The following is a 111,969-nucleotide window of genomic DNA, read 5'->3' as shown; positions in this document are numbered from 1 at the left end:
CGTGCGCTATATTCGCGGCCGTGTCGACGCCGCCAAATATTGGGGCCTCGGCAGCGGCTTCGTCTTCTCGCTCACCGGTGAGGGCGGGGCGATCAAGAGCCTCGACGGCAGCGAAGTCCGGATCACCGATCGCTTCTATCTGGGCGAGCCGCAGTTCCGCGGCTTCGACATCCGCGGCGTCGGCCCGCGCGTGCAGCGCTATCAGTATACCGGCGATCCGGCGCTGGGCACCCAGGCGCTCGTCACCAGCCGCGACCAGATCATCGACGACGCGCTAGGCGGCAAGGGCTATTACCTGACCAAGGCCGAACTCGAACTGCCGCTCGGCTCGGGCGCGGCGGAGCTTGGCCTGCGTCCGTCGATCTACGTCCAGATGGGTTCGCTGTTCTCGATCCGCCGACCGGACACGAACAATTACTTCCCGGCCTATATCGATCCGAAGACGGGATTGCCGGGCATCAACAAGGACGGCTCGCCGTCGCTGTTGCCGCGGCCGCTCAACGACAGCGCCGGCAATGCGCTGTACACGGTGACCACCGGCACCTTCCAGGGCAGCCTCACGCCGTGCACGATCGGCTACGCGGCCGCCGCTGGTCAGCCCTGCGTCGGCACCTCGGTCAACACCCGCGCGCTCAACTCGACGCCGGTGTTCTACGAGCAGTATCGCGGCAGCACCGCGGCACCCCGCATTTCGGTGGGCTTCGGCGTCAACTGGAATTCGCCTTTCGGCCCGTTGCGTATCGATGTCGCCAAGGCGCTGGTCAGCCAGCCGGGCGACGACAAGAAGCTTGTTACTTTCAACGTAGGGACTCAGTTCTAATGATGAAGCATCGTGTACTCGTGGCGGCGCTCGCTGCCTCGGCGGCGTTCGTCGCGGCCATCCCGGCCTCGGCGCAGGTTGCCGGTATTGCCACCATCAACACGATGGAGGTGATCACCAAGGCCAAGGCGTTCACTGCCGCCGAGAACCAGCTCGACACCACCTTCAAGCCGGTGCGCGACCAGATCCAGGCGCGCCAGACCAAGTTCCAGACCGACGCGCGCGCGCTGATCGCGACGATCGACACGAACAAGGACGGTCAGGTTTCGGAAGCCGAAGAGCAGGCCGCGGCCGCGCGCAAGGATCCGAACTACACCCAGCTCATGACCCTGCAGAACCAGGCGAACGAGGAAATCCAGAAGCTGCAGCTGCCCTCGGTGCTGGCGGAACTGTTCGCGTTCGAGAAGATCCTCGCGCTGTATGACGCCGCCCAGATCTCGGTCGTCAACGCGCGCAAGGTCAACGTGATCCTGTCGCCGGAAGCAATCGTCTACGCGCCCGACGCGATCGACATCAGCGACGCCGTCGTCGCCGAGCTCGACAAGACGCCGACCGTCGCGATCACCCCGCCGGCGAACTGGCAGCCGCAGCAGCGCACCCTGCAGTTCCAGCAGCAGGTCAACGAGCTGAAGCGTCGCGCCTATCAGCTGGCCGCCGCGCGCGCCCAGCAGCAACAGCAGCAGGGTGCCGCCGCGGCGCCGGGTGCGGCCGCTCCGGCAGCCCGTCCGGCCGCGGGCGCAACCAAGCCGGCGAAGCCCGAACCGCGGTGAGCGGGGGCGAGCAGGGGGGCAGCAACATCGGTCCGCTCGATATCGGGCGGGTGATGGCGGCGCTGCCCCACCGCTTTCCGATGCTGCTGGTCGACCGCGTCGAGGAGCTGATCCTCGACCAGTCGATCGTGGCGGTGAAGGCGGTGACGATCAACGAGTCGTTCTTCCAGGGCCATTTCCCCGGCCGTCCGATCATGCCGGGCGTGCTCACCGTGGAGGCGCTCGCCCAGGCGGCGGGCGTGCTGGCGGTCGAGTCGCTCGGGCTCGCCGGCTCGGGCAAGCTCGTCTACTTCATGGCGATCGACAACGTGAAGTTCCGCAAGCCGGTGGAGCCGGGCGTGCTGCTCAAGCTCCATGTCGCGTTCGTGCAGAAGCGTTCGCGCGTCTGCAAGTTCGCCGGCAAGGCGCTGATCGACGGCGAACTGGCGGCGGAATGCGAATTCACCGCGATGATCGCCGATCCGCCCAGCGCGTAAGCCGGGCAGAGGCCGGACCATGGACGCACTGACCTGGTTCGGCCTGTTCGCGGTGACGGCGATGCTGGTCACCTATGCGCTGGAAGCGCGCTCGACCTGGTGGGTGCTCGGCTTTGCCGGCGCTTGCCTGCTCGGCTCGGCCTATGGCTTCCTCCAGGGGGCCTGGCCGTTCGGGCTGGTCGAGGCGATCTGGTCGCTCGTAGCGCTCCGCCGCTGGTGGGGCATGCGGCAATAAGGTTGCGTTGGCGCACGGGCTCTGCTAGGCGCGCGCGTCCGCTGCCGGTCGGAAACCGGCGGCTTTTCTCAAGGAATTCGATGTGAAGCAGAACACCCACCCCGATTATCACATGATCAAGGTGCAGATGACCGACGGCACCGTGTACGAGACGCGCTCCACCTGGGGCAAGGAAGGCGATCTCATGCAGCTCGAGATCGATCCGCTCGCGCACCCGGCCTGGACCGGCGGTCGCGGTCAGCTGCTCGACCAGGGTGGCCAGGTCGCGCGCTTCAACAAGCGCTTCGGCGGCCTCACGCTCGGCAAGAAGTAAGCCGTTCGGGCCGGACGGCACCGTCCGGCCCCAAAGCTTCGCGAAAGGGCTCCCGCGCACGATGGTGCGCCGGGGGCCTTTTTCGTGTGGCGAGGACGACGCGCGGTGCAGTGCCTCGCCATCGCCCACCCGATCCCAAGGTTGCGCTGCAGGGCCGTGGCCTGCTGGATGCAGAGCCGTGGCCTGCTGAATATAGATCCGCGCTCGATAGGTTCCGTTAATCAATTTTATTCATCGGAGGTTGAACCGCACGATTTCAAAGTGCGGCAACAACAAGCGGGGAAGAAAAATGCCTAAGATGTTCGCGGTTTTGGCGCTGGTGGGGAGCCTCGGTGTTCCGACAGCGACATCAGGCAAGTTCGAGGCCAGTATGGACGAGGCCCATATCGCCACGACGCTCTCCCAACAAATCGACCTTCTCGAGATTTGCGGAATGCAGGCCGCGCTGGGCGACTTGCCCGCTCGGCTCCGAGCATTCGAGAGCTCCCACCAAAGCGCGGGTCACTCGCTTAGCAGCGACATGCAGCTTGCCGTCCTGGCGAATCGCAGCGCGCTGGTATCGCAGGCCGGAGGAAAAGATCGGTTCTGCGCCGGTCTGAAGCAGTTTGGCGTCGCCCGAGCGGCAGACGGAATCAAGCAAGGCTGGATCAATCTTTCGCGCGTGCACGCATCTTCCAAAACTGCGGGTCACAACTAAGGCGAGGGCGCTCCGATGCGATCCGTTCTATCCTTCGTTTTTACCGTCGCGGCCTTACCTGTGACATTCCTCGGCTACGGGTTTCTGCTGCTTAGCGGCGTTCTCATCGTTGCGGGATTCGTAATTGTTTTCTTCTACTTTGCCATGGGAGTGCTGATTTGGCTTGCGGGGCTGGCGTCGGCCGGCATAGGCGCTGCGCTCTGCTTCGGTGTAGAACATATCGCCGGACGCATCGGTTACGGTCGCCACCTGTATAGGAGGCGGCGATAAGGCGCATCGGATTGCAGCCGTGGCGGAGAGAGTGGGATTCGAACCCACGGTGAGCTTGCACCCACGGCGGTTTTCAAGACCGCTGCCTTAAACCACTCGGCCATCTCTCCGGAAGCACCGCGCCTAATCGACGTTGCCCGCGGGATCAATCGCTGTTGTGCGGATCGGTTGATCGTCGCCCCGCGGCGTTTTCGTCGCGTTGCGCCGGGCAGGGGCTTTCTGCCGCCGTGCTGCTGTGCAACAGCGCGTCCATGCCGCGTACTCGCTTATTCCGGATCGGGGGCCTCGCCGGCGCCCTTGCCGCCGCCATCGCCGCCGTGCCCGTACAGGCGCAGGATGAGGCGGGCTTTCAGCGCTATCTTCCGACACTTGCGCAACAGGCGGCCGCCGCCGGGGTGAGCCAGCGCACGATCGACGCGGTGATCCCCGCGCTCACCTACAATGCCCGGGTCGTCGAACTCGATCGCCAGCAGCCGGAGAGCAGCCCCAATGCGCCGGTCCCCGCCTTCGCCCCCTATCGGGCCCGCCATGTCGATGCCGATCGGATCCAGCGCGGTCGTGCCGCCTATCTGCGCGCGCGCGGCAGGCTCTCGGCGATCGAGCGCGAGACCGGTGTGCCCGAATCGATCATGGTGGCGATCTGGGGGCATGAGACCAATTACGGGCGGGTGATGGGCGGCTTCGATCTGCCCCGCGCCCTGGCCAGCCTCGCCTATGAAGGCCGCCGCCGCGCCCTGTTCACCGACGAGTTCATCGCCACGCTCAAGATGATCGATCGGGGGGTGCCGCGCGAGAAGCTCGTCGGCAGCTGGGCGGGCGCGTTCGGCGGGCCGCAATTCCTGCCGAGCGTCTATCTGCGGCTCGCGCGCGACGGCGATGGCGACGGCGTCGCCGATATCTGGAACAGCGATGCCGATACGCTGGCGTCGATCGGCAATTATTTCGTCAATGCCGGATGGCGGGCAGGGGTCCCCTGGGGCTTTGCCGTGTCGGTTCCCGCATCGCTCGATCGCCGCTCGATCGCCAGCCGGACGACCAGCCCGCGCTGCGCCCGTGTCCATGGCCGCCAGAGCCAGTGGAAGACGATGGCCGAGTGGCGTGCGCTGGGCGTGGTGCCGCAGGCGCGCGCCTGGCCTGGCGACGAGGTGCTGGCGACACTGCTCGAGCCCGACGGGCCCGGTGTCACCGCCTATCTGCTCACCGGCAATTATCGCGTGATCCTCGACTATAATTGCTCGAATTTTTACGCTTTGTCGGTAGGCCTGCTGGCCGATGCCGTGGAACGCTAGACCGATCACGCTTGCCGTTGCGCTGTTTGCCGCAGCGAGCGCGCACGCCCAGGACGCCGATCCGACCGCAGCGGCAAACGGCCCGCACGCCACGTCGCAACTGCAGCCGGGCGAGGGGCGGTACGATGCGGTAGGCTATGCCGCCGTGCTGCCACTCGGTGCCGCGGCCCTGGCGGTGAGCCCGGACCTGCCGGTGGAAAGCTATGCCGAGGTGACCGCGCTCGACAGCGGCCGCACGATCCTCGTCCGCATCGCCGAAACCGCGGAGGCGCCGGGCGCCATCGCCGCGATCTCCGAAGGCGCCGCCAGCCAGCTCGGCCTTCCCGCCGACCGGCTGGTGCCCGTGCGGATTCGCGCGGTGCGCCCTTCGACCGAGGACCAGGCCGCGCTACGCAGCGCCGGCGCCGCGCAGCCGCGGATCGATTCGCCGCCCGCGCTGCTGCGCGCGCTGCGGCTCCAGCTGCCGCCACGCCCCGAGGCGAACGCGCCTCTGCCACCGCCGCCCCCTCCGCCCGTGCAGCCCGATCCGATCGTCGACGTCATCCCGCACGAGCAAGCGGCCGACGTCGCGCCTCCGAAACGTCGGCCGGCGGCGAAATCTGCGGCGCCGATACCGGCCCAGGGCCGCTATCTGGTGCAGGTTGCCGCACTTTCTTCGGCCGAACGCGCGACTGCGCTTGCCCAAAAGCTAAAGGGCTTCGTAAAGGCAGGGGGCGGGCTCTACCGCGTCCAGCTCGGCCCCTTCGCGACGGAGGCGGCAGCGGAGCGGGCACGGGAAGGGGCCGTTCGGGCCGGGTTCGGAGATGCGCGCCGCACCTCGGTCCGATAGGGGTAATTACTCGCGTTCTGGACCGATCATCATGAAGAAGCTCGCCGCCGTTTCGTTCCTGGCGCTGGCCATCGCCGCGCCGCTGCACGCCGCCGGCCCGGATTTCCCGACGCCTGCGCCGATCGCGTACATGGAGGACATGTCCTCGGGCGCGATCCTGTTCGCCAAGGATGCCGATCGCCGCATGCCGCCGGCCTCGATGGCGAAGATGATGACGGTCTATGTCGCGTTCGACCTGATCAAGAAGGGCGAGCTCAAGCTCGACCAGAAGATCGAGGTGCGCCCCGAGACTTGGAAGAAGTGGCACTCGCAGGGCTCGACCATGTTCCTCGGCGTCGGCGAGCAGCCGACCGTGGCGGACCTGCTCAAGGGTATCGTCACGCTGTCGGGCAACGACGCGTGCGTCGTGCTGGCGGAAGGCATTGCCGGCACCGAAGAGGGCTTCGTCAACCTGATGAACGATCGGGCCAAGAAGATCGGCCTGACCAACAGCCATTTCGGCACGTCGAACGGCTGGCCGGACGAGGGCCGCACCTATGTGACCGCGCGCGACCTGGCACATCTCGCGGCGGCGACGATCCGCGACTTCCCGGATCTCTACAAGTCCTTCTACTCGCTGCCGAGCTTCACCTGGGGCAAGACCCTGGGTGCTGGCGCCGCGATCGAGCAGGGCAATCGCGATCCGCTGCTCGGCAAGGTACCGGGCGCCGACGGCCTCAAGACCGGCCACACCGAAGAGGCCGGCTATGGCTTCACCGGCTCGGCCGAGCAGAACGGCCGCCGTCTGGTCATGGTGCTGGCCGGACTCGACACCTATAATGGGCGTGCGGATGAATCCGTGCGCTTCATGCGCTGGGGCTTCGCTGCCTGGAGCACCAAGCCGGTGGTGAAGAAGGACCGCACCGTCGGCACCGTCGACGTGCAGGGCGGCACCGCCAACAAGGTGGCCGTCGTCGCCCCGCGCGACCTCAACATCACGCTGCCCTCAGGCCTGAGCCCCAAGCTGGCCGGCAAGATCGTCTACCAGGGCCCGGTCAAGGCCGGCTTCCACAAGGGCGACCATATCGCCGACCTGATCATCGAAGGCGAAGGCATGCCGCAGCAGGTGCTGCCGCTGGTCGCCGCCGAGGATGTCGGCCAGGCAGGCTTTTTCGGCCGCGCCTGGGCCGGCCTGATGTCGCTGCTCCATCTGGCCTGATCGCCTTGGCCGACGCCCTGATCGGCAACCGCCAAGCCCGCGACGCGCTCGCCGCCGCCATGGCGAGCGGCGCGTTGCACCATGCCTGGCTGATCGCCGGGCCCGAGGGTGTGGGCAAGGGGGGCTTCGCCCGCATCGCCGCCGCGCGGATGCTGGCCGAAGCCGCCGAGCCCGATCGGCTGCTGCCGGGCTGGGACGTGCCGGAGACGACCCGCACCGCCAGCCTGATCGCCGCGGGCAGCCATCCGGACCTCAAGATCCTCGCCCGGCTGCCCAAGGATGCCGACAAGCCCGACGAGGCGCTCGCCCGTTCGATCACCATCGCGCAGGTGCGCAGCCTGCAGCCGCTGTTCGCGACCAAGCCATCGCTGAGCCCGCGCCGGGTGGTGATCATCGATGCGATCGACGATCTCGAGCGGGGCGGCGCCAACGCGCTGCTCAAGAACCTCGAGGAGCCGCCGGCGGGGACCATCTTCCTGCTGGTGAGCCACGCCCCGGGTCGGTTGCTGCCGACGATCCGATCGCGCTGCCGGCTGCTGCGGTTCGAGCCGCTGAGCGATGCCGAGACGACGACGGTGCTCCGCCGCCAGATCCCCGAAGCCAGTGAGATCGAGATCGCCGCGCTGGTCGAAGCCGCCGAGGGCTCGCCGGGGCGCGCGCTGCGCTTCGCCGGGCTCGACCTGTCGGCGCTGGAGGCGGACATGGCGCAGCTGGCCGATCATGGCGATCCGGACAATGCGTTGCGCACGCGCCTCGGCCGCCAGCTCGGCGCCAAGGCCGCGCAGCCGCGCTACGAGGCGTTCCTGGAGCGCACGCCCAGCTTCATCGCCGCGCGGGCGAAGCGGCTGGAAGGCGAGGCGCTGCGGACGGCGCTCGACGCCTATGCCGCCGCGCGCGAACTGGCCGGGGCGGCGCTGGGCCTGTCGCTCGACGCCACCGCCACCGTGTTCGAAATGAGCGGCATTCTCGCGCGGCTCGCCCGCCGCTAAGCGTACAGGTTGCCCGTTGCTGCGCCGCATCCTAAAGCGGCGGGCATGGCTGACCCCTTCTACATCACCACCGCGATCCACTATCCCAACGGCAAGCCGCATATCGGCCATGCCTATGAGATGATCGCTGCCGACGCGATCGCGCGCTTCCAGCGCCAACAGGGTCGCGACGTGTTCTTCCAGACCGGCACCGACGAGCATGGCCTCAAGATGGTGCAGACCGCCCGTGCCCGCGACATGACCGCGCGCGAGCTTGCCGATGAAATGTCGAACCATTTCCGTGTGATGGCGAAGAAACTCGATATTTCGTGCGATCGTTTCATCCGTACCTCCGAGGCCGATCACTACCGCGCCAGCCAGGCGATCTGGGAAAAGATGGCGGCCAAGGGCGACCTGTATCTCGACCGCTACGAGGGCTGGTATTCGGTCCGCGACGAGGCGTTCTACGAGGAGAAGGAGTTGCAGGAAGGGGAAGGGGGGCAGAAGCTCTCGCCCCAAGGCACGCCGGTCGAGTGGACCAAGGAGGAGACGTGGTTCTTCCGCCTCTCGAAGTACCAGCAGCCGCTGCTCGACTTCTACGCCGCCAACCCGGATTTCATCCGCCCGGAATCACGCCGCAACGAGGTGCTGCGCTTTGTTGAGGGCGGGCTGGTCGATCTCTCGGTCAGCCGCACCAGCTTCGACTGGGGCGTGCCGGTGCCCGGTTCGCCGGGGCACGTCATGTATGTCTGGGTCGACGCGCTGACCAACTATCTGACCGGCGCGGGCTTCCCCGACGATGCCGAGCGGCTCGCGCGCTACTGGCCGGCCGACCTGCACCTGATCGGCAAGGACATCGTCCGCTTCCACACCGTCTATTGGCCAGCGTTCCTGATGTCAGCAGACATCGCGCTGCCGAAACAGGTATTCGGCCACGGCTTCCTGCTCAACCGCGGGGAGAAGATGTCCAAGTCGGTCGGCAATGTCGTCGATCCGATGGAGCTTGCCGAGACTTATGGCGTCGACGCGCTGCGCTATTTCCTGCTGCGCGACGTCAGCTTCGGTCAGGACGGCACGTTCAGCGACGAGGCGATCGTCACCCGCGCCAATGCCGATCTTTCGAACAGCTTCGGCAATCTGGCCCAGCGCACGCTGAGCTTCATCGCGAAGAATTGCGAGGGCGCGGTGCAGGCCGGCCGTTCGGAAGACGCCGATGCGGTGCTGCTGACCGAGGTCGACACCGCCTGCGCCGCCTTCACCCGCGCGTTCCAGGATCTGGCGCTCAGCCAGGGCGTCGAGGCCTGGATGACCGGCGTGTTCGCCTGCAACCAGTATATCGACGCGCAGGCACCCTGGACGCTGCGCAAGACCGATCCCGAGCGGATGCACGCGGTGCTCGGCACGCTGCTCAAGGCGATCCGTCGTCTGGGCGTGACGATCGAGCCGGTGGTGCCGACCTCGGCGGCCAAGCTGCTCGCGCAGTTCGGCCCGGACGGCGATGCGGACTTCAAGATCGCACCTCCAACCCCCATCTTTCCGCGACTTGAACTGCAAAGCTCCGAGGACGCATGAAGCTCGCCGACAGCCATTGCCACCTGATCTACAAGGGTCTCGGCGAGCAGCAGCCCGAAGTGCTGGCGCGCGCCCGCGACGCTGGCGTGGTGGCAATGCTCAACATCTCGACCCGCGAGAACGAGTGGGACCAGGTGATCGCCGTCGCCGAGCGCGAGGCGGATGTGTGGGCCAGCGTCGGGATTCACCCGCACGAAGCGGACACGCACCCGCATGTCGACACCGCCAAGCTGGTCGAGCGCGCCCGGCACCCGCGCGTGGTCGGCATCGGCGAGAGCGGGCTCGACTATTATTATGATCACAGCGACCGCGATCGCCAACGGGCGAGCTTCCGCGCGCATCTGGCGGCGTCCCGCGAAACCCAGCTGCCGATCATCGTCCATACCCGCGACGCCGAGGAAGACACCGCTGAGATCCTGCGCGAGGAAATGGGGAAGGGGGCCTTCCCCGGCGTGATCCACTGTTTCACCGCGAGCCGCGCCTTTGGCGAGATCGCGCTGGAACTCGGCTTCTACATATCGATTTCCGGTATCGTGACGTTCAAGAACGCCAAGGACCTGCAGGAAACCGCCGCCGCGCTGCCGCTGGAGCGGTTGCTGATCGAAACCGATGCGCCGTTCCTCGCGCCGGTGCCGCACCGGGGCAAGACCGGCGAGCCGGCCTTTGTAGCGGACACGTGCCGGTTCCTCGCGCAGCTCCGCGGCGAGGATCCCGCGATGCTCGCCGAGGCCACCCGCGCCAACTTCCACACGCTTTTCGCCAAGACGCTGGCGTGACCGGGCAGGGGACCTGCCCTTCGTGCTGAGCATCCGCATCCTCGGCTCGGGAACCTCCTCGGGCGTTCCTCGCATCGGTCCGGATTGGGGGGCGTGCGATCCGAGCGAGCCTCGCAACCGCCGCACGCGCTCCTCGGTGCTGGTGCGCAGCGCCACGACGACGATCCTCGTCGATACCAGCCCGGACATGCGCGAACAGTTGATTGCGGCCGAGGTGGCCGATGTCGACGCCGTACTTTGGACGCACGACCATGCCGATCACTGCCATGGGATCGACGACCTGCGGCAGGTGATGCACGCCCGCAGCGGCACGCCGGTGCGCGGGCTGGCGCGGCCGTTCACGCTTGAACAGCTTGGCAAACGCTTTCCCTATGTCTTTGAAGGCCGAGGAAAATACTATCCACCGGTGGTTGCGATTGAGCCGATGCCGGACAGCTTCTCGATCGGGGACATCGCCGTTCGGGTCGTCGATCAGCCGCATGGTGGTATCACCTCGGCCGGCCTGCGCTTCGAACATGATGGCAAGGCCATCGGCTATGCGACTGATTTTCATGAGATGACACCCGACATGCGGGCGCTCTACACCGGCTTGGACCTGTGGGTGGTCGACGCGCTTCGCCGCGCACCGCACCCGACGCATCCGCATCTCGACGCCGTCCTCGGTTGGATCGACGACCTCGCGCCGATGCGCGCGCGGTTGGTGCACATGGACCATTCGATGGACTATGCGACGCTCCTCGCCGAACTGCCTGCCGGAGTCGAGCCCGGCTATGACGGGCTGGAGTTGTCCGCATGAGCGGCATGCAGGGCGCCAACCTGATCTGGCTGGTCGCGACGCTGGTGCTGGTGATCAGCGCATTTTCGCTCCGTCGCGTGCGCATCGGCCTGGTGCTGCGGGCGGCGCTGGGATGGGCCGCCATCGTGCTGCTCGTGACCGTCGTCGTCGGGCACCGCTACCAGTTGATGGACGCCTGGTCCTGGGTAACCGAGACGTTCGGCCTCGAAGACCAGCGCGTCCAGGGCGACACGGTGCGGGTTCCGATGGGCCCGGACGGACATTTCTGGGTCCGGGCGCGGATCAACGGAGTCGAGCGGAACATGCTGGTGGACAGCGGCGCATCGATCACGGCGATCTCCGAAGCGACCGCCAAGGAGGCCGGGCTGACGATGTCGGAAGGCCTGCCGGCGATCCTCAAGACATCGAACGGCACCATCGCGGCACGGCGCGGCCGCATCGCAACCGTGTCGATCGGATCGCTCGAGACCAGGGATCTGGGCGCGGTGGTCTCGCCGAACTTCGGCAATATGAACCTGCTGGGCATGAACTTCCTGTCCCGGCTGCACGGCTGGCGGGTGGAAGGGCATGTGCTGGTGCTGGAACCGAAGAAGCATGCCGCGTCCAACTGATCTCTCATTTTACATAATATAGATTATCGATTTCTCGTTGGCCGAGACCGGGGGCTCTTGCGATCGCCGCAGCCCGGTCGGTCGTGAACCTCAGCCCTCCACCAACAGCCCCGCTGGCGGCACCCGGACGATGAAATGGCCTTTGACGCCCTGCGGCCACTGCGCGAACGGCACCTTGCCGTGGTCGCTTTCCGCATAGGCCACCGCATAGTCGAGGATGGCCCGCGCGGCGTCGGCATCCGGCGTGAAGCGGCCGAGAACATAGCCGACCTTGTCGGGCGCGCGCAGATGCACCGTGCAATGCGCACTGCACGCGAACAGGCACGGCATCGGCTGGATCGCGATCCCGGCATAGCGCGGGTCGGCGTCGCGCGTCTCCGTCAGCGCTTCGGCGAGCGCCGCGCCGCCACGGCGTCCTTCAGCGTCTTCGCGCGCGTCGGCGCTGAAGCGGCAGGTGTTGCACACGACGATCGCGGGACCGTCTTCAACCGGGATAAGCATCGGAATCTCCTGATAATTCAGCGTTCGAACAGACGGTCGGCGAGTGGCTCGCGCGTCTGCCAGCCCCGGCGTTCGAGTTCTGGGGTGTCGGACGGCGTTTCGGGGTAGCCGAGGCATAGCAAGGCGATCAGCGTCCAGTCCGGCGGCACGTCGAGCAGCGCGGTCACGGCAGCGGGATCGAGGATCGATACCCAGCCCAAGCCAATCCCCCGTGCCCGCGCCGCCAGCCATAGCGTGTGGATCGCGGTGACGCAGGAATAGCGCAGCATCTCCGGCATGGTGGCGATGCCGAGGCCGTGGCCGGCGGTCGCGTGGTCGTCGCAGAACACCGCGAGCAGTTCGGGCGCCTCGCGCAGCCCGTGGAGCTTGAGCGCGCGATACGCCTCGCGCCTCCCCTCCTGCGCATAGCCGGAAGCGGCGCGGGCGTTCTCGGCATCGACATGGCCGGCAAGCGCCTCGCGCAGCGCGGGAGTCCGCAGCCGCACGAAGCGCCAGGGCTGCGCGTTGCCGACCGAGGGCGCGAGCACGGCCGCCTCCAGCAGCGCCGCCATGTCCGCCGGTGCGATCGCCTGCGCGGCGAAATGGCGCACGTCGCGGCGCCAGCGCAGCAGCGTGTCGAACTGGCGGAGGAATGCGTCGTCAAAGGCGGGCGGCGTGCTCAGAACTCGATCCCCGCCTGCGCCTTCACGCCCGAGCGGAACGGGTGCTTGACCTGCGTCATCTCGGTGACCAGGTCGGCGGCCTCGATCAGCGGCTCGGGCGCATTGCGGCCGGTGACGATCACGTGCTGCATCGGCGGCCGCGCGGCGAATACTGCCAGCACCTCGTCGAGCGGCAGATAGTCGTAGCGCAGCGCGATGTTGAGCTCGTCGGCCAGCACCATATCGTAAGACGGATCAGCGATCATCCGCCGGACCTCGTCCCAGGCGGTGCGGGTGACGGCGATGTCACGGGCGCGGTCCTGCGTGTCCCAGGTGAAGCCCTCCCCCATCGGCTTGAACTCGACCTGGTCCGGGAACGCGTCGAACACCGCCTTCTCGCCGGTGCGCATCGCGCCCTTGATGAACTGGACGACGCCGATCTTCATGCCGTGGCCGATCGCGCGGACGACCATGCCCATCGCGGCGCTGCTCTTGCCCTTGCCCTTGCCGGTATGGACAATCAGCAGCCCCTTCTCCTCGGTCTTGGTCGCCATCATCGTCGCGCGGGCGGCCTGGATCTTGCGCATCTTCTCGGCATGCGCTTCGTCGTCGCGGGTCATCGGGGGTCCTTTCGCAGCAGGTAAACGTCCATGATCCAGCCATGGCGGGCACGCAGCGCCGCGCGGGTGGCGAGGATCTTCGGCCCCGCCTCGGCAAGCGGCCCATGCGCGAGCGCCTGCTCCGGCATGCCGAGATAGGCACCCCACCAGATGGTGACGCCTTGGGGGTCGAGCGCCTCGAACGCGCCGCCGGCATCGAGCATCACCACCAGCGAATCGGCGCCATTCGGCCATCCGTGCGCGCGCAGCAGCCGTCCGGTGGTGATCGTCACCGGACCCGCCAGCGGGTTGAGCGGAATGGCATGCGCGGCGGTGAGTGCCTGGATGCTGGTGATCCCTGGCACCACCCGCACGCCCGCGCCGGCGAAGCGCGCCGCGATCCGCAGGCTGCTGTCGTACAGCGAAGGATCGCCCCAGACGAGCAGCGCCACCTTGCCCCCACCCGGCAAGTGCCGGACGATGGCAGTACGCCAGGCCGTGGCGATCGCGTCGTGCCAGTCGTGGACCGCCTGGAGATAGTCGCCCTCCCCCGCCCGCACCGGCATGGCGAAGCTGGCGATCGGCACGTCGCGCGTAAGCACGGCGGCACAGATCGTCTGGCGCAGATCGGCGAGGTCGCGCGCATTCTCCTTGCGCGGTACCAGGATCAGATCGGCGGCATTGAGCGCGTCGACCGCCTCGCCGGTCAGATGCCGCGGATTGCCGGTACCGATGCCGATCAGGTGCAGCGCGATCATGCGGCCGCCGCGATCAGATGGAAGAAACTGCCGGTCACCTGCCCGCGGACCGAACCGGTCTCGGCCACCGGCTTGCCCTCGGCATCGGTGACCACGGCCAGCGGGGCATCGGTCTGCGAGACGATGGTCGAATAGTGGAACTCGTGGCCGGTCAGCCGTGCGCCCGCCGCAATCCCCGCCACGGGGGCGAGCAGCCGGGCCTGGCGATAGCCCAGGTGCATGCGACGCTCGGCGTGGCTGGTAACAAGCCCGAGCAGTCCGGCCATGCGGTGCGTCTCCCCGCTTTTGTCGACCAGCGCCTCGCCCAGCACCATGTATCCGCCGCACTCGCCATGGACGGGCCGGGTTGCGGCATGCGCGCGGAGGCCGGCGAGGAAGCGCGTCGCGGCGGCAATCCTGCCGGCATGGAGTTCGGGATAGCCGCCCGGCAGCCAGACCAGATCGGCGTTCTCGGCAGGTGGCATGTCGGCGAGCGGCGAAAAGGGCAGGATCTCGGCCCCCGCCTGGCGCCACCCGTCGATCAGATGCGGGTAAACAAACGAGAAGGCCGAATCCTGCGCAATGGCGATGCGCTGCGCCGGTGGCTTGGGCAGGCTGGCGGCTGCCGTCGGGGCAAGGGGCGGATGGCAGCTAGCTGCTCCACGCACGGCGGCGAGGTCGACATGTGCCCGCACGAACGCCGCATAGTCGGTGAGCCGCTGGTCGAGATCGGCATGCTCCGCCGCCTGTACCAGCCCGAGATGGCGTTCCGGTAGCATGAGGTCGGCGCGGCGCGGCAATGCACCCAGCACCGCGATGCCGGCCGCTGCCATGCCGGTGCGGACCAGCCGCTCGTGGCGCGGGCTGGCGACGCGGTTGAGGATCACGCCTGCGAACGGCAGTCGGGGATCGAGCCGTGCGAAGCCCGCTGCGGTCGCCGCCGCCGACTGGGCCTGGCCCGACACATCGAGCACCAGCACCACCGGCCAGCCCATCCGCCGCGCGAGATCGGCGGTTGCCCCGGTGCCGGCGGCACCAGGGTGCGCCACGCCGTCGAACAGGCCCATCGAACCTTCGGCGATCACCAGATCGGCCCCCGCCCCGCGCGCCGTGATCGCCGCGAGCATCGCCGCGTCCATCGCCCAGCTGTCGAGGTTGAACGAGGGCCGTCCGGCTGCCGCGCGGTGGAAGGCGGGATCGATATAGTCGGGCCCGTTCTTGAACGGCTGCACCGCCAGCCCGTCCTCGGCGAGCGCGCGCAGCAGCCCGAGCGTCACCAGCGTCTTGCCGCTGCCCGAGGCGGGCGCCGCGACGATCAGGCCGGGCGGGCTCATTCGCTGGTCCCCGCAAAGCGCGAGCCGGAGTCCTGCGGCCGGAATCGCCGGTCATAGCCGGCAGCATAGAGGCTGCTTTCGGCAAAGCCTTGGGCGGCGAGCACCGGCCCTACCAGGATCAGCGCGGTCCGTTCCATGCTGCCGGCGACCGCTGCCTCGACCGTCGCGAGGCTTGCCCGCACGATGCGCTCATCGGGCCAGCTCGCCCGCCACACCACCGCCACCGGGCAGTCCGCGCCATAGGCCGGCAGGAGATCGACGACCACGGTGGCGAGATTGTGGATCGACAGGTGGATCGCCAGCGTCGCGCCGCTCAGTGCGAAGTTGGCCAGCCGCTCGCGTTCGGGCATGCGGCTCGCGCGACCCGGCGTGCGAGTGAGCACGAGCGATTGCCCAAGCTCGGGAAGCGTCAGCTCCGCCTCCAGCGCCGCGGCGGCGGCGGAGAAGGCGGGTACGCCCGGCGTGACGGTGAATGGAATGTCCAGCGCGCGCAAACGGCGCAGCTGCTCGCCCATCGCCGACCAGATCGAAAGATCGCCCGAATGGAGCCGCGCGACATCCTGGCCGGCGGCGTGCGCGGTGACGATCTCGGCGAGGATCGCGTCAAGATCCATCGGCGCGGTGTTCACGATCCGCGCACCCGGCGGGCAATGGGCGAGGATCGCCTCCGGGATCAGCGATCCGGCGTAGAGGCAGACCGGGCTGGCCGCGATCAGGTCGCGCGCGCGCAGGGTCAGCAGGTCGGGCGCGCCGGGGCCGGCGCCGATGAAGTGGACGGTCATGCAGAAGTTCCTTGGGCGATGGCGCAGGTCGCCATCCGATCGGGGGAGATGCACCGCGCGACAAGCAGCCGGGCACCCGCGCCCGCGGCCGCGAGCGCAGCCGCCTCGGCAACGCTGCCGGTACCGCGTGCGGCGAGGCTGGCGGCCGAACGGGTCGGCGTCGCAATGTCATCCAGCGCGTTCACGCCAAGCATCGGCAGGCCGAGTGCCGCCAGCAGCGGCAGCTTGTCGGCAAGCGTCGCAACATGGGTGACGGGCGGTGCGCCGGCCTGCGCCAGCGCGAGTGCAGAGCGCAATGACGCCGGCGTTGCGCCGGTGCGATAGCCAAAGCCCGCGACGATCATCGCGTGACGCTCCACTGCACGACCGGATAGCGCGACCGCCAGCCATGGCGCTGCCCCAGCGGCACGGCGTCGGCGAGCTCGATCCGCAGCAGCGCGCCGCCGCGCGCCGCCTGCCAACTGGCCAGCAGCGCTTCGGACTCGAGCGTCACGGCGTTCGCCACCAGACGCGTGCCGCCCGGGATGCAAGTCCACAGTGTATCGAGCAGCGCCTGTGAGAGCCCCCCGCCGACAAAGACCGCGTCGGGCGCGTCCACCGGCAGGCACGCCGGCGCGCGGCCGGTTTCCACCCGCAGCCGGTCTACCCCGAGCGCCAGTGCATTGGCCCGCGCGCGATCGGCGCGCACCGGATCGGCCTCGATCGCCACGGCGCGGTTGGCGGGATGGGCGAGCAGCCATTCGATCCCGATCGATCCCGATCCGGCGCCGATGTCCCAGAGCAGCTCACCCGGTCGGGGCGCCAGCGTGGACAGGGTGAGCGCCCGGATGGCCCGCTTGGTGAGTTGCCCGTCCGAGGCGAACCATGCGTCGTCGCGCCCGCTGACCAGGGGGAGTACCGCCCCCTCGCCCGCCACGTCGATGCCCACCGCCACCGGATGCGCGACGTCGTCCAGCGCGAAGTCGCTCGCCAGGGTCCGGCGAACCCGCTCGCGCGGGCCGTTCAGCGCCTCCAAGATGTGCAGGGTCGAGGGGCCGAACCCGAGTGCCGCGCAATAGCCCGCCAGCATCCCCGCCGCCGCGCCGTCGCGCACCAGCACCAGCAGCCGCTGCCCCGGCGCGAGATGCGGGCGCAGCCGCTCGATCGGCGCGGCGTGCAGCCCCAGGCAGATCGTCTCCTGCAAGGCCCAGCCCAGTCGCGCCGCCGCCAGCGCGAAGCTCGACGGCGCCGGATGCGCCACCCATTCGTCGCGCGCGAGGTGCCGCGTCACGCTGGAGCCCGCCCCGAACCAGAACGGGTCGCCCGAGGCGAGCAGCACCACGCGCTGGCCGCGCTGCGCGAGCAGCAGCGGGATGCCGTCGGCGAACGGGACTGGCCATTCGATCCATTCGCACCTAAGCCCCGGCACGAGCGCGCGGTGGCGGGCAGCCCCCATCACCAGTTCAGCGCCGTCCAGCGTCGCGCGCGCGGCCTGGGAGAGCCCCTCCACCCCATCCTCGCCGATACCGAGGATCGTCAGCCAGGGAAGGTCAGCCATGCCGAACGTCCTGCTGCTGGGCGGCACCACCGAAGCGAGCGCGCTGGCACGACTGCTGGCGGCGCGTGGGATAGCGGCGACGCTCAGCTATGCCGGCCGAACCGAACATCCCCGGCCGCAGCCGATCCCGGTGCGCGTCGGCGGCTTTGGCGGCGTGGCCGGTCTTGCCGCCCATCTGCGCGACCAGGGCATCACCCATCTGGTCGATGCCATCCATCCCTTCGCGGCGACGATGAGCGCCAACGCCGTCGCGGCGGCGGAAGCGGCGGGCGTGCCGCTGCTCGCTCTCACCCGCCCGGCCTGGCGTCCAGGCGAAGGCGATCGCTGGCGGCATGTGCCGGACGTTGCGGGCGCCGTGGCAGCACTGGAGGGCCCCGCGCGGCGCGTCCTGCTCGCCCTGGGCCGCCAGCATGTCCACGCCTTCGCCGCGCAGCCGCAGCATCATTACGTGCTGCGCTTCGTCGACGCGCCGCCCGCACCGCCGCCGCTCCCCGACCATCATCTGCTCGTCGATCGCGGACCGTTCACCCCCGAGGGCGACCGTGCGCTGATCGAGACGCACCGCGTCGATCTCGTCATCTGCAAGAATGCCGGGGGCAGCGGCGCCGAAGCCAAGCTGATCGCCGCCCGTGCACTGGGGTTGCCGGTGCTGATGATCGACCGCCCGGCCCTGCCGCCGCGGCGCGAAGTCTCGTCCCCCGAAGCGGTGCTCGACTGGCTCGCTCATACGCCGTCGCCCGCGAAGCGCGGGGTGTAGAGGATCGGTTGCCCCGGCCGCGCGATCACCCGCGTCTGGCTGGAGCCGAGGATGACGAGCGTGCGCATGTCGGCCATCTCCGGCCGCGCCTCGCCCAGCGTGACGATCCGCAATGCCTCGTCCGGCGTGGACACCGCGCGGGCGAACAGGATCGGGCGATCCGCGCCACAAGCGTCGCGCAGGATTTCCAGCACGCGGGCAAAGCCTTCGGGGCGCGCCTTCGAGCGCGGGTTGTAGAACGCCATGGCGAAATCGGCATCGACGGCCAGGCGCAGCCGTTTTTCGATCAGCGCCCAGGGCTTGAGGTTATCGGAGAGGTTGATCGCGCAGAAATCATGGCCGAGCGGTGCACCCGCCCGCGCACTCGCTGCAAGCATGGCGGTGATGCCGGGCAGCACCCGCACGTCCAGCGCGCGCCAGTCTGGCGGGCCCGCCTCCAGCGCCTCGAACACCGCCGACGCCATCGCAAAGACGCCGGGATCGCCAGAGGACACGACGACGACGCGCCGGCCCTCCTCCGCGAGCCGCAGGGCGAGCGAGGCGCGGTCCAGCTCCACCCGGTTGTCCGAGGGATGCAGCCGAAGCCCGTCCCGCGGCGCGACCCGGGCGACATAGGGGATGTAGCCGACCACATCGGTCGCCTCGGCCAGGGCGGCGGTCACCTCGGGCGTCACCAGCGCATCGTCGCCCGGCCCCAGCCCGGCAATGGCGAGCCAGCCGCTCATGGGCGGCGCCCCCGGCCATGGATCAGCAGGATGGCGAAATAGGGGGTAACGCTGGTCGCCTCGGCCAGCGGCGTCACGCGCTGTTCCGGCATGGCGGCATGCTCGACCAGCCAGGCTTCCGCCTCGCGACCGGCGGCCGTCACCGCGCGGCGGAGCTTGGCGAGGTTGCGGCCGATCTTCATCACCACCAGCGCGTCGGTATCGCGGATGCGGCGGGCGAGTTCGTCCTCGGGCAGCGTCGCCATCGCGATCGTCAACACGTCGTCGCCCCAGGTGATCGGCTGGCCGGTCGCGTTCCACGCGCCCGCCATGCCGGTGATTCCCGGCACCACCGCCACCGGCGCCTTGCCCGACAGCCGGGTGTGGAGGTGCATGAACGAGCCGTAGAAGAAGGGATCGCCCTCGCACAGCACGACCACGTCCTCGCCAGCCTCGGCCAATGTCAGCAGCCGATCGGTGCACTCGGCATAGAAGGCGGAGAGGCAGGCGTTGTAGCGCGGGTCGCTGACCGGGATTTCGGTGGTCACCGGATATTCCATCGGCAGCTCGATGGCGTCTGCCCGTAACATCCCCTCGGCGATCCGTCGCGCCTGGCCCGGCCGCCCCGCCTTGCGGAAATAGGCGACATGCCGCGCGCCGCGTACCAGCCGGTCCGCGCGGACGCTGAGCAGATCGGGGGCACCGGGGCCGAGGCCGACGCCGTGGATGGTTCCCATGCTCATTCGGCGCGGTTCGCCAGCGCGTTGATCGCGGCGACGGTGATCGCGCTGCCGCCCAGCCGACCCTCGACGATGCAGCACGGCACCGGCGGTGCCGCCCACAATGCTGCCTTCGATTCCGCCGCGCCGACAAAGCCGACCGGACAGCCGATGATCGCCGCCGGTTGCGGGCAGTGCGGATCCTCGAGCATGTTGAGCAGGTGGAACAGTGCGGTGGGCGCGTTGCCGATCGCGACCACCGCGCCGGCAAGATGCGGCCGCCAGAGCTCGAGCGCGGCGGCCGAGCGGGTATTGCCCATCGCCGCGGCGAGATCCGCCACCTGCGGATCGTGGAGCGTGCACAGCACCGCGTTGCGCGCGGGCAGCCGTGCGCGGGTAATCCCCTCGGATATCATCCGTGCGTCGCAGAGGATCGGCGCGCCGTCCGCCAGCGCGGCGCGGGCAGTGGCGGCGAAGCCGGCGGAGAACCTGATCTGCGGTGCGAGCGCGACCATCCCCGCTGCATGGATCATCCGCACCGCCACCGGCTCCTCCTCCGTCGAAAAGCGGGCGAGATCGGCCTCGGCGCGGATGATCGCGAAGGACTGGCGGTAGATGGCAGCGCCATCGGTTTCGTAGCTATGCGGCATCAATCGGTTCCAAACAGGGAAAGCAGCGCGTCGGCGTCGAGCCCGGCGTGCAGCGCGGGCGCATCGGCGCGGGCATTGAAGGCAAGGTCATGCCGGCCGGCGCGGCCGGTTACCGTCACGTCGCTCGGCTGGGCGCGGGCACAGCCCTTGGCGCAGCCCGACACGTGCAACCGGCCCGACACCAGCGGCGCGAGGCGCCGGGCCAGCCTGCGGGTCTCGATGCTCGCCTGCGGGCAGGCCGGCGCACCGAAACAGGCGTCAACGTCGAGCAACCTATCGGCAGCGTCGGAGGTCAGCGCGGGGTGGGTCACCGCCGCGCCCTCGGCGAGCAGCAGCCGCCATGGGGTCACGCGGACCGCCGCAACGCCCTGCCCGGCAAGATCGCCAAGCACGTCCGCACGCAACTGCCCGAACGGCGCACCCAGTACGGATCCGAGCGGATGCGTACCCGGCTGGACCCGCGGGCGCGGTGCCGCCGGCGCGATTTGGCATGCGGCCCAGTCCGGCAGCGGAGCGGCGTGCCGCGCCATCCGCCCGGCCGCCACGCCGCCCGTCTCGACGAACCAGCGGGTGATGCGCAGCAGCGCCGCCGCCTCGTCCCCGGTCGCGATTGGCGTTCCCGTCGCCTGCTCCTCCAGACGCAGGATCAAGGTACCGGCGATACTGCGCTCGATCCGGAAGTCGCCGGGCGCGCCCGACAGGATCGGTGCGTCGCCCGCATCGATCACCAGCCCCACCTTGCCGGGCAGCGCTGGCAGTTCGTCGATCCGCGCCAGCAGGTCGCACGCGATCCGATGGGTGTCGTCCCCCGGCGCCCAGTCCGGCGCGACCAGCAGCGTGCGCCGCAGCTCCCGCACCGGGTCCGCATCAACGAGCTCGAGGGCGATCAGCCGCTCCAGCAGTGCCGGCCATGCCGCCTCGCTGACCCCGCGCAGTTGCAGATTGCCCCGGCTGGTCAGGTCGATCAGGCCGTTGCCATGCGCGACGGCGGCCTCGGCAAGGCCCTGCATCTGTGCTTGGTCGATCCGCCCCAGCCGCGGCTTGACCCGCACCAGCAGGCCATCGCCCGCCACCATCGGCCGCCACGCATCGGGGCACCAGCCGCGCACCGCAAAGCCGCTCATGCGCCCGTCCCCAGGCTGGCGAGGATCGAGTTGCGCCGCGTCTGCCACAGGCCGGCGGCATGCAACGCCGCGAACCGCGCCTCCATCGCCGCCAACGCGGCCGGGTTTGCATCCGCAAGAAAGGCGCGGACCGTCGGATCCCCCAGCGTGGCGTCATGGTAGAGATCGAACAGCTGCGGCGGCACCGCGCCGGCGAGATGGGCGAAGCTGCCGAGATGGTCGAGCGTCGCCGCGATTTCGGCCGCGCCACGGAAGCCGTGGCGGCGCATCCCCGCGATCCATGCCGGATTGGCCGCTCGCGCGCGCACCACGCGGGCAAGCTCCTCGGTCAGCGGGCGGGCGACCGGCCGTGCGGCATCGCGGGCGTCGAGATGGTAGAGTGTCGCCTCGCCGCCCGTCAGCGCCTTGGCGGCGGCGAAGCCGGCTTCGTGCGCCGCATAGTCGGCGGCGAGCAGCAGGTCGGTTTCGGGCAGGTCCTGGAGATGGACGAAGGCGTCGGCCGCGGCCACCCGCGTGCGGATGCCCATCAGGTCCGAGACCGCGTCACCGCCGTCAAGCGCGTGTGCCGATGCTGCCAGCCATGCCTCCCCCGCCTGTCGCCGGGCATCTTCCGTATAGGTCTCGGCAGCAGCACCGATGCCCAGGCCGTAGCTGCCCGGCTGCGGCCCATAGACGCGGGGCGCCGGGTCCTGACCGGCAAAGGGGTTCCATTCCGGCCCCTCGTCGCGCGCCGCCAGCGCCCGCACGGCTTGGCCGAAGAGCTGCGGCAACACCGGGAAGGCGTCGCGGAACAGGCCCGAGACGCGCAGGGTCACGTCGATGCGCGGTCGATCGAGCATCGCGATCGGCAGGATTTCGATGCCCGTCACCCGCTCCGATCCGCTGTCCCATAGCGGCGCGGCGCCAAGCAGGTGCAGCGCCATCGCGAACTCCTCGCCGGCGGTCCGCATCGTCGCCGATCCCCACAGGTCGACCACCAGCCCCTTGGGATAGTCGCCATGGTCCTGGAGGTGGCGGCGGACCAGTTCGTCGGCAAGCACGATGCCCTGTGCGTGGGCGGCGCGCGAGGGCACCGCGCGCGGATCGATCGCGTAGAGGTTGCGGCCGGTAGGCAGCACGTCGTGCCGGCCGCGAAAGGGCGATCCCGACGGTCCGGCCGGGACCCGTGCGCCGGCCAGCCCCGCCTGGAGCCCGGCGCGCTCGGCCGCCCCGCACGTACCCTGCCCGAACACGTGCAGCCCGTCGCCGAACTGCGACTCCTTCACGTCGCACACGAAGCGGTCGATCCGGGTGACGGCCTCGGCGGCGCTGGTGGCCCCGTCAAGGCCCAGCTCCGCCTCGAGCCCGGCGGCACGCGCTTCTTCGCAGATCGCGGCCTGCAGCCGATCGCGACGCGCCGGGTCGAGCCCGACCGCATTGGAAAACTCGTCGAGCAGCGCCTCGATCCGGGCGAGCCCCGCGCCGGTGTCGGCGGTCTTCAGCGGCGGCGGCAGGTGCCCGACGGTCACCGCGCCGGTACGCCGCTTGGCCTGGGCGGCCTCGCCAGGGTCGTTGACGATGAACGGGTAGAGGATCGGCAATCCGCGGGTCAGCGCCTCCGGCCAGCAGCTGTCCGAAAGCGCGACCGCCTTGCCGGGGAGCCATTCGAGCGTCCCGTGCGCGCCGATATGGACCAGCGCATCGATGCCCTGCGCGCGCAGCCACAGGTAGAAGGCCACATAGGCATGGCGGGGCACGCGCGTGACGTCGTGATAGCTGGCATCGCGCTCGGCGGGGTCGCCCCGCTCCGGCTGGAGCGCGACCAGCAGTCGGCCAGCGACAATGGCAGGGAAGTCGAAGCACCCGTCGCGGAGCGCGGGGTCGTCTTCGGGTGGTCCCCAATGCCGTTCCAGTTCGGCGGCAAGCGCCGCGGGCATCTCGGCCAGCGCCGCGCGATAGGCGGCAAGCGGCCAATGCAGCGTCTCCGCCTGCAGGCGCGCAGCGAGCGCCTCGATCGGCTCGCCCAGATCGGCGGCGATTGCCTCGGCGGACGCAAGCGCATCGAGGCCGACGGCGTGCGCCAATTGGTAGCTTTTGCCGGGATAGGTGGAGAGCAGCAGCGCCAGACGCCGCGCCGCGCCCGGCTTGCCGCAGAGCGCAATCCAGCCGGCGACCCGCGTCACAATCGCCCCGATCCGTTCGGGATCGGCGTGGTGGCGGATGCGCGCGAAGCCGAGATCATCGTCGCGCGGATCGGCCTGCTTGAAGCTGGCGACCCCGGCAAAGATGCGTCCGTCCACCTCCGGCAATACCACGTGCATCGCCAGATCGGCGGGGGAGAGGCCGCGATCGGCCCCCGCCCATGCCTCGCGGGAAGCGGTGGCCAGCGCGATCTGGAACACCGGCACGCCGGCGCCATCAAGCGGCGACTTCCCCGCCGCGTCGCGGGCGGAGAACGCGGTAGCGTTGACGATCGCGGCGGGCGCGAACCCGCGTACCCAGGCCTCCACCTGCACACGGGCATCCGGCGCCTTGAGCGATGGCACGAAGATCGACAGCGTGTCGAAGCCGCGCTGCTCGAAGGCATGGTGGAGCGCGACAAAGGGATCGACGTCGCAGGCGGCGAGATAGGAGCGGTAGAAGACAATCAGCACCAACGGTCGGCCGGTGCGGGTCCAGCCTTGCCGATCCGCGTCCCCACGTACACCGTCATCCCCGCGCAGGCGGGGATCCATTTGCCAGGACGCTGTGGGCGGGAGCCGAAGGCTTCCCATCAATGGATCCCCGCCTTCGCGGGGATGACCGATGGGGGAGCAGAAGGCGCCGTGCAACGGATGCCAGAGGCCGAACGCCGGCAGCGGCGTGTACGTCGCGGGGGCGGTCGATCCAATGCCCGCCGCCCCCGCCAGTACCCCCAGCGCCGCGCGCGCCGCTGCCGCCCCGCCGGCATCGCACAATCCAGCCAGCTCGCGCAGCACCGCCACCGATACGGTGGACGCAGCATCCAGGCGCTCGTCCGCACGCCCGTCCGCCGGTAGTACCGCCAGCGCGATCCCCCGCTCCCGCGCCAACGCCTCGACCTGCTGAAGCCCGTAGCTCCAATAAGCCATGCCACCGATCAGCCGGATCAAGATGCCCCTCGCGTCCGCCAGCGTCCGCTCGACATAGGTGTCGACCGACAAGGGGTGCATCAGCGCCGCGAGGTTCGCCAGCCGGAGCGACGGCAGCCGGTCCCGACCCGCCTGCCACGCCGCGGCGAACGCGCCGAGGTCGCTGTCGGAAAAGGACAGCACCACCAGGTCCGCGGGCGACTGCCCGAGGTCCTGGGGCACGGCGTTTTCCTCCAGCCCGTGCGTTTCGCGGAACAGGATGTGCATCGCGGCGGCCTGTCTCAGCCGGCCAGCACCGCGCGGAAGGCGTCGGGGTTCACATCGTCATGCTCGGCGATCGCGACCAGCGCGGTGCCGCGCGGCTCGCCGGGGCGCCAGGGCCGGTCGTACTGGTGCCGCACCCGCGCGCCGACCGCCTGCACCAGCAGCCGCATCGGCTTGCCCGTCACCGCCGCATAGCCCTTCACGCGCAGCACCTTGTGCTCGCGGGCCAGCCGCTCGATGCGGGCGACCAGTTCGGCGGGATCGGCGATCTCGCCGAACGTCACGACCGTGCTGTCGAAATCCTCATGCTCATGGTCGTCGGCGCCATCATGATGCGAGGGGCGCCCGGCGAGATCGTCCTCGGCGGCAGCCCCCAGCCCCAGGATCACGCGCGGGTCGATCGCGCCTTCGCGGATCTCGACCACCGGCACGGGCCGCGGCGCCTCGGCAGCGATCACCGCGCGCGCGGCGGCGACGCCGTCCGGGCCGGCCAGATCCACCTTGGTCAGCAGCACCATGTCGGCGCAGGCGAGCTGGTCCTCGAATACCTCCGCAAGCGGCGTCTCGTGATCGATACCCGGATCGGCGGCGCGCTGCGCTTCCAGCGCCGCCAGATCGGGGGCGAACCGGCCTTTGGCGACCGCCTCGGCATCGGCCAGTGCGAGTACGCCGTCCACCGTGATCCGGCTGCGGATCGCCGGCCAGTCGAACGCCTTGAGCAGCGGCTTGGGCAGGGCGAGACCGGAGGTCTCGATCAGGATGTGGTCGGGGCGCGGCGCCAGCGCCAGCAGCCGCTCGATCGTGGGGATGAAATCGTCGGCGACGGTGCAGCAGATGCAGCCATTGGCCAGCTCGACGATATTCTCCGCCGGGCAATCGGGGATCGCGCAGGATTTGAGGATCTCGCCATCGACGCCGAGCGTGCCGAATTCGTTGACGACCACCGCCAGGCGGCGGCCTCCTGCGTTCTGGATCAGGTGGCGAATCAGCGTGGTCTTGCCGGCGCCGAGAAAGCCGGTGACGATGGTGACGGGGACCTTGGCAAGGTCGGTCATGAACTCTTCCCCCCGCGCCGGAGCGACCAGGCGGGGGCTTGCCGGACAAGCGTCCAGCCGGCGCGCGACGACGGGCGGGCGCGAAGGACGCCCGACACCACGCGAACGTGCAGCCCCAGCCGCACAGCTTCGTCGCTCGAACGGAAGCAGATACCGTGCCGCGGCCATCCCCTGGACCAAGGCAAGAGCGACCGTTGCGCCGGCAGGTCTCCTGGCTTGCGGGTCACGGCACGCTGCACGCCTTCCCAGGCCTTGCCGGCCCAGTGGCTGCCCCTCGCATGGAGGCCAGTGCATCGCGCTATCCGCTCACAGTTGCAGGGACAGCCGCGGATTTGGGGATCGCTCCCCGCACCGCATTCCCGATTAAGCCCGTTCTACCGGGCACCGGCGCGATCTTCGAAGGCAAGCCTTCGCCCGTTGCTCTAGCCGCGCACCTCGATCTCGTCCAGCCTCTGCCAGCGATAGATGGCGAAGCTCACCAGCCAGCAGCCGACGAACAGGCCGATGATCGCGAAGCCAAGGCCGTTGAAGTGCGCGCCTAGCTCGGCGGCGAGCCCGAAGGCACCGCCGGTCCAGCCCATCTTGTCGCCGATCAGTGCCAGCGTCTCGATCCCGCCGATCACGATCGCGACGAGCGCCGAGACCAGCGTGATGGTGACGTTGTAGTAGAGCTTGCGGATCGGCTTGACGAATGCCCATTGATAGGCGCCGAGCATCACCACCCCGTCGAGCGTGTCGACCAGCACCATGCCGACCGCGAACAGCGCCGGCAGCACCAGCAGCGTGCCGAGCGACATGCCCTGCGCCGCCTGCCCCGCCGACATGCCGAGGATCGCTACCTCGGTCGCGGTGTCGAACCCCAATCCGAACAGGAAGCCGAGCGGCGCCATGTGCCAGCTCTTGCCGACCAGCCGGAACATCGGCCCGAACAGCTTCGACAACGGCCCCCTCGACGCGAGCAGCAGGTTCAGGTCGTCCTCTACATAGGCGCCGCCCGCGCGAACGTGCCGGAACGTCTTCCACACGCTGTGCAGGATGACGAGGTTCATGCCCGCGATCGCGAACAGGAACAGCGCCGAGACGCCCGTGGCGATCACGCCGCCCGTCTCCTTGAGCGCGCCCATCCCGGCCAGCGCATGGGTGGTGAGCGCGATGCCGGTCGACGCGATGGCGATGATCCCCGAATGGCCGATCGCGAACCACAGGCCGGTGGCGATCGGCCGCTGGCCGTCGTTCATCAGCTTGCGGGTGACGTTGTCGATCGCGGCTATGTGATCGGCGTCGACGGCGTGGCGCAGCCCCAGCCCCCAGGCGAGCAGCGCAGTGCCCAGCATCAGCGGCTGGGCATGGAACAGCGTGAACGCCCATCCCCAGGCGGCGACATTGGCCACGATGAGCCCGCCGAACAGCAGGGCCACGCGCGACCGCAAGGATAGAAAGGACAAGCACCATACTCCGGCGGCGTCGTGCGACTTGGCCGGGGCCCACCGCGAACGGCCGGCCCCGCACCCCGGCCGGACGCTTCCCAAGCGACCGGGCCACGCGACCACGAGCGGCCCCCGCCGCTCCATGCGTCGCTCAGACGGAGTACACCGTGCCGCGGCCATCCCCTGGGCCAGGGCAAGAGCGACCGGACGCCGGCAGGTCTCCTGGCTCGCGGGTCATGGCGAACGGCACGCCTTCCCAGGCCCGAAGGCCCAGTGGCTGCCTCTCGATCGGAGGCGAGTGCCGCACGCTATCCGCTCACAGTTGCAGGGACAGCCGCGGATTTGGGGAGCAGGCTCCCCGCACCGCATTCCCGATTAAGCCTCTTTCGAAGCACCGGCGCGATCATTGGAAGCGCCCGCAAGCGGACGCCTGCCGAACTGTCTAGGAGACGACGCGCCCCGGATCAACCGCGGCGCGCGAGCCCCGTCGCGTCGCCCGCCGACCAGCGCTTGCGCAGGAACTGCACCGCCGAGATGCTCGTCAGCACGGCCACCAGCAGGGCGGTCGCCTGGCAGCAGATCGCAAAGAAGCGCAGCCAGTCGAGTTGCGGCGCGCCGAAGCTGTGGACAAGCAGCAGCGCCACGCTGCCGACATAACCCGAGGAATCGGCAACGTAGATCAGGAAGCCGGCATTCGCCGCGGTGCCGATGGTCGCGACCATGCGATCGAACAGCATCGCGTTGAACGGCGTATAGGCGAGGTAGAGCCCGGCGCCGGTGAGCGTGATCCAGGGCAGTCCTCCGATCAGCCGAGCCTCGAACGCGAGGGTCGACGCCGCCAGCAGGAGCGCGCCCGCCACGATCATGCCGTGCATCGCGAGCAGCGCGCGGAGATTGTCGCGCACCAGCATCAGCAGCGCCAGCGACCCCAGCGTCAGTAGCGCGACCGGCAGTTCGCTCGCCGCGAACACGCTGGCCTCGCCGCCATAGCCGAGCCCCGCCCAGATCTCGGCGGCGAAATTGTCGCGGATGTCGCGCAGTGCCGTGAGCGCGACATAGCCGAGCACGAGCAGCAGCAGCGTGCCGCCATGTGACCGCAGGAAGGCGGTGCGCTCGGCAGCGCCCATCGGCACCCGCACGGTCCGCTCCGCCTCGTCGCGTGCATCGGGCGGCGGCAGGCGTTCGAGCTGCCAGAGCGACAGGAACAGGACGGGCGTGAAGACCAGGCCCGTCGCCGCCGGCATCCACAGCTCCGGGACGCCGGCTCCCATCAGCAACGTCGCTACCGACTTGACCACGCCCGAGGCGAGGATGAAGCTGGCGCAGAGCATCGAGCCGAGCAGCTCGGACACGCGACGCCCTTCGACATAGCTGAACACCAGCCCCCAGATCAGCCCGAGCGGCAGGCCATTGAGGAACAGGCAGGCGACGTTCCACGGCGCTGGAATGAGCGCGAACAGGATCAGCGCCACCCAGGATGCGCCGATCAGCATCAGGATCTGCCGCGCCCGGCCATGTCGGCCGCTCTCCGCGATCACCCGAACCCCGATCAGCTTCGACAGCGCATAGCCGATGACCTGGGCGATCAGCAGCGCGCTCTTGTAGTCGATCGCGAAGTGCCAGCCCGCCACGTCCGCATAGGTCGCCGCCGCGAACGGCTTGCGGAAGGCGTACATCGCGAAATAGGCGCTGAACGCAGCAAGGCCGCCCAGCATCAGCATCGCGTTGGAGTTGGTTGGCCGCGCGGTCGCGTCGCCTGCACCCTGCATCCCGAATCCCCTTGGAATTGGTCCGCTATTGGCGTCGCACCGCGACGGCTTCATGACACCGACGTCACCACGGGCGCACGGCGAGCGCGGCGCGTTCGGCTGCGCATTGCTGCGCATCCGGGCGCGGCGCCGTGGCACGAAGCCGCGCGACTTCGGCACGGGCGGCCTCGAGATCCTTCCGGAACGACGCAGAGGTCTGCAGCACCGCGAACACGGACGCGCCGGCGAGATACCCCGCCTCGACCGCGCTCCTGCTGTGCGAACCGCAGATCGCCCGGCTTTCGCCGTACGCGCGGCCGCGCGCCAGGATCGCGCTCGCATGATCGGGCATCACCTCGGCCAGGATCTGCGCCTCCAGCCAGCCATTGGCGGTGTGGCCCGACGGATAATCGCCGTTGCCGGCGAGGTGCGCCGTCTTCGCTTCGCAGATCGGGCCGTCTTCGCGCAGATAGGGACGCGGCGTCTGATAGGCCGACTTGACCGTGCTGACGACCGGACCGGTTCCGGCATGCGCGATCAGCCGTGCCAGCGCCGGTGCGTGCGCGGCATCGAGCACCATGCCCATCGCGCAGGCGTTCCGCGCCAGCGGATTGTTGGTGACGTCGTCGGTCGCGATCTTCCAGCGCGGGCTGCCGACCAGCGCCCGGGTGTCGCGAAAGATCTTCATGTCGAGCGCCGCCGCGGCACTGTCCGGCGCCGGCGGCGGCGGCAGGATCGCCATGCCGTCCGGATATTGATCGGGTGTGAGATAGGGAGCGTTGTCGCTCGCTTGGGGTGCCGCCAGCATGAGGGCCGCGGCGGTGAGGAGCGCGCGAATCATGCGTGCCCCCGTCCATCGGCAGGCAGGCCCGCAAGGAAACCCGGGGTGTGTCCCGGCGCGAAAGGGGTGGAGTCGAGGTACGTCATTCGGCCCGCCTAGGCCGGGAAAGTTGCAGTAATACGTAGTTTCCCAGAGGCGCGGATTATGCTGGAGGCAAGACCGTGGACGCCAAGTTGCGCAGCAACCCCTGCTAAGGTGACGACACGCGTGGACATCTCGCTTCAGAACAACATCTTGGAGCTGGTCGCCACGGGCGCCGACCTGGCGTCGGTCGCCGATCGCCTCTGCCGCGAGGTGGAACTGCGCCTCCCCGACGTGCGCTGCCTGGTGCTGCGCGTCGACGTGGCGGGCCGGCTGCATCCCGTCGCCGGCCCCAGCTTTCCCGAACATTATCTCCACGCGCTGGACGGAATGATGATCGGTCCGCGAGTCGGCTCTTGCGGCGCCGCAGCCTATCACGGCGAACCCCATGCCAGCACCGATATCGAGACCGATCCCAACTGGGCACGGTATCTGGATCTCACCCGGCCGCTCGAGCTCCGCGCCTGCTGGTCCAATCCGATCAAGAACGGCCGCGGGGAAGTGACCGGAGTCGTCGCCTTCTACTACCGCGTGCCGCGCGGCCCGACGCCGCTCGAGCGACGGATCATCCGCGTGTGCCTCCATCTGTGCAGCATCGCGATCGAACAGGACATCTGGCGCGCCAAGCAGGTGCGCCGGGCGCAGCTGGACGGGCTCACCGGCTTGCCGAACCGCGCCGCCTTCGCCACCTCGCTCAGCGATCTCGATTGCAGCGAACCGGGTGGCTGGGGCCTGATCCTGGTCGACCTCGACAATCTCAAGATCGTCAACGACACCTTCGGCCACGTCGCCGGCGACGCGCTGATCACGCATGCGGCGCGGCGCCTAGCCGAGACGGCGGCGCCCGATCGTGCGTATCGGTTGGGGGGAGACGAGTTCGCGGTGCTGCTGCAGAGCCCCGAGGCGCTTGCCGACCCGGCGGAAAAGGCGCGGCGCCTGCTCGACGCAATCGCCCAGCCGGTTTCCGAGGAAGATCGCAACCTCCTCCCCCGTGCCACCGCCGGCGGCGCGCTGATCGGCGAAGGCGAGACCGCCGAACAGGTCCGCCTAAACGCCGATCTCGCGCTTTACCATGCCAAGGAAACGGCGCGCGGCACGTTCGTGCGCTACTGGCCGGGCATCGCCACCCGCATGGCCAAGCGGCTCGAGGCGATCCACTCGGTCGAGCGCGCGCTCGCCGAGGACCGCTTGCTACCGTTCTACCAGCCGATACTCGACCTGCGTTCTGGCGAACTGGTCGGCTTCGAGGCATTGTGCCGGATGCGCGCCGGCGACCGTATCATCTCTGCCGCAGAGTTTTTCGAGGCGACCACCGACGGCAAGGTTGCCGGTGCGATCACCGACCGCATGCTAGAGCGCGTCGCCGCCGACCTGCGCCGCTGGTGCGACTTCGGCATCGCGCCCCGCCATGTCGGCATGAACTTCTCCTCCAGCGACTTTCATGGCGGCCGCCTGCGCGAGCTGATCCCGGAGACGCTGGCGCGCCACGGCGTTCCCCTGCACCACCTGACCCTCGAGATTACCGAGACGGTCTATCTTGGCCAGGGCGACACGGTCGTCGCGGATACGCTGCGCTGGTTCCGCAGCCAGGGGCTGATGGTGGCGCTCGACGATTTCGGGACGGGCTATGCCTCCCTCACCCATCTGCTCACCATGCCGGTCGACTATATCAAGATCGACAAGAGCTTCACCGATCAGCTGCTGCAGAACAGCGCCAGCCGGGCGATCGTCGAGGGCGTGCTCCACATCGCACAGGAGCTTGACATGGGCGTCATCGCCGAAGGCGTCGAGACCGAGTCGCAGGCGGAGCTGCTGCGCAGCATCGGCTGTGCCTATGGCCAGGGGCACCTCTTCTCCCCCGCCATCGACGCCGCACGGGCGACCGAGATGCTGCATGCAGCCCGGGCCACCTCCCCGCGCCTGTCGAGCAACGGCATGCCGACCGGGCACGACCCCGCCGCCATTCTGCACTGAGCAAGGTCCGTCAGAGGTGCTTCTTGTCGAGCTTTCGGGCGAGCGTACGACGGTGCAGCCCCAGCCGCCGCGCCGCTTCGGATAGGTTGTAGTTGGTATCCGCCAACGTCTGGTGGATATGCTCCCATTCGAGCGTGCGGATCGAGGTCGGCCGCGCCTTCAACTCGGTATCGACATCGCCGTCGACGCGCTCGAACGCCGCCTCGATATCGTCGGTATTGGCGGGCTTCATCAGATAGTTGGTGGCGCCCAGCTTCACTGCCTCCACCGCGGTGCCGATGCTGGCGAACCCGGTGAGCACGACGATCCGCATCGTCGGGTCGATGTCGTGCAGCTGCTTGACGCAGACCAGGCCGGAGCTGCCGCCCAGCCGCAGGTCGACCACCGCCCGTTCGGGGACGAAGGCGCGGGCGCGTGGCTCGACCTCTTCGGGGCCGTTCAGCACCTCGACCTGGTACCCGCGCCGCTCGAAGGAGCGGGCAAGCGTCCGCGCGAACACCACATCGTCCTCGATGATCAGCAGCTTGTGCCCGGTCATTCGCCCTCATCCTCAAGCGCCAAGGCCGACACCGGTACCCGCAGCACCACCTCTGCGCCACCGGTTTCGCGGTTGCTGGCGGCAAGCGTGCCGCCCAGCGTACGCAACACGTTATGCGCAAGGAAAAGCCCGAGCCCGGCGCCCTGGCGCCCCTTGCTGCTGTTATAGGGATTGCCGATGCGTGGCAGGATGTCCGCCGGAAAGCCGCGACCGTCGTCGCGAAAGCTCAGCCGCAGCGCGCCGTCCGCCTCGTTCACCACCAGGTGGATCCGCGCCGCCCCCGCCTCCACGGCATTGTCGAGCACATTCACGATCGACTGGCCGAGCGCCCGGTCCGCGACGATCGGCAGATCCCCCGGCAGGCGATAATCGAGGATCACCTGATCGTTGCGCGGCCATTGCTCGATCACGCCGGTGAGAAAGCGGCGCAGGCTGGTCCGCGCCGGTGCCTCGCCGCTCACCTCGCCCGCGGCGAACAGGATGCCGGCGACGATCGCCTTGCAGCGCGCCACCTCGGCCTGCATGTCGGCCACTTCGGCGAGCAGCTGGGGATCGCGGGCGATCCTTGCGTCCGCCCGCCAGTCGCCCAGCGCGACCGAAAGCGAAGCGAGCGGCGTACCCAGCTCATGCGCCGCGCCGCTGGCGAGCAGACCCATCCGGACGATATGGTCCTCTTCCGCCGCGCGCTGCCGCAGCTCGGCGAGGCGGGCGTCGCGATCGCGCAGGTTTCTCGCGATGCGCGTGACGAACTGGACGATCAGCGTCGCGGTAAGCGTGTAGTTGAACCACAGCGCGAACAGGAACGCGCCTGACAACGAGGTTGCCAGCATCGGCGGCAGCGGCAGCGGCCGGTGCACCACGGACAGAAAGGCGAAGGCGGCGCTGGTGAGGAAGACGAGCGCCCAGCTGGAGGCCGTGTCGAGCAGCACCGCGCCGAGCACCACCTGCAGCAGGTAGAGCGACACGAAGGGGTTGGTCGCGCCGCCGCTCAGGTAGAGCAGGACGGTGAGGCACATCACGTCGACCAGCAGCCCGGCCATCACCTGCCCGTTGGTCGCGGGACGCAGCGCGCGGGCCGGGTACATCGCCAGGTTGAGCGCGACCAGCACGCCCACCGTGGCGAGCATCGGCACCAGCGGCAGGCGTACGCCGAACGCCAGATGGACGCCGAGGATCGTGGTCAGCTGCCCAAGCACCGCGAGCCAGCGGAGCTGGACCAGCAGCAGCAGGTTGCGGCGGGCGGCGTCCTCCGGCGTCGCCGTGGTCATGCGTCTCCGCGTCCACGCCACGCCCGCCAGGCGAACCAGGCGGTCAGCAGGGCGAGGCCGAACCAGGTCAGCGCATAGACGAGATGGTTGTTGCTGAAGCGGACGACGGTCATCCCGCCGCGCGGCCAGCCGTCGCCATCGCGATCGGCATCGATGAAATAGGGCGCGAGCTGCCGCAGCCCCTGCCCCATCGCCGCCACGTCGCGTGAGTACCAGCGGTTGGCGGCGGGATCGTTGGCGCGCAAGAAACCGCCCTTGGGCTCGCTGAGGCGCAGCAGGCCGGTGATGCTCACCGGCTTCGCGCCTTCAGTCTTGCAGTCGGGCAGTGCCTGACCTTCGGGCAGGAAACCGCGATTGACGAAAACGGTGAAGCCGCGCGCGGTGACGAGCGGTGTCATCACCCATTTGCCGGGCCCGATCTCGGTAACGGCCTGGGCCAGCTTCGTACCGCAGGGAAGGTAGCTGCCGGTCACGCGGACGCGGCGATAGGCGGCTTCGCTATTTACGGCCGCCCATTCGGCGGGCCCGGGGGAGGGCACCGGCGCCTTGGCCAGTCCCCGCTCTACCCGGTCGATCAAAGCCAGCTTCCAGGCGCGGCGCTCGACCTGCCAGATGCCGAGGCCGAGAAGGATGGCGATCAGCGGCAGCAGCGCGATCGCCATCCCGTTGCGGGAAGCCGGCCGGCTCACATGCCGGCGCCGGAAGCCATCCCGGGCATCATGTTGAGGTTCATGTTGTACATCACCCACAGCGAGCCCGCGAGCGCGATGACGATGATGATGATCGTGAACACCAGCGCCATCAGGGTCCAGCCCTGCTCCGACTTGCTGTTCATGTGGAGGAAGTAGATCATGTGGACGACGATCTGCACCATCGCCAGCGCCGCGCAGATCGCCACCGCCACGCGGGTGTCGGCGATCCAGCCGCCCATCACGATCCCGAACGGGATCGCGGTGAGGACGACCGAGAGCAGGAAGCCGGTGATGTAGCCACCGCGGGTCGAATGCGGCGCGTCATGGCCATGATCGTGGCCGTGACCATGGTCATGGCCGGCGTGGCTGTGGGGGTGCGCGCTCATCGCATGGCTCCAAACAGATAGACGAAGGTGAACACGCCGATCCAGATCACGTCGAGGAAGTGCCAGAACAGCGACAGGCACTGCAGGCGACGGACGTTTGCCGGGATCAGGCCCTTGCGGCCGATCTGCACCATCAGCGTGAACAGCCAGATCAGGCCGAAGGTGACGTGCAGGCCGTGGGTGCCCACCAGGGTGAAGAAGGACGAGAGGAACGCCGAGCGCCACGGACCCGCACCCTCATGGATCAGGTTCGAGAACTCGTAGAGCTCGATGCCGAGGAAGGCGGCGCCGAACAGTGCGGTCAGCAGCAGCCAGGCCTGGACGGCGCCCTTGCGCTGTTCCTGCATGGCGATCATCGCGAAGCCATAGGTGATCGAGGAGAACAGCAGCATCGCCGTGTTCACCGCCACCAGCGGCAGCTCGAACAGCTCGTGGGAGGTGGGGCCTCCCGCATAGCTGGTGCCATAGACGCCCCATGCCGCGAACAGCATCGCGAAGATGAGGCAGTCGCTCATCAGGTACATCCAGAAGCCGAGCAGCGTGCTGCCGCCGGGTTCGTGATGCTCCTCCTCGAGCTGGTAGAAAACGGGCGTCTTGCCCTTGGGTACGGTCGTGGCGCTCATCGCGTCAGGCTCCCAGGCGCGCGAGCACCGCGGTGCGCGCATTCTCGGTTTCGGTCACTTCTTCTGCCGTGATGTAGAAGTCGCGATCATAGTTGAAGGTGTGGGCGATCGCGGTGACGATCAGGCCCAGGAACGATGCGGCCGCGAGCCACCAGATGTACCAGATCATCGCGAAGCCGAACACCAGCGAGAAGCCCGCCAGAATGATGCCGGCGCCGGTGTTCTTCGGCATGTGGATCGGCAGGTAGCCCGAGACCGGACGCACCGCACCGCGCGACTTCATGTCGTACCAGGCATCCAGGTCGTGGATGACCGGCGAGAACGCGAAGTTATAGGCCGGCGGCGGCGACGAGGTCGCCCATTCCAGCGTGCGGGCGTTCCAGGGATCGCCGCTGTCGTCGCGCAGCGCCTCGCGGTTGCGGATGCTCACGAAGATCTGGAGCAGGAAGGCTGCGATGCCGACGGCGATGATCGCGGCGCCGATCGCGGCGATCACGAACCAGATCTGCAGGCTCGGATCGTCGAAGTGGCGCAGGCGACGGGTCACGCCCATCAGGCCGAGGACGTAGAGCGGCGTGAACGCCACCCAGAAGCCCACCACCCAGCACCAGAAGGAGACCAGACCCCACTTCTTGTCGAGCTTGAAGCCGAACGCCTTGGGCCACCAGTAGTTGATGCCGGCGAACAGGCCGAACAGTACGCCGCCGATGATCACGTTGTGGAAGTGCGCGACCAGGAACAGCGAGTTGTGCAGCACGAAGTCGGCCGGGGGCACCGCCAGCATCACGCCGGTCATGCCGCCGATCACGAAGGTCAGCATGAACGCGACCGTCCACATCATCGGCAGTTCGAAGCGGATGCGGCCCTTGTACATGGTGAACAGCCAGTTGAAGATCTTGGCACCCGTCGGGATCGAGATGATCATCGTGGTGATGCCGAAGAAGCTGTTCACGCTCGCGCCCGAGCCCATCGTGAAGAAGTGATGGAGCCAGACGAGGTACGACAGGATGGTGATGACCAGCACGGCGTAGACCATCGAGGTATAGCCGAACAGGCGCTTGCCCGAGAAGGTCGAGGTGACTTCGGAGAAGATGCCGAAGGCCGGCAGGATCAGGATGTAAACTTCCGGGTGGCCCCAGATCCAGATCATGTTCACGTACATCATCGGATTGCCGCCGGCGGTGTTCGTGAAGAAGTGGGTGCCGACATAGCGGTCGAGGCTGAGCAGCGCGAGCACCGCGGTCAGCACCGGGAAGGCGGCGACGATCAGGATGTTGGTGGCAAGCGCGGTCCAGGTGAAGATCGGCATCTTCATCAGGCCCATGCCCGGCGCGCGCATCTTGACGATGGTGGCGACCAGGTTGACGCCCGAAAGCAGCGTGCCGACACCCGCGATCTGCAGCGCCCAGACATAATAGTCCACGCCCACGTCCGGCGAATAGTCGAGGCCCGAGAGCGGCGCCATCGCCAGCCAGCCGGTCCGCGCGAACTCGCCGATGAACAGGCTGGCCATCACCAGCGCCGCACCCGCCGCCGTCATCCAGAAGCTGAAATTGTTCAGGAACGGGAAGCTGACGTCGCGCGCACCGATCTGCAGCGGCACCACGAAGTTCATCAGGCCGGTGACGAAGGGCATCGCCACGAAGAAGATCATGATCACGCCGTGGGCGGTGAACACCTGATCATAGTGATGGGCGTTGAGATAACCCTCGTTGGCGCCGAACGCCATCGCCTGCTGGCCGCGCATCATGATCGCATCGGCGAAGCCGCGCAGCAGCATCACCAGGCCCAGCACCATGTACATGATGCCGATGCGCTTGTGATCGACGGTGGTGAACCACTCCTTCCAGAGATAGCCCCACAGGCGGAAATAGGTCAGCGCGCCAAGCAGCGCGATGCCGCCGAGCGCGACGCCGCAAAAGGTACCGACGACGATCGGCTCGTGGATCGGCAGGCTCTCGATCGAGAGCCGGCCGAAGATCATCTTCAAAGTGTCAGACATGGCAGTGCTCAAGCCTCGCCCGCCGCCGCGCGACCGGGATAGGCCGGCGCGTCCATGCGGGTCATGTTACGGTTCGAATCCGCGCCGGGTTCGGAGTGGCCGGCGGGAGCGCCGTGCGGATGGGTCAGGTGCGGACTGGTCTTCATTTCATCCGGCGACTTCATCAGCGCGCCATCGGCGCCTTCGCCCGGACGATCGTTTACCGCAGGCGCGACTTCCTGGGCACCCGCACCATGGTGCATCATGCCGTGGCCGCAGGCGGTGCCGGGCTTCACGCACATCTGGACGATGCGATCGAACAGGCCGCCCTCGACGGTGCCGAAGTGCATCGCCGGCACCTTCTCGCTCGGCTTTTCGAGCGTGAGATACTGGGCGGTGTCGAGCGACTGCGCCGACGCCTTGGTCTTGGCGACCCACTGGTCGAAGCCCGCCGCATCCACCGACTGGGTCGGGAAATGCATGTAGGAGAAGCCGGCGCCGCTATAGTTGGCGCTCTGGCCCTCGAAGGTGCCGACGCGGTTCATCACCGCGTGGAGCTTCGTTTCCATGCCCGGCATCGTATAGATCATGCCCGCCAGCGCCGGCACGTAGAAGGTGTTCATCACGCTCGATGAGGTCAGGCGGAAGCGCACCTGGCGGTCGGCCGGCAGCACCAATTCGTTGACCGTGGCGATGCCCTGCTCTGGGTAGATGAACAGCCACTTCCAGTCGAGCGAGACGACCTGGATCTCCAGCGGCTTCTGATCCGCCGGGATCGGCTTGCCCGGCGCGATGCGGTCCAGCGGCCGATAGGGGTCCAGCTGGTGCGTCGTGAGCCAGGTCAGCGCGCCGAGTGCGATGATGATCAGCAGCGGTGCCGACCAGATCACCAGTTCGATCCGGGTCGAGTGATCCCAGTCGGGCTTGTACTCCGACTCGGTGTTGCTCGCGCGGTATTTGAACGCGAAAACCACCGTCAGGATCATCACCGGCACGATGATGAGCAGCATCAAAAAGACGGACCAGAGGATCAGATCGGCTTGCTGCCGTGCAACATCGCCGGACGGATTCATCACCACCAGGTCGCATCCGCCGAGGATCAGCGGGGCTGCGAGGGTGGCGATCAAGGCCGCCGGCCGGAGGGCACGACGGAACGGGAGCATGGATCGAAACATAGCGGCCGCGAGTTAGGAGGGGTTGTGCGGGCGCGAAATAGGACAATTTGTCCCATGGCTGCAACCCGAGAGTTTCCCTAGGTGCTTTCCCCAAAGCTTTGCGGTAGATATGACCCATGGCAAATGCTGAGCTTGGTTCGACGCAGATCGAACATGACGCCCGCCTGATCAACACCTCGCCCGGTGACGATCACACCCGCCCCGGCGATATCGCCATTGGGGTGATCATCGGGCGAACGTCCGAGTTTTTCGACTTTTTCGTCTACGCGATCGCCTCGGTGCTGGTGTTCCCCGCGCTGGTGTTCCCGTACATGGATCGCGTGTCCGGCACGCTCTGGTCGTTCGCCCTCTTCCCCCTCGCCTTCATCGCCCGTCCTATCGGCACGCAGATCTTCATGCGCATTGACCGCCGTCATGGACGCGGCACGAAGCTGACCCTCGCGCTGTTCCTGCTCGGCACCGCGACGGTGACGATGGCGTTCCTGCCCGGCTATGAGCAGGTCGGCACCTGGTCGGCGATCCTGCTCGCCGCGCTTCGCGTGCTGCAGGGGCTGGCGCTGGGTGGCGCCTGGGACGGCCTCGCGTCGCTGCTGGCGCTCAACGCCCCGGCGTCGCGCCGCGGCTGGTATGCGATGGTGCCGCAGCTCGGCGCCCCGCTCGGGCTGATCGTGGCGAGCGGGCTGTTCGCCTATTTCCTGGGCGCGCTCGACTCCGCCGATTTCATGAGCTGGGGCTGGCGCTATCCGTTCTTCGTCGCCTTCGCGCTCAACGTGGTGGCCCTGTTCGCCCGCCTGCGCATGGTGGTGGCCCCCGAATATGTGAAGCTGTTCGAGAGCCGCGAACTCACCCCCTCGCGAGTCACCGCGACGATCAAGGCACAGTGGCGCAACATCATCATCGGCGCCTTCGCCCCGCTGGCGAGCTTTGCGCTGTTCCACATGGTCACCGTCTTCCCGCTGTCCTGGATCGCGCTGTTCACCACCGAGGACCTGACCCGCTTCCTGTGGATCGAAGTCGGCGCGGCTGCCTGCGGCGTCGTCGCGATCGTGATCTCGGGGATCCTCGCCGACCGGATCGGCCGCCGCTCGCTGCTGGGCTACACCGCTGCCGCGATCGCCGCCTATTCGGGCTTCGCGCCGCAGCTGCTCGAACGCGGCAATACCGGCGAGACGGTGTTCATGGTGCTCGGCTTCATCCTGCTCGGCCTCGCCTTCGGCCAGTCCTCGGGGGCGGTCGCCAGCAATTTCCCGAAGCGGGCGCGCTATACCGGCGCGGCACTCACCTCGGATCTCGCCTGGCTGTTCGGTGCCGGCTTCGCGCCGCTCGCGGCGCTGCTGCTCGCCAGCAACTGGGGCGTGATCGCGTCGGGCCTGTACCTGCTCTCGGGCGCTGCCGGCACGCTGATCGCGCTCTACTTCAACAAGGAACTGGGGCGCCGCCTCGACTGACCCCGGCGCGGCTTGCCTAAGCCGCGCGCGACCTCCAAAGGCCTCCTGTCCGCACCCGCGTTCAGGAGGCCTTTTGCATGACGTCCCCCACCGGCATTGACCGCCTGGTCGCCATCATGGAGCGCCTGCGCGATCCGAAACGCGGCTGCGAATGGGACGTGGCGCAGACCTTCGAGACCATCGCGCCCTATACGATCGAGGAAGCCTATGAGGTGGCCGACGCGATCGAACGCGGCGACATCGCCGAGTTGAAGGACGAGTTGGGCGACCTGCTGCTTCAGGTGGTGTTCCACAGCCGGATCGCCGAAGAGGCAGGGCAGTTCGGGCTTGCGGATGTGGTCACCTCGATCAGCGACAAGATGGAGCGACGCCACCCACATATCTTCGGCGATGTGGCCGAGGGCGGGCACCATCTGTGGGAAGTCATCAAGGCCGAGGAGCGTGGCGCCAAAGGGGCGTCGAGCGCGCTCGACGGCGTGGCGATCGGCCTGCCCGCGCTGCTGCGTGCCGAGAAGCTCCAGAAGCGGGCGGCACGCACCGGCTTCGACTGGCCCGATGCGACGGGCGCGCGCGCGAAGATCCTGGAGGAACTGGAAGAGGTCGAGACGGCGGAGAACGACGCCCACCGCGCCGAAGAGGTGGGCGACCTGCTCTTCGCCGTGGTGAACTATGCCCGCAAGCTGGGCGTGGAGCCCGAGGCGGCGCTGCGCGCGGCCAATGGCAAGTTCGAGCGGCGGTTCAAGGCGATGGAGGAACGCGCGGGCGAGGCGTTCGTGGGGCTGGACCTGGAGGGCAAGGAAGCGCTCTGGCAGGTGGTCAAGCGGGGGTGATGGGGCTGAGCCCTTCCCCATCGTCCACACGTCATCCCGGCGAGAGCCGGGATCCATTCGCCTCTCGCTTTCAGCAAGAGCCGCAACGTAGCGCCAATGGATTCCGGCTTTCGCCGGAATGACGGACTGAGAGTAGACGCGGCGTCGATAGCGCTTCCGCCCCTACCCCCGCGTGACGAACCGCTCGTAATCGCGCGGCGCCATGCGGACTTCATAGACCGCCTGCTCGTCCTCGATATGCTGGTCGATCACATCGCCATGCTGGTGTAGCCACGCGGCGGCCGCGCCATCGGCGGGATCGAGCCGCAGCGTGTAACGACGATGGCCTTCGGTGAGCCGCCCGGCGACGGCCTCGACCAGCGCATCGACGCCCTCCCCGGTCAGCGCCGAGATCACCCGCACCTCGTCGGTACGGCGCGCGGCCATCGCCAGCGCTTCGTCGCGCTGCTCGTCGTCGAGCAGGTCGAGCTTGTTCCACGCCTCGAAGCGCGGAGTCTGCTCGGACACGCCGATTTCCTGAAGCACCTTTTCCACGTCGGCGCGCTGCGCCTCGGTATCCGGATGCGCGATGTCGCGGACATGGATCAACAGGTCGGCCGAGACCACCTCTTCCAGCGTCGCCTTGAACGCGGCGACCAGCTGGGTAGGCAGTTCGGAGACGAAGCCCACCGTGTCGGAGAGGATCGCCTTGTCGATCCCCGGCAGTGCGATCTGGCGCAGCGTCGGGTCAAGCGTGGCGAAGAGCAGGTTCTCCGCCATCACGCCCGCGCCGGTCAGCCGGTTGAACAGCGTCGACTTGCCGGCATTGGTATAGCCGACCAGCGCCACCACCGGCCAAGGCGCGCGCTGGCGCCGGTCGCGGTGAAGCGTGCGGGTACGGCTGACCTGGTCGAGCTCGCGCCGCAGCCGCGCCATGCGGTCGCGGATCAAGCGCCGGTCCGCCTCGATCTGGGTTTCGCCCGGGCCGCCGAGGAAGCCGAAACCGCCGCGCTGGCGCTCAAGGTGGGTCCAACTGCGGACGAGCCGGCCTGCCTGATAGTCGAGATGCGCCAGTTCGACCTGCAACCGGCCTTCTGCCGTGCGGGCGCGCTCGCCGAAGATTTCGAGGATAAGGCCGGTACGGTCGATCACCTTGCAGCCGAGCGCCGTCTCGAGGTTGCGCTGCTGCACCGGCGTCAGCGCCGCGTCGAACACCGCGAGCTGCAGTTCGCCGTCGCGGACCGTCTCCGCCAGGGCTTCCACCTGGCCCGAGCCGATCAGCGTGCCCGGCTTGGGCTGGCGCAGCCGCACGGCAACCCGTTCGACCACGTCGACGCCGATCGCCGCGGCTAGACCGGCGGTTTCCTCCAGCCTTGCTTCAGCGTCGCGCGAGCTGCCGCCCATGTCCGGATAGACGACGAGCGCCTTTGCGCCCCGCGCGAATTCGTCGGGGTCGCGCTCGAAACCAGTGCTCATGCGAGGATCAATCGTCGTCGCCGCTATTGGTTTCCTCGGCGAGGTTCAGCGGGTGCATCGGCTGGATGGTGGAAACCGCATGCTTGTAGACCAGCTGGGCCATGCCCTCGCGCTGGAGCAGCATGCAGAACAGGTCGAAGGCAGCGATCTGGCCCTGGAGCATCACGCCGTTCACCAGGAACATGGTGACGTTTTCCTGCTGCTTGCGGACCGCGTTGAGGAAGATTTCCTGCAGCACCGGGTTCTTGTGCTGGAACTCGCCCGCCGCCGCGAGCAGCGCGGCGAGGTCCATCGGGCCCGAGGGCATGATGGTGGAAATGGCATGCTTGTAGATCAGCTGCGACTGCCCGTCGCGGCGGAGCAGCACCGAAAAATTGTCGAACCAGGTGACGATGCCCTGGAGCTTGACGCCCTTGACGAGGAACATCGTGACCGGCGTCTTCGACCGGCGCAGCGAGTTGAGGAACAGGTCCTGAAGCGAAGTCTGCTTCTCTGCCATATGGTGGCTCCATTTATTCTTGGCGGGATTTGTCCCGCGGTGCGCCGTTCCCGGCGTCAGGGTCGGCGCCACCCCGGCGCCGGGATCCAATCTAGGGGTTTCGGTCGCTTCCGTCCATAGCGGCTCAATCGTCGCGCGCGTCGGTGATGCCGAGCAGCTTGAGCTTGCGGTGCAAGGCCGAGCGCTCCATCCCGATGAAGCTCGCCGTGCGCGAGATATTGCCCGAGAAGCGACGGATCTGGACGCGCAGATATTCGCGCTCGAAGCTCTCGCGCGCTTCCTTGAGCGGCGCGCCCATGATCGCGCTGGACGCCATGCCGCTGCCGTTCTCGCTCTGTCGGCCGAGCACCTCGGGGGGCAGCAGGTCGACGTCGATGCGGCCGATCCGGTCGCCCGGCGCCAGGATCACCGTCCGCTCGACGACATTGCGCAGCTGACGGACATTGCCCGGCCAGTCATAGCTTTGCAGCGCCACCATCGCGTCGGCGGCGATCTCCGGGGTCGGCACGCGGCGCTCCGAGGCATAATGCGCCACATAATGCTCGACCAGCGCGGGGATGTCCTCGCGGCGGTCGGTGAGCGCCGGGATCGGTACCGGCACCACGTTGAGCCGGTAGTAGAGGTCCTCGCGGAAGCGCCCGCCGGCAATCTCCGCCATCAGGTCGCGCGCGGTGGCCGAAACCACGCGCACATCGACCTTGACGATGCGGGTCCCGCCGACGCGGCTGAAGCTCTGGTCGGTCAGCACGCGCAGGATGCGCGCCTGGGTCGCGATCGGCATGTCGGCGATCTCGTCGAGGAACAGCGTGCCGCCATGCGCCTGTTCGAGCAGGCCGGGGCGGACGAGATCGCCGCTCTCCTCGACCCCGAACAGTTCCTCGTCGACGCGATCGGGCGTCATCCGGGCGGCGCTGACGATCACGAAGGGCGCCTCGGCGCGCTGGCTCCAGCCATGGAGCAGCCGCGCCGCGACTTCCTTGCCGACGCCGGCGCCGCCGGTGATCAGCACCCGGCTGCCGGTCGAGGCAACGCGCTTGAGGGTCGCGCGCACCGTGTTGATCGCGGTAGAGGTGCCCTGAAGATCGGTCCCCCGCCCGGCCACCGCGCGCAGCGACGCGACTTCGCGCCGCAGCCGCTCGGTCTCGGTGGCGCGCGCGACCATCAGCAGCAGCCGCTCGGCCTCGAAGGGCTTCTCGATAAAGTCGGACGCGCCGCGCCGGATCGCCGCAACGGCGGTGTCGAGATTGCCATGGCCCGAGATCACCAGCACCGGGATCGACGGATCGCGGCGCTTGATCTCGTCGAGCAGTTCGAGCCCGTCGAGCCGCGAGCCCTGCAGCCACACGTCGAGCAACACCAGGCTCGGGCGGCGATCGGCGATGGCGCTCAGCGCGGAATCGCTGTCGGCAGCGTTGCGCGTCGCATATCCCTCGTCTTCCAGCACGCCGGCTACCAGTTCGCGGATGTCGCGTTCGTCGTCGACGACGAGAATGTCCAGGCTCATGTTCTGCTTCCGGTTCGGGTGAGCATCGCCGGTCGCGCGTCCTGCGCGTCGTCCGGCGTTTCGGTAAGGGCGACGCTGGCAAGCATCGCGGTGTCGAAGCACAGGGTCACGCGCGTGCCGCCGCCGGGGCGGTCGGCAAAGGCGATCGTGCCGCAATGTTCCTCGACGATCTTCTTGACGATGGCGAGCCCCAGGCCGGTGCCGCGGCTGCGCGTCGTCATATAGGGTTCGACGATCCGGTCGCGCTCGACCGGCAGGCCGACGCCGTTGTCGGCCAGTGTCAGGATCAGCTTGTCGTCCGCTTCGGGCTGGATGGTCAGATGCACCTCGCCCTGGGGCAGATCCGCACCCTGCCCGGCGGCCTCGTCGCGCGTCTCGATCGCCTCGACCGCGTTCTTGACGATGTTGGTCAACGCCTGGCCGATCTGGCGGCGATCGCACACCAGCGACGGGGCGGGGTCGGGCGCGTCGAGCGTGAAGCGCAGCGCCGGGTGCGCGACTTCGTGCAGGAACATCGCCTGGCGGGCGATATCGAGCAGCGACTCGCGGCGGAACATCGGCTTGGGCATGCGCGCGAACGAGGAGAATTCGTCGACCATCCGCCGCAGATCGCCCACCTGCCGCACGATCGTGTCGGTCAGCCGCGCGAACACGCCGTCGCTCTGGTCGACCTGCTTGCCATAGCGGCGCTGGAGCCGCTCGGCGGCGAGCTGGATGGGGGTGAGCGGGTTCTTGATCTCATGCGCGATGCGGCGGGCAACATCCGCCCAGGCGGCGCGACGCTGGTCGTTGAGCTGCTGGGTGATGTCGTCGAAGGTGAGCACCTGCCCACCCTCGTCCGAGGTGACCTTCACCGCCAGCGTCCGCGCCTCGCCACCGGTCGCGATCTGGACGATGCCCTCGCGATCGCCACTGGCGAGCATCGTCTCCAGTTCGGGAGCGAGCGCTTCGAGCGGCAGGCCCACCGGGTCGGCGGCCTGGTGGCGGAGCAGCGCGTTGGCCGAGGCGTTGATCAGGCGGACGCGGTGATCGGCACCGATCGCCACCACACCGGCCGACACGCCCGACAGCACCGCCTCGATCAACGCGCGGCGGCTGTCGAGCTGGGCGTTGGCAGTGACCAGCGCGGTGGTCTGGTCCTGCAGCCGCGCGGTCATGCTGTTGAAGGCGATGCCGAGCGTGGCGATCTCGTCGATCGTCTCCGGCGTCGGCACCCGCGCGCTGAGGTCGCCCTCCGCGACCTGCCCCGCCGCCTGCACGAGCTGATCGACCGGGCGCACCAGCCGGTCGGCCACGGCAAGCGCGATCCATGTCGCGATGCCTACGATGAGCAGCGCGACACCGAATAGGATCGCGTTGAACTGCAGCTGGAGCGCGCGCGACCGTGCGATCAGCGCCGAATATTCCCGCCCGATGCGATCCGCGGCGACATTCTGCCGATTGAGAAATTCCACGTTGTTTGGCGTGGCCACATACAGGAAGAGGTTCCGCGAGCGATCGATCGGCATGATCACCCAGATCACCTCGGAATCGAAATTAATCGCGCTCTCGCCATCCTTCATCAGCTTCAGGACGTTTCGCGAAACGCGCCGTGCGAACACCGGCGACGAGGGTGCTTCCCAAGCATAGAGTGCCTCGACGCGGTCGTCGTCCAGCACCCGGAAGATCACGCCCTGGTTGAACGTGCGGTAATAGAGCTGGTTGAGAAACCATTTCTGGAAATCGGGCGAGCGCTCGGGCAGCGACGGCGCGACCGACAGCATGTCCTCCACCATCGTACTCGTTTCGAGCTTCCAGCGGTTGATGACCAGCTTCTTGCCTTCGTTCGAAATCGCCGCGGCCGTGTCGATCGCCGCCCGCGCCCGCTCGGAGCCCCAGAGCTTGATGCCTGACTGAAACATGATCGATGCCGCGATCACCGTCAGCACGATCGGCACGCTGGCCATCAGCGTGAACACCGCGACCAGCCGCACGTGCAGCCGCCCTCCGCCCGCCAGTGCTGAGCGCGCGGTCCGGTTGATCGCGATCCGCCTGCCGATCAGCACGATCAGCGCGACATAGGGCAGCAGGTTGACGAGCAGCAGCGTCGCGGCGACGCCGGGGCTGAACAATTGCTGCTTCGAGTTCTGCTGGACGAACCAATAGGTGACGATCGGTGTCGCCAGCGCAACCGCCAGCACCGCGAACTCGACCAGCCGGAACGCCCTGCCGGAGCGCGACCAGGCTTGCGGGCTATCGAGACTCGTTGGAGCTACGCCGACCATTGCTCCCCTGATACACAGGGATTGTGGCCAAAAGAACACATATTATTGCTGGATTGTCACTAACCTGCCCCGGCCCGGCGCAGGGGCCGCGCTCAGCTGATCGGATCGTCCCCCCGGGCGGAAATGCCCAGCGTGTCCAGTCGCTTGCGCAGCGTGTTGCGATTGATGCCGAGCGCTCGTGCGGCGCGCAGCTGGTTCTGCTGGTGGCGCGCAAGCATCATCTCGATCAGCGGCCGCTCCACCTCGCCGATGATGCGATCGTAGAGCGTGCCGTCGTCGAGCGCGCGTGGTTCCTCCAGCGCGATCCGTTCGAGCCGGGCCCGGATCGCCGCCTCGATCCCGGCGTCGCGCACGATCGGCAGCACGCCGCCGTCCCCCAGTACGCGACGCAGCGCGGCCGCATCGATCCACTCGTCGCGCGACAGCGCGGCGATTCGGCGCATCAGGTTTTCAAGCTCGCGGACATTGCCCGGCCAGTCGAGCGTCTCGAGCAGCGCCACCGCATCCTTGTCGAGCTGCTTGCGCGGCAGGCCGTCTTCGACAGCCCGGTCGAGAAAATGGCGGGCGAGCAGCGAGATGTCCTGCCGGCGTTCACGCAGCGCGGGCAGGCTGATCGGCACCACGTTCAGCCGGTAGAACAGGTCCTCGCGGAACTGCCCCGCCTGCACCAGCTGAGCGAGATCCTTGTTGGTCGCCGCGACGATCCGGACATCTGCCCGGATCGTCCGCGCACCGCCGACGGTGGTGAACTCGCCCGATTGCAGCACGCGGAGCAGCCGGGTCTGCGCGTCCATCGGCATGTCGCCGATCTCGTCGAGGAACAGCGTGCCGCCGGCCGCCTGCTCGAACTTGCCCGCGACCCGCGCCTGCGCGCCGGTGAACGCGCCGCGCTCATGGCCGAACAGCTCGGCCTCGATCAGCTCGCGCGGGATCGCTGCCATGTTGAGCGCGACGAACGGCGCCCGCCGCCGCGGCCCCAGATCGTGAATCGCCTTGGCAACCAGTTCCTTGCCGGTGCCGGATTCGCCGCTGATCAGCACGGTCAGGTCGTTCGACACGACCCGGGCGATCACCCGGTACACTTCCTGCATCGCCGGCGAGCGGCCGATCAACGACGGGCCCCCGTCCTGAGCGTCATCCGGCTGGTCGGCAGGGCGGCGGCGACCTCGTGCCATCGCGCTCTGCACGGCGTGGGTCAGGGCATCGAGGTCGAACGGCTTGGGCAGATAGTCGAATGCGCCGACCTCGGTCGCCCGGACGGCGGTCGCCAGCGTGTTCTGCGCGGAAAAGACGATCACCGGCAGCGCCGGGTGCTCGGCCATCAGGCCGGAGACGACGTCCAGCCCGTTGCCGTCCGGCAGCACCACGTCGGTCACCAGCACATCGGGCACGCCCGTCGTCAGCGCGCGGCGCAGCTCGGCGACGCTGGCGGCGGTGGCAACCCGGTGCCCCTCTCGCTTGAGCGCGGCGGCAACCACCGTGCGAATCGCGGCGTCGTCGTCGACGACCAGAACCGAGCCCGGCGTCATGCCGTGGCTCGCGGCAACAGGATGCGGAACACCGTAACCTCCGGTTCGCGTTCGCGGGCATATTGGACGATCCCGCCCATGTCCCGCACCAGTTTCTCGACGAGCGGCAAGCCCAGCCCCTTGCCCTCCGGCTTGCCCGAGACGAACGGCTCGAACAGATGCTCGGCGATGTCGGCGGGGGCGCCGGGACCATTGTCCATCACGCAGATCTCGATCGGCAACGGCCGGCGCGGCTGGCCGGGACCGGCATTGACCGACATGCCGTGGCGGAAGGCGGTCGACAGGATGATCCGCGGCTGGGCGAGGCCCTTCAGTGCCTCGGCCGCATTCTTGAGCAGGTTGATCAGCACCTGCAGGAAGGCGTCGCGATCCACCAGCACCGGCGGCAGCGAGGGATCGAACCATTCCTCGATCACGATCCCGCGCGCAAAGCCCGCCAGCGCGACGCGGCGGCCGTGGTCGAGCAGCGGGTAGATGTTGGTCGGGGCGAGGTCGAGCGGCCGGGTGTCGGTGAAATCCTGCATCCGGTCGATCAGCGCGGCGATGCGGTCGACTTCGGTGGTGATCAGGCGGGTGAGCTCGGCATTGGTATCGGGATCGCTGCCGGTCTGGAGCAGCTGTGCCGCCCCGCGAATGCCCGACAGCGGGTTCTTGATCTCGTGCCCCAGCATCGCCGCCGCCCCGATTGCCGCACGCGCGCCGGCGCTGCGATCGAGACCATGCCCCATCTTGCGCGCCTGGGGGGCGTGGTGGAGTGTCACGATCCGCCAGCCGGGATGATCGGGCACCTGGCTTTCTAGGAAATCCACGCGCAACCGCGAGCCGCGCACCGCCTCGATCTCCGCATCGAACGCCGCGAAGCCGCGCCCGTCGCGCCGATCGGCATAGTCCTCGGGCGGCAGCAGCACCGCGTCATAGGGCTGGCCGACCATGCTGGTCTCGCTATGGTTGAGCAGCACCTCACAAGCCGGGTTGGCATGCGCGATCCGCCCGTCGGGGTCGAGCACCAGCACCGCCACAGGCAGCGCGCCGAACAGCTCGGCGAAGTTCGGTCCTTCGACCGCCTGGGGGCGAAACCGCCTCAGGCCGCCGCGCGGGAAAGCCACGGCTCGTAGAACTCCGCCAGCATGTCGAGCACCTTCACCGGATCGACGACCTGGTTGACCTTGTTGCGGAACTCGGCCGAACCGTGCAGCCCCTTGGTGTACCAGCCGAGATGCTTGCGCATCATGTTGACGCCCACCTCGTTGCCGTAATGGCCGAGCGTCTCGACATAATGCTCGGTGATCACGCGATATTGTTCTTCGATCGAAGGCTCGGGCTTGTCGCCCTTGGCCGTAAGCGCGTCCATCACCTGGCGGAGGATCCATGGCTTGCCATAGGCGCCGCGGCCGATCATCACGCCGTCCGCGCCCGATTGCGCCAGCGCCTCGCGGGCATCGGCCACCGAGCAGATGTCGCCATTGACGATCACCGGGATCGAGACGGCGTCTTTCACCCGTCGCACGAAGCTCCAGTCGGCCGAGCCGCGATACATCTGGTTGCGGGTGCGGCCATGAACCGTCACCAGCTTCGCGCCGAGATCCTGGGCGATCTTGGCGAGCTCGGGGGCGTTGAGGCTGTCGAGATCCCAGCCCATCCGCATCTTGACCGTCACCGGCGCCTTCACCGCATCGACACAGGCGCGGATGATCGCGCCGGCATGATCGAGGTCGCGCATCAGCGCCGAGCCGGCGTCGCCGTTGGTCACCTTGCGGACCGGGCAGCCCATGTTGATGTCGATGATCGACGCGCCGCGATCCTCGTTGAGCTTGGCCGCTTCGGCCATCTCGTGGGGCGTGCAGCCGACGAGCTGCATCGAGACGGGCTCCTCGATCGGGTCCCAGGCCGCCTTCTGCACCGATTGCCGGGTCTCGCGGATCGCGGCAGCGCTGGCGATCATCTCGGTGACGTTGAGGCCCGAACCGAAGCGCCGCACCGCCCGCCGGAACGGCAGATCGGTAACGCCGGTCATCGGCGCAAGCAGCACCGGGGCTTCGACCGTGACGGGGCCGATCTGGATGGGGGCGAGTTCGCGCATCAATTCTGCCTGAAAATCAGGCAGCGCATGTAGCGATCATGGACCGGAAGGGCAAGGTGCCGCAAATTCCTCCCCGGCGCGGGGAGGGGGACCGCGCGGCGCAGCCGCGTGGTGGAGGGGCCGCGCCGTCAGGCGCGGGACTCGGTGGCCTCGCAGGGACACCGCCGCGTGCCGCGGCGGCCCCTCCACCATATTGCTGGCGCAAATGGTCCCCCTCCCCGTGCCGGGGAGGAATTGGGTCGGCCCTACCGTTGCCCCCTAAACTCGGCTAGGCGCTCCGCCATGACCGCGTTCAGGACCGCCGCCATCCTCCTCGCCGCCGGCAGCGGCACCCGCGCCGGCGGCAGCGTGCCCAAGCAATATGCCCTGCTCGGCGGCAAGCCGCTGCTCGCCTATGCGCACCAGGCGCTGCGCAGCCACCCGAAGATCGACGCGGTGCTGACCGTGATCGGCGAAGGCCAGGAGGCACTGCTCGACGCCGCGCTGGGCACCACGCCTTTCGTTACCGGCGGTCCGACGCGGCGCGAGTCGGTCCGAAACGGGCTAGAGGCGCTGCTTGCCGGCGGCTTCACCCATGTCCTGATCCACGACGCGGCTCGCCCCTTCCTGCCGGCCCGCGTGATCGACGACCTGTTGACCAGCCTCGGAACGAGCGGCGGGGCGATCCCTGCCCTTCCCGTCGCCGACACGCTCGTCCGCGGCGAAGGCGACCTGATAGGCGACACCGTCCCCCGCGACGCTCTCTACCGTGTCCAGACCCCGCAGGCCTTTGCCTTTGACGCCATCCTCGACGCACACCGCCGCTGGCCCGCCGAGGCAGAGGCGACCGACGACGCCCAGATGCTGCGCGCGATCGGCGGCCAGGTCGCGCTCGTCCCCGGAGACCCGATGCTCGAAAAGATCACCCATCCCACCGACTTTGCCGCCGCCGAGGCGCGCCTTGCCTCGACGATGCGCGTGCGCACCGCGACCGGCTATGACGTCCACCGCTTCGCGGAGGGCGAGGCGCTGTGGCTGGGCGGCGTGCGCGTGCCCCACAGCAAGGGCCTGTCGGGCCATAGCGATGCCGATGTGGCGCTCCACGCGATCACCGACGCACTGCTCGGCACGATCGGCGCGGGTGACATCGGCATGCACTTCCCGCCCAGCGACCCGCAATGGCGCGGCGCGGCCTCGGCCCGCTTCCTCGAACATGCCGCCGCGCTGGTCACAGCCGAGGGCGGCATCCTCGACTTCGTCGACCTGACGCTGATCTGCGAGGCGCCGAAGATCGGCCCGCACCGCGAGGCGATCCGCGCCTCGATCGCGGCGATCCTCGGTCTCGACCCGGGACAGGTGAGCGTGAAAGCCACCACCACCGAACGGCTGGGTTTCACCGGCCGCGGCGAGGGCATGGCGGCGCAGGCTGTCGCAACCGTACGGGTGCCTGCAAGGAACTGACTCGTACAACCCATCATCCAATGGCAAGGGGGCTGCCGTTATGGACACGATTCTTCCCACCGAGCTCGTAGAAGCCGCGCGTAAGGTCATCGACGCCAACCGCGCCGCCGGCCGCCGCGTCGCCGTTGCCGAGAGCTGCACCGGCGGCCTGGTCTCCGCCGCGCTGACCGAATTGCCGGGTTCGTCCGACGTTTTCGACGCCGGCTTCGTCACCTATTCCAACGACGCCAAGATGGACGTGCTGAAGGTGAGCCTCGACGTGCTCGAAACCTTCGGCGCCGTCTCGATCGCGGTCGCCTGGAGCATGGCGCAGGGCGTGCTCGAGCGGACCAAGGCCGATGTCGCCGTCGCGATCACCGGTATCGCCGGACCGGGCGGGGCGACCGAGAACAAGCCGGTCGGCACCGTCGTCTTCGCCCAGGCGATCCGCGGCGCCGATCCCAAGCATGTCGTCGCCGACGCGCGCCTGTTCGAAAACAACGGTCGCGGCGGCATCCGCCTTCAGGCGGCGTTGTGCGCGCTCGACTTGCTGATGCCGGAACCCGCGGCACCCGTCGAAGAGGCATAAAGCTTCGCCGCGCGCTCCTCGAACGCTCCGATCATCTTGCGGAGCGCGCGGTCGAACACCTGGCCGGCCAGCATCTCGAACACCCGGTTCTTGAACGCGAAGTCGACGCAGAAATCGACGTAACAGCCGCCCTGCCCGTCCGGCCGGAACTTCCAGTCGTTCGACAGATGCTTGAGCGGCCCGTCGACATATTCGACATGGACGGTCTCGGGCCGCGCCTTGGTGACGCGCGAGGTGAAGGTCTCGCGCAGGCTCTTGAAGCCGACGATCATGTCCGCGACGACCTGCGTGTCGCTCGACGAGCGGACGCGCATCGCGCTCACCCAGGGCAGGAACTCGGGGTAGCGCGCGACATCCGCCACCAGATCGAACATCTGTTCCGGCGTATAGGGAAGCTGCCGGGTTTCGCTGTGCTTGGGCATCAGGCCTTGGCGCTCGCCTTCGCCAGCTTGGCCTCGCGGGCCGCGCGCATCTCGGCGAAATCCTCGCCGGCGTGATAGCTGGAGCGCGTGAGCGGCGACGAGGCGACCTGCAGGAATCCCTTGGCCCGCGCGATTGCGCCATAGGCCTGGAAGTTCTGCGGGGTCACGAACTCCTCGACCTTGGCGTGCTTGGGCGTCGGCTGGAGATACTGGCCCATGGTCAGGAAATCGATGTCGGCCGAGCGCATGTCGTCCATCACCTGATGGACCTCCAGGCGCTGCTCGCCAAGGCCCAGCATGATGCCCGACTTGGTGAAGATCGACGGATCGAGCCGCTTCACCGTCTCCAGCAGACGCAGCGACGCATAATAGCGCGCGCCCGGGCGGATCATCGGATAGAGCCGCGGGACGGTTTCAAGGTTGTGATTGTACACGTCCGGCCGCGCCGCGACGATCGCCTCGATAGCGGCTTCGTGCTTGTTGCGGAAATCGGGGGTCAGGATCTCGATCGTGGTGGTCGGGCTCGCGCTCCGGATCGCCTCGATCACCTTGACGAACTGGCTGGCACCGCCGTCCGGCAGGTCGTCGCGATCCACCGAGGTGATCACGATATGCTCCAGGCCCATCTGCAGCGCCGCCTCGGCGACATGCTGGGGCTCGAGCGGATCGACCTTGCGCGGCATGCCGGTCTTGACGTTGCAGAAGCGGCAGGCGCGCGTGCAGACGTCGCCCAGGATCATCACCGTCGCGTGCTTCTTGGTCCAGCACTCGCCGATGTTCGGACAGGCGGCCTCCTCGCAAACCGTGTTGAGGCTCTTGGAGCGCATCAGGGCGCGGGTCTTGGCGAACCCTTCCGAGGTGGGGGCCTTGACGCGGATCCAGTCGGGCTTGCGGACGCGCTCGGGGCGCGGCAGCGGAGTCTGCTCGTTCATGGGGGGCAGATAGAGCGCCGAAACGCGTTTCGCCAGCCCCGGAAATTGCGCATGGCGTTGCAGGGAGCGTAAGTTGCCCGTGAACGTTGGGGCGGTCGACAAGTTCAAAAAGGATGGATAGGCGAAACGAATGGCTGGATTCGACGCACTCCTCAGCGGCTATCGCCGCTTCCGCACCGAAGGCTGGAGCACCCAGCGTGCCCGCTGGGCCGAACTGTCCGAGGGCCAGAGCCCGAAGGTGATGGTGATCGCCTGTTCGGACAGCCGGGTCGACCCGGCGCAGATCTTCGACACCTCGCCGGGCGAGATCTTCGTCGTCCGCAACGTTGCCAATCTGGTGCCCCCCTTCGAGACCGGCGGCGGGCGCCACGGCGTGTCCGCGGCGCTCGAGTTCGCGGTGACGCAACTCGAAGTGCCGGAAATCGTCGTGATGGGCCACGGCGCCTGTGGCGGCGCGCATGCCGCGCTCACCCAGCGCTTCGCCGACGCCGAACAGGGCGAAGGCGGGTTCATCGCGCACTGGGTCGACATGCTCGACGAAGCGCGGGACAAGGTCCGTGCCGAGCATGGGGATGGCCCGGAAGCGGTCCGCGCGATGGAGCAGGAGACCGTCCGCGTGTCGATGCGCAACCTGCGGACCTTCCCGTTCGTCGCCGAGCGCGAGGCGGCGGGCAAGCTGACTATCCACGGCGCCTATTTCGCGATTGCCGATGGCGTGCTGCACGTGCTGGGCGACGACGGCAGCTTCGCGGCGGCGTGACTTCTAAACTCCTCCCCGGCACGGGGAGGGGGACCGCCGCCGAAGACGGTGGTGGAGGGGCAGCGCAGGAGGCGCGGTCTTTCGAGAGCTTCAGGTTCTACCGCCGCTAGCGCGGCGGCCCCTCCACCATGCTGCGCATGGTCCCCCTCCCCGTGCCGGGGAGGAGTTCAGGGCTAAAACTTCCCCAGCGCTTCCTTCGCCGCCTTCGCCACTGCGGCGTCCAGCTCCGGCGGCACCATCGGGACATGCTTTTCCAGCTGGTCAGCGATCGCGGTCAGCGCCGCGATCCGCGCGGCCTTCTTGTTGTTCCCGTCGATCACCGTCCAGCGCGCGTGCGGCGTGTCGGTCTCGCGGAACATCGCGTGCATCGCCTCGAGATAATCGGCGCGGCGCGCGCGGTTGCGGAAATCCTCCGGGCTGATCTTCCAGCGCTTCCATGGATGCGTCACCCGGTCGCGCAGGCGCTTGTCCTGGGTCTTCTGCGTCACGTGGAGGAAGATCTTGACCAGCGTCGCGCCGTTGTTGACTTGCTGCGCCTCGAAATCGTTGATCTCGGCATAGCCGCGCCGCCACTCGGCCTCGCTGGCAAAGCCCTCGACCCGCTCGACCAGCACGCGGCCATACCAGGTGCGATCGAATACCGCGATATTGTGCTGCGCCGGCAACCGCTGCCAGAAGCGCCAGAGGAAATGATGCGACAGCTCCTCCTGGGTCGGCGCCGAGATCGGCCAGACTTCGAAGTAGCGCGGGTCCCATTCGGCGGTCAGGCGCTTGATCACCCCGCCCTTCCCCGCCGCGTCCCAGCCCTCGAACGCCACGATCGCGCGGCGCTTGTGGACGATATGCGCGGTCTGGATGTGGCTCAGCCGCTTCTGGAGCTTGGCAAGTTCGGCTTCGTAGTCGCCTTCGAAGGAGTCGCCGGCCTCGTAGTCGGAAAGATCGATCGTCATGGGAGCCCCTAACGTGCAGGCGCAATCAAGGCTGCATCGACCCGGTTGGCGAGCGGTCGACCGGCCGCGAAATCGGCGATGCTGGCCAGCGTCGTCTCGGCGATCGCCGACAGCGCTTCTTCGGTAAGAAAGGCCTGGTGGCCAGTGATCAGCACGTTAGGGAAGGTGAGCAGCCGCTGGAACTGGTCGTCGGCGATGATCTCGTTGGAGAGATCCTCGAAGAACAGGTCCGCCTCCTGCTCGTACACGTCGAGCGCCACCGCCCGCACCTTGCGCGACTTCAGCCCCTCGATCAGCGCGGCCGTATCGATCAGCGCGCCGCGGCTGGTGTTGACGATCACCAGCCCGTCTCGCGCTTCCGCGATCACCTGTGCGTCGATCAGGCGGTGCGTATCGGGCGTCAGCGGACAATGCAGCGTGACGATCTCGGCGGTGCGCAGCAGCTCCTCTCGGGCCACGTAGCGGACACCGATCGCCTCCAGTTCCGGATCGGCATGGAGGTCGCTCGCCAGCACGGTGCAGCCGAACCCGGCGCACATCGCGCGGGCGACCAGCGCGCCGATCTTGCCGGTGCCGACCACGCCCACCGTCCGCCCCTGCAGGTTGCGCCCGATCAGGCCATCGAGAGCGAAGTTGTTTTCGCGTACCCGCGACCAGGCGCGCGGAATGGCGCGGTCGACCGCGAGCAGCAGCCCGACGGTGAACTCGGCCACGGCGTTCGGCGAATAGGCGGGTACGCGCACCACCGTGATGCCGAGCCGGCCTGCCGCCGCGAGGTCGACATTGTTGAAGCCGGCGCAGCGCAGCGCCACCAGCCGCACGCCGACCTTGGCCAGCGCCTCCAGCACGTCGGCATCCACCAAGTCGTTGACGAACACGCACACCGCCGCGTGCCCCGCTGCCAGCGGGGCGGACACCGCATCGAGGCGGGGGTCGAGGAAGGTCAGGTCATGGCCGAAGCGGGCATTGGCTTCGGCAAGAAAGCGGCGGTCATAGGCCTTGGTGTTGAACACCGCGACGCGCATGACCGCCCTGCTCGCTCAGCCGGCCTTCGGGCCGTCGACGCCCGGCGCCAGGCGGATGTGCAGTTCCTTGAGCTGCTTGTCGCTGACGGCCGACGGCGCGTGCATCATCAGGTCCTCGGCCTTCTGCGTCATCGGGAAGGCGATCACCTCGCGGATGTTCGGCTCGTCGGCGAGCAGCATCACGATGCGGTCGACACCCGGGGCCGAACCGCCATGCGGCGGTGCGCCGAACTTGAAGGCGTTGATCATGCCCGAGAAGTTGGTGTCGACATCGGCCTGGGTATAGCCGGCGATCTCGAACGCCTTGTACATGATCTCCGGCTTGTGGTTCCGGATCGCGCCCGAGGACAGCTCGATGCCGTTGCAGACGATGTCGTACTGATAGGCGAGGATGTCGAGCGGATCCTTGGTCTCCAGCGCCTCCAGCTCGCCCTGCGGCATCGAGAAGGGGTTGTGGCTGAAGTCGATCTTCTTCGCGTCCTCGTCATATTCGAACATCGGGAAGTCGACGATCCAGCAGAACTCGAAGCGCTTCTTGTCGATCAGCTCCAGCTGCTCGGCGGCGCGGGTGCGCGCCAGGCCCGCGAGCTTGGCCGCCTGCGCTTCCTTGCCCGCGGCGAAGAAGATGCCGTCGTTCGGGCCCAGGCCCATCGCCTCGGCAATCGCCTTCATGCCGTCCTGGCCATGGTTGTTGGCGATCGGGCCGCCGAACACGCCGTCCTTCTGCGTCGCATAACCGAGGCCCGGGAAGCCCTCGCTCTGCGCCCAGCTGTTCATGTCGTCGAAGAACTTGCGGCTCTTCTCGTGGGTGCCCGGCGCCGGGATCGCACGGACGACGTCGCCGCCTTCCACGATCGAGGCAAAGCGCCCGAAGCCCGAGCCCTTGAAGAAGTCCGACACGTCGGTGATGACCAGCGGGTTGCGCAGGTCCGGCTTGTCGTTGCCGTACTTGAGCATCGATTCGCGGTACGGGATGCGCTTGAACGGCAGCGCGCTGACGCTGCGGCCCATGCCCTCCCAGTCGGCGAACTCCTCGAACACGCCGTGGAGCACCGGCTCGATCGCGGCGAACACGTCGTCCTGGGTGACGAAGCTCATCTCGAAATCGAGCTGGTAGAATTCACCCGGCGAACGGTCGGCGCGGGCGTCCTCGTCGCGGAAGCAGGGCGCGATCTGGAAATAGCGGTCGAAGCCGGCGACCATCAGCAGCTGCTTGAACATCTGCGGCGCCTGCGGGAGCGCGTAGAACTTGCCCGGATGGACGCGGCTGGGGACGAGATAGTCGCGCGCGCCCTCGGGGCTCGACGCGGTAAGGATCGGCGTCTGGAACTCGGTGAAGCCCTGGTCGATCATCCGGCGGCGGAGCGACGCGATCACGTTCGAGCGCAGCAGGATGTTCTTGTGGACTTTCTCGCGGCGGAGATCGAGATAGCGGTTCCGCAGGCGGATCTCTTCCGGATATTCCTGCTCGCCGAACACCGGCATCGGCAGATCGGCGGCGGCGGACTGGACGGTCACTTCGGCCGCGCGGACCTCGATCTCGCCGGTCGGCAGATTGGCGTTCACCACGCTGGCATCGCGCGCGACGACCGTGCCGGTGACGGTGATCACCGATTCGGAGCGCAGCGACTCGATCGCGTCGAAGGCCGGGCCGCTCGCGTCGGTGACGATCTGGGTGATGCCGTAATGGTCGCGCAGGTCGACGAACACCAGGTCGCCATGGTCGCGCTTGCGGTGCACCCAGCCCGACAGGCGGACGGTTTGCCCGACGTCCGCGGAGCGGAGCTGGGCGCAGGTGTGCGTGCGATAGGCGTGCATGATGCGGTTCTTCTCACCTTGGCGTCTTCCCGCCACGCTTGGCGGTGCCGGAACGAGCCGGCGCGACGATATTGAAACACTATGACCGCGCGCATTCCGGTTAGACCCCACTTTTGTCAACCCGAAGACCGGTATATGGGCATGCGATGCACATTCATGGTCTGATCGAAGACAGCGTCACCCTCGCCGAACTCTGCAAACGCCTCGCGCAGTCCGACTTCATCACGGTCGACACCGAGTTCATGCGCGAAAACAGCTACTGGCCCGAGCTCTGCCTGATTCAGGTGGCCAACGACAAGGAGGCCGCGGCGATCGATCCCAAGGCCCCCGATCTCGACATGGGGCCGCTGCTCGACCTGCTGACCGACAACGAGGACGTGCTCAAGGTCTTTCACGCCGGCGGCCAGGACATCGAGATCGTCTACAACCTTACCGGCAAGACGCCCCACCCGATGTTCGACACCCAGGTCGCCGCGATGGCGCTCGGCCAGGGCGAACAGATCGGCTATTCCAACCTCGTCGACACCTATCTCGGCATCGTCGTCGACAAGGGCGCGCGCTTCACCGACTGGGCCCGCCGCCCGCTCGACAAGCGCCAGATCGATTACGCGATCGCCGACGTGACGCATCTCTCGAAGATCTTCCCCAAGATGCTGGAGAAGCTGCGCAAGTCCGGCCGCGGTGTGTGGCTGGACCAGGAGATGGAGCGGATCTCCGACCCCGAAAACTATCGCAACGATCCCGACCAGGTGTGGCAGCGCGTCCGCATCAACAGCCGCAAGCCCGAGGTGCTCGGCCGCCTCAAGGCGCTGGCCCGCTGGCGCGAGCTCGAGGCGCAGGGCAAGGACCTGCCGCGCGGGCGCATCGTCAAGGACGAGACGCTCGCCGATCTTGCCGCCAACCCGCCGCGCAAGCAGAGCGATCTCGCCAAGGTCCGCGGTCTTTCCGCCGCCTGGGCCGGCAACGATATCGGCGGGCGGATGATGGCGGCAATCGCCGACGCCAAGCCTATGCCCGCGAACGAGATGCCCGGCCGCGAGGAGCGCAAGCCGGCGCTGGGCAAGGACGGCGCGCTGGTCGCCGATCTGCTCAAGCTGCTGCTCAAGATCCGCGCCAAGGAAGTCAACGTCGCCCCGCGCCTGCTCGCCCGCTCCGAGGACCTCGAGGCGCTGGCCGCCGGGGTCCGCGACGGACTGCCGATCCTGGAAGGCTGGCGCTACGAGCAGTTCGGCCAGGACGCGCTGGCGCTGGTCGAGGGCCAACTCGCCTTCGCGGTGCGCAACGGCAAGCTCAAGATGAGCCGGACGGAAGAACCCGCATGATCGCCCGCCTTGCGCTCCTCGCCCTGGTTACCGGCGCGGCAGGCTGTGCCCCGCAGAAGAAGGCCGACCCGATCCCGGCGGTGGTGGAGTGCGATGCGAATCGCGTGCTCTTCCTCAAGGGGAAAGCGCGAGCCACCGTCGATCCAAGCGAGGCGCTGCGCCATTCGGGTGCCCGGACGCTACGCTGGATCGAGCCGGGTTCGGCGGTGACGATGGACTTCCGCGTCGACCGGCTCAACCTGCATGTCGACAAGGCCGGCATCGTCACCGACGCACGTTGCGGCTGAGGCGGGGTCAACCCCGCTTGACCAGGGTCACCTGGATCACGTCGATCCCGCCGCCCCGGAAGCCGCCCTCGCAATACATCAGATAGTAGCGCCACAGCCGCACGAACCGCTCGTCGAACTGCGCCGGCAGCAGGCCCGCTGCCGCGGCCGCGTCAAAGCGCTCGCGCCAGCGCCGCAGCGTTTCCGCATAGTCGAGCCCGAAGGCATGGCGGTCGCGCCATTCCAGCCCCGCGGCCTCGGCCAGCGCGCGGAACTCGCTTTCCTTGAGCAGCATGCCGCCGGGGAAGACATAGGTCTGGATGAAATCGACGTTGCGGGCATAGCCCTCGAACATCGCATCGTCGAAGGTGATGACCTGCAGCGCCGCGCGTCCGCCGGGCTTCAGCGCGCGGGCGATGGCGGCGGCATAGGCCGGCCAGAATTCGCGCCCGACCGCCTCGGCCATCTCGATACTGGCGACCGCGTCATACTGGCCGGTCACGTCGCGATAATCGGTGAGGCTGAAGCGCGCGCCGTCCATCCCGGTGGTGCGCGCCTCCGCCCAGGCCTTTTGCTCGGTGGACAGCGTGATGCCGTGCAGCTTGCGTCCCTGCCGCAGCGCCAGCGCCGCGAACGAGCCCCAGCCGCAACCGATCTCCAGGATGGTGTCGCCAGGCTTGGTGCCGGTGCGATCGAGGATCGCCTGCAGCTTGCGGTCCTGCGCCGCGTCGAGCCCCTCCTCCGCGTCGCGGAAGAGCGCGCTCGAATAGCTCATGCCGGGATCGAGCCAGCAGGTGTAGAAATCGTTGCCGAGGTCGTAGTGGAAGGCGATGTTCTTGCGCGAGCCGCTGCGATGGTTGCGCCGCATCCAGTGCATCAGCCGCCGTGGCAACAGCGAGAGCCCGCGCGAGCGGGCCTGCGCTGCCAGCCCGGCGCGATTGCGGCTGAAAAGTGCGAACAGGTGCACCGGATCGGGGCTCGACCATTCGCCCTTGTCCCACGCCTCGTACCAGCCGGCCGAGCCCCCCGTCGCCAGCCGCACCAGCGCCCGCCAGCTCTGCAGCGTCACCACCGCGTTCGGCCCGGCCGCCCCGCCCCCGAGCAGGCGTACCTGGCCGTCGGGCGTGAACACCTCGAGGCTGCCTTCGGCGATGCCGCGATCGAGCCGGTCGAGCTGCCGATGAAAGAAATTGCCGAAAAGGCTCAATAGGCCGGAGCCGCGCGCGGCGACTCGCACCCGATCCTGCACCGGAGCGTTCATGCGCCGCTTCATGCACGGCTGCAGCGCCGGAGCAAGCCCTTCAGCCGAGCGCCCGCCCCGCGGCGAGCGCCCGTTCCCGGGCATCGCGGTGGTTGATCCGCTTGGGCGGATAGGTGTGCGGCCGGCATCCCGCCGCCTCGGGATCGTGGATCGCGCTATCGGGAAGCGCGGCCAGTTCGGGCACCCACTGGCGGATATAGCCCGCCGCATCGAACTTCTCGGATTGGGACAGCGGCGCCATCACCCGGCTCCATTGGCTCGAGTCGAGGCCCGAGCCGGAGACCCATTGCCAGTTCACCGCATTGTTCCCGTAATCGGCATCGACCAGCGTGTCCCAGAACCAGCGTTCGCCCTCGCGCCAGTCGATCAGCAGATGCTTGATCAGGAAGCTCGCCGCGATCATCCGCACGCGATTGTGCATCCAGCCGCTCGCCCAGAGCTGGCGCATGCCGGCATCGACGATCGGATAGCCGGTCTGGCCGCGTTGCCAGGCGCGGAGATCGGCCCTGGCGTCCCGGCCGCTGCGCCAATTCATCTTGTCGAACGCGGGGCGGCCGTTCTTCGCCGCATAGTCGGGAAACTGGCATATCAGGTTCTGGGTGAAGTCACGCCAGCCCAGCTCGCGGAGATATTCCTCGACCTGCCCGCCGGCATCCTCGACCGCATGCCACACCTGCGCCGGCGAGATCTCGCCGAAATGGAGGTGCGGCGACAGCCGCGAGCTGCCTTCGATCGAGGGCAGGTTGCGGGTGTCGTCATAGCGGGCGGCATGGTCCTGGAAGCGCCGGAGCCGCTGGTGTGCGCCGGCCTCGCCGGGGGTCCATTCCGCGCGAAAGCCGCCGGCCCAGTCGGGCTTGGTGGGCAGCAGGTCCCAGTCTTCCAGCGTGTCGCTCTTCGGCCATTTGGACGGGGCGCCGATCTTCTGCGGCACCCGCAGCGGCGGTGCCGGGGGCAAGCGCTCGCGCAGCGCCCGCCAGAAGGGCGTGAAGATCTTGTACGGCTTGCCCGCCCCCGTGGTCACCGCGCCCGGCGGCAGCAGGTAATTGCCGTCGTGGCAGCAGAGCGTCAGCCGCTGCGCCACCGCGCGCTCGGCATTGCGCCACCAGGGCTCGTAGTGACGGACGCAGTGGACGGTAGTCGCGCCGGTCTCCTCGGCGAGTTGCGCCAGCTCTTCGTCACTCTTGCCCCGTCGAAGGACGAGCCGCGCCCCCTTCTCGCGCAGCGCGGTGTCGAGCGCTGCCAGGCTTTGATGCAGCCACCAGCGCGAGGCGCCGCCCATCGCGCGATGCTTCGCCGTCTCGTCGTCCAGCACATAGACCGGGATCACCGCCCCTTCCTCCACCGCGGCAACGAGCGCGGGTTGATCGGCAAGGCGGAGATCGCGGCGGAACCAGAGCAGGACGGGTGCGGTCATAGGCGCACAAACGCGCAAGTGCGGACCAAGGCCACCTGTCCGCTGGATCAGGGGGCATGGACCCGATCGGCAACCGCGGGCGTTACGCTTCCGTCATCAATCGAGGGGCTCCCATGGCATTCACATCGGCGGCGATGGTCGTCAACACCAAGTCCCGCCACGGCCAGGACTGGTTCGACCGCGCCTGCGCCCGCTTCGGCGAGCAGGACATGCCCGTCGATGCCCATGCGGTGGAAGATCCCGACCAGCTCGAGGCGACGCTGGAAAAGGCGCTGGCGAAAAAGCCCGAGCTGGTGATCCTGGGCGGCGGCGACGGCACGATCAGCGGGCTGGTCGACACGCTGGTCGGCAAGGGCGTGACGCTGGGCGTGCTGCCGCTCGGCACCGCCAACAGCTTCGCCCGCTCGCTCGGCATTCCGCTCGACGTGGACGGCGCGGTCGACGCGATCCTCAAGGGTCAGCCGAAACGGATCGACCTCGGCATGATCGACGACGATTATTACGCCAGCACCGCCGCGATCGGCCTGTCGCCGCAGATCGCCGAGACCGTGCCGCACAACGCCAAGCGCTGGTTCGGGCGGATGGGCTATCTCAGCTGGGCGGCGCTGCAGTTCGTCAAGTTCAGGCCGTTCACGGTGATCGTCGGCGAGGGCAAGGATGCCAAGCGCCTGCGCGCGGTGGAGGTGCGGATCTCGAACGGGCCGTTTCATGGCGGCACCGAGCTGGTCGACGAGGCCGGCGTCGCCTCGGGCGAGATCGTAGTGCAAGTGGTGAAGGGCCCGACCAAGTCGCGACTGGTACGCAACTGGGCGGCCTCGGTGCTGCGGCTCGAGGCGCGCAAGGAGGATACCGTCACCTTCCGGGGCAAGTCGCTGCGGGTGGCGACCGAGCCGTCGCTGCCGATCTCGATCGACGGCGAGGTGCTGGCGAAGACACCGGTGACGGCGAAGGTGGCGCCGGCGGTGATCGAGGTGATGGTGCCGCAGGCGGCGGGGTAGCTTGGGAGAGTCACCCTCACCCTCCCATCGCTAGCGCGATGGGCCCCTCCCTCTCCCGCAGGCGGGAGAGGGGTTACATGTCCCTCTCCCGCCTGCGGGAGAGGGAGGGAGCCGCGAAGCGGCGGAAGGGTGAGGGTGAGTCGGGCTAGATCACCCCAACCGCGCCAGCGCCGCCGAAAGCCGCTCGGCCTCGGCCGCCTTCTCGGCATGATCCGCCCGCGCCTTCTCGACCGCCTCGGGCTTGGCCCGCTCTACGAAGCTCGGATTGCCGAGCCGCCCCGCCAGCCCGTCGCGCTCCTTCTCGGCCGCTGCGATCGCCTTGGTGAGACGGGCGCGCTCGGCCTCCAGATCGACCACGTCGCCCAACGGCATCACGAACGTCGCTTCGTCGACTACCAGCTGCAGCGCACCACCCGCAGGCGCGTCGCCCTGCGCCTGATCGACGCGACCCAGCCGCGCCAACGCCGCTTCCTGCCCGATCAGCCGCGCAGCCGTTTCCGCCGAAGCCTCGCGCACGTGCAGCGCCAGCCGCGCGCCCGGCGGCACGTTGAGCTCGGTCCGCGCTGCGCGGATCTCGCTCACCAGCCGGATCAGCCAGTCGATCTCCTGCGCGGCCGACGGATCGAGCGCGCGCGCATCCGCCATCGGCCACTTGGCGACGATCAGGTCATGGTCGCGCGGGCCCATCTTCGACCACAGCTCTTCGGTGATGAAGGGCATGAACGGGTGGAGCATGACGAGGATCTGGTCGAGCACCCAGCCAGCCACCGCGCGGGTTTCCTCGGCATCCGCCGCGGCGACGCCCTCGCCCTGCAGCACCGGCTTGATCAGCTCGAGATACCAGTCGCAGAAGCGGCTCCACACGAACTGGTAGATGCTGTTCGCCGCCTCGTCGAAGCGCAGATCGGCCAGGGCCAAGTCCAGCGCCTGCACCGTCGCGATGGTTTCCGCTATGATCCAACGGTTTACCGCCAGTTCCGCCGTCGGCGCCTCAAGCTGCTTGCTCGCCGCGATGCCGTTGGCCTGGCAGAAGCGCGCGGCGTTCCACAGCTTGGTCGCGAAGTTGCGATAGCCCTCGAGCCGCTTCTCATCCATCTTGATGTCGCGGCCCTGGCTCTCCATCGCCGCCATGAAAAAGCGCAGCGCATCGGCGCCATACTTGTCGATCATGCCCAGCGGATCGACTGTGTTGCCCTTGGACTTGGACATCTTCTGCCCGTCCGCCGCTCGGACAAGACCGTGGAGATACAAGGTCTTGAACGGCACCTCTTCCATGAAGTGCAAACCCTGCATCATCATCCGCGCATCCCAGAAGAACAGGATGTCGAAGCCGGAAATGAGCACATCGTTCGAATAGCGACCGCCGAGCGTGGGGTCGCTGTTCTCCGGCCAGCCGAGCGTCGCGAACGGCCACAGCGCCGAGGAGAACCAGGTGTCGAGCACGTCGGGATCGCGGGTGAGGGCGACGCCCTCCCCGGCCTGGGCCTGCGCCTCTTCCTCGGTCTCGGCGACATAGGCCTTGCCGTCGGCGTCGAACCACGCGGGGATGCGATGGCCCCACCAAAGCTGGCGGCTGACGCACCAGGGCTGGATGTTCTCCATCCAGTTGAAGTACGTCTTTTCCCAGCTCTTCGGCACGATCTTGGTCGCGCCCGAGCGGACCGCCTCGATCGCCGGCTTGGCGAGCGTCGCGGCATCGACATACCATTGGTCGGTCAGCCACGGCTCGATCACCTGGCCCGAACGGTCGCCATAGGGAGTCTGGATCGTGCGCGGCTCGGCGTCGTGCTCGGCGCCTTCCTTGTCGACGAAGGGTACGAGGAAGCCCTCGTCCTTCAGCCGCGCGACGATCGCCTTGCGGGCCTCGAAGCGATCGAGCCCGATCAGTTCGGCGGGCACCAGCCCGTCCTGCGTCTGGCAGATCGCCGCCTTGGCATCGAGCATGTTGAGCATCTCGCCGGCCTTGATGCCAGCGCGAACTCCAACCTCGAAGTCATTGAAATCATGGCCCGGCGTGATCTTCACCGCACCCGAACCAAGTTCCGGATCGGCATGCTCGTCGCCGACGATCGGAATCAGGCGGCCGGTGATCGGGAGCCGAACCTGCTTGCCGATCAGCGCCTTGTAGCGCTCGTCCTCTGGATGGACGGCCACGGCCATGTCGGCCAGCATCGTCTCGGGCCGGGTCGTCGCGACCTGGATGAAGCCCGAGCCGTCCGCCAGCGGATAGCGCAGGTGCCAGAAACTGCCGCGGACTTCCTTGGTCTCGACCTCGAGGTCCGAGATCGCGGTGCCGAGGCCCGGATCCCAGTTCACCAGGCGCTTGTCGCGGTAGAGCAGGCCCTGGCGATGCAGCTCGACGAACACCTTGAGGACGGCCTTGGAGAAGCCCTCGTCCATGGTGAAGCGCTCGTTCGCCCAGTCCATCGAGCAGCCGAGCCGGCGCAGCTGGCGGGTGATCTGCCCGCCGCTCTCGGCCTTCCACTCCCACACCTTGTCGACGAACGCCTCGCGGGTGAAGTCTGTGCGCTTGCTGCCGGCGGCGTTGAGCTGTCGCTCGACCACCATCTGCGTCGCGATGCCGGCATGGTCGGTGCCGACCACCCAGCGCGCGTCCTTGCCCTTCAGCCGCGCATGGCGGACGAGGATGTCCTGCAGCGTGTTGTCGAGCGCGTGGCCGATGTGGAGGCTGCCCGTCACGTTGGGCGGCGGGTTGACGATCGTCCAAGGCTCAGCGCCGGCGCGCTCGGGGCGGAACAGGCCTTCGTCCTCCCAATGGGCGTACCAGCGGGATTCGATGTCGGCGGGGTCGAAGGTCTTGGGGAGTTCGGTCATGGTGACAGGGGCTTTAGCGTCGCCCCTGCCCTGCGCACAACCCTAAGCGAAGGGTTCAGCTCAGGCTGCTGAGTACCTTGTCGACACGGTCCAGCGTGAACGGCTTGGAGAGCACCGGGCGGTCGCGGTGCGACTGCGCGATGCTGTCGTCGGCACCGCCGGTCGCCAGCACGAACGGGATGCCGAGTTCGGCGAGCTTGTCGGCGATCGGCCAGCTCTGCTCGCCGCCGCGCAGGTTGACGTCGAGGATCGCCGCATCGATGCCGCCCGCGCCGATCCGGTCGAGCGCCTCGGCGACATTGTCCGCCGTGCCCGCCGGCACCCGGTCGAGCGCGTCGAGGAAATCCTCGAGCATCATGGCAATCAACGGCTCGTCTTCGACGATGAGAATGTTACGCGGACCCTGCATGCGTCCCCCTTTGCAGGAAAATGGTTTCATGCCAAGCACTTATTTGGTCACCAGGATCTCCTGCACCGCTTCTGCAAGTTGTTGCACGGAAAAGGGTTTCGGCAGGAAGGCGACATTGTCGAGATCGATCGAGCGGCGCAATTGTTCCTCCGCATAGCCCGACATGAACAGGATCGGAAGGTCCGGCCAACGATCGCGGACCTTGCGCGCCATGCTGGGCCCATCCATCACCGGCATTACGACGTCGGAAACCAGCAGGTCGGGCTTGTCCATCGTCTCGATCGTTTCCAGCGCGACTTCGCCATTTTCGGCGGTGACCACCGAATAGCCTTGCCGGGTGAGCGCGCGCTCGGCGATGGCGCGCACCATGTCCTCGTCCTCGACGACGAGGATCGTGCCGGTGCCCCACAGATCGGCCGGCTTGTCCTTGGTCACCGGCAGCTTGGCGACCGCGGCTTCGGGCGCGGTGTGGACGGGGAGGTAGATGGTGAAGGCGGCGCCCGCATCGGGAACATTCTCGGCGAAGATATAGCCGCCCGACTGCTTGATGATGCCGTAGACGGTCGACAGACCGAGCCCGGTGCCCTTGCCGACTTCCTTGGTGGTGAAGAACGGCTCCCAGATCTTGGGCAGGATCTCCGGGGGAATGCCGGTGCCGGTGTCCGAGATGCGCAAGGCGGTATAGTCGCCGACCGGCAGCACGTCGTCGTCCATCCGGCGCACATCGGCGGCGGAGACGGCGAGCGTCTCGATGGTCAGCGATCCGCCGCCGCTGGGGTTCTTGCTCAGCATCGCGTCGCGCGCGTTGACCGCGAGGTTGACGACGACCTGCTCGAGCTGGCCCGGATCGGCGCGCACCGGGCCCAGATTGCGGCCATGCTTGACGTCGAGCGACACCGTCTCGCCGAGCAGCCGCTTCAGCAGGTTGGAAACTTCGGAGATGATGTCGGGCAACTGCAGCACCTGCGGGCGCAGCGTCTGCTGGCGCGAAAAGGCGAGCAGCTGACGCGTCAGGCTGGCGGCGCGGTTCGAATTGGCGCGGATCTGCTGGATGTCGTCATAATCGCTGTCGCCGGGCGAATGGCGCATCAGCATCAGGTCGCAGTGGCCGATGATCGCGGTCAGGATGTTGTTGAAATCGTGCGCGACGCCGCCCGCCAGCTGGCCCACCGCCTGCATCTTGGTCGCCTGGGCGATCTGCCGCTTGAGCTTGCCCTCCTCGCCCGAATCGCGGAGGCTGAGCAGCACCGCGGCATCGGCAAGGCCGCGCGCGCCGGCGATGGTGATCGCCACCGGCTCTTCCGACGCGTCCTTCAGCCGCACGGTGATCTCGAGCGACTGCGGCGCGCCGCCGGCGAAGCGTCGCACCGCATCGGCCAGCGTCGCCTTGTCCTCGCGCACTACCAGATCGCCCGGATAGAGCGGCGGCGCGGCCGGGTTGACGCGCGCGGTGCGGACGAACGCGTCGTTCATCATCAGGAAGCGGCCGTCGCGATCGATCAGCGCCAGCCCCGTCGGCAACAGCGAGATCAGCGAATGGACATGCGCGGTGGCGCTGCCCCCCAAGGGCGCGCTGGTGATCGCCGCGGCCTCCTCGTCCAGCAGCGCGACGAGGAGCGGCGCTTCCTCGCCCTCAAGGAACGGGATCTGCAGCACGCGCAGCGGCGTGCCCTCGATGCCTTCGCGTTCGAAGCGGACCTGCCCGATCGAATCGGTGATCAGCAGCCGCGCGAAATCGCGGCCGTCGGCCATCAGCTCGGCACTGCCCAGGGCGCGGTGGCGAAACACCCGGTTGGCCGCGCGAATCCTGCCATCGGGGGCGACCAGCACCACCATCACGCCGGCGCCGCCCAGCCGGTCGCCGGTCGGGCCGACCAGCAGGCCCTGCATCTGCACCGCGAGATCGAGCGCGTGGATGCCGATGAACCGCCAGACCAGCGACTCGTCGCCGACCCGCGCGACCCGTACCGCCACCTGCGCGCCGAACACCTGGACGTCGCCGCAGCGACTCTCCCCGTCCCGCCATGCGGCGCGGGCGCAGGCGCCGAGCGCGCGCTCGCCCTCCTCGCCGATCGGCAGGTTGGGCGGCGTCGGCCAGCCGCCGAACAGCGCCTCGTAGCGCGGGTTGGCGCAGACCAGCCGGCCGCTGCGATCGGTCACCGCCAGGGCATCGTCGCTGGCCGAGGCGAGCGCGTGCGCGATCGCCCAATCGGTATAGCGCTCGACCGTCATCGGCGTGCGGAACAGCCGCGCGCTCGACAGGACCAGTCCGGTCGCGAGCACCGCGGCACCCAGGAAGCCCGCGGCGAGCGCGCGATCGTTGAGGCTGAACAGGATGAGGCCGGCGGCAGCGACGCCGGTGACGGCCGCTGCCGCCAGGGGCAGCAACAACGACGGCTTGGGCAGCTCGGCATCGGGCAGACTTGCCATGCGGTACCGTTGTTCGGTCCCGGCGCCAGCGTCAAGCCGCGATCGCGTATCGGATCAGTCGCGGGCAGCCCGTGCGCGCAGTCGCAGCCGGCGCTTGCGGGCGATCCACCAGCGCCACAGCAGCGCGGTACCGGCATAGCCCAGCACCGACAGTGCGACCGCAATCGTCACCAGACCGGTAAGCGTCGCCGGCCCCGCCTCATGGAGCAGCCAGTCGAGCCAGCCCGGCGCCTCGCCTGCCGCCGTTGCGCTTGGCGTACCGGGCCCAAGCATCCAGCTTCCCAGCCAATAGGCGGCGACCCAGAGCGGCGGCGTCGTGAACGGATTGGTCAGGAAGGTTGTCGCCGCAGCGGCCGGGATATTCGCGCGCAGCGGCAGCGCCAGCACCGCCGAAGCCGGGATCTGGCCCATCGGCACCAGGATGCCGGTCACCATTCCCAGCGCCACCCCACGCGGCACCGAACGGCGGGTGAAGCGCCACAGCGAACTGTGCATCACCCGGCCGGCGATGGGCTTGAGCCAACGATGGGTCTCGATCGATTCGCGGCTCGGGATCGCGCTGTCGGCCAGGCGGCGCAGGCGGCCCGGCCGTGCCACCTCAGCCGCGGTCGCGGAGGATGCGCGACTGTTCGCGCTTCCAGTCGCGTTCCTTGATGGTTTCGCGCTTGTCATGCGTCTTCTTGCCCTTCGCCAGCGCCAGCTCGACCTTCGCCCGGCCCTTGCTGTTGAAATATACCGACAGCGGGACGAGCGTCATGCCCTCGCGGGCAACGGCCCCATGGAGCTTGTTAATTTCCCGCTCGTGAAGGAGCAGTTTACGCGGCCGCTTGGCCTCGTGGTTGAAGCGGTTGCCGTGGCTGAACTCGGGGATGTTGGCGTTTACCAGCCACACCGCCTCGTCCTTCACCTCGGCATAGGCCTCGGCGATCGATCCCTCGCCGAAGCGCAGCGACTTCACTTCGGTGCCGGTCAAGACCAGCCCGGCTTCGTAGGTCTGCTCGATGAAATAGTCGAAGCGGGCGCGCCGGTTCTCGGCGACGGTCTTCACTTTGTCGAAAGTTGCGGGACGCGGACGGGCCATAAGACCGCGCGATGTAGGGATGGAGCGGCCGGAGCGCCAGCCGTTTGTTGGCGCCCCGGTCCGTTCGTCAGAGAAGCCCGGCGAATTCCAGCGCGGCGTCGACCGCCTTCCGGCTCGCTTCGCCCGCTTCGGTCATCGGCAGGCGGAGTTCCTGCGGGAAGCCGGGGCGGACCCGGCCCATCGCGTACTTCACCGGCCCCGGCGAGGCATCGGTGAACATCGCGATGTGGAGCGGATAGAGCTTGTCGTGCAGGGCTAGCGCCCCGGCGGTGTCGCCGGCAGCCCAGGCCGCCTGGAATTCGGCACACAGCTTCGGCGCGACGTTCGCCGTCACCGAGACGCAGCCGACGCCGCCCATCGCGTTGAACGCCAGCGCGGTCTCGTCATTGCCCGAAAGCTGGACGAAGCCGGTGCCGCAGCCCGCGCGCTGTTCGGACACGCGGCCGAGGTTGCCGGTCGCGTCCTTCACGCCGACGAAGCGCTCGGGAAAGGCCTGGACGATCCGCGCCATGGTCGAGGGCTGGATGTCGGTGACCGTTCGGCCGGGCACGTTGTAGAGCACGATCGGCAGATCAGTCGCCTCGGCCACTGCGGCAAAATGGCGGAAAATGCCTTCCTGGCTCGGGCGGTTGTAATAGGGCGGCACCATCAGCGCGGCGTCGGCGCCTGCGTCCTTCGCCGCATGGACGTTGTCGATCGCCACGCGCGTGTCGTTCGAGCCGGCGCCGGCGAGGATCTTCACCCGACCTTTTGCCTGGTCGGCACACACCCGTACGATGTGGAAATGCTCGTCCTTCGGCATGGTCGCGGCCTCGCCTGTGGTGCCGCAGGGCACCAGCGCGGCGGAGCCTTCGCCGATCTGCCATTCGACGAGCGCGCGGAAATCCTCCTCCGCGAACGCGCCGTTTTGGAACGGCGTCACCAACGCAGGGATCGATCCAGAAAACATCGCGCGGAATCATCCTCTTTTCGGTATAAACGGGGTGGCAGATACGGGCGGATCTCCTATCATGTCCAGCATGGTCGGTACGGTACTCAAAGGCGCGTTGCTGTTCGCCGGTGTTTCGGGACTGGCGGCCTCCTCGCAGGTGACCCCTGCGATGCTGGCGGCGCTGGCGGGCGGCTTCGTGCCGCAGGCCCAGGCCCAGTTCGATCCGGTGAGCACGGCGCTGGTCGAATGGAAGCGGCTGCAGCAGTCGGACAATTACGCCTTTTCCGACTATGCCAATTTCCTGCTCGCCCATCCCGGTTGGCCCGGCGAGAAGAGCCGCCGCGCGGCCGCCGAGACGATCCTCGACAGCGGCGCGACCATGCCGGACCTCGCCGTCCGTTTCTTTACCCGCTTCCCGCCGATCACGCCGGCCGGCCGGCTACGCTATGCCGAGGCACTTGCTGCCGCCGGCCGCCGCGCCGAGGCCGAGGACCAGGCGCGGCGTGCCTGGCGCGCGGGCGTCCTGCGCGGCGCCGACGAAAGCAAGCTGCTCGCCGCGTTCGGCACCGCGCTCCGCCCGGCCGACCATGATGCGCGCGAGGACATGCTGCTGTGGCAGGGTGCTACGAGCATCGCGACGCGGCAGCTGGCCTTCACCTCGCCCGAGCTGCGCGCGGTGTTCGACGCGCGGATCGCCTATCGCACCAACGCCTATGACGCCGCGAGCAAGGCGAGCCTCGCCGAGGCACGCGGCGGCGCCGATCATGGCTATATCGCCGATCGGGCGCGCTGGCTCGGCCAGACCGGCCAAACCCAGCTGATGCGGTCGTACCTCGCCCAGCCGCGGCGGATGGCGGGTTTCCCGGGCGATCCGGAGAAATGGTACGAGGTGCTGCTGTCGGCCGCGCGCGGTGCGCTGGCGGACGGGCAGTATGACCTTGCCTATCGTATCGCTTCGCAGGTGGACGATGCCTTCCCCTCGGGCACCGACGTCAGCGATCTCTCGCTCGGCGTACGCGACGATTATACCAGCCTCACCTGGCTCGCGGGGACGGTGGCGCTCTACAATCTCGGGCGTCCGAACGATGCGGTCGGCATGTTCGCGCGCTATGGCCGCGGCTCGAAGACCCCCGGCACGCAGTCCAAGGGCATGTACTGGGCCGGTCGCGCCGCGGAGGCTGCCGGGAACATGTCGAGCGCGCAGGCCTATTACACCCGTGCCGGCGGCTTTCCCGACCTGTTCTACGGCCAGCTCGCGGTCGAGCGGCTCGGCCAGCCGCTGCGCGGCCCCCGCGACCTTTCCGGCAAGACTCCGACGCCGGGCGCGCGGGAGGCCTTCTACCGCCGCGAACTCGTCCGCGCCGCGCAGCTCCTCGGCCAGATGGGCAATCGCAGCGACCAGAGCCTGTTCCTCCGCAAGATCGCCGAGGACGCGACCACCGAGGACGACCATCTCCTTGCCGCCGATCTCAGCCGCACGCTGGGTCGCCCGGATCTGGGCGTGATGGTCGGCCGCAGCGCGTTGCAGAACGGCCTGTCCGACTATAGCGCCGCCGGCTACCCTTCCGTGAAGGTGCCCGAGGGGCAGCGCGATTATTGGACGATCATCCACGCCATCGCTCGCCAGGAAAGCCAGTTCAACCGCGACGCGGTAAGCCGCGCCGGCGCGCGCGGGCTGATGCAGCTGATGCCCGGCACCGCGCGTGAGACCTCGATCAAGCTCGGCAGGAGCTACAATCCCGGCGCGCTCAACGCCGACACCGATTACAATATCGAGCTCGGATCGAGCTATTTCCAGCGCATGCTCAATTACTATGGCGGCTGCTATCCGCTGGCGGTCGCGGCCTACAATGCCGGGCCGGGCAATGTGAACAAATGGCTGAGCGCCTATGGCGACCCGCGCCTGCCCGGCGGCGACATGGTCCGCTGGATCGAGCAGATCCCGATCTTCGAAACCAAGAACTACGTCCAGCGCGTGCTGGAAAACGCCGTGGTCTATGATCTGATGAATCCCTCCTATGCGCGCAGCAAGGGCACGGCGAACCTCAGCTGGTATCTGGGCAAGAGCCGGCCGGGCTGATAGCGCAGGGCGATCATGAACGATCGCCCCAACTATATCACGCCCGCAGGCTATGCGGCGCTCAAGGCCGAATATGACCAGCTCTTCGGGCACGAACGCCCCAAGCTGGTCGACACCATTGCCTGGGCGGCGGGCAATGGCGATCGCTCCGAGAATGGCGATTATATCTACGGCCGCAAGCGGTTGCGCGAGATCGATCGGCGGCTGGGCTTTCTTGCCCGGCGGATGAAGGCCGCCAAGGTCGTCGATCCCACCCGCCAGGAGGATCGCAGCGGCGTGTACTTCGGCGCCTGCGTGACCATCGCCGACGAGGACGACAACCACCGCACCCTCACCCTGGTCGGCGACGACGAGGCCGATGCCGGCAAGGGGCTGGTCGGCTGGAACGCACCGCTCGCCCGCGCCCTGCGCGGTGCCCGCATCGGCAACCTTCGCCGCGTGACGCTGCCGGCAGGCGAGCGCGAATATGAAGTGATCGCCATCACCTACCCCTGACGCGCTGGGGCCTGCCCCAGTTGCGGCGGACCGTTCGCCTTCCCCGCTTCCCATCTGTGCCAGACTGCTACAGGTGAGTGGAGCCCAGATCGTCGGGCGGGTATAAAGGGAGCGTATGGCGCAGCAGCGAATCCTGGTTTCGGGACGGGTACAGGGGGTCGGCTATCGCGACTGGGTGGTGCGAACCGCGCAGCGCAGCGGGCTGACCGGCTGGGTCCGCAACCTGCGGGACGGGCGGGTGGAGATCCTCGCCGCCGGCGAAGACACCGCGCTTAGCCTGCTGGTCGAGGCATGCCGCGAAGGTCCGCCGCTCGCCCGCGTCGAGCATGTCGAGAGCGTGCAGGTGGCGGAGGACAAGGCGCACAAGGGCTTCACCAAGCGCTTCACCGCGTAGCCCCGGTTCGCGGACAAACAAAAAGGGCCGCCTCGCAGCTGGCGAAGCGGCCCTTTCTTGTCTCTGGCGACGATCAGCGCGTCAGCTTCTTATAGGCCAGCGCGGTCGGACGATCGGCGGCATCGCCCAGGCGACGGCGCTTGTCTTCCTCATAGGCTTCGAAATTGCCCTCGAACCATTCGACATGGCTGTTGCCCTCGAAGGCGAGGATGTGCGTGGCGAGACGATCGAGGAAGAAGCGATCGTGGCTGATCACCACGGCGCAGCCCGCGAAATTCTCGATCGCCTCTTCCAGCGCACCCAGCGTTTCCACGTCGAGGTCGTTGGTCGGTTCGTCGAGCAGCAGCACGTTGCCGCCGCGCTTCAGCATCTTGGCGATGTTGACGCGGTTGCGCTCACCGCCCGAGAGCTTGCCGACATTCTTCTGCTGGTCCTGGCCCTTGAAGTTGAACGCGCCGACATAGGCACGCGTCGACTGGTCGTGGCCGTTGATCTTCATATAGTCGAGCCCGTCCGAGATTTCCTCCCAGACGTTCTTGCTGTCGTCGAGATGATCGCGGCTCTGGTCGACATAGCCGAGGCGCACGGTCGAGCCGATCTCGATATCGCCGGAGTCCGGGGTTTCCTGGCCGGTGATGATCTTGAACAGCGTCGACTTGCCCGCGCCGTTCGGTCCGATCACGCCGACGATGCCGCCCGGCGGCAGCATGAACGAGAGGTTCTCGAACAGCAGCTTGTCGCCGTACGCCTTGGAGATGTTCTTGGCCTCGATCACCTTGCCGCCCAGGCGCTCGGGCACCTGGATGACGATCTGGGCTTTGCCCGGCGTGCGGTTTTCCTGGCTGGCGACCAGCTGCTCGAACTTTGCGATACGCGCCTTCGACTTGGTCTGGCGGGCCTTGGCGCCCTGCCGGATCCACTCGAGCTCGTCCCGAATCGCCTTCTGGCGGCCGGTGGCCTCGCGGTCTTCCTGCTCGAGGCGCTTGGCCTTCTTCTCGAGATAGGTCGAGTAATTGCCCTCGTACGGGAAATACTTGCCGCGATCGATCTCGAGGATCCAATCGACCACATTGTCAAGGAAATAGCGGTCGTGGGTGATCATCAGCACCGCGCCGGCATATTCCTTGAGGTGGTTTTCCAGCCAGTTGACGCTTTCGGCGTCGAGATGGTTGGTCGGCTCGTCGAGCAGCAGGATCGACGGCTTCTGGATCAGCAGGCGGGTGAGCGCGATGCGGCGCTTTTCACCACCAGAGAGGTTCTCGACCGGCCAGTCGGACGGCGGGCAGCGCAGCGCTTCCATCGCGATCTCGAGCTGGTTGTCGAGGCTCCAGCCGTCGACCGCATCGATCTTGGCCTGGAGATCGCCCATCTCCTCCATCAGCGCGTCGAAATCGGTGTCGTCCTTGGGATCGCCCATTTCGGCCGAAATGGCGTTGAAGCGATCGACCATGTCCGCCACTTCGCGCGCGCCGTCCTTGACGTTCTCGAGCACGTTCTTGGTCGGATCGAGCTGCGGCTCCTGCGGCAGATAGCCGACGGTGATGTTCTCGCCCGGCCATGCCTCGCCGGCGAAATCCTTGTCGATGCCCGCCATGATCTTCATGAGCGTCGACTTGCCCGCACCGTTCGGACCGACGATGCCGATCTTGGCGCCCTGGTAGAATTGCAGGTTGATGTTGTTGAGCACCGGCTTGGGGGCGCCGGGGAAGGTCTTGGTCATGTCCTTCATGACGAAGGCGTACTGCGCAGCCACGGTGGCGGATCTCCGTTGCGAAAATTCTGGATGCTGGAAAGACGCGTGGCATGTAGCGATGCGGGCGCGGGTTGGCAACGCAGCGGGCGCGCCGCAATGCGCACACGCCGCGACAAAAGAAAGCCCCCGCCGGACGGTGTCCGACGGGGGTGAGGTTGGGGGGTAGCCCGAAAGGGTCTCAGAAGTTGAAGCGGATCGATCCCGCGACGGTGCGGCCGTTGATCGTGCGGACGCTGACGATACCGTCCGCAGGCATGCTGCCCTGGGTGACGTCAACCAGGCCCAGCGCGTTGAACAAGTTGCTGCCGGTGACCGAAACGGTGATTCGATCGATCGGTCGATACTCGATGAAGGCGTTGACGGTGCTGTAGGCCGGCATCTTGAGCTTGTTCACGTCCTGCGCGTAGCTCGATCCGGTATAGACCAGCGAGGATCCGAGACTGACCGCGCCCAGGTCCACCACCGGCATTGCCTGCACGATCAGCGTGGGCTGGTGGCGCGGGGTATTGCCGGCCAGCGCCGCATTGGTGCTGTCGCTCTTGATTTCGGCATGGGTATAGGTCGCCGCAGCGGTCAGGCTGAAGGGACCGCGCTGATAGCTGCCCTCGAACTCCGCACCATAGGCGCGATAGGTGCGGCTGAACGGCACGAGCGTAAGGACGCCATTGGCAGCGGCGTTGACCTGAAAATTCTGCTCCGCCGTGTTGGCCACGAAGCCCGTCAGATTCAGGGTCAGCGTGTCGGTGCGATACTTTACGCCCGCCTCCGCCTGGCGGACGGGATCGTAGACGTCCTTGCGATGCGCGGGCTTGCCAGTGACCGAATTGATGATCGGCGTAAAGTAAATCGAGTCCGCCAGCGCGCGGGCGCCCTTGCTGTAGCGCGCGAACGCGGCGAAGCTCTGCGAAATCCGGAAGTTCACGCCGACCGAATAGCTGACATAGTGATAGGAATAATCGACCGGGGCGGGCATGTCTGCCTGGATGCCGTCGGCCACCTGCTCCGGCTGGCTGATGACGCCGTCGCCATTGATGTCGAACGGGCGCCAGCGCGTGCGATTGCCGCCGAGTTCGATGCCGTAGCGCTGTCCCTTCACCTTGCCGCTGTCATAGCGAAGGCTGCCGCCGACTGACACGCGGCCCTTGTGGAAGTTCAGCGACCCGTAGGGCGCGGTAATGTCGTGATCGACGTCGCCATAGCGGTTGCCCGCCACGGTGAAGGGGAAGGTGCTGAATGCGGCAACCCCGCCCTGGGTCAGCTTCGTGCCCCCGGCCGTGCGCAGATCGAGGAGCGCCGAGTTCGGTCCGGCGAAATCCTGATAGCCCGCGTCCATCGACAGGATGGTGGTGAAGTTCTGGAGCGCCTTGTACACGCCGCTGGTCAGCGTCAGGTCTCCGCCGGCGACCTTCCATACCCGCGAGGCGCGGAAGTCGTTGACGAAATAGTCGGCCTTGGGGCTGCCCAGCGTGTTGAACGCGGTATAGGCTGCGAGACCGTTGCCGTTCAAGGTCGCCGGATTGGTGATCGCCTGCCCGGCATTGGGACCACTGGCATAGGAAAAGCTCGCGCCAGGACCGCCGAACATCGCGGCCAGCCTCCCCGCCGAAGTGACAATGATCGGCTGCGACCCGCCGACCGCACTCGAATTATTGCTGTACCGCATGCGATCGACAAAGGTCCAGGCGGCAATGTCGAACTTGGCTTCCAGGCCCAGCGCCTTGGACTTTACCCGCCATGCCTGCGACAGCGGATTGGGGAGGATCTTCGGATCGATGCTCACGCCGAGCAAGATCGGCAGGTTCTTCGAGATGGTGTTGTTCGTCCGCGGATCGAAGTTCGCGATCGGCGTATAGGTGGGATCGGCATCGCTCCCCGTTACCCCCATCGGACCCGCGGTGTAGAAGGCTTGCCGGTCGTCGAGCAGCTTGGCGTAGACGCGCACATAACCGTTGGTGAAGTCGCGGGTCACGTTGAGCTTCAGTTGCCCCCCATGGAAGCTGCTCGCACCCGGATCGCGCGCGCCGGCGCCGGCGCGATAATAGCCGCCGAGGTGAAAGCGCAGATTGCTGGAGAGGCGACCGCCATATTCGAAGTCGCCACGCTGGCTGTCATAATCGACCAACCCGGTGCTGAGCTCGACCGAACCGCCCTCCTCCTCGCCGGTCTTCGAGATGAAATTGAGGACGCCGCCCGGCGAGTTGGAGGCGAAGGTAGAGGCCGATCCGCCACGGATCGATTCGATTCGGGCGAGGTTCAGGTCCGGCCGCACGAGCATGTCGTTGTTGAGGTGGGAAAGATCGCCGAATTCGAGGACCGGCAGGCCGTCTTCCTGGAATTGCAGCCATTTCGAGCCGGTGCCCGCCAGCGGCAGGCCGCGAATGGTGTAATTGGCATAGCCGCCATTGCCCCAGTCCTCGACGCGGATGCCGGGCACCGTGCGCAACACTTCGCCCAGCGTGCGGGCGCCAATTTGCTCGATGCGCTCGCCGCCGATCGCGCTGGTCGAGATGGCGCTGTCCAGCAGGTCGCGGCCCTTGGCGACGCCAGTGGAGAACACCGCCTTGTTCGGCTTGGAGGCGGGCGCCGCTTGCGGATCGCCGGCATCGGCATGGGCTACGCCGCCGTTCGGAACGGCAACTTCGGGACCCGCATAGGCTGGGCCAGCGAGTGCGAGGAACGCAATCGAATTCATGAGCACGGTTTTCACCGGCATCCTCCCTACAGATATTTTCGTCTCTGCCATTGTAGAGAAGTCGGTTCGAACGGCGCTCGCAGGCATGGATTTTATGTCTATGGAAAATCACCTATTTGTATGATTTTACTGACGACTACGCCAACCTTGTCGAGATCTTCGACATTATTAAAACAGGCTTCCTTCAACGCGTTGCAATTTCTTCTCCAGAAATTTTGTGGGTCCCCGGAAACGGCGAGCGAGCCCCATTGCAATCGGTCACCCGCTGGTTAGCATCGCGTATATGATCAAGGTCCTCCCGCTCGCGGCCGCCGCCGCGCTCGCCCTTCCCCTTCCCGCCCTAGCCCAGACCGCCGCCCAGGTGGCGAGCGCGCGCGACGCCGCGCTGAAGGACGAGGTTGCCTGGGACGTGGTGGAGGGACTCACCACCGAGGTCGGCCAGCGCCTCGCCGCGACCGAGGCCGAGGCGCGTGCCCGAGCCTGGGGCGTCAAGAAGCTCACCGCGCTCGGCTTCCAGAACGTCCATATCGAGACCTATCGCATGCCGGTTTGGGTGCGCGGCGTGGAGACGGCGGAAGTGCTCGGCGCATCGTCGCAGAAGCTCAGCATCGCCGCGCTCGGCTATTCGGGATCGACCGGCGCGCAGCCGCTCGAAGCCGAAATCGTCTATTTCCCCTCGCTCGCCGATCTCCAGGCGGCGCCGGCCGGCAGCCTCAAGGGCAAGATCGCCTTTATCGACCATGCGATGGTGCCGACGCAGGACGGCTCGCAATATGGCTATTACGGTGCCGTCCGCCGCGCCGGTCCCAGCATCGCCGCCGGCAAGGGCGCCGCCGCCGTGCTGATCCGCTCGATCGGCACCGATCACCACCGCAACCCGCATACCGGCGTCACCACCTGGGCCAAGGGTGTCTCGCCGATCGCGGCGGCCGCACTCTCCGTGCCGGACGCCGAGCAACTGGTGCGACTGGTCAAGCGCGGGCCGGTGAAGCTGCGCCTCAGCGTCACGCCGCAATTCAAGGGCGAGGCGGAATCGGGCAACGTCATCGCCGACATTCCCGGCAGCGATCCGGCGGCCGGCGTCATCGTCGTCGGCGGCCATCTCGACAGCTGGGACCTCGGCACCGGCGCGATTGACGACGCGGCTGGCGTCGCGATCACCACCGCCGCGGCGCTGCAGGCGGCGAAGCTGGGCCAGCCGCGCCGCACGATCCGCGTGGTGTGGTTCGGCGCCGAGGAAGTCGGCGGCTTTGGCGGCGCGGCCTATGCCAAGGCGCATGCGGCCGAACGCCACGCGCTGGCGATGGAATCCGATTTCGGCGCCGACCGGATCTGGAAGTTCGAGACCAACCTCCCGACCGGCGCAAAGGCGATCGCCGACCGGCTGGAAACCGCGCTCTATCCGATCGGCATCGAGCGTGGCCGCGGCGTGGCGCATGGCGGCACCGATGTCGAACCGATCCTCGCGCGCAGCGTCGGCACGATCGGCATGAACCAGTCGGGCCTGCGCTATTTCGACCTGCACCACACGCCCGACGACACGCTCGACAAGATCGATCCCGAGCAGCTGCGCCAGAACGTCGCGGCCTGGGCGGCGATGCTCGCCATCGTAGCAAATGCACCCGAAGAGATTGGCCCGGTACAAACTCCCAGCCAGGAGTGACACCTGCCCCAAATCGGGCAAAAACATGGCATATCCACGGCGTTGCGACATATTTGTGATTGACGCAACCCGTGGTCCATACCATGCACCGGGTTCGTCGCCGCCGGTCGAACCGCAGGCGAAACGAGTTTCAGATTGATGTGGGAGCACCCGGATGATCAAGCTTCGCCTGATGGCCGCCGCAATGGCGCTGGTGCCGCTCGCGGCGTGCAGCGGCGGTGAGGGCAATGTGGCGGACGCATCCAATGGCGCGCCCGAAGCCAATGCGATGATCTACCAGAACGATGCCGAGGACCGCGCCAATGCCGAGGCCGAGGCAATGATCGGCAACGCCACGCCGGACAACGGAACGGACAGCACGACGCCGGGCAACGGCGGCTGACGCGGCGCAAATTCGATCCGGATAGGGGTGCTGCCGGTTCGGTAGCATCCCTTTTTCATTTCCGCGCATCGTCTTGCGGCGACTTCCTCCGGTACTGCCCGCTTAGATACTTGTGCTGGCCCATCGTCTCGTCTTGCGGTATTTTTACCGCATGGGGGATTTTCAAATCTATTTGATCAAGCCCACGCGCTATGACGACGAGGGTTATCCGCTCCAATGGTGGCGGTCGATCATCCCGTCCAATTCGCTCGCCTGCCTCACCGGCATCGTCCAGAATGCGCTGGATCGCGGCGTGCTCGCCGGCCGGACGGTGGACCTCCACCCGATGGACGAGATCCACAGCCGGGTCGATCCACAGCGCATTCTCCGCGCCATTCGCCGCGCGGGCGGCAAGGGGTTCGTCGGCCTGGTCGGGGTGCAGACCAACCAATTTCCGCGCGCGATGGACCTGGCGCGGCAGTTCCGCGCGGCGGACGTGCCGGTCGCGATCGGCGGCTTTCACGTCTCGGGCGTGGTATCGATGCTGAAGACGCTTACCCCGGAACTCCGCGAGGCGCAGGCACTCGGCATCGGCCTGTTTGCCGGGGAGGCCGAGCAAGGTCGTATCGACGAGGTGCTCGAGGACGCCTGGAACGGCCAACTGAAGCCGCTATACGATCACCTCAAGGTCACGCCCGGCCTGGAAGGGGCGCCGATCCCGCTGCTGCCCAAGGGGCAGGTGGCACGCAACATCAACAAATATGCCAGCCTCGATCTCGGCCGCGGCTGTCCGTTCGAATGCAGCTTCTGCACGATCATCAACGTCCAGGGACGCAAGAGCCGGTTCCGCTCGGTCGAGGATCTCGAGGCGATCGTGCGGGCAAATGCCGCGCAGGGCTTCAACCGTTTCTTCCTCACCGACGACAATTTCGCCCGGAACAAGAACTGGGAAGCCTTTTGCGACAAGCTGATCGCGCTGGCCGCGGAGGGGCTGCCGGCACGTCTGGTCATCCAGGTCGATACGCTGGCACATCGGATTCCACGGTTCGTCGAGAAATGCGTGGCCGCCGGCGCCGACCAGATCTTCATCGGTCTCGAGAACATCAACGCGGATAATCTTGAAGCCGCGAAGAAACGCCAGAACCGCGTCGAGGATTATCGCGCGATGGTCCTTGCGTGGAAGCGGCATCCGGTGGTGATCACTTGCGGCTACATCATCGGTTTTTCCAACGACAGCTACCCATCGATCCTGCACGACATCGCCATCCTCAAGGACGAGCTTGCCATTGACACGCTCTACCTCAACTATCTGACGCCGCTGCCGGGCAGCGAGGATCATCGCCGCCTGCACGCTGTGGGCGCCTGGATGGACCCGGACCTCAACAAGTACGATCTCAACCACCGCGTCACCCACCACGCCCACATGACCGACGATGAATGGGACCGGGCGTTTCGCGATGCCCATCGCAGCTTCTACACCTGGGAGCATATGGAGCGCATCCTGCGGCGGATGGTGGCACTCGGCTCGAACAAGAAGCTGACGACCGTGAACCGACTGGTCGCCTATCGCGAGGCGGTGCGGTTGGAAGGCGTGGCGAAGCTCGAGGCGGGCTATGTGCGGATCAAGCGCCGGCGGCAGCGGCGGTCCGGCATGCCGATCGAACATCCCCTGACATTCTATCCGCGTTATCTCGGCCATTTGTGCCATTCGCTGGGCGGCACGATCCATACCTATGTCCGGCTGCGGCGGGTGCTCGCACGGATCCTGCGCGATCCGGCGCGCTTCGACTATGTCGATCGCGCGATCACACCGGTCTGCGAGGAAGAACTGCAGTTGCTCCGCGATACCCGATCGACGCCCTATGCGGACCGCCGCCGCGCCTCGACTGCGCATCCGGCCCCGGCACCGGCGGACTAGGGGCGCGTTGACCGTATCCCGGCCCCCGCCTAGATTCGCCGCATGCTTCCCTCTGCCGATCGAACCAAACCGCACCGTCCCTGGTGGCGCCTGCTCTATACCTGGGTCCTGATCGGGATCGTCGCCGGCGTGGCGACCGGCGCCTTCCTGCCGGGCTTCGGGGCGGGCCTCCAGCCGCTGGGGCAGGCGTTCATCGCGCTGGTGAAGATGATCATCCCGCCGGTGATCTTCCTCACCGTCGTCACCGGCATCGCAGGGTCGCACGGGGTCGGATCGCTGGGCCGGGTGGCGGTCAAGGCCTTTGCCTATTTCCTGGTCTTCTCCACCCTTGCGCTCATCGTCGGGCTCATCGTCTCGCACCTGATCCAGCCCGGCGCGGGCATGCATGTCGATCCGCGTACGCTCGATGCCAGCGCCGTGCAGGGCTACGCCGCCAAGGCCCATGAGAGCACGCTCACCGGGTTCCTGCTCGCGATCATCCCCGAAACGCTGGTGTCCGCCTTTACCAGCGGTTCGATCCTGCAGGTGCTGTTCGTCGCGATCCTGTTCGGCATCGCGCTGTCGCTGGTCGGCGAGCCCGCCGCGCCCGTGACCGATCTGCTCGAGCGCCTCGCGACCGTGGTCTTCCGCCTCGTGTCGCTGGTGATGTGGGCGGCGCCCGTCGGCGCGTTCGGCGCGATGGCGTTCACCGTCGGCAAATATGGCGTCGGCACGCTGGTCAGCCTCGGCGCGCTGGTCGGCACCTTCTATCTCACCTCGGCGCTGTTCGTGCTGGTCGTGCTGGGCACCGTGGGTGCGCTCACCGGCTTTTCGATCCTCAAGCTGCTGCGCTACCTGCGCGCCGAGTTGCTGCTGGTGCTCGGCACCTCCTCGTCCGAGGCCGCGCTGCCCGCGCTGATCGAGAAGATGCAGGCAGCCGGCGCCGCGCGCGAGGTGGTCGGCGTCGTCGTTCCCGCCGGCTATTCGTTCAACCTCGACGGCACCAATATCTACATGACGCTGGCGGCGCTGTTCATTGCCCAGGCGACCGGGGTCCATCTCTCGCTCGGCGAGCAGCTCGCGCTGCTCGGGGTCGCGATGCTGAGCTCGAAGGGCGCGGCGGGCGTCACCGGCGCCGGGTTCATCACGCTGGCCGCAACGCTGGCAATCGTCCCCAAGGTGCCCGTCGCCGGCATGGCGCTGGTGCTGGGCGTCGACCGGTTCATGAGCGAGTGCCGCAGCCTCACCAACTTCATCGGCAATGCAGTGGCGACGCTCGTCGTCGCGCGGTGGGAGGGCAAGCTCGACCGCGAGGCACTCGCCCGCGCGCTGGACGGGCATCCCGCCCCGCTCACGGCCGCCTCCGGCGAGCGCGACCCTGACTGACCACGCTCAATAGCCGGCTTCGATCGCCATCCGCACCGCGTCCGCCGCGGTCCGCACGCCGAGTGCGCGGAACATCGCGGCGCGATGCATCTTGATCGTCCGCTCGGTCAGGCCGAGATCATAGGCGATCTGCTTGTTGAGCTTGCCCGCGGCCATCGCGATCAACACCGCGCGCTGACGCGGGGACAGCGCGTCGATCTTGTCGCGTGCCACCGTGGCGCGGTGGGTGGTACCCTCCTTCGGCCCCTCCACTTCCATCTGCGAGCCGAGGAAATATTCGAGCTCGCCGTCCTCGCCAAAGATCGGCGCGACGAGCACCGCGTTGCGGAACGGCGTTCCGTCCTTCTTGTAGTTGAGGATCTCCACCATCACCGGGCGCTTCTCGCGCACCCCGGCGCTCAGCGCCTCGCTCAGCCAGGGTTCGGTCTTGTCGCCGGAGAGAAAGCGGCAGTTGCGGCCGACGATCTCGTCGCGTTGATAGCCGGTCAGCGCGATGAACGCCTCGTTGCAGTCGATGATGGGATTGTCGGGCAGGCGGGGGTTGCTCAGCACCGCGGCGACGGCGCTCCCGGCGATCATGTCGGTCAGTGGCATTGGTCGGCTTTCTGCATCCTTACAGGGTCGCGCAAGCGGATACCCTTTTGTCCATGTTCCCGGTTTCGGCCGGGTTCCTCATGTGGAGGACACTCGATGCCGGCGTGCCAGGCGAACGCTGCCGGTGAAACGAAAGGTAGGCCCGATGAACTTCTTCTGCAACGATATAGAGCGGGCCGAGAACGAAACTGCGCAGGAAATGGTCCCGGACGAAGTGCAGGAAGCGGTTCGCACCCTGCTGCGTTGGGTCGGCGAGGACCCGGAGCGGGAAGGACTGCGCGACACGCCGCTTCGCCACGCCAAGGCCTGGCGCGAATATTGCGCCGGCTATGACGAGGATCCCGGCATGCACCTCGCCCGCACCTTCGAGGAAGTCGCGGGCTATGACGAGATCGTGCTTCTGAAGGACATTCCCTTCCAGTCGCACTGCGAGCATCATCTGGCGCCGATCACCGGCAAGGCGTCGATCGCCTATCTGCCGAAGGACCGGGTGGTCGGCATCTCCAAGCTAGCGCGCGTGCTGCACGGCTATGCCCGCCGCCTGCAGATCCAGGAGCGGCTGACCGCCGAAATCGCCCAGGCGATCTGGACCCATCTCAAGCCCGCCGGCGTCGCAGTGGTGATCGAGGCGCAGCATGGCTGCATGACCGGACGCGGCGTGAAGACGCACGGCGTCGGCATGGTCACCAGCCGGATGCTGGGTTGTTTCCTCGAGGATCGCAGCAGCCGGGCCGAACTGATGTCGCTGATGGGCTATTGAGCGGGGTCGCTGCGATGGAGGTGGTGATCCTCGGCGCCGGCATTGCGGGCCTTGCCTGCGCCGACCAGTTGCAGGCTGCCGGTCATCGGGTGACACTGTTCGACAAGGGGCGCGGCCCCGGCGGTCGCATGTCCACCCGGCGCGTCGAGCTGGACGGGCAGCAGCTGCAGTTCGATCACGGCGCGCAATATTTTACCGTGCGCGACGACCGGTTTCGGCGGCAGGTGCAGGACTGGCACGCGCAGGGCGTGGCCAGTCCCTGGCACGAAGCCGGACCCGACGCGTGGGTCGGCACCCCGGCGATGAACGCCCCGGTGCGCCACATGGCATCGGCGCATCGCGTCCATTTCGGCCATCATGTCGTCGGCCTCACCCGCAGCGCGCAAGGCTGGCACGTCCGGCTGCAGGAGCAGCAGCACGGCCCCTTCGACGCCGCGATCATCGCCCTTCCCGCCGAACAGGCCGCCGCAATCCTCGGCACGCACGACCTGATGATGGCGGCCGACGCGATGGCCGCGCGGTCGCAGCCCTGCTGGACCGCGATGATCGCCTTCGAAGGGCGGCTGCCGATCGCCGCCGACAGCATCCGGCAGCATGGCATCATCGGCTGGGCCGCGCGGGACGGCGCCAAGCCCGGCCGCCACGATGGCGAGACCTGGGTGGTGCAGGGCCACGGCTCCTGGTCCACCGCGCATCTCGAGGATGCGCCGGACACGGTGGCGCAGGCGCTGCTCGCCGCGCTGCTCGCCCATGCCGAGGGTCCGGTGCCCGCCCTCCGCTACCTCGCGGCGCACCGCTGGCGGTTCGCGATGACGCCGGGCGTCGACAAGGGCGCCCTGTGGAACGGCAACCTTCGCCTGGGCGCCTGTGGCGACTGGCTGAACGGCCCGCGGGTGGAGCTGGCCTGGCTCTCCGGCCATCGGCTCGGCACGATGATCGGCAGCGCCGCCGCCGCCGCGTAGCTAGAGCAGCGCGAGCGCCAGCGTCAGCGCGCCCAGCCCGGTAGAAAGCTGGAGGCGCAGCGCGATCCAGCCCTCCACCTGCACCTGCTTGCGGGCGAGCACCAGGTCGACGATCGGCGAGAGCAGGATCGCCGCGCCCAGCGCCAGCAGCGCCTCTTCCGTCGTCCAGCGGAGCAGCCGTAGCAGCATCAGCGCCCAGGCGATCAGCGACGGCAGCACCGCGATGCCGAACAATGCGGGCGAGGTCTTGCCGCGCGCGACGCCCCGCCCCCACCACAGTCCGCCGAGGAAGCTGAAGATCAGCGCGGCATAGCCGAAGCCGGCGTCGAGCCATGCCACGCGGTGCATCGGCAGCAGGACCAGGCCGGCGGCACAGCCGATCAGCGGCAGCAGCCCGGCATAGCCGAGGAGCCGCGCGGCGGGGGCAAGCGGAGCAGGATGTTCCATGCTCCTGGGATCGCGCGCAGGCCGCCAGCGCTCAACCTGTCCGAAAAGACATCGCGTGCGTGCGCCTTGGCTGCCCCACATGGCATGGCATGGCGCGCCTGATCCTCCTGCTCGGCGACCAGCTCAGCGCTGGCCTCTCCTCGCTCGCCGAAGCCGATCCGGCCGAGGATGTCGTGCTAATGGCAGAGGTGGCCGAGGAAGCCGGCTATGTGCCGCACCACAAGAAGAAACTCGCTTTCGTCTTCGCGGCCATGCGCCATTTCGCCGAAGCGCTCCGCGTCGAGGGCTGGCAACTGCGCTACACGAGGCTCGACGACCCGGAGAATAGCGGCAGCCTTGTCGGCGAGCTCGAACGCGCCCGCGCCGGGCTGGCGCCCGACGAGATCCTTTGTACGGAACCCGGCGAGTGGCGGCTGCGACAGGCCCTCGCGGCCGTACCTGGCCTGACATTGCTGCCGGACACGCGCTTCCTGATCGACCCGGCCGGCTTTCGCGCCTGGGCGCAGGGGCGCCGGCAGTTGCGGATGGAGTATTTCTACCGCGACATGCGGCGCCGCACCCGGCTGCTGATGGAAGGGGACAAACCGGCCGGCGGCGAATGGAACTATGACCATGACAATCGCGGCACGCCCCCGCCCGGCATCACCGCGCCGACGCTCCCCGCCTTCGAACCCGATGCGATCACCCGCGAGGTGCTGGAGCTGGTCGAACGTCGCTTTCCCGACAATTTCGGCGATCTCCACCCCTTCGCCCTCGCCGTCACCCGCGCCGATGCGGAAAAGGCGCGCGATCACTTCCTCGCCCACGCCCTGCCCCGCTTCGGCGACTATCAGGATGCGATGCGCCTCGGCGCACCGGTGCTGTTTCATGCACACCTCGCGCTCTATCTGAACATCGGCCTGCTCGATCCACTCGACCTCTGCCGCCGCGCCGAGGTCGAGTGGCGCGCCGGCCGGGTGCCGATCAACTCGGCGGAGGGCTTCATCCGCCAGATCCTCGGCTGGCGCGAATGTGTCCGCGGGATCTACTGGCTGCACATGCCGCGCTATGCCGAGGCAAACGCCCTGGAGGCCCGCCGCCCGCTCCCCGAATTCTACTGGACCGGCGACACGGACATGGCCTGCGTCCGCGACGCGGTCGAGCAGACCCGCGCCCATGCCTATGCCCATCATATCCAGCGGCTGATGGTCACCGGCAATTTCGCGCTGCTCGCGGGCATAGACCCGTACCTCGTCCATGTCTGGTACATGGCGGTCTATGCCGATGCCTATGAGTGGGTGGAGATGCCCAACACGATCGGCATGGCGCTGTTCGCCGATGGCGGGATCATGGGCTCGAAACCCTATGCGGCGAGCGGCGCCTATATCGACCGGATGTCCGATTACTGCGCCGGCTGCCGCTACAAGGTGAAGCTGAAGGCCGGGCCGGATGCCTGCCCGTTCAACTATCTCTACTGGGACTTCGTCGCCCGCCACCGCGATCGCTTCGCCCGCAACCAGCGGATGGGGCCGATCGTCCGCAATCTCGATCGCATGACCGAGGCGCGCAAGGCCGAGATCCGCGCGGACTCCGCCCGCTTCCTCGATGCACTGGTGCCGGCCGGGAGCCGCTGGAATGGCTGAAGCGCTCACCGTCTGGTACGATGGCGGCTGCCCGTTATGCACCCGCGAGATCGCGCTGATGCGGCGGCTGGACCGGCGCGGCAATCTCCGCTTCGTCGACGTCAGCGATGGCGCGACCACCTGCCCGCTCGACCGCGGCGACCTGCTCGCCCGCTTCCATGTCAGCGATGCGCGCGGGCGCTTCTACAGCGGCGCGGCGGCCTTCGCGGCGATGTGGCGGGCGATCCCGCTGCTCCGCCCGCTGGGGCTGCTGGCCTTGCTGCCGGGGATGACCTGGGCACTCGAACGGCTCTATCGCGCCTTTCTGCGCGTTCGGCCCATACTCCAGCGCTGGATGCGCGAAAGGGAACGCCATGGCGGATGATCGAGCATATGACGGCCGTTCGCGGGCAGTGCCAAAGGGGCGGCTCGCGCGCTTCGGCGTGATGGGGCGCCTTGCCGGCGGGGTGGCCGGCAACGTGCTGGCAGAAGGCGCCAAGCGCCTCGTCGCCGGCGAGCGCCCGCAGCTGCGCGACCTCGTCCTCACCCCCGGCAATGTCGCCCGCGCCACCGAACAGCTCGCCCAGCTGCGGGGCGCGGCGATGAAGCTGGGGCAGATGATCTCGCTCGACGCCGGCGACGTGCTGCCCGACGAGCTCACCCAGATCCTCGCCCGGCTGCGCGACCGCGCCCACCACATGCCGCCCGCCCAGCTCCAGCACGTGCTCGCGAAGGAATGGGGCCCGGACTGGCGCCGCCGCTTCGCACTGTTCGAGGCGCATCCGATGGCCGCTGCCTCGATCGGCCAGGTCCACCGCGCGCGGTTGCCCGATGGTCGGATGCTGGCGATCAAGGTCCAGTATCCCGGGGTACGCGAAAGCATCGACGCCGATGTCGACAATGTCGCGACGCTGCTGCGTCTTTCCGGGCTGCTTCCCAAGGGCCTCGACATCGCGCCGCTGCTCGGCGAGGCCAAGCGCCAGCTGCACGACGAAGCCGATTATGGCCGCGAAGCTGCGATGATGACGCGTTACGCTGACCACCTTGCCGGCGACGACCGCTATCTGGTGCCGCGGCCGGTGCCGGAACTCTCGAGCGTGAACGTGCTGGCGATGGACTATATCGCCGCCAAGCCGATCGAAACGCTGGAGGCGGCGGACCAGGGCGAGCGCAACCGCGTCACCACCGCGCTGATCGACCTGGTGCTGCAGGAGCTGTTCGCCTTCGCCTTCATCCAGACCGATCCCAATTTCGCCAACTACCGCTATCAGCCGGAAACCGGCAGGCTGGTGCTGCTAGATTTCGGCGCCGCCATGCCTATTTCAGACGCTATAACAACGGGATACAAGAACCTGCTTCAGGCAGGTCTCAGCAGCGATCGCGGCGCCGTCCGCGCGGCGGCGCTCGACCTCGGCTTCTTCAGCCATGCCGCGCTCGACCGCCATCCGGCGGTGATCGACCGGATGATCGGCCTGATCCTCGACCAGACCGATCGCGCCGACGATTTCGACTTCGGCGATCGCAGCTTCCTCCAGGCCGTGCGCGGCGAAGGCATGCAGATGGTGGAGGATCGCGCCGTCTGGCACGTGCCACCTGCCGACACGCTGTTCGTCCAGCGCAAGATCAGCGGCATGGCACTGCTCGCCGCGCGATTGAAGGCGCGGGTGGCACTGCAGAGTTTGGTCGAGGCGCGGCTCGCTCAATAGGGGATGCGGGTGCCGTCCCAGGCGAACAGCCCGCCGGAGTCTTCAGGGGTCAGTTGCGCGAGAACGCGCAGCAGATAACCTGCGCTCTGCGTTGACGTAAAAAGCTTTTCCGGCGGCACGCTGCGCTGGAACGGCGCCGAAAGCGCGGTGTCGACGGTGCCGGGATGGAGCGCGGCGACGATCGCCTGCGGATGGGTGCGGCGCAGCTCGACGGCGAAGTTCACCATCAGCATGTTGAGCGCCGCCTTGGAGGCACGATAGCTGTGCCAGCCGCCCAGCCGATTGTCCGCGATCGATCCCACCCGCGCCGACAGCGCCGCGAACACCGACCGCCGATCGCGCGGCAGCAGCGGCAGAAAATGCTTGGCGATCAGCGCCGGCCCGATCGTATTGACGGCCAACAGCTCGGCCATCGCCACAGGGTCGATCGACCGGGCCGCCTTTTCCGGCGCAGGACCGGTGTCGCGATGCAGCATGCCGGTCGCCACGAACACCATATCCACCGCGTCGCCCACCGATCGCGCGACCAAGACGATGCTCGATTCATCCGCAAGATCAAACGTCAACGATTTGATTTTACTGGACGCATGATCCACCGTCCGACGACTGACGGCATGGATCGTCGCAACCGACGGATCGGCCGCGAGCTGCGCCACCAGCGCACCGCCGATACCTCCCGAGGCGCCAAAGACGACGGCGTTCCTGATCATGCCACATAGACCTCCAAAGCCTTTGTCGGCCCGGGGAAAGCCCGTCGCAACCTGTCCGCCCGGCCGCAGCTTGAGGCCGCGCGTTGTGCAGATGCGATAACCTGCCCTTTTTGCGCCCCGAAACTATGGCTAGGACAGGGGCACCATGCGCGCCCTGCTCCTCGCCCTGCCCCTGTTGCTTGCGAACAGCGAGGATCCGCCGATCCCGCCGACGATCAAGGCCATGCTCGATGCAGCGATGAGTTCGGGCAACGAGGCCGATGTCGCGGTGATCGTTAAATATGCCAAGACCGCCGACCCGGCCAGCGCGCCCGTCGTCGCGCGGCTCGCCGGCGACTGGCGGTCCAAGCGGCGCGAGGTGGCCCAGCAGGCGCTGCGCGAGGCGCGGTTCCTCCAGCTGGTCAAGGGGCATGTCGAGCTTGGCGGCTATGTGCAGACCGGCAATTCGGAGAATATCGGCGTCACCGCCGCCGCCGAGGTGAAGCGCGAAGGCATCGAGTGGCGCCACAAGGTCCGCGTCCAGGCCGATTATCAGGAGAGCCTCGGCGTCACCACGCGCGAGCGTTACCTCGCCGCCTATGAGCCGAACTGGAAGTTCGACAGTCGCGCCTATATGTACGGTGCCGCGCAATATGAAAGCGACCGCTTCTCCGGTTTTGGCGACCGTGTCTCGCTGTCGGCCGGTGCCGGCTACAGCGCGATCAAGAACTCGGCGGTGAAGCTCGATGTCGAGCTGGGCCCCGCCTATCGCTACACGCGCTTCATCGGCGCACCGACCGAGAACAACATCGCCGCGCGCGGTTCGCTCGATTTCGCCTGGAAGCTGTCGCGGGGCATGTCGGTCACCCAGCAGGCCTCGGCCTATGTCGAAAAGGACAACAGCACCGTCGCGACCAAGTCGGCGTTGCTCGCCAAGCTGATCGGGCCGCTTTCCGCGCAGTTCAGCTACACGGTGCAATATGAAAGCGCACCGCCGCTCGGCCGCCTGACCACCGACACCACCAGCCGCGCGGCGCTCGTCGTCGATTTCTGACCGGCAAGCGGGCTCGGGGGTGTTCAACCGCCCCGCTTCCGGGCTACCAAAGCCGCATGAACGAGCTATCCGCGATCGAACGGACGGCGATCGAGCGCGCGCAGGCCGCGCCGATGCTGGAGAGGATCCTCGCCTGGACGGCGATCAACAGCGGCACCCGCAACCTCGCAGGCTTGGCGGCGATGGCCGACGCGTTGGCGGATGCCTATGCAGTCCTCCCCGGCGCCCTCCACCTGATCGATCCCGAGCCGGTGGACACCGTCACCGCCGCCGGCGGCGTCGAACCGCTGGCGCATGGCCGGCACCTGCTGCTGACGGTGCGGCAGGAGGCGCCGGTGCAGCTGCTGTTCACCGGCCATATGGACACGGTATTCGGCGCCGATCACCCGTTCCAGCAGGCAGGCTGGAACGCGGACGGCAGCCTCAACGCGCCCGGCGCCGCCGACATGAAGGGCGGCCTGGCGCTGCTGCTCGCCGCGCTGGAGGCAGTGGAGGCGAGCCCGGCCGCGTCGCGGCTCGGCTATACCGTGCTCATCAACGCCGATGAGGAAACCGGCTCGCTCTCCTCGCGCGCGCTGATCACCCGCGCCGCGCAGGGCAAGGCGGCGGCACTCACCTATGAGCCGGCGCTGCCCGACGGCACGCTGGCCGGCGCGCGCGGCGGCACCGGCAATTTCTCGCTCGTCGTCCATGGCCGCAGCGCGCATGCCGGCCGCAATCCGGACGACGGGCGCAACGCGCTGGTCGCCGCCGCCCGACTGGCGGTGCTGCTCGCCGACGCGCGCGCGCCGGGCCTTGCGGTCAATCCCGCGCGGATCGATGGCGGCGGGCCGAACAATGTCGTGCCGGACCTCGCCGTCCTGCGGGTCAATGTCCGGCCCAGCGACCCGGCGACCATCGCGCAGGCGCAGGCAGCGCTCGACGCAGCCATCGCCCGGGTTGCCGCCGAGCATGAGGTGCGGATCGCGCTCCATGGCGGCTTCAACCGTCCCCCCAAGCCGATCGACCCGGCCGCGGCGCGGTTGTTCGAACTGGTCCGCGGCGCCGGTGCCGATCTCGGCATCCCGGTCGCGTGGAAGGCCACCGGCGGGGTGTGCGACGGCAACAACATCGCCGCCTGCGGCGTGCCCGTAGTCGACACGATGGGCGCACGCGGCGGTGCCATTCACTCGAAGGAGGAATTTCTGATCCCGGAAAGCCTGCCCGAGCGCGCGGCGCTCTCGGTTCTCACCATCCTCCGCCTCGCCGAACAGGGCCGGCCATGAGCAGCTTCCGCATCCGCGCCGCGCGCGACGAAGATCTTCAGCATCTGTACGAGATGGCCAAGCTAACCGGCGGAGGTTTCACCAATTTGCCGCCGGACAAGCCGGCCCTGCGCGCCAAGCTGGAGCGTAGCCACAGCGCGTTCGCGCGGGGCGACGACGCCGAGCCGGGCGACGATCTCTTCGTCCTGATCCTCGAGAATGTCACGACCGGCGAGGTGCGCGGCACCTGCCAGATCTTCACCCGCGTCGGCGAAAAATGGCCCTTTTACAGCTATCGCATCGGCACCGTGACCAAGCACAGCCAGGAGCTGAAGCGCACGTTTCGCGCCGAGATCCTGAGCTTGGTCAACGATCTTGAGGGCTGCAGTGAAGTCGGCGGGCTGTTCCTCCACCCGGGCGAGCGCGCCGGCGGGCTGGGTCTACTGCTCGCCCGCAGCCGCTATCTGTTCATCGCCCAGCACCGCGCGCGCTTCGCCGACCGGATCCTCGCCGAACTGCGGGGCGTGATCGACGAGGCCGGCGGATCGCCTTTCTGGGACGGCGTCGCCGGGCGGTTCTTCGGCATGAACTTCCAGCAGGCCGACGAATTCAACGCGACCCATGGCAACCAGTTCATCGCCGACCTGATGCCCAAGCATCCGGTCTATACCGCGATGCTCTCCGAAACCGCGCGCGCGGTGATCGGCCTGCCCCATCCTTCGGGTCGCGCGGCGATGCGAATGCTGGAAAATGAAGGGTTTGCGTTCGAAAGCTATATCGACATATTCGATGGCGGCCCGACCATGACCGCGCGTACCGACCAGGTGAAGACCGTTCGCGAGGCGCAGCGCGCGCCGATCGTGGCGATCGACGGTGGCGGCGAACCCGCGCTGGTCGCGACCGGCCACCTGTCTTCGTTCCAATCGGCCCTCGCCCAGGTGCTGCCGAGCGAAAGCGGCGTCGTGCTCGACCCCGTTTCCGCCGAGGCGCTGGGCCTTTCCGTCGGCGATGAACTTCTGTGGGTAGCCCGCTGATGCTGGTGGAAATCAACTTCGACGGGATCGTCGGCCCCAGCCACAATTATGCCGGTCTCAGCCCCGGCAATCTCGCCGCGACCCGGAACCGGGGCGCGGTCTCGCACCCGCGCGCGGCCGCGCTGCAGGGCATCGCCAAGATGCGCGCCAACCTCGCGCTGGGGCTGCACCAGGGCATCTTGCTGCCCCATGCCCGGCCCGACCATCGCTGGCTCGCCCAACTGGGCCTTGGCTACCCGCATGCACCTCCGCACAGCCAAGCCCAGGCGCTGTCCGCCTCGCCGATGTGGGCGGCCAATGCCGCGACCGTCTCCCCGGCGCCGGATACCGCCGACGGCCGCTGCCATCTGAGCGTCGCCAACCTGGTGACGATGCCGCACCGCAGCCATGAATGGCCGGAGACGCTGGCGCAGCTGCGGCTGGCCTTCGCCGATCCGGCGTTCGCCGTCCACGGCCCGGTCGCCGCCCCGTTCGGCGACGAGGGCGCGGCGAACCATATGCGGCTCGCGACGGCGCACGACGCGCCCGGCGTGGAGGTCTTCGTCTATGGCATCGCCGGTGGCCCTTTTCCGGCGCGGCAGCATCCCGACGCCAGCGCCGCGATCGCCCGCCGCCACCTGCTCGATCCCGAGCGGACCTTGTTCGTCCAGCAATCGGAGGAGGCGATCGCTGCTGGCGCCTTCCACAACGACGTCGTCGCGGTAGCGAACGGCCGCGTGCTGTTCGCGCACGAACAGGCCTTCGCGGACAAGGCGCGCTTCTACGACCAGCTCCGGGCGGCGATGCCCGAGGTCGAGATCGTCGAGGTGCCCGCGGCGCAGGTCAGCCTGGCCGATGCGATCGCATCCTATCTGTTCAACGCCCAGCTGGTCACGCTGCCGGGCGGCGAGACCGGCCTGATCCTTCCGGGCGAGGCACGCGCGACCGAAAGCGTGTGGCGCTGGCTCACCGCGCACGTCGCGGGCAACGGCCCGATCCGCCGGCTCGAGGTCGTCGACGTTCGCGAATCGATGGCCAATGGCGGCGGCCCCGCCTGCCTGCGCCTGCGCGTGGTGGCCGACCCGGCGACCATCGATCCCCGCTTCCTGGTAGATGACGCCAAGCTCGGCCGGATCGCCGCGGTAATCGAGGCGCATTGGCCCGAAGCCATCGACCCCGCCCAGATCGCCGATCCGGACCTGATTGCCGGCATCGAGCGCGCCCGCACCGCGTTGCTCGAAGCCCTCGATCTTGTCGGATTTCTTGACAGTTAACCACCAGCACCCGCCGAAAAGCGTCGGAAATCCGCGGCTGGCATGCCGCTTGCTGCGGTTCGGCCATGCTGTATCGGATCGGCCGCCTCTTCGTGATCAAGTCAAAGTTCGAGGCTTTTCTGGTGATCTTCGGGCTGGCCAATGGCGCAGTCGAGCGAGGCCTGCACTATATGAGCCTCTACCCCGGCATCGGCGGCAAGCTGCTGTTCGCGGTATGCCCGATCGCGGTGTTCATGGCGGGGGGCCGCATTCTCGACAGCCTCGACGCCGGCGTCTGATCGCAGCGCTTCGTCCATCGCACTCGCCAGAAACACGAACCCCCGCCGAGCAGGGCTCTGGCGGGGGTAGTGGCGCGCCCGGAACGATTCGAACGTCCGACCCTCAGATTCGTAGTCTGATGCTCTATCCAGCTGAGCTACGGGCGCGTGGTGGAGGCGAGCCTTTATCGATCGAATCCGGACAGCGCAAGCCCGTTGCGCCAAGTTTTCCACACGCATATGGCGGGGCCATGCGATCGCTCCCCCTTTTCGTCGCGGGCCCCCTGCTGCTCGCCGGCTGCGCCCAGACCAGCACGCGCTATCCTTCGCTGCTGCCGCGCGCGAACGAGGGGCTGAACTTCACCGAGCCGGAGCGGCCGATCGCACAGGCGACACCCGATGCCGCGCTCGACGCGCGCATCGCGGCGCTGGTCGCCACGATCGAGTCGACCGACCAGGAGTTTCAGCGTGCCGCCGGCGATGCCGAGGCCAAGGTCGCGCGTGCCCGCGGTCTAGCCGCCGGCAGCAGCGCCTGGCTGGATGCCCAGACGGCGCTCAGCGTTCTCGATGGGCTGCGTTCGCGCAGTTCGATGACGCTCGGCGACCTCGACCAACTCCGCATCGAGCGGGCACAGGCCGGCCAGGCCGATTATCCGGCGCTGCAAGCAGCGATGGAGCGCGCAAGCGCGATCGTCGCCGCACAGGAAAGCCGGGCGCGCGCGCTGGAAGCGGCGATCGCGCCCGCCTGACACCCGGTCAGGGCTTGGCGACATCCTTGGTCGCCGCATCGTTGGCAGCGACCGGCGTGGGCGGCGGGCCCTTGGCGATCGTCGCGGCGAGCGTCGTCGCCTCGGCACAGCCTGCCTTGCAGATGGTCTTGATCTTGGCGAGATTGTCCTTGGCGCGCGTCATCGCGCCTTTAGCGACCATCGCCTCACCCTGGCCGCGCAGCGCGGCGAGGTCGTTGGGATCGAGCTTGAGCGCCTCGCCATAGAAGCGGATCGCCTTGCCGGGCAGGTTCTGCGCCCGCGCGATATCCGCGATCAGCACGAACGCCTCGCGGTTGCGCGGATCGACCGCCAGCGCGGTTTCCAGCAAATCATTGGCGCCGCCGAGATTGCCCGCCGCCTGGGCACCGCGCGCCTGACGCACCAGCTCCACCGAGCGGGGATCGAGCTGATTGTCCGGCCGCTGCGCGCTAAGGCTGCTCGAAACCGTCAGCACCAGCAGCGCCGCCGCCACCGAGATCGTCGTGAACCGCATCAACATCTCCGAAACTCCATCGCGCCGGGCTAGCATTGCCGCACCAGTTTCGCGACAAAAAAGCCGTCGGTGCCGTCGTGCAGCGGCGTGAGCCGAAGCCCCTCGCCGCGCCGACGCCCGGCCGGCGCATCGAACGGCACTGCCGCCCAGCCCGGCTGCGCGGCCAGGAACCGCTCGACCTGCCCTGCCCCCTCGGCATCGAGCAGCGAGCAGACGATATGCACCAGCCGGCCACCCGGCCGCACCAGCCTCGCCGCCAAGTCGAGCAGATGCGCCTGGGTGTCGACATAGCGGTCGAGCTGCGCCGGGGTGAGCCGCCAGCGTGCCTCCGGATTGCGCCGCCACGTGCCGGTGCCCGAGCAGGGCGCGTCGACCAGCACCAGGTCAGCGCGGTCCTGCCACGCCGCCAGCCGCTCCGCCTCGCGGCCGGGATCGAGCAGTAACGTCTCGGCGATATGGACCCCGGCGCGCTCGGCGCGGGGCAGCAGGCGGGACAGGCGCGGCCGATCGACGTCGCAGGCGAGGATCGTGCCGCGATTGTCCATAGCGGCGGCCAGCGCCAGCGTCTTGCCGCCGCCGCCGGCGCACAGGTCGATCACCGTTTCGCCGGGCGCGGCGCCGGCAAGCGCGCTCACCAACTGGCTGCCGGCATCCTGCACCTCGAACGCACCGTCGAGATAGGCGGGACTGCGGTCGACCGGCGTGTCCTCGCGCAGGCGCAGCGCATCGGGCGCGAAGGCGAGCCGCTCCGCCCCGTCGAACGTGGCGGCGAGCGCCTCGGGTGTCGTCTTCAGCCGGTTGACGCGAAGATCGAGCGGCGCCCGCCCGAGCAGCGCAGCGCGTTCGGCGGCTTCGAGGCCCGATGCCTCGAAGGCCGTTTCCAGCCACGCCGGGGCGATGCCGGGCACCGCCTCGGGCTCGCCTTCGACGTGCACGGCCGGCCCATAGTGCGATCCGTCGAACAGCGCGGCCAGCTCGGGCCGGGTTCGCGCGACCGCCAGCAGCGCGGCGCGACCGGACACCGGCACTTCGCCGCACAGGCGAATCGCGTCATAGACGAGCGCGCGGATCGCCCGCCGATCCTTCGATCCGGCGAAGCGGCGTTCGGCAAACCAGCGCGCGAGGATCACATCGGCCGCGGCGCCGCGCGTCCGCGCCGCCCCGATTACCTGGTCGAGCACCTCGATTGCCATCTGCACACGCGCTGCGGGAGTCATGGCGTGATCGCTAGGCGGATCGCGCGCCGAATGCAAAGCCACCTGTGCGCGCCTTGCGTTTCAGCCGGATAGCCTTTGGCGGTGATCTTTTGTAAACCAGCTTTGGCGCATGCCATGGGGATTGCAGGTGGGGGAATAGGTTCGGTGCGCAGCCTGGCGGTTTTTGCACTGCTTCGCTGGTCGGCGATGCAGTTGCTGTGGCTGGCGCTTGCCCCGATCGCGGCATCGGCGGCGCCGGTGCCGGTCGATTCGCGGGTGTGCCACGGCACGTCGCCGGTCGATGTGGCGGACGCGGCGGCAGACACCATCGCCTTTACCTGTGGCGGCACGCCCGCCGCCTATCAGGGCGCAAGCCTGTGGCTGCGGCTGCAGCCGCAATCCTATCTGCCCGCCGGACAGGCGGCGACGCTGCTCGTTCACCAGACCCGGTTCGATCGGCTGGCGGTCGGCTTTCGCTACACCGACGGGCGGATCGAATGGCAGCGCGTTCGTAAGGGTGCGTTTGGCGACCATTGGCGCCCCGGTGCGCAGATCGCCTTCACGCCCAATGATCGCAGCGCCTCGGTGACGACGATCCTGGTGCGCATCGACAATCTGGCCAGCGCACAGCTGCTGCGCCTGCGGATCGTCGACGATGGCGAGGCGGACCTGGAGACCGGCATCCTCGCCGCGCTGATCGGTGCGGCGCTGACGCTGCTGCTGGCAGGCGCGCTGTACAATCTCTCGCTGGCGATCGGCATCCGCCGGCAATATCTCGCCTGGCAGGGGGTGTGGGCGATCGCGGTGTTCGCCTGGGGCATCATCTGGTCTCAGTTCAGCCTGCTGGTCGTCCCCGGCATCGCCGGCACGCTGGCGGCGCAGACCTGCACCGCGCTTTCCACCCTGTCGATGCTGCTCGCGACGATGAGCATCTTCACCGCGATCGGCCCTAGCAAGGCCCCCGCGGTGCTGCGCTGGACGATGGTCGTGCTGGGCGCCGCGGTGGCGGTGCTGGGCGTTCCCGGCACGCTGGCGAAGGGACCGCTCATCGATCTCCTCATTCCGGTGCTAGCGATCACCGCGCTGGGCAATCTGCTGTCGGCAGTGCTCTGCATGGCGTGGGGCATGCGTCGCGGCAGCGCCGAGGCACGCGACCTGCTCGCCGCCTGGTCGGTACCGATGGCGGCGGTGGCGCTCACCCAGTTCGTCGACATCGGCAGCCGCCTATGGGGCGGCGGCGCACAGATCCTCGTCCTGTTCGCCTCCGCCTGGCAGACGATCTGGCTGTCGATCGCCGCGAGCCGCCGGCTCGCCCGTCTGCGTGCCGAGCGCGACCTCGCCCGGGCGGCGGAGGCCCGCGCCAGCCGGCTCGCCGAGCGCGATCCGCTGACCGGCATCCGCAATCGCCGCGGCTTCGTCGACGCCGCCGGCGCGCTGATCGCGGCCGCCGATCGCGACGACGCGACGCTGGCGCTGCTGCTGATCGACATCGATCGCTTCAAGACGATCAACGACGAACATGGCCATGATGCCGGCGATGCCGTGCTGTGCACCATCGCCACGCGGCTGACGCGGTGGGAAGGCCCGATGTGCGTCGCCGCACGGCTGGGAGGCGAGGAATTCGCGCTGCTGGTCGCGCATCTCTGCGGGCCCGCGCTCACCAGCTTCGCCGATCATGTCCGCCACGAGCTGGCCGCGTGCGACCATAGCGAGGTGATCGGGGCGCGCAGCATAACGGCGAGCATCGGCGTCACCGAAGCCAAGGGCCGCTGCGATTTCGCCCAGCTCTACCGCGAGGCGGACCGCGCGCTGTACGTCGCCAAGCGGACCGGCCGCAACCGGATCTGCCGCGCCGATCGCGCCGCAGAGCCGGTCGAGGCGAGCGCGCCGGTGCCTGCCGCCAATCAGCGCGTCGGGTAGTTCGGCGCCTCGCGGGTGATCGTCACGTCATGCACGTGGCTTTCCTTGAGGCCCGCATTGGTGATGCGGACGAACCGCGCCTTCTTCTGGAACTCCGGGAGCGTCGCCGCGCCGACATAGCCCATCGACGCTTTCACGCCGCCGACCAGCTGGTGGATGACGTCGCGCGCCGGGCCCTTGTACGGCACCTGGCCCTCGATGCCTTCGGGGACGAGCTTCAACTGGTCCTTGATGTCCTGCTGGAAATAGCGGTCGGCCGAGCCCTTGGCCATCGCGCCGACCGAACCCATGCCGCGATAGGACTTGTAGGCACGGCCCTGGTACAGGAAGGTCTCGCCCGGCGCTTCCTCGGTGCCCGCGAGCAGCGAGCCGATCATCGCGGCGCTGGCACCTGCGGCAAGTGCCTTGGCGATGTCGCCCGAGGTGCGGATGCCGCCATCGGCGATCACCGGAATGCCCGACTTGGCGGCCTCATTCGCCGCGTCCATCACCGCAGTGAGCTGCGGCACGCCGACGCCGGCGACGACGCGCGTGGTGCAGATCGAGCCCGGGCCGATGCCGACCTTGAGCCCGTCCGCGCCCGCATCGATCAGCGCGCGTGCGGCTTCAGCGGTGGCGATGTTGCCGGCGATCACCTGGACGCGGTTCGACAGCTTCTTGACACGCTCGACGGCGCGGCTGACGTCCTTGTTGTGGCCGTGCGCGGTGTCGATCACGATCAGGTCGACCTCGGCATCGACCAGCGCCTCGGTGCGGGCGAAACCCTTGTCGCCCACCGTCGTCGCGGCGGCGACGCACAGGCGGCCGCCGGCATCCTTGGTGGCATGCGGATAGGTGACCGCCTTCTCGATGTCCTTCACCGTGATCAGGCCGACGCAGCGATAGGCATCGTCGACGACCAGCAGCTTCTCGATCCGGCGCTGGTGGAGCAGGCGGCGTGCTTCTTCCTGCGCGACGCCCAGCTTCACCGTGGCGAGGTTCTGGTGCGTCATCAGCTCGGAAACCGGCTGGTTGGGGTTCTCCGCGAAGCGGACGTCGCGGTTGGTAAGGATGCCGGCCAGCTTGCCGTCCGCCTCGACGATCGGGATGCCGCTGATCCGGTGGCGCGCCATCAGCGCCTGCGCCTCTGCCAGCGTGCCGGTGGGCGCCATGGTGATCGGATTGACGACCATGCCGCTCTCGAACCGCTTGACCGCGCGAACCGCCTCGACCTGCTCCTCGACTTCGAGGTTGCGGTGCAGCACGCCGATGCCGCCGAGTTGCGCCATGACGATCGCCATGTCGCCTTCGGTAACGGTGTCCATCGCCGAGGAGAGGATCGGGATGTTGAGCGCCAGCCCCTTGGTCACATGGGTCCGGGTATCCGCCATGCTCGGCACGATCTCGGATTCGCCCGGATAGAGGAGGACGTCGTCGAAAGTCAGGCCGAGGGGGATTTCCATGGGGAGCGCCAAATCCTTGAGTCGAATGTTGGCGGCCCATGTAACCGCAAGGGTGCAGATGCGCTAGAGGGCAGCTGACACGACCGGCGGGACATCCGGATACAGCAGATCGCGCTCGATCTGCACCTGCTTGCGGATGATCGCCGCCAGCGTCCGCGAAGCCTCGACATAGGCCGGCCATTCGGCGACCGCGCGCGGAGTCGGCCAGGCGCTGATATGGTCGGTGTAGAACATGCGCATGTCGAGATTGCCGCCGCGCAGCGATTTCGCCACCTCGGCCTTGGCGCCCCCGGCGGCGGCAGCGGCGTTGACCAGCAGGTCGATCGCGCGTCGGCGCGTCGCCACGGCCCGCGCCGTCTGGTATCGAACGCGCGAGAGATCCGCCACGTCGCAGCAGGGCAGCGCAAGGAGATTCTCGATCGCTCCGAGCGCCTGGAGCAGCGTCATGTCGATTTCGTGCATGTTCTCCATGTTCTAGACATAGAAGAATGGGACACGACCGGAGGTGGACCGAAAGAATTTATTCGGATTCACCCGCGCGTTGCAGAAGAATCCGGGCCTGCGCGACATGCATCGCCTCGATCATCCGGTCGCGGAAGCGCTCGGCCCCGCCACCGGCGGCGGCCAGCAGGGCGCGAGCATCGTCGAGTTCTTGCCGGCTAGCGGCAAAGGCCTCGGTCGCCGTCGCGAGCTGGCCCGGGTGGATCAGCGTCTTGCCGTCGAAGCCGAGGGCGCGGCCGGCGCGGCACTCGGCGGCAAGGCCCTCGGGGTCGGCAAGCGCGTTGAACACCCCGTCCAGCGCCCATGCCCTGCCCGCCCGTGCCGCGAGCACCACCGTCTGCAATGCCAGCGCGAGCCCCTCGCGGCCTGCCGAGGCGGGGATGCCAAGGGTCGCCTTCAGGTCGTTGGTACCGGCGATCAGGCCGGCCACGCCCGCCACCCCGGCGATCGACGGCGCGGCCAAGACGCCTGCTGGCGTCTCGATCATCGCGAGGAGCTGCTTGCCCGTGGCCTGCGCGATCTGCGCGGCGACTACGGCGTCTTCCACCTTGGGCACGACGACCATGTCCGCCGCCGAGGCCGCGACCGCGTGCAGATCGGCGGCATGCTCGTCGCTGTCCACGCCGTTCAGCCGGATCGCGCAGAGCCGCTCGCCAAAGCCCTCCGCCGCTGCCGCGATCGCAGCCTGGCGGGCGCTATTCTTGTCCTCCGGCTTCACCGCGTCCTCGAGGTCGAGGATCACCATGTCGCAGGCGAGCGTGCGCGCCTTGGCGATCGCGCGCGGATTGGACGCGGGCAGGAACAGGGCGGTGCGGGGGGCGAGAGCGATGCTGGTCATGTGCGCTCTCTATGCTAGCACTGGGCCCCATTGCGAGGGGAGTCGGGGCGTATGGACGTGCTTTTCGTGTTTCTGGTGAGCCTGGCGGCATTGGTGCTGTTCTACCTGCTGACCAGCGTGAAGATCGTGACCCAGGGCTATCAATACACGATCGAGCATTTCGGCCGCTTCACCACCGTGGCCACCCCCGGCTTCAACTTCTACCCCGCCTTCTTCTACCGTGTCGGCCGCAAGGTGAACATGATGGAGCAGGTGATCGACATTCCGGGGCAGGAGATCATCACCAAGGACAATGCGATGATCTCCACCGACGGGGTGGTGTTCTTCCAGGTGCTCGATGCCGCCAAGGCCGCCTATGAGGTATCGGACCTGTATGTCGCGCTGCTCCAGCTGACGACGACGAACCTTCGCACGGTGATGGGCTCGATGGACCTCGACGAAACGCTGTCCAAGCGCGACGAGATCAACGCCCGGCTGCTGTCGGTCGTCGACCATGCGACGACGCCCTGGGGCGTGAAGATCACCCGCGTCGAGATCAAGGACATCCGCCCGCCGGCGGACATCGTCAACGCAATGGGCCGCCAGATGAAGGCCGAGCGCGAGAAGCGCGCCAACATCCTCGAGGCCGAGGGCGCGAGGGCCTCCGAGATCCTCCGTGCCGAAGGGCAGAAGGCGGCGCGCATCCTGGAGGCCGAAGGCCGCCGCGAATCGGCCTTCCGCGACGCCGAGGCCCGCGAGCGCGCCGCCGAGGCCGAAGCCAAGGCGACACAGCTGGTGTCGGACGCGATCGAGTCCGGCAGCGCCCAGTCGCTCAACTATTTCATCGCGCAGAAATATGTCGAGGCGGTCGGCAAGTTCGCGACCTCGCCCAATGCCAAGACCATCCTGTTCCCGGTCGAGGCGACGCAGCTGATCGGCACGCTGGGCGGAATCGGTGAGCTGGCCAAGGACGCGCTGTCCGGCGGCGCGCCCAAGCCCCCCGCCCCGCCAGCCCCGCCCGCGCGCCGCCCGGGCCCGTTCGACCAGCAGGGTTGATCGCCACGGTGGACTGGCTGCAGCACCCGCCCCTGCTCTGGCTCCTCGCGGCGGCGCTGCTGGGGATCGCCGAGCTGGTAGTGCCCGGCGTGTTCCTGGTGTTTCTCGCCATCGCTGCGGCGATCACCGGGACGATCGCGTTGCTGTTCCCGGACCTGCCGGCCGGCGGCCAGCTGCTCGGCTTTGCCCTCTGGTCGGCGGTGGCGGTGCTGATCGGAAAGCGCTGGTACCGGGATTTTCCGGTGGCGACCGCCGATCCCCTGCTCAACGACCGCGTCGCCCGGCTGGTCGGCGCGGTCGTCACCGTCGTCGAGCCGGTGAGCGACCATGGCGGCCGGGTCCGTGTCGGCGATGGCGAATGGCCCGCGCGCGGACCCGATGCCCCCGCCGGCGCCCGCGTGCGGATCACCGGTGCCGACGGCGCGACGCTCCGCGTGGAGCCGCTTCCTTCCCTTCCCCAAGACTGAAACCAATCGAGGTCGAATTGATGCGTACCACCCGTCGCGACGTGCTGCTCGGATCGAGCGCCCTGCTGGCCACCGGCGCAGTGGCACGGCCCGCGCCCGCCGCCGAGGCCCAGGCTAAGGCGCTGATCGATCGCACCGCCGAGGCGCTGCTGGCGCTCAACCCCGAAAGCGCGTCCAGCCTCGGCATCGACAAGGGCGCCCGCGCCGACCTCAAGCACCGCCTCGCCGACCGTACGCCGGCCGGTGTCGCCAGGATGGCGGCGCATCTGAAGGCGACGCTCGGTGAGATCGACCGGATCGACGTAACCGCGGTGAGCCCCGAGATGCGGGTCCACCTCGACGTGATCCAGACCGCCTATGCCAATGGTCTGAAGGGCATCGGCTTCCCCTATGGCGATGTCGCGGTCGGCAGCTGGCGCAACAGCCCCTATGTCGTCGTCCAGAATGTCGGCGCCTATCTCGACGTGCCGAAGATGCTCGACAGCGATCACCAGATCGCCACGCGCGACGATGCCGATGCCTATTGCGAGCGGCTCCAGGCCTATGCCGGCGCGCTGGACGGCGAGACGGCGCGCCTGCGGCAGGCGGCGAGCGTCGGCGTGATCGCACCCGACTTCCTGCTCGACAAGTGCCTCCGGCAGATCCGTCTCGCCCGCAAGGGCGATCCCGCGACCTGGGACGTGGTAACCTCGATTGCCAAGCGCACCACCAGCATGCCGGGCAGCTATGCGGCGCGCGCCACAAGGATCGCCGCCGAGCAGGTCGCGCCTGCGCTCGACCGCCAGATCGCCGAACTGGAGAAGCACCGCGCCCGCGCCACCTCGGACGCCGGGGTGTGGAAGTTCAAGGATGGCGACGCCTATTATGCCTGGGCGCTGAGTGCCGGCACCACCACCACGATGTCGCCGGACGAGGTCCATGCGATGGGCAAGGAACAGCTCGCTGCGCTCCAGGCCGAGATGGACACGATCCTCAAAACACTCGGCTATACGCAAGGCTCGGTCGGCGCGCGGATGCGCGGGCTCGCCACCGATCCGCGCTTCGCCTTCCCGGACAATGATGCCGGCCGCGCCGAGATCATCCAGATCCTCCAGAAGAGCGTCGACGACATGCGCAGCCGCATGCCGCAGGCGTTCCACACGCTGGTGCCCGGCAATGTCGAGGTGAAGCGCATCCCGGCCGTAGAGGAAGAAGGCGCGCCGGGCGCCTATGGCGGCCCCGGCACGATCGACGGCAAGGTGCCCGGCCGGCTGTGGGTCAACCTGCGCTCGACCGGGATCTGGACGCGGTTCAGCCTGCCCGACCTAGCCTATCACGAGGCGATCCCCGGCCATGCCTGGCAGGGCGAATATACCTTCAAGATGCCGCTGATCCGCTCGCTGCTGCAGTTCAACGCCTATTCCGAAGGCTGGGCGCTCTATGCCGAACAGCTGGGCGACGAACTCGGCGTCTATGCCGCGAACCCGGCGGCGAAGCTGGGATACCTCCAGTCGCTCGGCTTCCGCGCCTGCCGGCTGGTGGTCGACAGCGGCCTCCACGCCAAGCGCTGGACCCGCGAACAGGCGATCCGCTGGTTCGTCGAGGCGAACGGCTCGTCCGAGGACGAGGTCCAGGGAGAGGTCGACCGCTATTGCTCCTGGCCGGGCCAGGCCTGCGGCTACAAGGTGGGACACACCGCGATCAACCGGCTGCGCACCCAGGCGAAAACCGCGCTGGGCGACCGGTTCGATTTCCGCGCGTTCAACGATGCGCTGGTGCTCGGCGGCAACGTGCCGATGACGGTGCTCGGCCATGTGATCGACCGGCACATCGCGCAGCGGAAGGGGTGAAGCCCTCCCCTCCAACGGTCATCCCGGCGAAAGCCGGGATCCATTGGGGTCACCGTTGCGGCGCTTGCTGAAAGGGAGAGGCGACTGGATCCCGGCTTTCGCCGGGATGACGGCTGAAAAGGCCGGCGCTTGACGCCCGTCAGGCGTGGCGCCAGCGCCAGAGCAGCATCGGCCGCGCCAGCACCAGGCCGAGCAGGAAGCCGCCGATATGCGCCCAGATCGCCACTTCGACGCCGCCCTGCAGGAAGGCGAAGCCCATCAGCAGGTTCACCGCGATCCATGCCGCCGCCAGCCAGGCGATATGCACGATCGGCGCCGGGATCGGGCCGATCGCCTTCGCACGCTGGCGCCCGTAGAGCAGCGAATAGGCGCCGACGATCGCCGAGCTCGCCCCGCTGGCGCCGATCATCGGCGCGGTCGACATCGGGCCGGCGAGCCACTGCGCGGCCGCGGCGGCATAGGCGCCGACCAGATAGAGCGTGACCACACCCTTGGCGCCGATCGCCCGCTCGGTCTCGCGGCCGGTAAAGACGAGCATCAGCATGTTCATGGCGAGATGGAACAGCCCGGCATGGACCAGCGTCGCACTGAGCGGGGTGAGCCACGCCGGCACCACCAGCCCCGACAGGATCAACCTGCCGAACAGCCGCGCCGGGATGAACCCCGCCGCATATTGGATCTGCACGGCGTTGGGCGCGAGCAGCGCCAGCACGCTCACCGCCACCGTGACGGCGACGATCACCGTCGTGGCGCTAAGCTTCCGCATGGCCAGCCTCAGATGAATTCGACCTTCGAGACCAGATAATAACGGTCGCCCGCCGGCACCGAAACCTCGACCTCTTCGTCGACCTTGCGGCCGATCAGCGCGCGGCCGATCGGCGAGTTGTACGAGATGCGGCCCTTGCTGGCATCCGCCTCGGTCTGGCCGACGATCTGGTACTTCACCGGCTTGTCGTCCTCGTCGAGCAGCGTCACCGTCGCGCCGAACACGATCTTGTCGCCCGAAAGCTCCTTGGGATCGATGATCTGGGCGCGGCTCAGCTTGTCCTCGATGTCGGCGATCGACGCCTCGACCTGGCCCTGGCGCTCCTTGGCGGCATGATATTCGGCGTTTTCGGAGAGGTCGCCATGCGCACGGGCTTCCTCGATCGCGTCCACGATCAACGGCCGCTCGGCCTTCAGCCGCTTCAGCTCCTCGCTGAGCTTCTGATAGCCTTCCGCCAGCATCGGCATCTTCTCGACGGTCGCCATAACGCCCTTGTCCTTCACTACGCCCCCGAGACCGACCGTCGCTCAAAAACGACGTCCGCACACTTACATCGGTTGGGGAAATCCATTGTGCGAACGCGAATAGTAAGTCGCGGCGCGAAAAACATCAAGGCGCGGGGTGGAGAAGTAATATTTTGCCCTGCTCTTAAGGCGTTCGCTCCCCTCCCGCATGCGGGAGGGGTTGGGGGAGGGATCGACGTGGAAGAAGCGCTGAGGTGGCTCAGCCCCTCCCCTAGCCCCTCCCGCAAGCGGGAGGGGAACGCAGCCCCCCTCCCCAGCGGCACATTCACCCCCGCGAAGCGAAATAGGCCTGGATCGGCTGCACCTCGATCGGATTGCTCCGCATCGCAGCGATCGCCCGCGCCGCCGCGACGCTGCCCGGTGCCGTGGTGAAATAGGGCACCTTCTGCGCCAGCGCCGAGGCGCGGATGCTCATCGAATCCTTCAGCGACTGCCAGCCCTCGGTGGTGTTGAAGATCAGCGCGACGTCGCCGTCCTGGATGCGGTCGACGATGTGCGGGCGGCCCTGCGCCACCTTGTTGACCGTCTCCACCGCGATTCCCTCGGCGGCGAGGAACTCGGCCGTGCCGCTGGTCGCGATGATCTTGAAGCCGAGATCGGCGAGGATCTTCACGCCCGGCAGCACCACCGCCTTGTCGCTCTGCTTGACACTGACGAACACCGTGCCGCCCTGCGGCAGCACCGTGCCCGCGCCGAGCTGCGACTTGGCGAAGGCGGTGGCAAAGTCCTTGTCGATGCCCATCACTTCGCCGGTCGACTTCATCTCGGGCGAGAGCACCGGATCGACGCCCGGGAAGCGCGCCCAGGGGAACACCGCTTCCTTCACCGCGATATAATCGATGTCGCGGTCGATCACCGGCAGGTTGGCCAGCTTCTCGCCCGCCATCACCCGGCTGGCAATCTTTGCGATCGGCGCGCCGATCGCCTTGGCGACGAACGGCACCGTGCGGCTGGCGCGCGGATTGACCTCGATCAGGTAGACCTCGCCGTCCTTGACCGCGAACTGGATGTTCATCAGCCCCTTGACCTTGAGCGCACGCGCCAGCGCCACAGTCTGGCGCTCGATCTCGGCGATGATCTCGGCCGGCAGGCTGTAGGGCGGGATCGAGCAGGCGCTGTCGCCCGAATGGACGCCGGCTTCCTCGATGTGCTGGAGCACGCCCGCAACCACCACATCCGTGCCGTCGGCGATCGCGTCCACGTCCACCTCGATCGCGTCGCGCAGATACTGGTCGATCAGCACCGGCGAGTCGCCCGAGACCTGCACCGCGGTCTGGATATAGTCGTCGAGCTGCTGGAGGCTGTCGACGATCTCCATCGCCCGGCCGCCCAGCACATAGCTCGGCCGCATCAGCACCGGATAGCCGATCCGCTCGGCCACCCGCACCGCCTCGTCGCGGCTGCGCGCGATGCCGTTGGCCGGCTGCTTGAGGCCCAGCTTGGCGACGAGATCGGCGAAGCGCTCGCGGTCCTCGGCCAGGTCGATCGCGTCGGGGCTGGTGCCGAGTATCGGGATGCCCGCATCCTCCAGCGCCTTGGCGAGGTTGAGCGGAGTCTGGCCGCCGAACTGGACGATCACGCCGACCAGCTCGCCCTTCGACTTCTCGACCTCGAGGATCTCGAGCACGTCCTCGGCGGTCAGCGGCTCGAAATAGAGCCGGTCCGAGGTGTCATAGTCGGTGCTCACCGTCTCCGGGTTGCAGTTGACCATGATCGTCTCATAGCCCGCGTCGGCCAGCGCGAAGCAGGCATGGCAGCAGCAATAGTCGAACTCGATCCCCTGCCCGATCCGGTTCGGACCGCCGCCGAGGATCACCACCTTGCGGCGGTCGCTCGGCTCGGACTCGTTCTCGGGCTCGCCGAAGCTCGGCGCCTCATAGGTCGAGTACATGTACGGCGTTTTCGCCTCGAACTCGGCCGCACAGGTGTCGATCCGCTTGAACACGGGGCGCACGCCCAGCCGGTGGCGCAGCTTGCGCACCTCGGCCTCGGTCACGCCGCCCGAGATGGCGTTGGCGACCTCGCCGATCAGGCCCGAGCTGCGCGCCATGGCTTCGCTGCCCGCGCGGAGGTTGACCGACTTGAGCGCGAGATAGGCCAGGCGCTTGTCGCTGAAGCCCATCGCCTTCAGGCGGCGCATGCCGGCCGCGTCCTGCGGCAGGCCGTTGGTCGCGACGTCCTTCTCGGCGTCGAGGATCTCGGCGATCCGCTCGAGGAACCAGGGATCGTAGCTGGTGAAGCGCTGGACGTCCTTGACGCTGAAGCCCTCGCGCATCGCCTGCGCGGCGATCAGCAGCCGGTCGGGCGAGCGGACGGTCAGCGCCGCCTCGATCACGTCGCGCGGCGCGCCGACCAGCCGGTCGACATCGTTGAAGCCGCTGAGGCCGGTTTCCAGCCCGCGCAACGCCTTCTGGATCGATTCATGGATCGAGCGGCCGATCGCCATCACTTCGCCGACCGACTTCATCGCCGTGCCCAGCACCGCCTCGGCGCCCTTGAACTTCTCGAAGGCGAAGCGCGGGATCTTGGTGACGACGTAATCGATGGTCGGCTCGAAGCTCGCCGGCGTCGCGCCGGTGATGTCGTTGTCGATCTCGTCGAGCGTATAGCCCACCGCCAGCTTGGCCGCGACCTTGGCGATCGGGAAGCCGGTCGCCTTGGAGGCCAGCGCCGAGGAGCGACTGACGCGCGGGTTCATCTCGATCACGATCAGGCGGCCGTCCTTCGGATTGACCGCGAACTGCACGTTGGAACCACCTGTTTCGACACCGATTTCCCGGAGACACGCGATCGATGCGTTGCGCATGATCTGGTATTCCTTGTCGGTCAGCGTCAGCGCCGGCGCGACGGTGATCGAATCGCCGGTGTGCGTGCCCATCGGATCGATATTCTCGATCGAGCAGACGATGATGGCATTGTCGTTCCGATCCCGGACGACCTCCATCTCATATTCCTTCCAGCCGAGCAGCGATTCCTCGATCAGCACCTCGGTGGTCGGCGAGAGGTCGAGACCCGAGCGCACGATCGCGATGAATTCCTCGCGATTATAGGCGATGCCGCCGCCCGAGCCGCCCATGGTGAAGCTGGGGCGGATGATCGCCGGCAGGCCGACATAGTCGAGCGCGGTCAGCGCCTCGGCCTCGGTGTGCGCGATCGCCGAGCGGGCGCTTTCGAGCCCGATCTTGGTCATCGCGTCCTTGAACTTCAGCCGGTCCTCGGCCTTGTCGATCGCATCGGCATCGGCGCCGATCATCGTCACGCCGAACTTCTCCAGCGTGCCGTCGCGGAACAGCGCCAGCGCGGTGTTGAGCGCGGTCTGGCCGCCCATCGTCGGCAGGACGGCGTCGGGCCGCTCCTTCTCGATGATCTTGGCGACGACCGCGGGGGTGATCGGCTCGATATAGGTCGCGTCGGCCAGCTCGGGATCGGTCATGATCGTCGCCGGGTTCGAATTGACCAGGACGATGCGATAGCCCTCTTCCTTCAGGGCCTTGATCGCCTGCGTGCCCGAATAATCGAACTCGCACGCCTGACCGATGACGATCGGCCCCGCGCCGATGACGAGGATGGAGGAGATGTCGGTGCGCTTGGGCATTAGTATACGTCCGAAGAATTGAAGCCGATCGTGAGGCGGTTCTGGCGAGCCCAGGATTTCAGGCAGCGCCAACCGCGGGCCGTAGCCTTCTGATCGACAGTTTCGGGATGCGACTTGGAAGTCGCTACGAGAATATAGGCATTCTTGCGATGTGGGTCGGCGACAAAACGCCCGTCTGGCAAACCGCCGCATCGGCGCGCAGCAGCCGAAATCGCTTGCTCTTTCGCACTTTGGGAAACCGGTTGAGTCAGAAAGAGTCCGCTCGCTGCGAGAAGCGCTGCCGCGGTCACGCCATCATCCCCACGAACCGCTCGAACAGATAGAGGCTGTCCTGCGGGCCCGGGCTGGCCTCGGGGTGATATTGCACGCTGAACGCCGGGCGGTCGGTGAGTTCAATGCCGGCGTTGGAGCCGTCGAACAGCGACACATGCGTCTCGCGCGCATTGGCCGGCAGGCTCTCGCGCTCGACGGCGAAGCCGTGATTCATGCTGGTGATCTCGACCGCGCCGTCCTCCAGCCGCTTGACCGGATGGTTGGCGCCGCGATGGCCCTGGAACATCTTGGTGGTCTGCGCGCCCACCGCGAGGCCGAGCAGCTGGTGGCCGAGGCAGATGCCGAACAGCGGCTTGCCGGTTTCGAGCAGCTGGCGGATCACCGGCACGGCATATTCGCCGGTCGCGGCGGGATCGCCCGGGCCGTTGGAGAGGAAGAAGCCGTCCGGATTGAACGCCATCACCTGCTCGAAGGTGGCGGTGGCGGGCAGCACGGTCACGTCTGCGCCGGCCTGGACCAGGTTGCGGAAGATGTTGCGCTTCGAGCCATAGTCGATCGCGACGACCTGCGGGCGCTTGCCACTTGCGCGCCCCTCCCGCTTGCGGGAGGGGTCGGGGGAGGGGCTGGAGCCGGAAGCGGACGCCTTCGGAGCGGTGTCATCCCCCCCCCCCCCCCCCCCC

Annotated in this window: 104 protein-coding genes, 2 tRNA genes and 2 riboswitches (1 of these 108 only partly in view); of the genes, 46 read left to right on the top strand and 60 right to left on the bottom strand. The window is 67.9% G+C overall.

Going from position 1 to position 111,969, the window contains the following annotated elements; genetic code table 11:
• The 6 genes from bamA to SAZ01S_RS05855 form a co-directional block, all read left to right on the top strand.
• A protein-coding gene (bamA, locus tag SAZ01S_RS05880; protein WP_084580969.1) for an outer membrane protein assembly factor BamA crosses the window boundary here: on the top strand, positions 1-820 show its final stretch. Its footprint begins 1,925 nt before the window's first position; the window shows 820 of its 2,745 coding nt (coding positions 1,926-2,745); the start codon falls outside the window, past its left edge; its stop codon occupies positions 818-820.
• Complete coding sequence (locus SAZ01S_RS05875; RefSeq protein ID WP_084580967.1) at positions 820-1,590, top strand: OmpH/Skp family outer membrane protein; 771 nt, start codon at positions 820-822, stop codon at positions 1,588-1,590. The genes bamA and SAZ01S_RS05875 overlap by 1 nt, the downstream gene beginning before the upstream one ends.
• A complete protein-coding gene (fabZ, locus tag SAZ01S_RS05870; RefSeq protein WP_084580965.1) occupies positions 1,587-2,066 on the top strand; it encodes a 3-hydroxyacyl-ACP dehydratase FabZ in 480 nt (159 codons plus the stop codon). Before SAZ01S_RS05875 ends, fabZ begins: the two co-directional genes overlap by 4 nt.
• Positions 2,067-2,085: 19 nt before the next feature.
• Positions 2,086-2,301: a hypothetical protein gene (locus tag SAZ01S_RS05865; protein ID WP_084580963.1), complete on the top strand. Its 216-nt coding sequence runs from the start codon at positions 2,086-2,088 to the stop codon at positions 2,299-2,301.
• 82 nt (positions 2,302-2,383) lie between these two features.
• Complete coding sequence (rpmE, locus tag SAZ01S_RS05860) at positions 2,384-2,614, top strand: 50S ribosomal protein L31 (protein WP_064313046.1); 231 nt, start codon at positions 2,384-2,386, stop codon at positions 2,612-2,614.
• 241 nt (positions 2,615-2,855) lie between these two features.
• Positions 2,856-3,311 carry a hypothetical protein gene (locus tag SAZ01S_RS05855; RefSeq protein ID WP_139809954.1) on the top strand — a complete coding sequence of 152 codons (456 nt, stop codon included), beginning with the start codon at positions 2,856-2,858 and terminating at the stop codon, positions 3,309-3,311.
• Positions 3,312-3,601: 290 nt separating this feature from the next.
• Here the strand turns inward: SAZ01S_RS05855 and SAZ01S_RS05845 are convergent.
• A tRNA-Ser gene (locus tag SAZ01S_RS05845) sits at positions 3,602-3,691 on the bottom strand.
• A gap of 141 nt (positions 3,692-3,832) precedes the next feature.
• Between SAZ01S_RS05845 and SAZ01S_RS05840 the strand changes: the two genes are divergently transcribed.
• Genes SAZ01S_RS05840 through SAZ01S_RS05805 form a run of 8 tightly spaced genes read left to right on the top strand, consistent with a single transcriptional unit; the run spans position 3,833 to position 11,620 of the window.
• Positions 3,833-4,870: a lytic murein transglycosylase gene (locus tag SAZ01S_RS05840; RefSeq protein ID WP_084580957.1), complete on the top strand. Its 1,038-nt coding sequence runs from the start codon at positions 3,833-3,835 to the stop codon at positions 4,868-4,870.
• Entirely contained in the window at positions 4,854-5,699 is an 846-nt protein-coding gene (locus tag SAZ01S_RS05835) for an SPOR domain-containing protein (RefSeq protein WP_084580955.1), read from the top strand. Before SAZ01S_RS05840 ends, SAZ01S_RS05835 begins: the two co-directional genes overlap by 17 nt.
• 31 nt (positions 5,700-5,730) lie before the next feature.
• The gene (locus tag SAZ01S_RS05830) at positions 5,731-6,897 is read left to right on the top strand and encodes a D-alanyl-D-alanine carboxypeptidase family protein (protein ID WP_084580954.1); all 1,167 of its coding nucleotides are present in this window, start codon (positions 5,731-5,733) and stop codon (positions 6,895-6,897) included.
• Positions 6,898-6,902: 5 nt separating this feature from the next.
• Positions 6,903-7,886 carry a DNA polymerase III delta subunit-related protein gene (locus tag SAZ01S_RS05825; RefSeq protein ID WP_084580952.1) on the top strand — a complete coding sequence of 328 codons (984 nt, stop codon included), beginning with the start codon at positions 6,903-6,905 and terminating at the stop codon, positions 7,884-7,886.
• 45 nt (positions 7,887-7,931) lie between these two features.
• Complete coding sequence (gene metG / locus SAZ01S_RS05820; RefSeq protein WP_084580950.1) at positions 7,932-9,437, top strand: methionine--tRNA ligase; 1,506 nt, start codon at positions 7,932-7,934, stop codon at positions 9,435-9,437.
• Positions 9,434-10,213: a TatD family hydrolase gene (locus SAZ01S_RS05815; protein WP_084580948.1), complete on the top strand. Its 780-nt coding sequence runs from the start codon at positions 9,434-9,436 to the stop codon at positions 10,211-10,213. The genes metG and SAZ01S_RS05815 overlap by 4 nt, the downstream gene beginning before the upstream one ends.
• 25 nt (positions 10,214-10,238) lie before the next feature.
• The gene (locus SAZ01S_RS05810) at positions 10,239-11,009 is read left to right on the top strand and encodes an MBL fold metallo-hydrolase (protein WP_084581127.1); all 771 of its coding nucleotides are present in this window, start codon (positions 10,239-10,241) and stop codon (positions 11,007-11,009) included.
• On the top strand, positions 11,006-11,620 hold the full coding sequence (locus SAZ01S_RS05805) for a retropepsin-like aspartic protease family protein (protein ID WP_084580946.1): 615 nt from the start codon (positions 11,006-11,008) through the stop codon (positions 11,618-11,620). Before SAZ01S_RS05810 ends, SAZ01S_RS05805 begins: the two co-directional genes overlap by 4 nt.
• A gap of 90 nt (positions 11,621-11,710) precedes the next feature.
• Here the strand turns inward: SAZ01S_RS05805 and SAZ01S_RS05800 are convergent, their stop codons facing one another.
• From SAZ01S_RS05800 to cbiE, 8 genes are read right to left on the bottom strand one after another with little or no spacing between them, the layout of a single operon-like run.
• A complete protein-coding gene (locus SAZ01S_RS05800) occupies positions 11,711-12,121 on the bottom strand; it encodes a DUF1636 domain-containing protein (RefSeq protein WP_084580944.1) in 411 nt (136 codons plus the stop codon).
• Positions 12,122-12,138: 17 nt separating this feature from the next.
• Positions 12,139-12,783 (bottom strand): 5,6-dimethylbenzimidazole synthase, encoded by a 645-nt coding sequence (gene bluB / locus SAZ01S_RS05795; RefSeq protein ID WP_084580942.1) that lies wholly within the window; start codon positions 12,781-12,783, stop codon positions 12,139-12,141.
• Entirely contained in the window at positions 12,780-13,382 is a 603-nt protein-coding gene (cobO, locus tag SAZ01S_RS05790) for a cob(I)yrinic acid a,c-diamide adenosyltransferase (RefSeq protein WP_084580940.1), read from the bottom strand. The genes bluB and cobO overlap by 4 nt, the downstream gene beginning before the upstream one ends.
• Positions 13,379-14,119 carry a precorrin-6A synthase (deacetylating) gene (gene cobF, locus SAZ01S_RS05785; protein ID WP_084580938.1) on the bottom strand — a complete coding sequence of 247 codons (741 nt, stop codon included), beginning with the start codon at positions 14,117-14,119 and terminating at the stop codon, positions 13,379-13,381. The genes cobO and cobF overlap by 4 nt, the downstream gene beginning before the upstream one ends.
• A complete protein-coding gene (locus tag SAZ01S_RS05780) occupies positions 14,116-15,432 on the bottom strand; it encodes a cobyrinic acid a,c-diamide synthase CobB (RefSeq protein ID WP_084580936.1) in 1,317 nt (438 codons plus the stop codon). The genes cobF and SAZ01S_RS05780 overlap by 4 nt, the downstream gene beginning before the upstream one ends.
• On the bottom strand, positions 15,429-16,214 hold the full coding sequence (gene cobM / locus SAZ01S_RS05775; RefSeq protein WP_084580934.1) for a precorrin-4 C(11)-methyltransferase: 786 nt from the start codon (positions 16,212-16,214) through the stop codon (positions 15,429-15,431). Before cobM ends, SAZ01S_RS05780 begins: the two co-directional genes overlap by 4 nt.
• Positions 16,211-16,558: a cobalamin biosynthesis protein gene (locus SAZ01S_RS05770; RefSeq protein WP_084580932.1), complete on the bottom strand. Its 348-nt coding sequence runs from the start codon at positions 16,556-16,558 to the stop codon at positions 16,211-16,213. Before SAZ01S_RS05770 ends, cobM begins: the two co-directional genes overlap by 4 nt.
• Complete coding sequence (gene cbiE / locus SAZ01S_RS05765) at positions 16,555-17,751, bottom strand: precorrin-6y C5,15-methyltransferase (decarboxylating) subunit CbiE (protein WP_084580930.1); 1,197 nt, start codon at positions 17,749-17,751, stop codon at positions 16,555-16,557. The genes SAZ01S_RS05770 and cbiE overlap by 4 nt, the downstream gene beginning before the upstream one ends.
• Here cbiE and SAZ01S_RS05760 point away from each other — a divergent pair.
• Positions 17,750-18,508, top strand: coding sequence for a cobalt-precorrin-6A reductase (locus SAZ01S_RS05760; protein ID WP_084580928.1), 759 nt, complete (start codon positions 17,750-17,752; stop codon positions 18,506-18,508). The two genes, cbiE and SAZ01S_RS05760, sit on opposite strands and share 2 nt — an antisense overlap.
• Here the strand turns inward: SAZ01S_RS05760 and cobJ are convergent.
• The 9 genes from cobJ to SAZ01S_RS05715 all read right to left on the bottom strand — a co-directional run bounded on the left by cobJ (position 18,475) and on the right by SAZ01S_RS05715 (position 30,129).
• On the bottom strand, positions 18,475-19,233 hold the full coding sequence (cobJ, locus tag SAZ01S_RS05755) for a precorrin-3B C(17)-methyltransferase (protein ID WP_084580926.1): 759 nt from the start codon (positions 19,231-19,233) through the stop codon (positions 18,475-18,477). The two genes, SAZ01S_RS05760 and cobJ, sit on opposite strands and share 34 nt — an antisense overlap.
• On the bottom strand, positions 19,230-19,955 hold the full coding sequence (gene cobI, locus SAZ01S_RS05750) for a precorrin-2 C(20)-methyltransferase (RefSeq protein ID WP_084580924.1): 726 nt from the start codon (positions 19,953-19,955) through the stop codon (positions 19,230-19,232). The genes cobJ and cobI overlap by 4 nt, the downstream gene beginning before the upstream one ends.
• On the bottom strand, positions 19,952-20,581 hold the full coding sequence (locus SAZ01S_RS05745; RefSeq protein ID WP_084580922.1) for a precorrin-8X methylmutase: 630 nt from the start codon (positions 20,579-20,581) through the stop codon (positions 19,952-19,954). Before SAZ01S_RS05745 ends, cobI begins: the two co-directional genes overlap by 4 nt.
• Positions 20,581-21,705, bottom strand: coding sequence for a ferredoxin-like domain-containing protein (locus SAZ01S_RS05740; RefSeq protein ID WP_084580920.1), 1,125 nt, complete (start codon positions 21,703-21,705; stop codon positions 20,581-20,583). The genes SAZ01S_RS05745 and SAZ01S_RS05740 overlap by 1 nt, the downstream gene beginning before the upstream one ends.
• Positions 21,702-25,061: a cobaltochelatase subunit CobN gene (gene cobN, locus SAZ01S_RS05735; RefSeq protein WP_084580918.1), complete on the bottom strand. Its 3,360-nt coding sequence runs from the start codon at positions 25,059-25,061 to the stop codon at positions 21,702-21,704. Before cobN ends, SAZ01S_RS05740 begins: the two co-directional genes overlap by 4 nt.
• 14 nt (positions 25,062-25,075) lie before the next feature.
• Positions 25,076-26,113 carry a cobalamin biosynthesis protein CobW gene (gene cobW / locus SAZ01S_RS05730; RefSeq protein WP_084580916.1) on the bottom strand — a complete coding sequence of 346 codons (1,038 nt, stop codon included), beginning with the start codon at positions 26,111-26,113 and terminating at the stop codon, positions 25,076-25,078.
• 184 nt (positions 26,114-26,297) lie between these two features.
• Positions 26,298-26,517: riboswitch (cobalamin riboswitch) on the bottom strand.
• An 18-nt stretch (positions 26,518-26,535) separates the two neighbouring features.
• Complete coding sequence (locus SAZ01S_RS05725; protein ID WP_439951216.1) at positions 26,536-27,531, bottom strand: HoxN/HupN/NixA family nickel/cobalt transporter; 996 nt, start codon at positions 27,529-27,531, stop codon at positions 26,536-26,538.
• 204 nt (positions 27,532-27,735) lie between these two features.
• Positions 27,736-27,952, bottom strand: a riboswitch (cobalamin riboswitch).
• 52 nt (positions 27,953-28,004) lie between these two features.
• On the bottom strand, positions 28,005-29,309 hold the full coding sequence (locus tag SAZ01S_RS05720) for a DUF5690 family protein (protein WP_245824634.1): 1,305 nt from the start codon (positions 29,307-29,309) through the stop codon (positions 28,005-28,007).
• A 64-nt stretch (positions 29,310-29,373) separates the two neighbouring features.
• Positions 29,374-30,129: an acid phosphatase gene (locus SAZ01S_RS05715; protein ID WP_084580912.1), complete on the bottom strand. Its 756-nt coding sequence runs from the start codon at positions 30,127-30,129 to the stop codon at positions 29,374-29,376.
• Between the two features lie 207 nt (positions 30,130-30,336).
• Between SAZ01S_RS05715 and SAZ01S_RS05710 the strand changes: the two genes are divergently transcribed.
• The gene (locus SAZ01S_RS05710; RefSeq protein ID WP_084580910.1) at positions 30,337-32,184 is read left to right on the top strand and encodes a putative bifunctional diguanylate cyclase/phosphodiesterase; all 1,848 of its coding nucleotides are present in this window, start codon (positions 30,337-30,339) and stop codon (positions 32,182-32,184) included.
• Between the two features lie 10 nt (positions 32,185-32,194).
• Here SAZ01S_RS05710 and SAZ01S_RS05705 read toward each other — a convergent pair whose 3' ends face one another.
• From SAZ01S_RS05705 to cyoA, 7 genes are read right to left on the bottom strand one after another with little or no spacing between them, the layout of a single operon-like run.
• Positions 32,195-32,722: a response regulator transcription factor gene (locus tag SAZ01S_RS05705; RefSeq protein ID WP_084580908.1), complete on the bottom strand. Its 528-nt coding sequence runs from the start codon at positions 32,720-32,722 to the stop codon at positions 32,195-32,197.
• Complete coding sequence (locus SAZ01S_RS05700; RefSeq protein ID WP_084580906.1) at positions 32,719-33,990, bottom strand: ATP-binding protein; 1,272 nt, start codon at positions 33,988-33,990, stop codon at positions 32,719-32,721. Before SAZ01S_RS05700 ends, SAZ01S_RS05705 begins: the two co-directional genes overlap by 4 nt.
• Entirely contained in the window at positions 33,987-34,652 is a 666-nt protein-coding gene (locus SAZ01S_RS05695; RefSeq protein ID WP_084580904.1) for an SURF1 family protein, read from the bottom strand. The genes SAZ01S_RS05700 and SAZ01S_RS05695 overlap by 4 nt, the downstream gene beginning before the upstream one ends.
• Positions 34,653-34,675: 23 nt before the next feature.
• Positions 34,676-35,068, bottom strand: a complete 393-nt coding sequence (cyoD, locus tag SAZ01S_RS05690; protein WP_084580902.1) for a cytochrome o ubiquinol oxidase subunit IV — start codon at positions 35,066-35,068, stop codon at positions 34,676-34,678.
• Entirely contained in the window at positions 35,065-35,691 is a 627-nt protein-coding gene (cyoC, locus tag SAZ01S_RS05685) for a cytochrome o ubiquinol oxidase subunit III (protein WP_084581123.1), read from the bottom strand. Before cyoC ends, cyoD begins: the two co-directional genes overlap by 4 nt.
• A gap of 4 nt (positions 35,692-35,695) precedes the next feature.
• Positions 35,696-37,693 carry a cytochrome o ubiquinol oxidase subunit I gene (cyoB, locus tag SAZ01S_RS05680; RefSeq protein WP_084580900.1) on the bottom strand — a complete coding sequence of 666 codons (1,998 nt, stop codon included), beginning with the start codon at positions 37,691-37,693 and terminating at the stop codon, positions 35,696-35,698.
• 8 nt (positions 37,694-37,701) lie between these two features.
• Complete coding sequence (gene cyoA / locus SAZ01S_RS05675; protein ID WP_084580898.1) at positions 37,702-38,835, bottom strand: ubiquinol oxidase subunit II; 1,134 nt, start codon at positions 38,833-38,835, stop codon at positions 37,702-37,704.
• 128 nt (positions 38,836-38,963) lie between these two features.
• Between cyoA and SAZ01S_RS05670 the strand changes: the two genes are divergently transcribed.
• Both SAZ01S_RS05670 and mazG read left to right on the top strand, forming a co-directional pair.
• Complete coding sequence (locus SAZ01S_RS05670) at positions 38,964-40,295, top strand: MFS transporter (RefSeq protein WP_084580896.1); 1,332 nt, start codon at positions 38,964-38,966, stop codon at positions 40,293-40,295.
• A gap of 77 nt (positions 40,296-40,372) precedes the next feature.
• Positions 40,373-41,125, top strand: a complete 753-nt coding sequence (gene mazG, locus SAZ01S_RS05665) for a nucleoside triphosphate pyrophosphohydrolase (protein WP_084580894.1) — start codon at positions 40,373-40,375, stop codon at positions 41,123-41,125.
• A 162-nt stretch (positions 41,126-41,287) separates the two neighbouring features.
• Here the strand turns inward: mazG and hflX are convergent, their stop codons facing one another.
• The 7 genes from hflX to dusB form a co-directional block, all read right to left on the bottom strand.
• The gene (gene hflX, locus SAZ01S_RS05660; protein ID WP_084580893.1) at positions 41,288-42,580 is read right to left on the bottom strand and encodes a GTPase HflX; all 1,293 of its coding nucleotides are present in this window, start codon (positions 42,578-42,580) and stop codon (positions 41,288-41,290) included.
• A 7-nt stretch (positions 42,581-42,587) separates the two neighbouring features.
• Complete coding sequence (hfq, locus tag SAZ01S_RS05655) at positions 42,588-43,139, bottom strand: RNA chaperone Hfq (RefSeq protein WP_281252150.1); 552 nt, start codon at positions 43,137-43,139, stop codon at positions 42,588-42,590.
• Positions 43,140-43,203: 64 nt separating this feature from the next.
• Positions 43,204-44,583 (bottom strand): nitrogen assimilation response regulator NtrX, encoded by a 1,380-nt coding sequence (ntrX, locus tag SAZ01S_RS05650; protein WP_084580891.1) that lies wholly within the window; start codon positions 44,581-44,583, stop codon positions 43,204-43,206.
• Positions 44,580-46,847, bottom strand: a complete 2,268-nt coding sequence (locus SAZ01S_RS05645) for a sensor histidine kinase NtrY-like (RefSeq protein WP_084580889.1) — start codon at positions 46,845-46,847, stop codon at positions 44,580-44,582. The genes ntrX and SAZ01S_RS05645 overlap by 4 nt, the downstream gene beginning before the upstream one ends.
• A 92-nt stretch (positions 46,848-46,939) precedes the next feature.
• Positions 46,940-48,376 carry a nitrogen regulation protein NR(I) gene (gene ntrC, locus SAZ01S_RS05640; protein WP_084580887.1) on the bottom strand — a complete coding sequence of 479 codons (1,437 nt, stop codon included), beginning with the start codon at positions 48,374-48,376 and terminating at the stop codon, positions 46,940-46,942.
• Positions 48,373-49,482 carry a two-component system sensor histidine kinase NtrB gene (locus SAZ01S_RS05635; RefSeq protein ID WP_084580885.1) on the bottom strand — a complete coding sequence of 370 codons (1,110 nt, stop codon included), beginning with the start codon at positions 49,480-49,482 and terminating at the stop codon, positions 48,373-48,375. The genes ntrC and SAZ01S_RS05635 overlap by 4 nt, the downstream gene beginning before the upstream one ends.
• On the bottom strand, positions 49,458-50,456 hold the full coding sequence (dusB, locus tag SAZ01S_RS05630; RefSeq protein WP_084580883.1) for a tRNA dihydrouridine synthase DusB: 999 nt from the start codon (positions 50,454-50,456) through the stop codon (positions 49,458-49,460). The genes SAZ01S_RS05635 and dusB overlap by 25 nt, the downstream gene beginning before the upstream one ends.
• A 282-nt stretch (positions 50,457-50,738) precedes the next feature.
• On the opposite strand from dusB, the gene SAZ01S_RS05625 reads away from it, so the two are divergent.
• Both SAZ01S_RS05625 and SAZ01S_RS05620 read left to right on the top strand, forming a co-directional pair.
• Entirely contained in the window at positions 50,739-51,896 is a 1,158-nt protein-coding gene (locus SAZ01S_RS05625) for a bifunctional 2-C-methyl-D-erythritol 4-phosphate cytidylyltransferase/2-C-methyl-D-erythritol 2,4-cyclodiphosphate synthase (RefSeq protein ID WP_084580881.1), read from the top strand.
• Between the two features lie 40 nt (positions 51,897-51,936).
• Entirely contained in the window at positions 51,937-52,464 is a 528-nt protein-coding gene (locus SAZ01S_RS05620) for a CinA family protein (protein ID WP_084580879.1), read from the top strand.
• Here SAZ01S_RS05620 and SAZ01S_RS05615 read toward each other — a convergent pair.
• Both SAZ01S_RS05615 and lipA read right to left on the bottom strand, forming a co-directional pair.
• A complete protein-coding gene (locus tag SAZ01S_RS05615; protein WP_084580877.1) occupies positions 52,398-52,886 on the bottom strand; it encodes a type II toxin-antitoxin system RatA family toxin in 489 nt (162 codons plus the stop codon). The genes SAZ01S_RS05620 and SAZ01S_RS05615 overlap by 67 nt on opposite strands.
• Positions 52,886-53,818 carry a lipoyl synthase gene (gene lipA / locus SAZ01S_RS05610; RefSeq protein ID WP_084580875.1) on the bottom strand — a complete coding sequence of 311 codons (933 nt, stop codon included), beginning with the start codon at positions 53,816-53,818 and terminating at the stop codon, positions 52,886-52,888. The genes SAZ01S_RS05615 and lipA overlap by 1 nt, the downstream gene beginning before the upstream one ends.
• A gap of 130 nt (positions 53,819-53,948) precedes the next feature.
• Here lipA and SAZ01S_RS05605 point away from each other — a divergent pair, with 130 nt between their 5' ends.
• On the top strand, positions 53,949-54,578 hold the full coding sequence (locus SAZ01S_RS05605; protein WP_084580873.1) for a carbonic anhydrase: 630 nt from the start codon (positions 53,949-53,951) through the stop codon (positions 54,576-54,578).
• 173 nt (positions 54,579-54,751) lie between these two features.
• Here the strand turns inward: SAZ01S_RS05605 and SAZ01S_RS05600 are convergent, their stop codons facing one another.
• Genes SAZ01S_RS05600 through aspS form a run of 3 tightly spaced genes read right to left on the bottom strand, consistent with a single transcriptional unit; the run spans position 54,752 to position 58,371 of the window.
• Positions 54,752-55,528: a polyphosphate kinase 2 family protein gene (locus SAZ01S_RS05600; RefSeq protein WP_084580871.1), complete on the bottom strand. Its 777-nt coding sequence runs from the start codon at positions 55,526-55,528 to the stop codon at positions 54,752-54,754.
• Positions 55,529-55,536: 8 nt separating this feature from the next.
• Positions 55,537-56,553 carry a 2-hydroxyacid dehydrogenase gene (locus tag SAZ01S_RS05595; RefSeq protein ID WP_084580869.1) on the bottom strand — a complete coding sequence of 339 codons (1,017 nt, stop codon included), beginning with the start codon at positions 56,551-56,553 and terminating at the stop codon, positions 55,537-55,539.
• Positions 56,554-56,568: 15 nt separating this feature from the next.
• Complete coding sequence (gene aspS, locus SAZ01S_RS05590; RefSeq protein WP_084580867.1) at positions 56,569-58,371, bottom strand: aspartate--tRNA ligase; 1,803 nt, start codon at positions 58,369-58,371, stop codon at positions 56,569-56,571.
• A 146-nt stretch (positions 58,372-58,517) separates the two neighbouring features.
• Between aspS and rnd the strand changes: the two genes are divergently transcribed.
• Together rnd and SAZ01S_RS05580 are read left to right on the top strand one after the other, a co-directional pair.
• Positions 58,518-59,693 (top strand): ribonuclease D, encoded by a 1,176-nt coding sequence (rnd, locus tag SAZ01S_RS05585; RefSeq protein ID WP_084580865.1) that lies wholly within the window; start codon positions 58,518-58,520, stop codon positions 59,691-59,693.
• Positions 59,690-59,980: an I78 family peptidase inhibitor gene (locus SAZ01S_RS05580; RefSeq protein ID WP_084580864.1), complete on the top strand. Its 291-nt coding sequence runs from the start codon at positions 59,690-59,692 to the stop codon at positions 59,978-59,980. The genes rnd and SAZ01S_RS05580 overlap by 4 nt, the downstream gene beginning before the upstream one ends.
• Before the next feature lie 7 nt (positions 59,981-59,987).
• On the opposite strand, the gene SAZ01S_RS05575 is transcribed toward SAZ01S_RS05580, so the two are convergent.
• Positions 59,988-61,220 carry an SAM-dependent methyltransferase gene (locus SAZ01S_RS05575; protein WP_084581118.1) on the bottom strand — a complete coding sequence of 411 codons (1,233 nt, stop codon included), beginning with the start codon at positions 61,218-61,220 and terminating at the stop codon, positions 59,988-59,990.
• 40 nt (positions 61,221-61,260) lie between these two features.
• The gene (locus tag SAZ01S_RS05570; RefSeq protein ID WP_084580862.1) at positions 61,261-62,634 is read right to left on the bottom strand and encodes a cryptochrome/photolyase family protein; all 1,374 of its coding nucleotides are present in this window, start codon (positions 62,632-62,634) and stop codon (positions 61,261-61,263) included.
• 113 nt (positions 62,635-62,747) lie between these two features.
• Here SAZ01S_RS05570 and SAZ01S_RS05565 point away from each other — a divergent pair, with 113 nt between their 5' ends.
• The gene (locus SAZ01S_RS05565; protein WP_084580860.1) at positions 62,748-63,632 is read left to right on the top strand and encodes a diacylglycerol/lipid kinase family protein; all 885 of its coding nucleotides are present in this window, start codon (positions 62,748-62,750) and stop codon (positions 63,630-63,632) included.
• A 150-nt stretch (positions 63,633-63,782) separates the two neighbouring features.
• On the opposite strand, the gene SAZ01S_RS05560 is transcribed toward SAZ01S_RS05565, so the two are convergent.
• From SAZ01S_RS05560 to dapA, 6 genes are all read right to left on the bottom strand, one after another.
• Complete coding sequence (locus SAZ01S_RS05560; protein WP_084580858.1) at positions 63,783-66,467, bottom strand: valine--tRNA ligase; 2,685 nt, start codon at positions 66,465-66,467, stop codon at positions 63,783-63,785.
• 55 nt (positions 66,468-66,522) lie between these two features.
• Positions 66,523-66,876: a response regulator gene (locus SAZ01S_RS05555; RefSeq protein WP_084580856.1), complete on the bottom strand. Its 354-nt coding sequence runs from the start codon at positions 66,874-66,876 to the stop codon at positions 66,523-66,525.
• Between the two features lie 39 nt (positions 66,877-66,915).
• Entirely contained in the window at positions 66,916-69,306 is a 2,391-nt protein-coding gene (locus SAZ01S_RS05550) for a hybrid sensor histidine kinase/response regulator (protein WP_084580854.1), read from the bottom strand.
• Between the two features lie 54 nt (positions 69,307-69,360).
• Entirely contained in the window at positions 69,361-69,903 is a 543-nt protein-coding gene (locus SAZ01S_RS05545) for a DUF2062 domain-containing protein (RefSeq protein WP_245824629.1), read from the bottom strand.
• A 1-nt stretch (position 69,904) separates the two neighbouring features.
• Positions 69,905-70,387, bottom strand: coding sequence for an SsrA-binding protein SmpB (smpB, locus tag SAZ01S_RS05540; RefSeq protein ID WP_084580850.1), 483 nt, complete (start codon positions 70,385-70,387; stop codon positions 69,905-69,907).
• A 67-nt stretch (positions 70,388-70,454) separates the two neighbouring features.
• Positions 70,455-71,336 carry a 4-hydroxy-tetrahydrodipicolinate synthase gene (dapA, locus tag SAZ01S_RS05535; RefSeq protein ID WP_084580848.1) on the bottom strand — a complete coding sequence of 294 codons (882 nt, stop codon included), beginning with the start codon at positions 71,334-71,336 and terminating at the stop codon, positions 70,455-70,457.
• 70 nt (positions 71,337-71,406) lie between these two features.
• Here dapA and SAZ01S_RS05530 point away from each other — a divergent pair, with 70 nt between their 5' ends.
• The 3 genes from SAZ01S_RS05530 to SAZ01S_RS05520 all read left to right on the top strand — a co-directional run bounded on the left by SAZ01S_RS05530 (position 71,407) and on the right by SAZ01S_RS05520 (position 74,287).
• A complete protein-coding gene (locus tag SAZ01S_RS05530) occupies positions 71,407-73,398 on the top strand; it encodes a lytic transglycosylase domain-containing protein (protein WP_084580846.1) in 1,992 nt (663 codons plus the stop codon).
• 15 nt (positions 73,399-73,413) lie between these two features.
• On the top strand, positions 73,414-73,893 hold the full coding sequence (gene greB, locus SAZ01S_RS05525) for a transcription elongation factor GreB (protein WP_084580844.1): 480 nt from the start codon (positions 73,414-73,416) through the stop codon (positions 73,891-73,893).
• A 115-nt stretch (positions 73,894-74,008) separates the two neighbouring features.
• Positions 74,009-74,287: an acylphosphatase gene (locus SAZ01S_RS05520; protein ID WP_084580843.1), complete on the top strand. Its 279-nt coding sequence runs from the start codon at positions 74,009-74,011 to the stop codon at positions 74,285-74,287.
• 73 nt (positions 74,288-74,360) lie between these two features.
• Here SAZ01S_RS05520 and ettA read toward each other — a convergent pair whose 3' ends face one another.
• Positions 74,361-76,040, bottom strand: coding sequence for an energy-dependent translational throttle protein EttA (ettA, locus tag SAZ01S_RS05515; protein ID WP_084580841.1), 1,680 nt, complete (start codon positions 76,038-76,040; stop codon positions 74,361-74,363).
• 178 nt (positions 76,041-76,218) lie between these two features.
• Positions 76,219-78,747 (bottom strand): TonB-dependent receptor domain-containing protein, encoded by a 2,529-nt coding sequence (locus tag SAZ01S_RS05510; protein WP_167693082.1) that lies wholly within the window; start codon positions 78,745-78,747, stop codon positions 76,219-76,221.
• Positions 78,748-79,015: 268 nt separating this feature from the next.
• Between SAZ01S_RS05510 and SAZ01S_RS05505 the strand changes: the two genes are divergently transcribed.
• The 4 genes from SAZ01S_RS05505 to SAZ01S_RS05490 all read left to right on the top strand — a co-directional run bounded on the left by SAZ01S_RS05505 (position 79,016) and on the right by SAZ01S_RS05490 (position 84,039).
• Complete coding sequence (locus SAZ01S_RS05505; RefSeq protein ID WP_084580837.1) at positions 79,016-80,395, top strand: M20/M25/M40 family metallo-hydrolase; 1,380 nt, start codon at positions 79,016-79,018, stop codon at positions 80,393-80,395.
• Positions 80,396-80,549: 154 nt separating this feature from the next.
• The gene (locus SAZ01S_RS05500; protein WP_084580835.1) at positions 80,550-80,777 is read left to right on the top strand and encodes a hypothetical protein; all 228 of its coding nucleotides are present in this window, start codon (positions 80,550-80,552) and stop codon (positions 80,775-80,777) included.
• A 172-nt stretch (positions 80,778-80,949) separates the two neighbouring features.
• Positions 80,950-82,674, top strand: coding sequence for a B12-binding domain-containing radical SAM protein (locus tag SAZ01S_RS05495; protein WP_167693081.1), 1,725 nt, complete (start codon positions 80,950-80,952; stop codon positions 82,672-82,674).
• Positions 82,675-82,716: 42 nt separating this feature from the next.
• Positions 82,717-84,039, top strand: coding sequence for a dicarboxylate/amino acid:cation symporter (locus SAZ01S_RS05490; protein ID WP_084580831.1), 1,323 nt, complete (start codon positions 82,717-82,719; stop codon positions 84,037-84,039).
• A 6-nt stretch (positions 84,040-84,045) separates the two neighbouring features.
• Here the strand turns inward: SAZ01S_RS05490 and SAZ01S_RS05485 are convergent, their stop codons facing one another.
• Positions 84,046-84,633, bottom strand: a complete 588-nt coding sequence (locus SAZ01S_RS05485; RefSeq protein WP_174596095.1) for a helix-turn-helix domain-containing protein — start codon at positions 84,631-84,633, stop codon at positions 84,046-84,048.
• A 145-nt stretch (positions 84,634-84,778) separates the two neighbouring features.
• Between SAZ01S_RS05485 and folE the strand changes: the two genes are divergently transcribed.
• Both folE and SAZ01S_RS05475 read left to right on the top strand, forming a co-directional pair.
• Positions 84,779-85,393: a GTP cyclohydrolase I FolE gene (gene folE, locus SAZ01S_RS05480; RefSeq protein ID WP_084580829.1), complete on the top strand. Its 615-nt coding sequence runs from the start codon at positions 84,779-84,781 to the stop codon at positions 85,391-85,393.
• 14 nt (positions 85,394-85,407) lie between these two features.
• The gene (locus SAZ01S_RS05475) at positions 85,408-86,355 is read left to right on the top strand and encodes an NAD(P)/FAD-dependent oxidoreductase (RefSeq protein WP_084580827.1); all 948 of its coding nucleotides are present in this window, start codon (positions 85,408-85,410) and stop codon (positions 86,353-86,355) included.
• Here SAZ01S_RS05475 and SAZ01S_RS05470 read toward each other — a convergent pair whose 3' ends face one another.
• Positions 86,356-86,802, bottom strand: coding sequence for a DUF3429 domain-containing protein (locus SAZ01S_RS05470; RefSeq protein WP_084580826.1), 447 nt, complete (start codon positions 86,800-86,802; stop codon positions 86,356-86,358).
• A gap of 89 nt (positions 86,803-86,891) precedes the next feature.
• Here SAZ01S_RS05470 and SAZ01S_RS05465 point away from each other — a divergent pair, with 89 nt between their 5' ends.
• From SAZ01S_RS05465 to SAZ01S_RS05455, 3 genes are read left to right on the top strand one after another with little or no spacing between them, the layout of a single operon-like run.
• Positions 86,892-88,424, top strand: a complete 1,533-nt coding sequence (locus SAZ01S_RS05465) for a cryptochrome/photolyase family protein (RefSeq protein ID WP_084580824.1) — start codon at positions 86,892-86,894, stop codon at positions 88,422-88,424.
• Positions 88,417-88,788: a thiol-disulfide oxidoreductase DCC family protein gene (locus SAZ01S_RS05460; protein ID WP_084580822.1), complete on the top strand. Its 372-nt coding sequence runs from the start codon at positions 88,417-88,419 to the stop codon at positions 88,786-88,788. Before SAZ01S_RS05465 ends, SAZ01S_RS05460 begins: the two co-directional genes overlap by 8 nt.
• The gene (locus SAZ01S_RS05455) at positions 88,778-90,109 is read left to right on the top strand and encodes an ABC1 kinase family protein (protein ID WP_084580820.1); all 1,332 of its coding nucleotides are present in this window, start codon (positions 88,778-88,780) and stop codon (positions 90,107-90,109) included. Before SAZ01S_RS05460 ends, SAZ01S_RS05455 begins: the two co-directional genes overlap by 11 nt.
• Here SAZ01S_RS05455 and SAZ01S_RS05450 read toward each other — a convergent pair.
• Positions 90,103-90,819 carry an SDR family NAD(P)-dependent oxidoreductase gene (locus tag SAZ01S_RS05450; RefSeq protein WP_084580818.1) on the bottom strand — a complete coding sequence of 239 codons (717 nt, stop codon included), beginning with the start codon at positions 90,817-90,819 and terminating at the stop codon, positions 90,103-90,105. The genes SAZ01S_RS05455 and SAZ01S_RS05450 overlap by 7 nt on opposite strands.
• A gap of 145 nt (positions 90,820-90,964) precedes the next feature.
• Here SAZ01S_RS05450 and SAZ01S_RS05445 point away from each other — a divergent pair, with 145 nt between their 5' ends.
• The 5 genes from SAZ01S_RS05445 to SAZ01S_RS05425 all read left to right on the top strand — a co-directional run bounded on the left by SAZ01S_RS05445 (position 90,965) and on the right by SAZ01S_RS05425 (position 95,661).
• Complete coding sequence (locus SAZ01S_RS05445) at positions 90,965-91,852, top strand: DUF481 domain-containing protein (RefSeq protein ID WP_084580816.1); 888 nt, start codon at positions 90,965-90,967, stop codon at positions 91,850-91,852.
• Positions 91,853-91,908: 56 nt separating this feature from the next.
• Positions 91,909-93,117 (top strand): hydrolase, encoded by a 1,209-nt coding sequence (locus tag SAZ01S_RS05440; protein ID WP_084580814.1) that lies wholly within the window; start codon positions 91,909-91,911, stop codon positions 93,115-93,117.
• A complete protein-coding gene (locus SAZ01S_RS05435) occupies positions 93,114-94,130 on the top strand; it encodes an arginine N-succinyltransferase (protein ID WP_084580812.1) in 1,017 nt (338 codons plus the stop codon). Before SAZ01S_RS05440 ends, SAZ01S_RS05435 begins: the two co-directional genes overlap by 4 nt.
• Positions 94,130-95,383, top strand: coding sequence for an N-succinylarginine dihydrolase (locus SAZ01S_RS05430; protein ID WP_084580810.1), 1,254 nt, complete (start codon positions 94,130-94,132; stop codon positions 95,381-95,383). Before SAZ01S_RS05435 ends, SAZ01S_RS05430 begins: the two co-directional genes overlap by 1 nt.
• 65 nt (positions 95,384-95,448) lie before the next feature.
• Complete coding sequence (locus SAZ01S_RS05425) at positions 95,449-95,661, top strand: hypothetical protein (protein ID WP_084580808.1); 213 nt, start codon at positions 95,449-95,451, stop codon at positions 95,659-95,661.
• A 70-nt stretch (positions 95,662-95,731) separates the two neighbouring features.
• Here SAZ01S_RS05425 and SAZ01S_RS05420 read toward each other — a convergent pair.
• Positions 95,732-95,808: transfer RNA gene (locus tag SAZ01S_RS05420), tRNA-Arg, on the bottom strand.
• Between the two features lie 83 nt (positions 95,809-95,891).
• Between SAZ01S_RS05420 and SAZ01S_RS05415 the strand changes: the two genes are divergently transcribed.
• The gene (locus tag SAZ01S_RS05415) at positions 95,892-96,389 is read left to right on the top strand and encodes a hypothetical protein (protein WP_084580806.1); all 498 of its coding nucleotides are present in this window, start codon (positions 95,892-95,894) and stop codon (positions 96,387-96,389) included.
• 7 nt (positions 96,390-96,396) lie between these two features.
• Here the strand turns inward: SAZ01S_RS05415 and SAZ01S_RS05410 are convergent, their stop codons facing one another.
• Positions 96,397-96,903 (bottom strand): tetratricopeptide repeat protein, encoded by a 507-nt coding sequence (locus SAZ01S_RS05410; protein ID WP_167693085.1) that lies wholly within the window; start codon positions 96,901-96,903, stop codon positions 96,397-96,399.
• A gap of 29 nt (positions 96,904-96,932) precedes the next feature.
• Positions 96,933-98,120: an RsmB/NOP family class I SAM-dependent RNA methyltransferase gene (locus SAZ01S_RS05405; protein ID WP_084580802.1), complete on the bottom strand. Its 1,188-nt coding sequence runs from the start codon at positions 98,118-98,120 to the stop codon at positions 96,933-96,935.
• Between the two features lie 144 nt (positions 98,121-98,264).
• On the opposite strand from SAZ01S_RS05405, the gene SAZ01S_RS05400 reads away from it, so the two are divergent.
• A complete protein-coding gene (locus SAZ01S_RS05400; RefSeq protein ID WP_245824627.1) occupies positions 98,265-100,019 on the top strand; it encodes a GGDEF domain-containing protein in 1,755 nt (584 codons plus the stop codon).
• Here the strand turns inward: SAZ01S_RS05400 and guaB are convergent.
• The 3 genes from guaB to SAZ01S_RS05385 form a co-directional block, all read right to left on the bottom strand.
• A complete protein-coding gene (gene guaB / locus SAZ01S_RS05395) occupies positions 100,004-101,461 on the bottom strand; it encodes an IMP dehydrogenase (protein ID WP_084580800.1) in 1,458 nt (485 codons plus the stop codon). The genes SAZ01S_RS05400 and guaB overlap by 16 nt on opposite strands.
• A gap of 63 nt (positions 101,462-101,524) precedes the next feature.
• The gene (locus SAZ01S_RS05390) at positions 101,525-101,923 is read right to left on the bottom strand and encodes a hypothetical protein (RefSeq protein ID WP_084581112.1); all 399 of its coding nucleotides are present in this window, start codon (positions 101,921-101,923) and stop codon (positions 101,525-101,527) included.
• A gap of 58 nt (positions 101,924-101,981) precedes the next feature.
• Positions 101,982-102,800, bottom strand: coding sequence for an HpcH/HpaI aldolase/citrate lyase family protein (locus tag SAZ01S_RS05385; protein ID WP_084580798.1), 819 nt, complete (start codon positions 102,798-102,800; stop codon positions 101,982-101,984).
• A gap of 51 nt (positions 102,801-102,851) precedes the next feature.
• Between SAZ01S_RS05385 and SAZ01S_RS05380 the strand changes: the two genes are divergently transcribed.
• Genes SAZ01S_RS05380 through SAZ01S_RS05370 form a run of 3 tightly spaced genes read left to right on the top strand, consistent with a single transcriptional unit; the run spans position 102,852 to position 106,131 of the window.
• Positions 102,852-103,835 carry an SPFH domain-containing protein gene (locus tag SAZ01S_RS05380; protein WP_174596094.1) on the top strand — a complete coding sequence of 328 codons (984 nt, stop codon included), beginning with the start codon at positions 102,852-102,854 and terminating at the stop codon, positions 103,833-103,835.
• Complete coding sequence (locus SAZ01S_RS05375) at positions 103,832-104,302, top strand: NfeD family protein (protein WP_439951215.1); 471 nt, start codon at positions 103,832-103,834, stop codon at positions 104,300-104,302. The genes SAZ01S_RS05380 and SAZ01S_RS05375 overlap by 4 nt, the downstream gene beginning before the upstream one ends.
• Positions 104,303-104,322: 20 nt before the next feature.
• Positions 104,323-106,131: a DUF885 domain-containing protein gene (locus tag SAZ01S_RS05370; RefSeq protein WP_084580796.1), complete on the top strand. Its 1,809-nt coding sequence runs from the start codon at positions 104,323-104,325 to the stop codon at positions 106,129-106,131.
• A 139-nt stretch (positions 106,132-106,270) separates the two neighbouring features.
• On the opposite strand, the gene SAZ01S_RS05365 is transcribed toward SAZ01S_RS05370, so the two are convergent.
• From SAZ01S_RS05365 to SAZ01S_RS05350, 4 genes are all read right to left on the bottom strand, one after another.
• On the bottom strand, positions 106,271-106,897 hold the full coding sequence (locus tag SAZ01S_RS05365; protein WP_084580795.1) for a rhomboid family intramembrane serine protease: 627 nt from the start codon (positions 106,895-106,897) through the stop codon (positions 106,271-106,273).
• 8 nt (positions 106,898-106,905) lie between these two features.
• Entirely contained in the window at positions 106,906-107,382 is a 477-nt protein-coding gene (greA, locus tag SAZ01S_RS05360; RefSeq protein ID WP_084581106.1) for a transcription elongation factor GreA, read from the bottom strand.
• Positions 107,383-107,686: 304 nt separating this feature from the next.
• A complete protein-coding gene (carB, locus tag SAZ01S_RS05355) occupies positions 107,687-111,016 on the bottom strand; it encodes a carbamoyl-phosphate synthase large subunit (RefSeq protein WP_084580793.1) in 3,330 nt (1,109 codons plus the stop codon).
• Between the two features lie 286 nt (positions 111,017-111,302).
• Positions 111,303-111,969 (bottom strand): carbamoyl phosphate synthase small subunit (locus SAZ01S_RS05350; RefSeq protein ID WP_245824625.1); only part of this gene is annotated, 667 nt, incomplete at its 5' end.

It is taken from the genome of Sphingomonas azotifigens NBRC 15497 (assembly GCF_002091475.1).
In the GTDB taxonomy this organism is placed as follows: domain Bacteria; phylum Pseudomonadota; class Alphaproteobacteria; order Sphingomonadales; family Sphingomonadaceae; genus Sphingomonas; species Sphingomonas azotifigens.
This window is presented reverse-complemented; position numbering and strand designations above follow the sequence as displayed.

What these genes read in the sequence shown, in the direction of transcription:
- greA (WP_084581106.1), bottom strand. Translation starts at nt 107,382, where the DNA reads ATGGCGACCGTCGAGAAGATGCCGATGCTGGCGGAAGGCTATCAGAAG.
- SAZ01S_RS05835 (WP_084580955.1), top strand. Translation starts at nt 4,854, where the DNA reads ATGCCGTGGAACGCTAGACCGATCACGCTTGCCGTTGCGCTGTTTGCC.
- SAZ01S_RS05625 (WP_084580881.1), top strand. Translation starts at nt 50,739, where the DNA reads ATGACCGCGTTCAGGACCGCCGCCATCCTCCTCGCCGCCGGCAGCGGC.
- SAZ01S_RS05370 (WP_084580796.1), top strand. Translation starts at nt 104,323, where the DNA reads ATGCGTACCACCCGTCGCGACGTGCTGCTCGGATCGAGCGCCCTGCTG.
- SAZ01S_RS05505 (WP_084580837.1), top strand. Translation starts at nt 79,016, where the DNA reads ATGATCAAGGTCCTCCCGCTCGCGGCCGCCGCCGCGCTCGCCCTTCCC.
- SAZ01S_RS05520 (WP_084580843.1), top strand. Translation starts at nt 74,009, where the DNA reads ATGGCGCAGCAGCGAATCCTGGTTTCGGGACGGGTACAGGGGGTCGGC.
- SAZ01S_RS05500 (WP_084580835.1), top strand. Translation starts at nt 80,550, where the DNA reads ATGATCAAGCTTCGCCTGATGGCCGCCGCAATGGCGCTGGTGCCGCTC.
- SAZ01S_RS05620 (WP_084580879.1), top strand. Translation starts at nt 51,937, where the DNA reads ATGGACACGATTCTTCCCACCGAGCTCGTAGAAGCCGCGCGTAAGGTC.
- dapA (WP_084580848.1), bottom strand. Translation starts at nt 71,336, where the DNA reads ATGTTTTCTGGATCGATCCCTGCGTTGGTGACGCCGTTCCAAAACGGC.
- SAZ01S_RS05700 (WP_084580906.1), bottom strand. Translation starts at nt 33,990, where the DNA reads ATGACCACGGCGACGCCGGAGGACGCCGCCCGCCGCAACCTGCTGCTG.
- SAZ01S_RS05800 (WP_084580944.1), bottom strand. Translation starts at nt 12,121, where the DNA reads ATGCTTATCCCGGTTGAAGACGGTCCCGCGATCGTCGTGTGCAACACC.
- SAZ01S_RS05705 (WP_084580908.1), bottom strand. Translation starts at nt 32,722, where the DNA reads ATGACCGGGCACAAGCTGCTGATCATCGAGGACGATGTGGTGTTCGCG.
- ntrC (WP_084580887.1), bottom strand. Translation starts at nt 48,376, where the DNA reads ATGACGCCGGGCTCGGTTCTGGTCGTCGACGACGACGCCGCGATTCGC.
- SAZ01S_RS05615 (WP_084580877.1), bottom strand. Translation starts at nt 52,886, where the DNA reads ATGCCCAAGCACAGCGAAACCCGGCAGCTTCCCTATACGCCGGAACAG.
- ntrX (WP_084580891.1), bottom strand. Translation starts at nt 44,583, where the DNA reads ATGAGCCTGGACATTCTCGTCGTCGACGACGAACGCGACATCCGCGAA.
- cobO (WP_084580940.1), bottom strand. Translation starts at nt 13,382, where the DNA reads ATGACCCGCGACGACGAAGCGCATGCCGAGAAGATGCGCAAGATCCAG.
- SAZ01S_RS05410 (WP_167693085.1), bottom strand. Translation starts at nt 96,903, where the DNA reads ATGCGGTTCACGACGATCTCGGTGGCGGCGGCGCTGCTGGTGCTGACG.
- SAZ01S_RS05805 (WP_084580946.1), top strand. Translation starts at nt 11,006, where the DNA reads ATGAGCGGCATGCAGGGCGCCAACCTGATCTGGCTGGTCGCGACGCTG.
- cobI (WP_084580924.1), bottom strand. Translation starts at nt 19,955, where the DNA reads ATGAGCATGGGAACCATCCACGGCGTCGGCCTCGGCCCCGGTGCCCCC.
- cyoB (WP_084580900.1), bottom strand. Translation starts at nt 37,693, where the DNA reads ATGTCTGACACTTTGAAGATGATCTTCGGCCGGCTCTCGATCGAGAGC.
- SAZ01S_RS05465 (WP_084580824.1), top strand. Translation starts at nt 86,892, where the DNA reads ATGGCGCGCCTGATCCTCCTGCTCGGCGACCAGCTCAGCGCTGGCCTC.
- SAZ01S_RS05380 (WP_174596094.1), top strand. Translation starts at nt 102,852, where the DNA reads ATGGACGTGCTTTTCGTGTTTCTGGTGAGCCTGGCGGCATTGGTGCTG.
- SAZ01S_RS05745 (WP_084580922.1), bottom strand. Translation starts at nt 20,581, where the DNA reads ATGCCGCATAGCTACGAAACCGATGGCGCTGCCATCTACCGCCAGTCC.
- SAZ01S_RS05405 (WP_084580802.1), bottom strand. Translation starts at nt 98,120, where the DNA reads ATGACTCCCGCAGCGCGTGTGCAGATGGCAATCGAGGTGCTCGACCAG.
- mazG (WP_084580894.1), top strand. Translation starts at nt 40,373, where the DNA reads ATGACGTCCCCCACCGGCATTGACCGCCTGGTCGCCATCATGGAGCGC.
- cobN (WP_084580918.1), bottom strand. Translation starts at nt 25,061, where the DNA reads ATGCACATCCTGTTCCGCGAAACGCACGGGCTGGAGGAAAACGCCGTG.
- SAZ01S_RS05740 (WP_084580920.1), bottom strand. Translation starts at nt 21,705, where the DNA reads ATGAGCGGCTTTGCGGTGCGCGGCTGGTGCCCCGATGCGTGGCGGCCG.
- cyoC (WP_084581123.1), bottom strand. Translation starts at nt 35,691, where the DNA reads ATGAGCGCCACGACCGTACCCAAGGGCAAGACGCCCGTTTTCTACCAG.
- SAZ01S_RS05695 (WP_084580904.1), bottom strand. Translation starts at nt 34,652, where the DNA reads ATGGCGATCGCGCTGCTGCCGCTGATCGCCATCCTTCTCGGCCTCGGC.
- SAZ01S_RS05425 (WP_084580808.1), top strand. Translation starts at nt 95,449, where the DNA reads ATGCTGTATCGGATCGGCCGCCTCTTCGTGATCAAGTCAAAGTTCGAG.
- SAZ01S_RS05445 (WP_084580816.1), top strand. Translation starts at nt 90,965, where the DNA reads ATGCGCGCCCTGCTCCTCGCCCTGCCCCTGTTGCTTGCGAACAGCGAG.
- greB (WP_084580844.1), top strand. Translation starts at nt 73,414, where the DNA reads ATGAACGATCGCCCCAACTATATCACGCCCGCAGGCTATGCGGCGCTC.
- guaB (WP_084580800.1), bottom strand. Translation starts at nt 101,461, where the DNA reads ATGGAAATCCCCCTCGGCCTGACTTTCGACGACGTCCTCCTCTATCCG.
- cbiE (WP_084580930.1), bottom strand. Translation starts at nt 17,751, where the DNA reads ATGGCTGACCTTCCCTGGCTGACGATCCTCGGTATCGGCGAGGATGGG.
- SAZ01S_RS05770 (WP_084580932.1), bottom strand. Translation starts at nt 16,558, where the DNA reads ATGATCGTCGCGGGCTTTGGCTATCGCACCGGCGCAACGCCGGCGTCA.
- SAZ01S_RS05780 (WP_084580936.1), bottom strand. Translation starts at nt 15,432, where the DNA reads ATGAGCCCGCCCGGCCTGATCGTCGCGGCGCCCGCCTCGGGCAGCGGC.
- cyoD (WP_084580902.1), bottom strand. Translation starts at nt 35,068, where the DNA reads ATGAGCGCGCACCCCCACAGCCACGCCGGCCATGACCATGGTCACGGC.
- folE (WP_084580829.1), top strand. Translation starts at nt 84,779, where the DNA reads ATGAACTTCTTCTGCAACGATATAGAGCGGGCCGAGAACGAAACTGCG.
- SAZ01S_RS05470 (WP_084580826.1), bottom strand. Translation starts at nt 86,802, where the DNA reads ATGGAACATCCTGCTCCGCTTGCCCCCGCCGCGCGGCTCCTCGGCTAT.
- SAZ01S_RS05715 (WP_084580912.1), bottom strand. Translation starts at nt 30,129, where the DNA reads ATGATTCGCGCGCTCCTCACCGCCGCGGCCCTCATGCTGGCGGCACCC.
- SAZ01S_RS05430 (WP_084580810.1), top strand. Translation starts at nt 94,130, where the DNA reads ATGCTGGTGGAAATCAACTTCGACGGGATCGTCGGCCCCAGCCACAAT.
- carB (WP_084580793.1), bottom strand. Translation starts at nt 111,016, where the DNA reads ATGCCCAAGCGCACCGACATCTCCTCCATCCTCGTCATCGGCGCGGGG.
- SAZ01S_RS05875 (WP_084580967.1), top strand. Translation starts at nt 820, where the DNA reads ATGATGAAGCATCGTGTACTCGTGGCGGCGCTCGCTGCCTCGGCGGCG.
- SAZ01S_RS05720 (WP_245824634.1), bottom strand. Translation starts at nt 29,309, where the DNA reads ATGCAGGGTGCAGGCGACGCGACCGCGCGGCCAACCAACTCCAACGCG.
- SAZ01S_RS05490 (WP_084580831.1), top strand. Translation starts at nt 82,717, where the DNA reads ATGCTTCCCTCTGCCGATCGAACCAAACCGCACCGTCCCTGGTGGCGC.
- hflX (WP_084580893.1), bottom strand. Translation starts at nt 42,580, where the DNA reads ATGAGCACTGGTTTCGAGCGCGACCCCGACGAATTCGCGCGGGGCGCA.
- SAZ01S_RS05555 (WP_084580856.1), bottom strand. Translation starts at nt 66,876, where the DNA reads ATGCAGGGTCCGCGTAACATTCTCATCGTCGAAGACGAGCCGTTGATT.
- SAZ01S_RS05840 (WP_084580957.1), top strand. Translation starts at nt 3,833, where the DNA reads ATGCCGCGTACTCGCTTATTCCGGATCGGGGGCCTCGCCGGCGCCCTT.
- SAZ01S_RS05460 (WP_084580822.1), top strand. Translation starts at nt 88,417, where the DNA reads ATGGCTGAAGCGCTCACCGTCTGGTACGATGGCGGCTGCCCGTTATGC.
- SAZ01S_RS05605 (WP_084580873.1), top strand. Translation starts at nt 53,949, where the DNA reads ATGGCTGGATTCGACGCACTCCTCAGCGGCTATCGCCGCTTCCGCACC.
- cobJ (WP_084580926.1), bottom strand. Translation starts at nt 19,233, where the DNA reads ATGAGCGGCTGGCTCGCCATTGCCGGGCTGGGGCCGGGCGACGATGCG.
- cobM (WP_084580934.1), bottom strand. Translation starts at nt 16,214, where the DNA reads ATGACCGTCCACTTCATCGGCGCCGGCCCCGGCGCGCCCGACCTGCTG.
- SAZ01S_RS05475 (WP_084580827.1), top strand. Translation starts at nt 85,408, where the DNA reads ATGGAGGTGGTGATCCTCGGCGCCGGCATTGCGGGCCTTGCCTGCGCC.
- SAZ01S_RS05865 (WP_084580963.1), top strand. Translation starts at nt 2,086, where the DNA reads ATGGACGCACTGACCTGGTTCGGCCTGTTCGCGGTGACGGCGATGCTG.
- rnd (WP_084580865.1), top strand. Translation starts at nt 58,518, where the DNA reads ATGCACATTCATGGTCTGATCGAAGACAGCGTCACCCTCGCCGAACTC.
- metG (WP_084580950.1), top strand. Translation starts at nt 7,932, where the DNA reads ATGGCTGACCCCTTCTACATCACCACCGCGATCCACTATCCCAACGGC.
- SAZ01S_RS05485 (WP_174596095.1), bottom strand. Translation starts at nt 84,633, where the DNA reads ATGCCACTGACCGACATGATCGCCGGGAGCGCCGTCGCCGCGGTGCTG.
- SAZ01S_RS05390 (WP_084581112.1), bottom strand. Translation starts at nt 101,923, where the DNA reads ATGCACGAAATCGACATGACGCTGCTCCAGGCGCTCGGAGCGATCGAG.
- SAZ01S_RS05435 (WP_084580812.1), top strand. Translation starts at nt 93,114, where the DNA reads ATGAGCAGCTTCCGCATCCGCGCCGCGCGCGACGAAGATCTTCAGCAT.
- cobW (WP_084580916.1), bottom strand. Translation starts at nt 26,113, where the DNA reads ATGACCGACCTTGCCAAGGTCCCCGTCACCATCGTCACCGGCTTTCTC.
- SAZ01S_RS05365 (WP_084580795.1), bottom strand. Translation starts at nt 106,897, where the DNA reads ATGCGGAAGCTTAGCGCCACGACGGTGATCGTCGCCGTCACGGTGGCG.
- SAZ01S_RS05550 (WP_084580854.1), bottom strand. Translation starts at nt 69,306, where the DNA reads ATGGCAAGTCTGCCCGATGCCGAGCTGCCCAAGCCGTCGTTGTTGCTG.
- SAZ01S_RS05565 (WP_084580860.1), top strand. Translation starts at nt 62,748, where the DNA reads ATGGCATTCACATCGGCGGCGATGGTCGTCAACACCAAGTCCCGCCAC.
- cobF (WP_084580938.1), bottom strand. Translation starts at nt 14,119, where the DNA reads ATGATCGCGCTGCACCTGATCGGCATCGGTACCGGCAATCCGCGGCAT.
- SAZ01S_RS05575 (WP_084581118.1), bottom strand. Translation starts at nt 61,220, where the DNA reads ATGAACGCTCCGGTGCAGGATCGGGTGCGAGTCGCCGCGCGCGGCTCC.
- SAZ01S_RS05580 (WP_084580864.1), top strand. Translation starts at nt 59,690, where the DNA reads ATGATCGCCCGCCTTGCGCTCCTCGCCCTGGTTACCGGCGCGGCAGGC.
- smpB (WP_084580850.1), bottom strand. Translation starts at nt 70,387, where the DNA reads ATGGCCCGTCCGCGTCCCGCAACTTTCGACAAAGTGAAGACCGTCGCC.
- SAZ01S_RS05645 (WP_084580889.1), bottom strand. Translation starts at nt 46,847, where the DNA reads ATGGTCGGCGTAGCTCCAACGAGTCTCGATAGCCCGCAAGCCTGGTCG.
- SAZ01S_RS05415 (WP_084580806.1), top strand. Translation starts at nt 95,892, where the DNA reads ATGCGATCGCTCCCCCTTTTCGTCGCGGGCCCCCTGCTGCTCGCCGGC.
- SAZ01S_RS05440 (WP_084580814.1), top strand. Translation starts at nt 91,909, where the DNA reads ATGAACGAGCTATCCGCGATCGAACGGACGGCGATCGAGCGCGCGCAG.
- SAZ01S_RS05385 (WP_084580798.1), bottom strand. Translation starts at nt 102,800, where the DNA reads ATGACCAGCATCGCTCTCGCCCCCCGCACCGCCCTGTTCCTGCCCGCG.
- SAZ01S_RS05530 (WP_084580846.1), top strand. Translation starts at nt 71,407, where the DNA reads ATGGTCGGTACGGTACTCAAAGGCGCGTTGCTGTTCGCCGGTGTTTCG.
- aspS (WP_084580867.1), bottom strand. Translation starts at nt 58,371, where the DNA reads ATGCACGCCTATCGCACGCACACCTGCGCCCAGCTCCGCTCCGCGGAC.
- SAZ01S_RS05670 (WP_084580896.1), top strand. Translation starts at nt 38,964, where the DNA reads ATGGCAAATGCTGAGCTTGGTTCGACGCAGATCGAACATGACGCCCGC.
- lipA (WP_084580875.1), bottom strand. Translation starts at nt 53,818, where the DNA reads ATGAACGAGCAGACTCCGCTGCCGCGCCCCGAGCGCGTCCGCAAGCCC.
- SAZ01S_RS05600 (WP_084580871.1), bottom strand. Translation starts at nt 55,528, where the DNA reads ATGACGATCGATCTTTCCGACTACGAGGCCGGCGACTCCTTCGAAGGC.
- SAZ01S_RS05830 (WP_084580954.1), top strand. Translation starts at nt 5,731, where the DNA reads ATGAAGAAGCTCGCCGCCGTTTCGTTCCTGGCGCTGGCCATCGCCGCG.
- SAZ01S_RS05595 (WP_084580869.1), bottom strand. Translation starts at nt 56,553, where the DNA reads ATGCGCGTCGCGGTGTTCAACACCAAGGCCTATGACCGCCGCTTTCTT.
- SAZ01S_RS05760 (WP_084580928.1), top strand. Translation starts at nt 17,750, where the DNA reads ATGCCGAACGTCCTGCTGCTGGGCGGCACCACCGAAGCGAGCGCGCTG.
- SAZ01S_RS05455 (WP_084580820.1), top strand. Translation starts at nt 88,778, where the DNA reads ATGGCGGATGATCGAGCATATGACGGCCGTTCGCGGGCAGTGCCAAAG.
- SAZ01S_RS05570 (WP_084580862.1), bottom strand. Translation starts at nt 62,634, where the DNA reads ATGACCGCACCCGTCCTGCTCTGGTTCCGCCGCGATCTCCGCCTTGCC.
- SAZ01S_RS05815 (WP_084580948.1), top strand. Translation starts at nt 9,434, where the DNA reads ATGAAGCTCGCCGACAGCCATTGCCACCTGATCTACAAGGGTCTCGGC.
- SAZ01S_RS05560 (WP_084580858.1), bottom strand. Translation starts at nt 66,467, where the DNA reads ATGACCGAACTCCCCAAGACCTTCGACCCCGCCGACATCGAATCCCGC.
- dusB (WP_084580883.1), bottom strand. Translation starts at nt 50,456, where the DNA reads ATGCGCGAACTCGCCCCCATCCAGATCGGCCCCGTCACGGTCGAAGCC.
- SAZ01S_RS05450 (WP_084580818.1), bottom strand. Translation starts at nt 90,819, where the DNA reads ATGATCAGGAACGCCGTCGTCTTTGGCGCCTCGGGAGGTATCGGCGGT.
- cyoA (WP_084580898.1), bottom strand. Translation starts at nt 38,835, where the DNA reads ATGCTCCCGTTCCGTCGTGCCCTCCGGCCGGCGGCCTTGATCGCCACC.